Here is a 110737-nt window from a genome sequence, read left to right on the forward strand (position 1 = left end):
CGACCCGCACGTAGCGCGCCGGGCCGCCGGTGCGGTCGGGCAGCGGCGTGAGGGTGTAGCGGGTCTCCAGGCGCTGCCGGGCCACCGACAGGGGCAGGAACTGGTCGGTCCGGTCGGCCTCGATCTCGCCGAGCGGCATGACCTCGATCAGCGTCATGTCCATGCCGAGGCCGTGGGCCCAGGCGATCATGCCGGGGATCTCGTCGGCGTTGACGTCGCGCAGCGCCACCGCGTTGATCTTCACCTTCATCCCGGCGGCCCGCGCCGCCGCGATGCCGTCGAGCACCACCTTGAGGTCGCCGCGGCGGGTGAGCGCCCGGAACTTGTCCGGGTCGAGGGTGTCGAGGGAGACGTTGATCCGGCGCACGCCGAGGCTCGCCAGCTCGTCGGCGTAGCGCGTGAGCTGCGTGCCGTTGGTGGTGAGCGTCAGCTCCTCCAGCGCCCCCGAATCGAGGTGGCGCGAGAGCCGGCGGAACAGGTGCATGATGTCCCGGCGCACGAGCGGCTCGCCGCCCGTGATCCGGAGCTTGCGCACGCCGCGGGCGATGAACACGCCGCAGAGCCGGTCCAGCTCCTCCAGGGTCAGCAGGTCGCGCTTGGGCAGGAACTCCATGTGCTCGGACATGCAGTAGGCGCAGCGCAGGTCGCAGCGATCCGTCACCGAGATGCGCAGGTACGAGATCGCCCGCTGGAACGGGTCGATCAGCGGCGCCGGCCCGGCGGTCGCGCCGAGAGCGGACGTCTGCGGCGTCAGGGAGCTGTCATCGAGCATCGTCCGGCATATGATGCCACCGGCGGTCGCGGGCAAGCCGATCCCGCGCCGCAGCCCCAGATTGCGTGAGGAGTGTGACCCGTGACCGAGGATCTGTGGCCGACCGAGATCCGCCTGTCGGCCGACCGGCGGGTGCTCAGCGTCGCCTTCGAGGACGGTGCGCGCTACGCCCTGCCGGCCGAGTACCTGCGCGTGTCGAGCCCCTCGGCCGAGGTGCAGGGCCACTCGCCGCAGGAGCGGAAGGTGATCGGCGGCAAGCGCGCCGTGGCGATCCTGGCGGTGGAGCCGGTCGGCAACTACGCGGTGAAGCTCGGCTTCGACGACATGCACGACACCGGCATCTACGGCTGGGGCTACCTCCACACCCTGGGCCGCGAGTACGAGACGCGCTGGAACACCTATCTCGGCGAGCTCGCCGAGCGCGGCCTGGACCGCGAGACCGCGCGCACCGCCCCGGTGAAGCAGGGCGGGGGCTGCGGGTCGGGCTCGTGCGGCTGCCACTGAGGGCAGCTGCTCCCGCTTACCCCGGCCCCGAGCCTCGTCTTTGCGAGCGGAGCGAAGCAATCCAGAGTGGCGCCACGATTTTCGGCGTCGCGCACCCCTGGGTCGCTTCGCTGCGCTCGCGATGACGGCGTCGAGCCGCTGAGTGGGCCGGCGGCTTGCATCGCGCACCCGTCAGCCCACCACCTTCGGAGCCGCCATGGCCTTCGCCTGCACCATCCCCGCGACGCCCACGATCCAGCAGGACGACGCCGCCGTGCGCATCACCCGCTGGGACTTCCCGCCCGGCGGCGTGACCGGCTGGCACGAGCACGGCTGGCCCTACTTCGTGGTGATGCTGGTGGACGGGATCCTGCGCGTCCACGACGGCGCGGCGGTCAGCGAGACGGCCCTCGCGGCCGGGCAATCCTACATGCGCCCGGCGGGCATTCGGCACGACGTGATGAACGGGTCCGACCACCCGATCGCGTTCGTCGAGATCGAGGTGAAGCGTCCGGACGCGCTGGTGACCCTGCCCTGATCCGGTTTCCGTTTGAACGCTTCGGTTGATGTGCCTATCCCGTCATCACGAGCGAAGCGAAGTGACCCAGGGCAGCGCGACCTCTGCAGGCGTGGCGCCGCTGGATTGCTTCGCTCCGCTCGCAAAGACGGCCGCGCCGAAGCCATCAACCGGAAACCCTACGAAACGCGAACAGGGCCGACCTCGCGGCCGGCCCCCTCGTCGAAGCTCCGAAAAGGAATCAGCGCTGGACGATGACCTTCGTGCCGACCTTGGCGCGGGTGTAGAGGTCCGTCACGTCGTCGTTGGTCATGCGGATGCAGCCCGACGAGACGGCCGTGCCGATCGTCTCCGGCTCGTTGGAGCCGTGAATGCGGTAGATCGAGCCGCCGAGATACATGGCGCGGGCGCCGAGCGGGTTCTCGAGGCCGCCCTTCATGTAGCGCGGCAGGTCGGGCCGGCGCTTCAGCATGGTCGACGGCGGGCGCCAATCCGGCCACTCGCGCTTCATCGTGATGGTCTGCACACCGCCCCAGGTGAAGCCCGGCCGGCCGACGCCGACGCCGTAGCGCAGGGCCTGGCCGCCGCCGAGCACGTAGTAGAGCCGCCGCTCGGCGGTGGAGACGACGATCGTGCCGGCGCCGTAGGGGCCGTTATAGGCCACCGTCTCGCGCGGGATCGCCGACATCTGCGGGACCGCCGCGTCGGCGTTCAGCGGGTCGGCGGGGTTCAGGGAGGCGTTGGCCACCGGCACCGCGACGGTCTCGACGGCCTGCGGGCGGACGCGCACGGTGAGCGCGTCGTTCAGCGGCTGGCGGGTCAGCGGGTCGATCTCGTAGGCCAGTGCCGGCGCGGCGCAGGCGGCCGCGCCGAGAAGCCCGATCAGGGCGGGGAGAAAACGACGCATCAAAGCCTCTCGGGGCAGGCGCGGACTATGGCGGGAACGCGGCGAAGACCGCGGCACGATGCCGTGCCGATCCTCGCCAAGGGGTAAACGCTCGCGCCTCAAATCCAAGCCTGAAACCGCCCGGCCGGGGCGGTTCCGCCTGCCCGTGACTCGATGGCAACACTGTGGCAGCTTGGCCGTAAGAGCCAGGATGACGGGCGCGGATCCGCGCGTTCGCGCTCCCCGTCAGGCCTCGTCGGCGGCGAGCCAGATCGCCGGCTCGCGCGCGGCCGGGCGGAGGGGGGCCGGCGCGGCGGGCAGGCCGCGCAGCTGGGCGAGTTCGGCGAGCTCCGGCGCCTGCGCGGTGTCGTCGGCGTTCAGGAACAGGCCCCGCGCCCGGGCGGCGCGGCCGAGATCGGCCCGGCTGGTCCAGACGCTCTGGGCCGGGCTCGTGAGCAGCGCCAGGGCGATCGGCGCCAGCCAGAGGGCGAGCCACGGGTTCCCGACGAGGACCAGGGCGAGCACCATCAGCGCGCCGACCACCACGGCGTCGGCCTGGAGCCGGAACGCCTCCGCCCAGGAGACCTGCCGGTCGTCCCGGTCCTGCGTCTCCCAGCGGACCACCCGGCCGAAGAAGGTCGAGACCACGGCGCCGGCGGTGAACAGGGTCAGGACCGGCCACAGGATCACCCACACCGCCTGCTCCAGGGCGGCGCTCGCGAGCAGCGCCCGCGCGCCGCCGAAGGCCGCCCGGCGCTCCGCGGAGGCGAGGACGTGGCCGAGGCTCAGGAGCTTCGGCAGGGCCAGCACGGCGACGCTGAGGGCGGCGAGCGCGTGGGCGGCGGCGCCCTGCCCGGTCAGACCGTAGGCCAGGAGGCCGAGATCGCCGGTCCGGGCGGCCTGCCACGCGGCGAGGCCCAGGAAGGCGATCCAGAGCGGCAGCACCCCGTACGAGAGGATGCCGACGAGGAGGTGCCAGCGGCTCGCGCCGTGAAGGCCCGCCCAGGGCAGCACCCGCAGGTGCTGGAGGTTGCCCTGGCACCAGCGGCGCTCGCGGCCGAGCAGGTCGACGAGGTTGGTGGGCATCTCCTCCCAGGTGCCGCCCATCTCGGGCAGCAGCCGCACCTCCCAGCCGGCGCGCACCATCAGCGCGCCCTCGACGATGTCGTGGCACAGGATCTCGCCGCCGAGCGGCTCCCGGCCCGGGAGCTTCGGGAGCTGCGCGTTCTCCGCGAAGGCCTCGACCCGCAGGATCGCGTTGTGGCCCCAGTAGCTGCCCTCCGGGCCCTGCCAGGTCTCCAGGCAGCGCAGGGCCAGCGGCGCGTAGAGCCGGACGGCGAATTGCTGGATGCGCGCGAAGAGCGTGTCCCGGCCGGCCGCGTACGAGACGGTCTGGATCAGGCCGGTGCGCGGGCTCGCCTGCATCAGCCCGACGAGCCGGCCCATGGCCGCGCCGGTCATCAGGCTGTCGGCGTCCAGCACGATCATGAAGGCGTACTCGCCGCCGTAGGTGCGGCAGAACTCGCCGATATTGCCGGCCTTGCGGCCGACATTCTCCGTCCGGCGCCGGTAGCGGATCCGCGGCAGCGCCGGGTCGGAGGCCGCCCAGGCCTGGATGCGGGCGTACTCGTGCTCCTCCACGGCGGCGATCGCGCCGTCCCGTGTGTCGGAGAGGACGAAGATGTCGATGCCCCGCGCCTCGGCGCGGGCGAGCGACCGGGCCATCACCCGCAGGCGGGCGAAGACCGCGACCGCGTCCTCGGCGTGGATCGCCACCACGGCGGCGGTGCGTCCGGCCCCGGCCGGCACGGCGCCCGCCTGCTCGGAGCGGCGCTCCAGCGCGGACTTCGCCCGGTCGCCCAGGAGGGCCGCGACGAACCCGTAGACGTACTGGCAGGCGACGAAGGCCTGCCAGCCCATCACGAGGCCGAACAGCACCAGGACCGCCCAGGCCAGCGGGCTGACACCCGCCGGGTAGGCGAGCGCGGCGAGCCAGACGAGGCCGCCGGCGGTGGCGAGGCTCGGGACGGCCAGGGCGAGGCGGCGGGCGCGCAGGGCGCCGCGCGGCGCGTCGGTCCAGACCTCGCGGCAGGCTGCGTTCTCCGACGGATCGGGTATGGCGGGAGCCGCGTTCCGGTGCGACCGCTCGGCGGAGGAGGTGACGCGTGACGACATGGCGCGAGGAACTCGACCGTGGAAGGCTGCCGGCCGCCCGGCCGTGCGGGGCCGGGAACCGATGACCGTGGATACCGATGTGCGGGGTGAGGATACGGAGCCGACCCGGCAGCCCAGGCCGCCGGAAGCCGAACGGATCAATCCCCCCTCCCGGCGCCGCGTTCTTCGAACAGTCCTGGCCGCGGCTGCCGGCACGGTTCTACCTAGCGCGACGGATCTGAATGGGTCCAGAACGTGGGCCGGGCCGGCGCTTCCGCCGCAGGGCGACGCGATGACCTTCGAGACCCTCTCGGCCGAGGCGGCGCGGCGCGCCGCAGCGCCCTACGCCCCGCCGCCCGAGGACCTGCCGCCGGCGCTCGCCGCCCTCGACTACGACGGCTACCGGGCGATCACCTTCCGGCCGGACGCGGGCCTGCGGCTCGGCGCGCATTTCAGCGCCCAGCTGTTCCACCGCGGCTTCCTGCAGCGCCGGCGCGTGGCGCTGCACCTCCAGCCGCTCCGGGGGCCCGCGCGGCCGATCCCCTACGACACGGGGCTGTTCGACCTGGGCACGCGGCTCGCCGGCCAGGGCTTCCCGGCGGATCTCGGCTTCGCGGGCTTCCGCCTGCACTACGCCTTCCCGGACACGCCCGCCTGGCGGCCGAAGGGTTTCCAGGAGGAGTTCCTCGTCTTCCTGGGCGCCTCCTACTTCCGCCTGCGCGCGGCCAACCAGGAATACGGGCTCTCGGCCCGGGGCCTCGCCATCGGCACCGGCGCGCCGGAGGGTGAGGAATTTCCCGACTTCGTGGCCCACTGGATCTGCGAGCCGGAGCCGGAGGCGCGCACCCTCACGGTGCTCTCCCTCCTCGACAGCCCGAGCGTGGCCGGCGCCTACCGGTTCGAGATCGCGCCCGGCGACCCGGCCCGGATCGCCGTCACGGCAGCGCTCCACCCGCGCCGGGCGCTCCCGAAGCTCGGGCTGGCGCCGCTCACCAGCATGTTCCTGTACGGCCAGAATGGGCCCGGGGCCCGGGGCGCCAAGCCGTTCGACGATTTCCGGCCGCAGGTGCACGATTCCGACGGGCTCTGCGTCGCGGCCGGGGCCGACCCGGCGCGGATCGACCGGATCTGGCGCCCCCTGGTCAACGGGCGGGCGCAGCCGCAGATCTCCGCCTTCGCGGCCCGGCCGCTCGCCGGCTTCGGGCTGCTGCAGCGGGAGCGGAGCTTCGCGGCCTACCTCGACGTGGAGGCGCGCCACGAGGCGCGGCCGGGCCTGTGGGTGGCGCCGGATTCCGCCGGGGGCGCCTTCGCGGACGGCGCCGTGCAGCTCTTCGAGATCCCGTCGGGCGAGGAGTACATGGACAACATCGTGGCGGCCTTCGTGCCGGCGGCCCCGGCGCAGCCCGGCGCGCCGCTGCACGTCAGCTACGGGCTGACCACGGTGGGGGCCGAGCCCGTGCCGGCGATCCCGGAGACCGCCCTCGCCCGGGTGACGTCGACGCGGCTCGGCTCGGCGGAGCGCCTGCGCCCGTCGAACCCGCCCGACCCGCGGCGGCGGCTCTGCGTCATCGACTTCGAGGGTCCGGGCCTGCCGAAGGGTCCCGACGACGCGGTCGCCGCGGAGGTCTCGGCCAGCGCCGGCACGCTGCACGATCCGGTGGCCAACTTCGTGCCGCAGACCGGAGGCTGGCGGATCTACGTCGAGTGGCGCCCGCCGGAGCCGGTGCCGCCGGGCGACGTCGTGCTGCGCGCCCGGCTGGTCCGCGGAACCGTCCCCCTCAGCGAGACCTGGGACGCCGCCGTCTAGGCTCCGTCATCGCGTCGCCGCGCTCGCGAAGACGGCGTGTCTCAGGCGGTCCGGCGCTCCTGCTCCAGGCGCCGGGCCAGGCGGGTGGCGCCGTAGACCTCGCTCAGGCGGCGGCGGGCCGCGCTGACCGGCGGGGCCTGCCGCTCGTCGTGGGCGGCCGCGATGACGCGCAGGGCGGCGGCGACCGAACGCTCCAGGCGACGCTCGGCCTGGACGGCCGCGTCCCGATGATGGTCCAGCATGTGATGATCCCTCGTGCTGCGCCGTCTCCACCCTCTGGCGGGGCGGTCGCCGGCAGCGCCGACAGATTTCACATCCGGCTTGACGGTATCAAGGCAGCTTGGCCGTGGGCCGCCGAACGTCCTTACCGCAGCTCCTCGTGCCACGTCCGGCCGTCGCGCTCGATCAGCGCGATGGCGGCGGTCGGGCCCCAGCTCCCGGCCGGGTAGGGCCGCGGCGCCTCGGGCCGGTCGGCCCAGGCCTTGAGCACGCCGTCCGCCCAGGCCCAGGCCGCCTCGACCTCGTCGCGGCGCATGAACAGCGTCGCGTTGCCGCGGACCACGTCCATCAGCAGGCGCTCGTAGGCGTCGGGGTAGCGCTGCTTGAAGGTCTCCTCGAAGGAGATGTCGAGGTCGGTCGGGCGCAGCCGCAGGCCGCCGGGCCCCGGATCCTTGGTCATCACCTCGAGCTTCATGCCCTCCTGCGGCTGCAGGCGGATCACGAGGCGGTTGGGCTCGCGGCCGAAGGCCTCCTCGGGGAAGATCGAGAACGGCGAGGCGCGGAACTGCACCACGATCTCGGAGAGCTTCTGGGGCAGGCGCTTGCCGGTGCGCAGGTAGAACGGCACCCCGGCCCACCGCCCGGACTGGATCTCGACCTTCATGGCCACGAAGGTCTCGGTCCGGCTCTCGTGGCCGAGCTCGGCGAGGTAGCCCTCGACCGGTTTGCCGTCGACGGCGCCCGCCACGTACTGGCCGCGCACCGTCACCAGCGGGATGTCCTGGCTGGTGATCGGCTTCAGGGCGCGCAGCACCTTGAGCTTCTCGTCGCGGACGGAGTTCGCCTCGAGATTGAGCGGGCTCTCCATGGCGGTGAGGCAGAGGAGCTGCAGGATGTGGTTCTGCAGCATGTCGCGCATCGCGCCCGACGTGTCGTAGTAGCCGGCCCGGCCCTCGACCCCCACCGTCTCGGCGACCGTGATCTGGACGTGGTCGATCACGTCGGAGGTCCAGAGCCGCTCGAAGATCGTGTTGGCGAAGCGGAGCGAGAGCAGGTTCTGGACCGTCTCCTTGCCGAGATAGTGGTCGATCCGGAAGATCTGCGATTCGGGGAAGACCTCGCCGACCGCGTCGTTGATCGCCCGGGCCGATTTCAGGTCCTTGCCGATCGGCTTCTCCAGCACGACGCGGGACTTCTCGCCGACGAGCCCGTGGGCGGCGAGGTTGCGGCAGATCGAGCCGTAGAGGTCGGGCGAGGTGGCGAGGTAGTAGGGCCGGACCTGGTCGGGCCGCTCGTCGAGCTTGGCGACGAGGTCGGTCCAGCCGCTGTCGCCGGCCCCGTCCACCGCGACGTAGTCGACGTGGTCGAGGAAGCGGTGGAGCATGTCGTCGGACAGGTCGGCCGCCGGCACGAAGCGCTTGAGCGCGTCGCGGGCGTGCTCGCGGAAGGCGTCGAGGGACAGTTCCGAGCGCGAGGCGCCGATGATCCGGCTGGTCTCGGGGATCTGGCCGTCGCGGAATCGGTAGAACAGGGCCGGCAGGAGCTTGCGCGCGGTCAGATCGCCGGTAGCGCCGAACACGACGCAGTCGAAGGAAGCGACGGGGATGATCGTGGCCAAGTGCGGCTCCCGGGTGTCGTGCGCTGGTCTCGTGCGGCGGCTGCGTCGCACTGACCTAGCCCGTGTGCAAGGGCTTCGCCAGACGAGGGGCGCAGGCCAGCGCTGTCCGGTTCAGGGGGCGGCCGGGACAGATCCGGGCAAGTCCACGCTGCCACGCTCCGTCCTTGCGAGCGCAGCGAAGCAACCCAGGGCAGCGCGGCGGCGCCGAAGGACAGCACGATGCGCGAGCCGGCCGTCTACATTATGGCGAGCCGCCGCAACGGCACGCTCTACACCGGCGTGACCTCGGACCTCGCACGGCGGGTCCACGAGCACCGGGAGGGGCTGCTTCCCGGTTTCACGAGCCGCTACGCTTGCCAACGCCTCGTCTGGTACGAGCGCTATCCCACGATGAATGAGGCCATCACCCGCGAGAAGCAGATCAAGGCGGGCTCACGGAAGAAGAAGCTCGCCCTGATCGAGGCGATGAATCCGGACTGGAACGACCTGTATCCCGATCTCGCGTGAACGGGTCCGGCGTCGCGGATCCCTGGATTGCTTCGCTGCGCTCGCAAAGACGGCGTTGTCTGGCTCATCGCGGCCCCCCAGGCCGCCTTCACACACTCCGTCATCACGAGCGGAGCGAAGTGACCCAGGGCAGCGCGAGGCCGCGCGGGTCACCCCGCCATGTACCGCTTGAACGCCTCGGCGTAGTCCGGATGCCAGCGCGAGAGGGCGGGCCGGTTCTCGACGATGTCGCCGGACGCCCAGGCGATCCGCTTCGCGTCCTGGGCGCGGGTGGTCTCGTTGTCCGGGCAGAGGATGTAGAAATCGCCGGCGGCGAGCCGGTCCAGCAGGAAGGCCACGGTCTCGTCGGGCGTCCAGGCCCCGGCGGGCTTCTCCGCGACGCCGCGGGCCTTCGTGAGGCCCGTGTAGACGAAGCCCGGGATCAGCAGGTGGGCCGTGGTGTGGCAGCCCTCCCGGTTGCGCAGCTCGTGGGCGAGCGCCTCGGTGACCGCCTTCACGCCCGCCTTCGAGACGTTGTAGGGCGCGTTGCCCGGCGGGGTGGTGATGCCCTGCTTCGAACCCGTGACGATGATCGCCCCGGGCTTGCCGCCCTCGATCATGCCGGGCGCGAAGGCGTGGATGCCGTTGACCACGCCGCCGAGATTGGTGCCCAGGATCCGCGTCCAGGTGTCGGCGTCGGAGAACAGTTTTCCGCCGGCCTCGATCCCGGCATTCAGCATCACCAGGGCGGGCGGCCCGCCCTTGGAGACGGCGGTCGCCAGGGCCTCGACGGCGCCCCGGTCCGACACGTCGGTGGGCACGGCGCGCACCTCGACGGCGGCGAGTTCGGCGACGGCGGCCCGGGCCGCGTCCAGGGCCGGCCCCGGCAGGTCGGCGAGCCAGACGTTCATGCCGGCCCGGGCGAAGGCCTGCGCGGCGGCGAGCCCGATGCCGCTCGCAGCCCCGGTGACGACCGCGCTGCGACCGGGGCTGATCGCGGGGTGCTGGCTCATGACGGATCCTCGGCTGACGGGCGCCCATCAGATGGGGCGCCTCGGGCGGAAGGCGAGTTCGCGCCGCAGTCCCGCGCCGCCCCGGCAGAACCAGCGGATCGCCGCCGCGGCGGCTTCTGCTAGGGTGGCGGGCACGTCACGGAACGAAGCACCCGGATGCCCCCTCTCCCGCACCGCCGGTCGATCCTCGCCGGCGCGGCCGCCCTCGGCCTCGCCGGCGCGGCGCGCGCGGCCGGCCCGGCGGGGTTCGGTCCCCTCGGCCGGCCGTCCTGGTCGGCCGACAGCCTCCAGGCCGCCGCGGCCGCCAAGGGCCTGACATACGGCTGCGAGGTGCCGTTCCACCGCTTCGACGCGACGCCCGCCTACCGGCAGGCGGTGGCGCGGGAATGCGGCATCCTCGTCTGCGGCACCGAGATGAAGATGGAGGAGGTCCTGCCGGCGCCGGGCAAGACCGACTTCGCCCGCGGCGACGCCATCCTGCGCTTCGCGAGGGGAAACGGCCAGCGCATGCGCGGCCACACGCTCGTCTGGCACGCGGCGCTGCCGCCCTGGGTCGGACCGCTGCTCGGCCGGGCGAGCGCCGTCCAGGCCGAGGACTTCATGCGGCGCTGGATCGAGACGGTGGCGGGCCATTACCGCGGCCAGATCGTCGCCTGGGACGTGGTCAACGAGATCCTCGGCAACGAGTCCGACCCAGACCGCGGCGGCGGCCTGCGCGACTCGCCCTGGCTCGCCGCGATCGGGCCCGGCTACGTCGACCTCGCCTTCCGGATCCTGCACGAGACCGACCCCGCGGCGGCCGGCACGTGGAACGAGGACGCGGTGGAGCAGGGCGCGCCCTGGATGGAGGCCAAGCGCACCAAGGTCCTGCGCCGCCTGGAGGCGATGCGGTCCCGGGGCGTGCCGATCCGGCGCTTCGGGCTGCAATCGCACCTCACCAGCACGATCCCGATCGACCAGGGCCAGCTGCGGCGCTTCCTGCGGGAGATCGGCCAGATGGGCCTCGGCATCGAGATCACCGAGCTCGACATCGACGACCGCGCCTTCCCGTCCGACGTGGCGACCCGCGACCGGATGGTGGCCGATTACGCCCGCCGCTACCTCGACGTGGTGCTGGACGAGCCCGCCTGCCTCGACGTCCTGACCTGGGACATCTACGACCCGGACACGTGGCTGAACGACCACCCCTACCGCAAGCGGCCCGACGGCCTGCCGCAGCGGGCGCTGCCGCTCGACGCGCAGTTCCGGCGCAAGCCCCTGTGGCACGCGATGAAGGCGGCCTTCGAGGCCGCGCCCGATCACAGGGCCGCCCGCGAGAAGCTCAGGCGGGCGTGACGCCGGCCCGGCGGCCGTCCTCGGCCAGGCTCGGCTCCGGCGGCCGGTCCGCCAGGAGCCGGCGGCGGAGGCGCGCGCAGGGGCGCTCGACGAGGCCGTAAATCCCCCAGCACCACAGCAGGGTCACCGGGAAGGCCGCCAGCATCAGGCCGACGCCGTGCAGCCCGGGCCGCAGGTGCAGCACCAGGGCCACCACGGTCATGTGCGCGAGGTAGAAGCTGTAGGACCAGAGACCGAGCCGGCGCATCGGCCGGCTGGCCAGCAGCCGCACCAGAGGTCCCTCGCCGTGCAGCAGGTACGCGAAGGGCACGAACAGGGCGGCGCTCTGGAGCGTGTAGCGCAGACTCTCCCGGAAGGCGGGATCGCGGACCGCCAGGGTCCCGAGGATCACCGCGAGGCTCGCCGCGACGTGCCAGGGCGCGGGGCGCCACGCGCGGTCGGCCGGGATCACCGGGTTGTTCCACAGCCCGAGGCAGCACCCGAACAGGATCGCGTCGATCCGGGTGTGGGTCCAGCTGTAGTTCAGGCTGTAATCCGGCAGCCGCCAGACGTTGACACACCGGATCGCCAGCACGGCCGCGCAGAGCCCCAGGCAGGCCAGGGCCGCGCGGCGCGGCCGCAGGCGCCCGAGCCAGAGCAGGAAGACCAGCGGGAAGACGAGGTAGAAGTGCTCCTCGATGGCGAGGCTCCAGAGCGGCACCGGCAGCACCGCCTCGGTGCCGAACAGGCCGGGATAGTTCGTCAGGAAGGTCGCCTGCCCGAGGACCGCCGCCGGCGCGACCGGCATCCAGTCGAGCCACCCCGCCGCGTAGAGCGCGCCGGAGGCGAGCAGGGTCAGGTACATGGGCGGCAGGATGCGCAGGCTCCGCCGGAGGTAGAAGGCGGGAAGCGACACCGTCCCGGTCCGCGCCCGCTCGATCCGCAGGAGCGTGGTGATCAGGTAGCCGCTGAGGAAGAAGAAGACGGTCACGCCGAAGCCGCCCGGCACTACGTGGCCGTAGCCGCAATGGGCCGCGAACACGATCAGGATGGCGAGCGCCCGCACCCCGTCGAGCTGCGGCAGGTAGGGCATCGTCCTCGGGATCGGATCACCGGAATCCGGCATGCTGGGGACCGATCTCCTGTCCGGGCCTGGGCAGCCGTGGCGGCCCGGCCACGCGGTGTCCGACGGAACGCTTAAATGAAGGTGTCCTACTCCGTCATCGCGGGCGGAGCGAAGTGACCCGGGGCAGCGCGACGACGGGCGGCGTCGCGCCGTCTGGATCGCTTCGCTCCGCTCGCAAAGACGTGGGCGCCGGAGCCAGCAACGCATGAATGTATGAGCGCGACGTTCACGCCGACCGACATCCGCGCCGTCACACGCGGATGAATCAATGGCGGGATCGTGAATCCCGATCCTGCCCGCTCTCGGGGTCGGAGGAGATTGGTAACCACGCCGGCCCATCATCCGGCCCGGTCGCGCCGCCTGAGCGCGTCGGGAGTGTTGCGTATGGTCCCGGTCCAGCCCCGCCGTCACGCCCGCCCGCACGCCGCGCTGGGTGCGGGCCTGTCCCTGCTGGCCCTGCTCGGAGCGCCCGGCGTCGCCCTGGCGCAGGGGACCGGCGCGGCGCAGGGCGGCCCCGCGCCGGTGCCGCCGCTCGCCGCGCCGGTCGCGGTGCCGCCCGCCGCGGGCGAGACCGCGAAGAGCCAGGAGCCCCGCGCACCGGAGGCGAAGGGTGAGGCGAAGGGCGCGGCCGGCAAGCCGGCGGAGGCCAAGTGGGCCGACACCAGGCCGGCCGAGACCAGGCCGGCCGAGCCCCGGGCGACCGAGGCCGCGCCGGAGCCCGTCCCGGCGCAGGGCAAGGCGCAGGATGCCAGGGCACAGGACGCGAAGGCCCAGGACGGCAAGGCGTCGGAGAGCAAGGCGTCCGACGCCCGATCGGCCGAGACCAAGTCCCAGCCGGCCAAGCCTCAGGAAGCTGCGAAGAGGTCCCGCGAGCCGGCGCCGCTGGTCTACGCCAAGGTCTCCGCCGACCCGAACCCGACGCTGACGCCGCGGACGTTCCTCGACACGCTCCGGGCGGCCGAGCGCTACGCGGCCTTCGCGGAGGCCGGGGGCTGGGAGCGGCTGCCAGACGATCTCGCGCGCCTCAAGCCCGGCGAGCGCCACCCGGCGATCCCCGCCCTGCGCCACCACCTGACGCTGACCGGCGACCTGCCGGCGGATGCGCCCGCGAACGACCGCCTCGACCCGCCCCTGGTGGCGGCGATCGCCGCCTTCCAGGGCCGCCACGGCCTGCCCGACAGCGGTATCCTTGGCCGGCTCACGATCAACGCGCTCAACGTGCCGGCCGCGGTGCGCCAGCGCCAGCTCGCCGCCTCCGCGGCCCGGTTGATGGGCTCGAAATTCCCGTTCGGCGAGCGCTACGTGGTGGTCAACATCCCGTCCGCCGCCGTGGAGGCGGTGGAGAACGGCGCCGTGGCGCGCCGCTACGTCGCGGTGGTCGGCTCCCCCGACAAGGCGACGCCGTCCGTCGAGACGCGGATCACCGACATCAACTTCAACCCGACCTGGACCGTCCCCGCCTCGGTGGTGAAGAACGAGATCATCCCGGCGATGCGCAAGAACCCGGGCTACCTCGCCAAGAACCGCATCCGGATCCTGGGCCCGGCGGGCGAGGTCGACCCGACCCGGATCGACTGGGCGGGCCAGAAGGCCGTCAACTACACGCTGCGCCAGGATTCCGGCCTCGACAATTCGCTGGGCCAGGTGCGGATCGACATGCCGAACCGCTTTGCCGTCTACATGCACGATACGCCGGCGAAGTCGCTCTTCGCCGCGAGCGTGCGCTTCCACAGCCACGGCTGCGTCCGGGTCGGACAGGTGAAGGAGCTGGTCGGCTGGCTGCTGCAGGGCACGGACGGCCCCAACGGGCCCGGCACGAACTGGGGGCCGATCGAGATCGAGACCGGCATCGCCGACGGCGAGCGCCGCGACATCAAGCTCACCAAGCCGATCCCGGTCACCTTCGTGTACCTCACCGGCTTCGCCACGCCGGACGGGAAGGCGCATTTCCGCGACGACATCTACAACCTCGACACGCCGGCGCCCGAGCCCGCCGCCACCGGCGCGATCCCGCCCGCGGCGGGCGCGGACGCCGCGAAGCCGGCCCCCGCCCCCGCGCCGGTCCCGCCCCGGCCCGGTGCGGCCCACGACGCGAAGCCGGCTCCCGCGCGGGCTGCCGCGGCCAAGCCCGCGACGGTCGGGCCCGCGCCGGTCAGGCCCGCACCGGCGAAGCCGTCGCCGGAGCGGCCCGCCACCGAGCACCGCAGTTTGGAATCCGTCGAACCTATCCGCTAAAGCCAACCCAGCCATGCGATTCTCGGCACGCCGGAACATCCCGGCGGGCCGGCCATTGGCCTGCAGAAAGCGCGTCCGCCCCTCCGCGGAGTGACGGAGCGGCGCGCCGAGCCAGCGAATCGCATTGGAGACGACCATGGCCAAGGCCAAGCCGAGCAGCCGCATCGAGAGTGCGCGCCTCAACACCCCGACCGACCTCGATCCGAGCGACGTCCGGACGATCGCCGAGGGCCTGACCGTCCTGAGCTCGGACCTGTTCGCCCTCTACATCAAGACCAAGAACTTCCACTGGCACATGAGCGGGCCCCATTTCCGCGACTACCACCTGCTGCTGGACGAGCAGTCGGCCCAGATCTTCGAGATCATCGACGCGGTGAACGAGCGCGCCCGCAAGATCGGCGGCACGGTCCTGCGCTCGCTCGGCCAGGCCAAGAGCCTGACCCGCGTGGCCGACAACGATGCCGAGTACGTCTCGCCCCTCGACATGCTCAAGGAGCTGCGCGACGACAACAAGGCCCTCACCGCCAACATGCGGACGCTCCACGGGGTCACCGACGAGGCCGGCGACGTGGCGACCACCTCGCAGCTCGAGGAGTGGATCGACCAGTCCGAGGAGCGGACGTGGTTCCTCTACGAGACCACCCGCAACGCGACCGACAGCGGCCACTGAGCCGCGCGCCCCGGCACCGGCGCGGCCGGCGCCGGGTCGGGCCTCGCCGCGCCGCTAGCCGGTTGCGAGATCGAGGTGCACCTTCACGAGGCCCGGATCGTCCGGGTCGCGCCCCTGCGTGAACCCGAGGCGGCGGCACACCGCCAGCATCGGTCGGTTCTCGGCCAGCACCGTGCCCTCGACCCGGCCGATCCCCTCGGAGCGCGCCCAGTCGATCATCAGGCGCATCAGCGCGAAGGCGAGGCCCGTCCCGCGGGCGTCGCGGCCCACCGCGATCGCGTACTCGCCGCTCTCGTGGTTGGCGTCGGCGTGGAGCCGGACCGCACCGAGCATGCGCTCGCCGCCGCCCGGCCCGATCTCCGTGGCCACGAACGCGATGGCGCGGGCGTAGTCGAGCTGCGTCAGGCGGGCCAGGAAGGCGTGGCTGAACTCGCGCACCGGCCCGAAGAACCGCAGCCGCAGGTCCTCCGGATCAAGACCCTTGAAGAAGGCCAGGAAGAGGCCCTCGTCCTCCGGGCGCACGGGCCGCACCCGCACGGTCCGGTCCTTGAGGTTGAGCGTGCGGATCCACTCGGCCGGATAGGGCCGGATCGCGAAGCGCGGGTGGCCGCGGCCGTGGGCGCTGCCGTAGTCGCCACGCTCGGCGCGCCCGATCCGGACCCGGGCGTCGAGGGCCAGCACGCCGGTCTCGTCGGCCAGGAGCGGGTTGATGTCGAGCTCGCGCACCTGCGGCAGGTCGGCGGCGAGCTGGGACAGCTTCACCAGCGTCAGCGCGATCGCCCCGAGATCGGCCGCCGGCACGTCGCGGTAGGCCTCCAGGCGGCGCGCGACCCGGGTGCGGGCAATGAGATCGCGCGCCAGGGTCAGGTCGAGCGGCGGCAGGCCGAGGGCGCGGTCGTCGATCACCTCCACGGCGGTCCCGCCCCGGCCGAACACCACCACCGGGCCGAACACCGCGTCCTCCGCGAGCCCGGCGATCAGCTCCCGGCGCTGGCCGCGGCGGACCATCGGCTGCACGGCGAAGCCGGTGACCCGGGCGTCGGGCCGCTCCCGGCGCGCGCGGGCCAGGATGCTGCGGGCGGCCTCCGCGACGTCGGCCTCGCTGGTCAGGTCGAGGTGGACGCCGCCGATGTCGGATTTGTGCACGATGTCCGGCGAGACGACCTTCAGCGCCACCGTCCCGCCCGCCGCGATGATCGGCCACGCGGCCGCCGCGGCCGCGTCCGTGTCGGGGGCGAGCGTGATCGGGACGGTCGGGATCCCGTAGGCCTGCAGGAGGCCGTTCACCGCCACCGGGTCGAGCCACGCGGCGCCCTGGCGCAGGGCGCCGGCGACGATCGAGCGGGCCCGCGCCGTGTCGGGGGAGAAGTCCCGCGGCAGCGAGTCCGGCGTGCGCATCAGGTCGTCCTGGGCCTCGCGGTAGCGCACGAGGTGCAGGAAGCCCTCGATCGCCTCGGAATCGGTGGTGAAATGCGGGATCCCGGCCTGCGCGAAGGTCTCGCGCGCCGCCTCCGCGTCGCCCAGCGTGACCGCGAAGACCGGCTTCTTGCGGGTCTGGCCGGCGCGGGCGGCCTTGACCGTCGCGGCGACGGCCTCGGCCACCGCGCCGGCCTCCGAGCGGATCGTCGGCACGTGGATCGCCAGCACGGCGTCGCTCGTCCGATCCGTCAGCAGCGGCGTCAGCGCGGACGCGAAGGCCGGACCGGCGGCGTCGACGCCGAGGTCGAGGGGGTTTCCCGGCGCGCGGCCCTCCGCCTCGGCGGGCGCCGCCAGGGTCCCGGCCCGCTCGATCAGCCGGTCCGCCGCGAGGAGGCCGATGCCGCGGCCGTTGGACACGATCGCCAGCCGGTGACCGGGGAACGGCCGCTGCCGCCCCAGGGTCTCCACGGCGGAGAACATCGCGTCGAGGTCCGGCACGGCCAGCAGGCCGGCCCGCCGGAAGGCCGCGGCGTAGACCGCGTCCGGGCGGGCCAGGGCGCCGGTATGGGTGACGGCGGCGCGGGTGTCGGGCCGGTGCCGGCCGGCCCGCAGGACCACGACGGGCTTGGCCCGGGCCGCGGCGCGGGCGGCCGACATGAACCGGCGGGCATCCGCGACCCGGTCGAGGCAGAGCAGGATCGCGCGGGTGCGGAAATCGGCGGCGAAGTGGTCGAGGCAGTCGGCCACGCCGATGTCGAGGACGCTGCCGAGCGACAGCACCGCCGAGAAGCCCGTGCCGTGGCGGGCGCCCCAGGCGACGATGGCGGCCGCGACCGTGCCGGATTGCGAGACGAGGGCGAGGTCGCCGGCCTCGGGCGCTTGGGCGAACAGGCTGGCGTTGAGCCTGGCGCCCGGAACCGCCAAGCCGGCGCTGTCGGGCCCGAGCAGGCGCAGGCCGTGGGCGCGGGCGATCCCGTGGGCGACCGGACCGGGATCCTCCGGCCCGGATCCGAGCCGCGCCGTGAGGATCACGGCCGCCCCGGCGCCGATCGCGGCGGCCTGCGCGACGACCTCGGGCACGCTCGGCGGCGGCACCGCGATCAGGACGAGGTCGGGGGCGGCGGGCAGATCCGCGACCCGCGGCACGCAGGCCAGCCCCTCGACGGCGGCCTGATCGGGCTGGACCGGCATGATCGCGCCGGGAAAGCCCGCGGCGCGCAGGCTGTCGAGCACGCTGCGCCCCAGCGAGCCCTCGCGCCCCACCGCCCCGACCAGGGCGATCGAGCGGGGCGCCAGCAGTTTGTCGAACCGGTAGGTGCTCACGACCGGCGGCTCACGACATCGTCACGGGACGCGGTCCCGCAGGCCATTCCTGGCGGCACGCATCTGGCCTCTCGCTCACGTCCGAACGGACGAGGCGCCGGGGCGCCCGCCGCCCTCCCAGATGGCGCGATCCGGCGCGCCTGCAACGCCCGGTCGGCACGCGCCGGCCGGAAATCGCTTGGTCGACGCGAGCGCGGTCTCCAGATCTCCTTTTGTTCAATATCGGGCGCCATTTATCCACTCTAAGACGGCACTTGTGGGCATGTGTGGATTGGACTTGCTATTGAATTCACACCACCATAGTAACTGCCCATTAACTACCCTGTATCGGGTCGAGCAGAGACAGATCCCGGCCGGCGTCGGTGGCCGGCTGGGATCGATTGGAGGTTACGGGATGGACGCCACGGGTGAAGGGCAACCGGACTATCTCACGCTGTCCGTCGACATCGTGTCGGCCTTCGTGAGCAACAATCCGGTCCCCGCGCCGGAACTGCCGGGGCTGATCGCGGCCATCCACGCGACGCTGCACGGGCTCGGCGAGCCGTCCGCCCCGCCGGCGGAGCAGCTGCGGCCGGCCGTGCCGGTCCGGCGCTCGGTCCAGCCCGACTTCATCGTCTGCCTGGAGGACGGCAAGAAGTTCAAGTCGCTGAAGCGCCACCTGCGGACGCACTACAACCTGACGCCCGAGGAGTATCGGGGAAAGTGGGGCCTGCCGCCCGACTACCCGATGGTGGCGCCGAACTACGCCGCGGCGCGGTCCAGCCTCGCCAAGAGCATGGGCCTCGGCCACCAGCGCCGGAAGGGCTGACGGCGCGGCGCTCTCATCCGCGCCCGCGTCCACAGCTTTCGCAGGCGGGTTAGGCATCGGGCAAGCCGCGCTTGCGAGGGTCGGGGGCCCGTCAGCGCCCCCGAGACCCGATGCCCGGCAAGCCCAGCCTCGTCGCCCGCCTGTTCTGGACGGCCGTGATCGGCCTTCCCTTCGGGCTCTGGTACGGCCGGCCGGCGCTCGCCGCGACGGGACTCGCCCTCGCGCTCGTCCTGCTGCGGCATCTCGGGCGCCCGCGCCGGTTCCGGGCCCGGGTGCGCCGGATCGCCCGCGCCCATGCCGAGACGCTGGCGCTGCGGCGGCGGCAGGAGAGCTACACCGACCCCTACGGCAACCGGATCGAGGACGGCTGGCTGCGCGAGCGCGATTATTTCCTCGAGCGGACCGTCCTGCCGCAGCTCGGCCCGCGCTTCGCCGACCTCGCCGAGGCGGAGCACGCGCGGATGCTGGCGATCGTCGAGGCCGAGGCCGCCGCCGTCGCGCTCCCGGAGGAGGACGAGGCGCCCGGGGACGGGCTGGACTACGAGCGCTACTGCGCCGAGCGCCTGGTCCGGGCGGGCTGGCGGGCGCACCGGACGCCGGCGAGCGGCGACCAGGGCGCCGATATCGTGGCGGTGCGGGACGGGCTGCGCCTCGTCGTGCAGTGCAAGCGGCTGAGCAAGCCCGTGGGCAACGCCGCCGTGCAGGAAGCCGCCGCGGCCCTGCGCTACTGGGACGGGGACCGGGCCGCCGTGGTGTCGAACGCCGGCTTCACGCCGGCGGCGCGCCGGCTCGCCACGGCCACCGGCGTCCTCCTCCTGCACCACGACGCCCTCGAGGCGATCGAGGCGTTCGACCTCGCGGAGACGTGATGCCCGTCAGGCGAGCGGGCCGGGGATGGCGATCTCCGCCTCGCTGAGCAGGCGCGCTTCGTGGCGGCGCACGAACAGCCACAGGGCCAGGCCGCCGAACACCACCAGGGCGAGCAGGGTCAGGCCCACCGGGCCGACGATGTGCTCGATCTGGCGCCCGCAATAGTACGAGCCGATGCCCATGCTGCCAGCCCAGACGACGCCGCCGAGGGCGTTGAAGGCGAAGAAGCGGCGCGCGTCCAGGCGGTTGACCCCGGCGAGCAGGGCCGCGTAGGCACGCAGCATCGCGGTGAAGCGGCCGAAGAACACGATCTTCCCGCCGTGCTGGCGGAACAGGTACTGGCCGAGCTTGAGCCGCCCGTGGTCGAGGGCGATGAGATGGCCGTAGCGGAGCAGCAGCGGCATGCCCCAGCGCCGCCCCGCCCAGTAGCCGACATTGTCGCCCAGGATCGCGGCCGTCGCCGCCGCGGCGATGACCAGTCCGATGTTCAGGTTCCCGGTGCTGCCGGCGTAGACGGCGGCCGAGATCAGCACCGTCTCGCCGGGGCACGGCACGCCGGCGCTCTCGAGAGTGATGATCACGAAGATCGCGATGTATCCGTAATTCGCGATCAGGTCGGCGATGGGCAGGTCGTTCAGGAAGGCCATGCGGTCCTCGGGCCGGTCTCCGGGCAGAGCCCGGCGACACAAGCGGACGGAACGTGGCCTTAAGAGGGCCGATCTGCGGCCGGCGGCGTCCTCAGAGGACCTTCAGCAGTGCTTCGGCGCCGGACGCCTCGGCCTTCGAGGGCGTCTCCTCGACGTTGAGGATCCGGACGACGCCGTCCTCGACCAGCATCGAGTAGCGCTTCGAGCGCATCCCGAGGCCGAAGCCGGTGCCGTCCATCTCCAGGCCGAGGGCCTTGGCGAAATCGGCGTTGCCGTCGGCGAGGAATTCCAGCCCCTCGGCGCCGCTCGCCTTCGACCACGCGTCGAGCACGAACACGTCGTTGACGCTCGTCACCGCGATGGCGTCGATACCGCGCCCGAGGATCTCGTCCTTGTGGGTGACGAAGCCCGGCAGGTGGTTGCGGTGGCAGCTGGGGGTGAACGCGCCCGGCACGCCGATCAAGACCACGCGCCGGCCCTTGAACACGTCGTCGGTGGTGCGCGCGATCGGGCCCTCGGGGCCGATCACCCGGAAGGTGGCCTGGGGCAGGTGGTCGCCGACCTGGATCATCGCGGGTCCCTCGTTGTCGCGCGCTGGGATGGCGCGCGTGAGCAGCGCGCCTGACCTAGCGTGGCAGGGGGTGCCTGTCGAGGATGCGGCCAGCTCCGGCTTGCACCGCCCTCACGGGCCGATCAGCTTGATGAAGGCCGCCCCGGCCCCGAAGAAGGCCGCTCCCGCCGCCATGCCCGAGAGGGCCACCTGCCAGGGCGCCAGGGCCCGGTCACGGCCGAGCTTGGCCTGCTCGGCCAGCAGCTTCGCCTGCTCGGCGATCAGCTTGTGCTGCTCAGCAACGAACTTGCGGGTCTCCTCCTGGGACCGCTCGATCCGCGCCCGCTGCTCCTCGATGTCGAAGGTGGGAGCGGGTGCGACATCCGCCATGACCAGCGAGCCTCAACGGTGACCGCGACGGCCGCGACGCGGACCGACCCGGGTATTGTGGGACAGGGATTGAGACCCGCACAAGCTTGGGGGAGGCTTGCTGCGTCCCTTTTGCCCGCTGGACAACGGAGGGGCGCGGCGTAGCATGGACGCATGGCGCACCCTCCGCACCGCAGGCCCGATCCCATGTCGGCAGCGTCGTCCCAGGCCGGGAAGGCGGCGCCGCTCCGCACGGAGCTGGCGGGCCCGCACTTCCTCGACGGGCAGTTCCTCGTGGCCATGCCCGGCATGGCCGACGAGCGCTTCGCGCGCTCGGTGATCTACATCTGCGCCCATTCCGCCGACGGGGCCATGGGCATCATCGTCAACAAGGCGGCGACCGACATCAGCATGCCGGACCTGCTGGTCCAGCTCGACGTGGCGCCCGAGGCGGACGCGATCCGCCTGCGCGAGCGGGTCGGCCACATGCCGGTCCTGATGGGCGGCCCGGTGGAGGGACGGCGCGGCTTCGTGCTCCACAGCGACGATTTCCACATCCAGCAATCGACGCTGATCATCGACGACGGCATCTGCCTGACCGCGACCGTGGAGATCCTTCGCGCCATCGCCAGCGGCGAGGGGCCGGCTAGCGCCGTGCTGGCGCTCGGCTACGCCGGCTGGCAGGCCGGGCAGCTGGAGAGCGAGATCATGGCCAACGGCTGGCTCAACTGCCCGGCCGACCCGGCCCTGATCTTCAACGCCGACCTCGACGCCAAGTACGACCTCGCCCTGCGGGCGAACGGCATCGACCCGGCGATGCTGTCGATGACCGCCGGCCGGGCCTGAGCCGGGCGCGCTCGCCAGGGCGGCACGGCGTCTTCGCGAGCGCAGCGAAGCAGTCCAGGGCAGCGCGATGCTGGCCGGCGTAGCGTTCCTGGATTGCTTCGCTCCGCTCGCAACGACGGTTGCGCCGGGCCGCTGGCCGTCACCGGGCGGCCTTACTCCGGAACGGCGTCGCCGCCGCCGACCGCGTCCGGGTTCATGCCCTCGACCGCGGGCTTGGGCCGCGGCCGGCGGGGCGCCACGGAGGCGGTAGGCGTCGCCGTGTTGGCGCCGAGCCGGGTGGCCAGGGCCAGGGCGCGGTTCTCCGTCACCCGCAGATGGCAGAACCCGTGCGTGCCCTCGCGCGCGTAGGTGCGGCAGAGCTGCTCCCGGTCCGACGAGAACGCCGCCTGTTCGCTGACGATCGGCCGGACATCCTCGCGCCGGGCCCGCTGGGTCATCAGCTTGTAATTGTCCCGGACGGCCTTGTCGGCCACGCCGCGGGCGGTGTCGAACTCGCCGGCCCGCGGGATCAGGGTGGCGGCGCCCGGCCCCCAGAGGCCGACCGGCGTGGTCGCGCAATCCGCCGCCGAGAAGGTGCAGACCGGGCCCGAACCCAGGCTCGAGACCAGGACGCCGCCGTCGGTCACGTCGAAGCGCAGCGGGCACTCGGCCCCGGCGGCCTCGAAGCGGGGCACGCCCTCGGGCTTGCCCTCGGCGGTGAGCGCCACCGGATTGCCGCCCGCGAGCGGCACCGTGCACGAATCCGCCGGCTGCGAGATCTTGGTCCCCGGCAGCTTGATCCGCGCCGTGACGGCGGTGCCGGAACGCTCCAGCTTCAGGGATCCGGAGAGGCCGTTGAGCTGCAGCTCCTGGCCGATCACGCCGTCCTCAGAGGGCGTCTTCAGCACGACCGGGCGGGCCGGGACTGGGGCAGGCCGGGGCGCCTCGGGAGCCGCCGCGGGCGGGCCCGGCTCGCCCGGGGCCCCCGGGACGGGCGCCGGCTCCGGCAGGCCGCGCGGCGGCACCGGCGGCCGTTCCGGCTTGATGCCGAACAGGCGCTCGAAGAAGTTCTGGGCCCGCGCGGGGGGCGCGGCGAGCATCCCGGGCGCCGCGACGGCGACCGCCAGGATCGGGAGCAGGAGGCTGCGGGTCGGGCGCATCGGACTCTACGACGGGGACACGAAGTGGCGGGGCCACGCGCAACCCCTTGTCGAAACGTTAACACGCCGTCGATGGCGCCGACGTGGCAGCGGAGCAACAAAATGCAGCCACGCCACCGGGCCGGCGCCGGCGGTGCGGCGAGATCCTGCCGGAATGCCAAGGGGATGGCGCGGATCCGCGGGGCCGATCCCGCCGCGCAGGCTTCGCCTTGCGGGCCCGGAACGGGCTTCTTATATCGCCCTCGACGCGGGATTGCGCGCTGGGTTTCAGCCGTTCACGGCCCTTGATCCGGCCCGGGTCCCATACTCACATCACCCCCGACACCGCCATGGGCCGAGCTGCTTCGGGGCTCGGCGGTCTGCTTGAACGCGACACAAAGAGGGATCCCACCATGGGTAAAGTTATCGGCATCGACCTCGGCACCACCAATTCCTGCGTGGCCGTGATGGAAGGCACGCAGCCCAAGGTCATCGAGAATTCGGAAGGCGCGCGCACCACGCCGTCCATCGTCGCCTTCACGGACGACGGCGAGCGGCTCGTCGGCCAGCCGGCCAAGCGCCAGGCGGTCACGAACCCCGAGCGCACGTTCTTCGCCATCAAGCGGCTCATCGGCCGGACCTACGACGACCCGATGACCCAGAAGGACAAGGGCCTCGTGCCCTACAAGATCGCCCGCGGCGACAACGGCGACGCCTGGGTCGAGGCGGACGGCAAGAAGTACTCGCCCTCGCAGATCTCCGCCTTCACCCTGCAGAAGATGAAGGAGACTGCCGAGTCGCATCTCGGCCAGCCGGTCACGCAAGCGGTCATCACGGTCCCGGCCTACTTCAACGACGCCCAGCGTCAGGCCACCAAGGACGCCGGCAAGATCGCGGGCCTCGAGGTGTTGCGCATCATCAACGAGCCGACCGCGGCGGCGCTCGCCTACGGCCTCGACAAGAAGAAGTCCGGCACGATCGCGGTCTACGACCTCGGCGGCGGCACCTTCGACGTCTCCATCCTGGAGATCGGCGACGGCGTCTTCGAGGTGAAGTCGACGAACGGCGACACCTTCCTGGGCGGCGAAGACTTCGACAACCGGATCGTCGAGTACCTGACGGCCGAGTTCAAGAAGGAACAGGGCATCGACCTGACCAAGGACAAGCTCGCCCTCCAGCGCCTCAAGGAGGCCGCCGAGAAGGCGAAGATCGAGCTGTCCTCGGCCACCCAGACCGAGATCAACCTGCCCTACATCACCGCCGACAACACCGGCCCGAAGCACCTCGCGCTGAAGCTCAGCCGCGCGAAGTTCGAGTCGCTCGTCGACGATCTGGTGCAGCGCACGATCGAGCCCTGCCGCAAGGCGCTCAAGGATGCCGGCGTGTCGGCCTCCGAGATCGACGAGGTGGTGCTGGTCGGCGGCATGATCCGCATGCCGAAGATCCAGGAGGTGGTGAAGTCCTTCTTCGGCAAGGAGCCCCACAAGGGCGTGAACCCCGACGAGGTCGTGGCCATCGGCGCCGCCGTGCAGGCCGGCGTGCTCCAGGGCGACGTCAAGGACGTGCTGCTGCTGGACGTGACCCCGCTGTCGCTGGGCATCGAGACGCTGGGCGGCGTGTTCACCCGGCTCATCGACCGCAACACCACGATCCCGACCAAGAAGTCCCAAACCTTCTCGACGGCGGAAGACAACCAGAACGCGGTCACGATCCGGGTCTTCCAGGGCGAGCGCGAGATGGCGGCCGACAACAAGCTGCTCGGCCAGTTCGACCTCGTCGGCATCCCGCCGGCGCCCCGCGGCATGCCGCAGATCGAGGTGACCTTCGACATCGACGCCAACGGCATCGTTAACGTGACGGCCAAGGACAAGGCGACCAACAAGGAGCACCAGATCCGCATCCAGGCCTCGGGTGGCCTGTCGGACGCCGACATCGACCGGATGGTGAAGGACGCCGAGGCGAACGCCGAGGCCGACAAGAAGCGGCGCGAGCTCGTCGAGGTGAAGAACCAGGGCGAGAGCCTGATCCACGCCACCGAGAAGTCGGTGACCGAGTACGGCGACAAGGTCCCGGCCGCCGACAAGGGCGCGATCGAGACCGCGATGACCGCGCTCAAGACCGCGCTGGAGGGCGACGACGTCGAGACCATCAAGGCCCGGACCACGGAACTGATGCAGGCCTCGATGAAGCTCGGCGAGGCCATGTACGCCGCCAACCAGGCGGCCGGCCCGGATGCGGGTGCCGAGGCGGCGGCCTCCGAGAAGAAGGACGACGTCATCGACGCCGACTTCCAGGAGGTCGACGAGAAGGACCAGAAGAAGCGCGCCTGAGGCGCGGATCTGATACGACCGCGCGGGGCCGGAGCGATCCGGCCCCGCCTTTGCGTGAGAAGCGTATTCAGAAGCTCCGTCATGCCGGGCCTGCGGGGCCCGGAACCGGGAGCCGCCGGCCGATCGCGGATCCGCGTCGTCGGCGCCTCCGGTTTCCGGGCTCGTCGCGGCCTCCCGGAACGGCGGCGCGGTGGTAGAGAAGCGTCGCGGCCCGGGGTACGGGACGGGACGGGAAGGCACCTGAGGGCGGGATGTCGAAGCGGGACTACTACGAGATCCTGGGGGTCACCAAGACCGCCACGGAAGGCGAGATGAAGGTCGCCTTCCGCAAGCTCGCGATGACCTATCATCCCGACCGGAATCCCGGCGACAAGGACGCCGAGATCAAGTTCAAGGAAATCAACGAGGCCTATCAGTGCCTCTCCGACGGCCAGAAGCGCGCCGCCTACGACCGGTTCGGCCACGCGGCCTTCAGCCAGGGCGGGGCCGGCGGTCCCGGATTCGGCAACGAGTTCGGCGACTTCATGTCGGACATCTTCGACAATTTCTTCGGCGACGGCCGCGGGGCCGCCGGCGGTGGCCGCGGACGCGGCGGCACGCCGGGCCGCGAGCGCGGGGCCGACCTGCGCTACAACCTCGAGATCACTCTGGAGGAGGCCTTCACCGGCAAGGCCGAGACCATCAAGATCCCGACCTCGATCACCTGCGAGGTCTGCGACGGGTCCGGCGCGAAGCCCGGCTCGAAGCCGCGGACTTGCCCGACCTGCGCGGGCTACGGACGGGTCCGGGCGGCGCAGGGCTTCTTCGCCATCGAGCGGACCTGCCCCAACTGCCACGGCCGCGGCGAGATCGTCGACGACCCCTGCACCGCCTGCCAGGGCGCCGGGCGCGTCAACCGCGAGCGCACCCTCTCGATCAACGTGCCGGCGGGCGTCGATGACGGGCTTCGGATCCGGCTCGCCGGCGAGGGCGAGAGCGGGCTGCGCGGCGGGCCGGCGGGCGACCTCTACGTCTTCCTGTCGATCAAGCAGCACGAGTTCTTCCAGCGCGACGGCGCTGACCTGTTCTGCCGGGTGCCGATCTCGATGGTCACGGCCGCGCTCTCGGGCGAGATCACCGTGCCGGTGATCGACGGCTCGCAGACGCAGGTGCGCATCCCGGCGGGGACGCAGACCGCCAAGCAGTTCCGCATCAAGGGCAAGGGCATGCCGGTGCTGCGCTCGCGGGAGGTCGGCGACCTCTACATCCAGGTCTTCGTCGAGACCCCGCAGAACCTGACCAAGCGCCAGCGCGAGCTGCTCCAGGAGTTCGACCAGTCGGCCTCCCCGGAGAACCATCCGGAGTCCGCGGGCTTCTTCTCGAAGGTGCGGGACTTCTTCGGGGGCGCGGTCCGGCCGTGAGGCCGGATCCGAATCCCGGGAAGACCCGTTATGCAAGCGGCCGGCGTGGCTTGCATCCCCTAGGCGCGGCGCCGGCTTGACTGTAAGACAGCGCCGTCCCTAGCCATTCATTCTCATCCGGCATCAAGGAATCCAGGACTTGCCGCCGCTCCGCCGTCCCAACGCGAAGGCTCCTGCGGGCAGGAGCGCGATTTTCGGGCCGCGGCGCGACCCCCTCGAGGACGAGGCCCGATTCCTGCGGTCCTGGCTTGAGCGCCCCCTGGTCACGGGGGCCGTGACGCCCTCGGGCAAGATGCTCGCCCGGACCATGGCGGCCTACGTCGACCCGCGCCTCGAAGGGCCCGTGGTCGAGCTGGGCCCCGGCACCGGTCCTGTGACCGAGGCGCTGATCCGGCGCGGCGTCGCGCCGGAGCGGCTGATCCTCGTGGAGTTCAACCCCGATTTCTGCCGCCTCCTGACCCATCGCTTCCCGGGCGTGCGGGTCATCCAGGGCGACGCCTACAACATGCGCGCGAGCCTCCAGGACGTGCTGACGGAGCCCGCCGCCGCGACGATCTCGAGCCTGCCGCTGTTCACCAAGCCGCTGGAGCAGCGGCTCGACCTGCTCAACACCGCCCACGACCTGATGCGGCCGGGCGCGCCCTTCGTGCAGTTCACCTACGCGGTCGTTCCGCCGATCCCGGCCCGCTGCGAGGCCGGCAGCTACACCGCCGACCGCTCCAACCGGGTCTGGCTGAACCTGCCGCCGGCGCGGGTCTGGGTCTACCGCCGACCCTGACCTGAACACCGCCTGAGCGAACAGGTCACGTTTGCGTCAACTGGAAAGGCGCACACCTGGGACACGGCCGGACGCCACAGGGCGACCGGCGTGGATCAGGAGAACGCCGATGTTCACCAAGACCGCACGGACCCGTTTGGCCGCCGCCCTGGCCTTCGGCGGACTCGCCTTCGCGGCGCCGGCCATGGCCGCGCCCCTCGGCCGCGATGCCGGCCTGCAGGCGGAAGCCGGCGACGTCCAGACCGTCCAGTACGGCTACGGCTACGGGCACCGCCACGGCGGCTGGGGTCACCGCGGCTACGGCCCGCGCCATCACCACCACGGCTGGGGCCGGGGCCACCATCACGGCTGGGGGCACCGCGGCTTCGGCCCGCGTCACCATCACCACGGCGGCTGGGGCCATCGCCACGGCTACGGCCGCTGGTAAGGGCTCCGAGCCCGCCGCGCCCGGCCACGGCTCCGTGATGGCCGGGCGCGCCCGCTAGCCGGCGCCCACCCGCTCGAGGACGGGCGGGCGCTCCGGCGGCGCGTTGCCCATTCGGTAGGCCGCCCGCAGCGCGGCCTCCGCCCGGTCCGCGGCGGCCTCGTCGGCCGCGTGGACGATCCCGAGCAGCCCGCCGGACGATCCGGGACCGGCGAGATCCGTGAAGCCGACCCGCGGGTCGACCGGATCCTCCGGCCGGGTGCGGCCGCCGCCGAGCCCGATCACCGCCAGGCCCAGCGCCCGCGTCGCGATCCCCGCGACGGTCCCGTCCTGACGGACCGCCCGGCGCACCGGCGCGGCGGGCAGATGCGCCTCCGGCCGCTCCAGGAGATCGCCCGGTCCGCCGAGCGCCGCGATCATGCGGCCGAAGCCCTCGGCCGCCCGGCCCGAGGCGAGGGCCTGCTCCAGCCGCTCCGCGGCGCTATCGCGGTCCGGCGCCAGGCCGCCGACGACCAGCATCTCGGCGCCCAGCGCCACCGTGACCGCGTGGAAGCGCGGCTCGCGGCGCGCGCCCGTCAGGTAGTCGAGCGCGTAGGCGACCTCGACGGCGTTGCCGGCCGCGCTGGCGAGCGGCGCGTCCATGTCGGTGATCAGCGCGGCGGTGTGCAGGCCGGCCCCCTCCGCAACCGTGACGATGCTCTGGGCCAGCGCCCGCGCCTCAGGCACGCCCGCCATGAAGGCGCCGGAGCCCTGCTTCACGTCCATCACGAGCCCGTCGAGCCCGGCGGCGAGCTTCTTCGACAGGATCGAGGCGGTGATCAGGTCGCGGGACTCGACCGTGCCGGTGACGTCGCGGATCGCGTAGAGGCGCCGGTCCGCGGGCGCGAGTTCGGCGGTCTGGCCGATGATGGCGCAGCCGACCTCCGCGACGACCCGGCGGAACGCGTCGAGCCCGGGCGTGGCGTCGTAGCCCGGGATGCTGCCGAGCTTGTCCAGCGTCCCGCCGGTATGGCCGAGGCCGCGCCCCGAGATCATCGGAACGTAGCCGCCGCAGGCCGCGACCATCGGGGCGAGCGGCAGGCTCACCGCGTCGCCGATGCCGCCGGTGGAGTGCTTGTCGAGGACGGGCCCGGGCAGGTCCCAGGCGAGGATCCGGCCCGATTCCGCCATTGCGCGGGTGAGCGCCACCCGCTCCGGCAGCGACAGGCCGCGGAAGAACACCGCCATGGCGAAGGCCGCCGCCTGCCCCTCCCCGACCGTGCCGTCGGTGAGGCCGCGGATGAAGGCCCCGATCTCGTCCGGATCGAGGGGCTGGCCGTCGCGCTTGGCCCGGATCGTCTCCTGAGGCAGCCGCACGCTCACAGCGTCCGCGCCCGCATCAGGGTCTCGAACAGGCTGCTCGCCCCGAGCCGGAAGGTTCTCGGGCTCACCCAGCCGGGACCCATCAGCCGGTCGGCGAGGTCGAGGTAGGTGGCGGCGTCGGCGACGCTGCGCAGGCCGCCGGAGACCTTCAGGCCCGCGGGGCGGCCGCCGGCGCGGATCTCGGCCAGCATCGCCTCGGCGGCTTCCGGGGTCGCCGAGACCGGGCTCTTGCCCGTGGAGGTCTTCAGGAAGTCGGCGCCCGCCTCCAGGGCGATCCGGCTGGCCTCCCGGATCCGCTCCGGCTCGGCGAGCGCACCCGTCTCCAGGATCACCTTCAGGGTCGCGGATCCGCAGGTGTCGCGCACGGCCTCGACCATGTCGCGGGCCACCGCCGCCTCGCCCCGCAGCAGCGCGCCGTAGGGCAGGACGAGGTCGATCTCGTCGGCGCCGTCGCGCAGCGCCTCGGCGGTGTCGTCGGTGGCGCGGGCGCAGTCCTCGCCGCCCGCGGGGAAGTTGATCACCGTGGCGATCCGGATCGCGGTGCCCGCGAGCGCCCGCGCGCCCTGCGCGACGAAGCGCGGCCAGACGCAGATCGCCGCGACGCCGCCGCGCTTCGCGTCCCGGCAGAGGACGTCGATCCGGGTCTCGGTGCAGGTCTCGCCGAGATCGGTGAGGTCGAGGAGCGGCAGGGCCCGGCGTGCGACCGCGCCGGCTTCGGGGTCAGTCATCGGCTGTCTCTCCGTCGGGCAGGCCGGCCACGAACGCCCGGACCAAGCGGCCGAGATCCTCCGCGGCCCGGGCCGCGACTTCCTTCGTCTCCGCGTGGTGCGGCGCGCCGCCGGCAATGCCGGCCGCGAGGTTCGTCACCACCGAGACCGCCGCCACCGGCAGGTCGAGGAACCGGGCGAGGATCACCTCCGGCACGGTGGACATGCCCACGAGGTCGGCGCCCAGGATGCCGGCCATCCGCACCTCCGCGGGCGTCTCGAAGCTCGGGCCCGAGAACCACGCGTAGACTCCCTCCCCCAGGGGCACGCCGCAGGCCCCGGCCGCCGCGCGGAGCCGCGCCCGCAGGTCCGGGTCGTAGGCCTCGGTCATCGGCACGAACCGGGCGTCGCTGGCCTCGCCGATCAGCGGGCTCAGGCCGGAGAGGTTGATGTGGTCGGCGAGCAGCACGAGGCAGCCGGGCCCGGTCGCGGGCCGCAGCGATCCGGAGGCGTTGGTGAGGAGCAGGCGGCGGGCGCCGAGGTGCCGGGCGCAAGCGAGCGGCACCCGCATCGCCGCCGGGTCACCGCGCTCGTAGGCGTGGGCCCGCCCCTCGAAGATCAGGACCGGCCGCCCGGCGAGGCGGCCGCGATGCAGCCGGCCACCGTGGCCGCTGACACCGGGCCCCGGAAATCCGGGGATCGCCGCGTAGTCGACGGCGCGCGCGTCCGTGAGGGCCGCCGCGATCCCGCCGAGGCCGGTGCCGGTCACCACCGCGCAGGCGTAGGGACCCGCGAAGCCGGCGGCGCGCAGGGCGTCGCGGGCGGCCGCCTCACTCACCGAGCGTCTCCGGGCCGAAGGATTCCGGCAGCAGCTCCGCCAGCGTGAAGGTGCGGGCGACCCCGCCCGGACCGGCGGCGTGGATCGGGGTGTCCGGCCGGGCGAACTCGCGGATGCGCTGGCGGCAGGCGCCGCAGGGCGTCACCAGGCCGTTGCCGTCGCCGCAGACCAGGATCGCCGCGATGCGCCGGCCGCCGGCCGCCACCATGGCGGCGATCGCCCCGGCCTCCGCGCAGGTCCCGACCGGGTATGCGGCGTTCTCGACGTTGCACCCGGCGTGGATCGCGCCGCGCTCGTCGCGCAGCGCGGCCCCGACGGGGAAGCGGGAATAGGGCGCGTGCGCGTGCGCGCGCACCGCGCGCGCCGCCTCGAACAGGGCTGCGAGCCCGTCATCGTCCCGTGCTGGGTCCCGTGCTGGATCCGCGGCCTGCATGGCCGATCTTTGGCACCCGCCGGGGCGCCCTGTCGAGGCCCCGGGCGGGAGTCCGGCGCGGCGCTCAGCGGGTCGCCGGACCGGCGCCGAGGAGGCTCGCCGCCTGACGCAGGTCCGCGTCGCTGCGCGGGCCGCTCAGGGCGTAGGCGGTGTCGCCCGCGTTCCACGAGACGACGTCGCCGTCGTCCGAGCCGGTGATGAGCGTCGTCGGTCCGCCGCGGATGCCGCGGGTGGCGAACAGCGACGCCTCGCCGAAGCGCTCGGTCTCCAAGGCGACCTCGATCCCGGTGCCGTGCCGGGCGGGGAAGACCTGGATGTCGCGCACCCGCCAGCCGTCCGGCAGGGCCGGCAGGTCGATGCCGGTCGCCGAGCGGAGCCGCGCCCGGTCGTAGACCGGATCGTCGGCCTGGCCACCGATGCTCTTGCGCAGCTGCGCCACGACCCGGGCCTGCCGCGCGTCGGCGATCAGGGCCGGATCCGGGGTCGCCGCCAGGGTGTCGGGAACGCCGAAGCGGCCGATCTCGTCGTGGGCCAGCCAGCCCGCGCCCACGAGCACCGCGATCGCGGCGGCCCGCTTCAGGCGCGAGGCGACGCGGCGCCAGCGCAGGTTCCGGTCGAAGCGGCGCGCCAGGACCATGTTCCGGTCCGGCCCGGGCCCCGGAACGCGCTCGAAGCAGGCCCTGAGGGCGTCGCGATCGTGCATCTCGGCCATCACCCGGGCCGCGGCCTCGGGATTGGCCGCGAGGTGCGCCTCGACGTCGAGACGGCGCATCGGGTCGATCTGGCCGTCGACGAAGGCGATGAGATCGTCGTCTGTGATCGGATCGATCATCGTGAAGTCCTCGAATCCAGCGTGCCCGGAGGCGATCCGCCGGTCGCAATCGTCAGTCGGCACCGGCGCCCGCGGGTGCCGGTCCTTCATCAGCTCCGCGCTCAGCTCTCTCCGACGGCGCGTCGCAGAGGCCAGGCGGACCTTTCCCGCGGCTCGTCGGACACGACGAGCCGGAGGGTGGAGGGCGGTCCGCGCCGCGTCTCGGGTGTCTTGGCGGGCTCCGCCTCGTCGGAGCTGCGGTCGGTCCGCGTCCCCTCCTCGAAGGCCCGCAGAGCCGCCCGGCCGCGGCCGAGACGGGACATCAGCGTGCCGATCGGGATGCCGAGGACGGCCGCCGCGTCGGCGTAGGCCATGCCTTCCAGGGTGACGAGGTGGAGCGCCGCGCGCTGCTCCTCCGGCAGCTTGAGGAAGGCCTGCCGGATCTGGGCGAGGCGCACCTGACCCTCCTGGGCCGGCGGCGCCATGTCCTCGGTCATCCGGACCAGTGTGTCGGCGTGCCGCGCCTCGACCTGCCGGCGGCGCTGCTCGTCGATGAAGGCGTTGTGCAGCACCGTCATCATCCAGGTGCGCAGATTGGTGTTCGGCCGCAGCGAGCCCTGCATCTCCAGGGCCCGCACCAGCGTGTCGTGCACGAGGTCGTCGGCCCGCAGCGTGTCGCGGGTGAGCGACCGCGCGTAGCGCCGCAGGGGCACCAGCAGGTCGAGGAGGTCCGCGCGCTTGTTCTTGTCCGATGCCATGATGTGTGAACGCGGGGGCCGCACGTTTAATCCCGCCTGCCGGCCCGGCGTCGCGGTCAGGCCTGGTCGAGGGTGGCGGCGATCCCCGAGATCACCCGCGGATCGGTCGGCTCGACCTGCGTGGCGAAGGCCGCCGCGAGGCTGCCGTCGCGGGCGATCAGGTACTTGTGGAAGTTCCAGCGCGGCGTCTCGGCGGGGCGCTCGGCCGCCGCCCAGCGGTAGAACGGGTGGGCGCCCGGCATCTTCACCCGGGTCTTGGCCGTGAGCGGGAAGGTGACGCCGTGATTCCTCCGCGCCGCCTCCGCGATGGCCTGGCCGTCCAGGGGTTCCTGGTTGCCGAAATCCGGCGACGGGACGCCCAGCACGATGAGCCCGCGATCGCCGAACCGCGTCCAGATCGTCTGCAGCCCGGTGAGCTGCCCGGCATAGCCGCAAGCTGTCGCGGTGTTGACCACGAGAATCGGCTTCCCCGCGTAGGCGGAGAGCGGCATCGGCGCGGCCTCCGGGGTCTCGAAGGCGAAATCCGTGGCCCGCGCGGTGCCGGCGGGCTGCTCCGCGGCGCGGGCGCCGCCGGCGAGACCGGCACCGATCAGGATCAGGGCCTCGCGGCGCAGCAGCGTCATGGCGGTGACCTCTTCGCGACCTCGTCGCGCCACTGAGCGCGCGATTTTCCGCGCGGCAACGCGCCCGACCCGCCACGGTTTCATGCGCCGCGACGGTCGTTTCGACGCAGGCTCGACCGCCGCGGATCGGAAGGCCGGCGGGCGGCCTCAACCGGTCCGGACCGTGTCGAGGAAGCGGCCCACTTCCACGTCGAGCTGTTGAGCCTGCCCCAGCAGCCCGGACGCCGCCTCGAGCACCTGTGCGGCGGCGCTCCCAGCCCCCTCCGCCGAGCGGGCCACGGCCGTGATGTTGTTGGTGACGGCTCCGGTCCCGAGTGCCGCCTGCCCGACGTTCCGGACGATCTCCTGGGTCGCCGAACCCTGCTCCTCGACCGCCGCGGCAATCCCGCTCGACACTGCACTGATCTCGTTGATGCGGCTGACGACCCGCGTGATCGCGTCGGAGGCGTCCCCGGTCCAGGACTGGATCTCGCCGACCTGTCGGGCGACCTCCTCGGTCGCCTTGGCGGTCTGCTCGGCCAGTTCCTTGACCTCGCTCGCGACCACCGCGAAGCCGCGACCCGCCGCGCCGGCGCGGGCCGCCTCGATCGTGGCGTTGAGGGCCAGCAGGTTGGTCTGGCCGGCGATGCCCGAGATGAGGCCGACCACGTCGCCGATCCGCGTCGCGCTCTCCCGCAGGCTGCGCATCAGGTCCGCGGATCGTCCGGCCTCCGCGACGGCCGTGTCGGCGAAGTCGGCCGCCGTCTGCACCTGACGGCCGATCTCGTGAATGGTCGTGCCGAGTTCCTCGGCGGCGGCAGCCACCGTGCTGACATTCGTGGCCGCCTGCTCGGCCGCCGCCGCGACCGTCGTCGACTGGTCGGCCGTCTCGGCCGCAGCGAAGCTCATGCGCGCGGCCGTGGATTCGAGTTCGCTCGCCGCCGACGAGACGGCCCGCACCACACCGCCGACCGCCGCCTGGAAGCCGTCGGCCATCTCGACCATCGCGGCCTTGCGTTGCGCATCGAGGGCGGCACGGGCCTGCGCAGCCTCGGCTTCGAGGGTCGCGGCTCGGACGAGGCCGTCGCGGAAGACTCGGACCGCATCGGCCATGGCGCCGATCTCGTCACCGCGGCCGACTCCGGGCACTTCGGTCCGGAGATCGTTCGCCGCCATCCGGGTCATCGCGGCCGTGATGGCGCGGACCGGCTTGGCGATGCCGATCTGCAGGAGCGCCAGACCGATCAGCCCGATGCCGGCCATCAGGCCGAGGCCGATCAGGCTCGCTGAACGCGTCGCCGCGATGGCCGTCGCCGCGGCCTGAGCCCGGCCGTTCATCAGCGCGCGCTCCGTGTCGGCGATCTCGGCCGTCTTGGCGCGGATCTCGTCCATGATCGCCTTGCCGACGCCCGAGATCATGATCCGGCGCGCCTCTTCCCGCGTCGCGGCATCGCGCATCAGGGCGATCTCGCGATCCGCGAACGCGCTGCCCCAGCGATCAGCCAGCGACTTCAGGTCCGTCAAGCGTGCCTGCTGCGCGGGGTTGTCCGCCACGAGCCGCCGCATCTCCGACCAGGCCGCCGCGAAGGCCTCACGTCCGGCCGTCTCGGGCTCGAGGAAGCGCGGCTCCGCGGCGATCAGGTAGCCGCGCAGGCCGGTCTCCCGATTCACCATCGCGAGGCTCATCCGCTCGACCTGTTCCAGCACCGCCTGCGTATGCTCGATCCGGTCCTGAGCTTCCCGGATGTCACCGATGTTCCGCAAGGTTATGCCGGCCACGACCAATGTAACGATGAGCATCGCGCCCATGACAAGAGCGATCTTGATGCTGATCCTGTAGTCAGACATACGAAATGACATGTCTCGGGCTCTCCCCGCGGTGAGTGAGTCGCCGCCTCATCAACCGCGCTCTGCCCGTAGACGCTTCATCGTCGCTTATGAAGAAAAATTTTTATTAACTCGAAGTCAGACCAAAATACATATACGCAAACTCCCTTCCTTCCACCGAACATCAGGCCGATAATCTGCCAGATCCGACAATCTTTGACAGATCTAGACAGAAAATTGTCTTGATATCAATTATTCGTACACGGCCCGAAGGGCCCATCACTGATACGTCTGCTGAAGGTCGACCGTGCAATCCCGGCCGATCCGCTCGTAGTTCTCGGCGAGCCAGGCCTGCGCGGCGGCGCGGCCCTTGTCGCGCAGGCGCTTGAACACGGTCCAGCGCGCGTCGAGCTTGGAGGCGGCGTTATAGTCTTCGAGGGCGTCGGTGCCGTCGATCCGGTGCACGAGGACCCGGCGGTACTGGCCCTGGCCGAGGGTGCCCTCCTCGATCAGCCCGTCCAGGAAGTCGATCGCCCGCAATTCGCGCATCAGATTCGCGTTGAACGTGATCTCGTTGAGCCGGTCGCGGATCTCGGCCTCCGTGCGCGGGGTCTCGCGCCGCTCCACGGGGTTGATCTGCACGAGCAGGATGTCGCGGGTCTGGGCGCCGCGGTGCAGGGGGTAGAGCGGCGGGTTGCCGAGGTAGCCGCCGTCCCAGTAGGGCACGCCGTCGATCTCCACCGCCTGGAAGACCGTGGGTAGGCAGGCCGAGGCCATCAGGTGGTCGACGGTCAGGCGCTCGCGCTCGAACACCGCGAGCTTGCCGGTCCAGACGTTGGTCGCCGAGACGAACAGGCCCGCCGTGTCGGCCTCGCGGAGGCGGTCGAAATCGACCTGCTCGGCGAGCGCCTTGCGCAGCGGATTGATGTTGAGCGGGTTCGACACGTAGGGGCTCGGCGCCAGCATCTTGGCCCAGAACTCGGCCACCGGGTTGCCTTTCCACAGGCTGAACAGGCCGCTCACGAGGTTGCGCTGGGCCGGCCCCAGGTCGCCGTCGAGGCTGACCTCGCGCCAGAACCGCTCCAGACCCTCGCGGGCCCCGTCCGGGCCGCCCTTCAGCCAGCCATCCACCAGAACGACGGCGTTCATCGCCCCGGCGCTCGCCCCCGTCACCGCCTCGAAGCCGAGGCGGCCGTCCTCGATGAGCGCGTCGAGCACGCCCCAGGTGAAGGCGCCGTGCGCGCCGCCGCCCTGGAGAGCGAGCGCCACCGGCTTCTCGAACTTGGGCCCGGCGAGCGCGGGGCCCGGCGCCTGCGCCGGCTGCGCCTCGATCGCGTCGGTGACGGGCGATTCGGGAACGGCGGTGGCGGGGTTGTGCGGCTCGGCGCCACCGAATTGCTCGCTCATGTCGGCCTCCTGATCCACCACACAGATGGGATGCTGCGATGCAGCATCAACCGTGCGGCGGGATCGCGGCGGGGTGCCCGCCCCGCGCCGGCACCTGTCCCGGCCTGAGCGAATCGGCAACAGAGTCCGACGAAAACCGGCCGGCGACGGCGGCGGGTGCCTCCGGGACGTGCAGGAAACTCGACATCCGCGCCCGGATACGACATGACAGCCGCGATGCTGTCCTGCGCGATGCTGCCCCGCGCGGCGCCGGGTTGACGCGGCGCCGGGTCGTCCGCAGCTAACCCGCGGCAGCCCCGAAGTTCCGGCGAGGCGTGTCCCCGGGACCGGCCCGGCAGCCGTCACGGCTCCGGCACCCGCGAGGCGCGCCCGCGAAAGTCCACGATGGAAGTCATGGAAGCCACCCGTTCCGAGAACCCCGCCGACAACCCGCTGGCCGGCGGCGGACCGGAGATCGCCGGCCCCGCCCCGCGCCACCGCACCGTCGGCGTCACGGTCGGTGAGGGCGAGGGCGCGGTCACCGTCGGCGGCGGCGCCCCGATCGTCGTCCAGTCGATGACCAACACCGACACGGCCGACATCGACGCCACCGTGGCGCAGGTCGCCCAGCTCGCCCGGGTCGGCTCGGAGCTCGTGCGCATCACGGTCGACCGCGACGAGGCGGCGGCCGCGGTGCCGAAGATCCGCGAGCGCCTCGACCGGATCGGCGTCCACGTGCCGCTGGTGGGCGACTTTCACTACATCGGCCACAAGCTGCTCGCCGACCATCCGGCCTGCGCGGAGGCGCTGGCCAAGTACCGGATCAACCCCGGCAACGTCGGCTTCAAGGACAAGAAGGACACGCAGTTCTCGGCGATCATCGAGCAGGCGATCAAGCACAACAAGACCGTGCGGATCGGCGCCAACTGGGGCTCGCTGGACGGCGAGCTGCTCACTCACCTGATGGACGAGAACGCCAAGGCGCCGCGGCCGATCGACGCCCGGGCGGTGATGCGCGAGGCGATGGTCCGCTCGGCGATCAGCTCGGCCGACCGCGCCGTGGAGCTCGGCCTGCCGCAGAACAAGATCATCCTCTCGGCCAAGGTCTCGGCGGTGCAGGACCTGATCGCCGTCTACCGCGAGGTGGCGCGCCGCTCGGACTACGCCATCCATCTCGGCCTCACCGAGGCCGGCATGGGCTCGAAGGGTCTCGTGGCCGCCTCGGCCGCCATCGGCGTGCTGCTCCAGGAGGGGATCGGCGACACGATCCGGTACTCGCTGACCCCCGAGCCCGGCGGCGACCGGACCGTCGAGGTCAAGGCCAGCCAGGAACTCCTGCAGACCATGGGGTTCCGCACCTTCGTGCCGATGGTGGCGGCCTGCCCGGGTTGCGGCCGCACGACCTCGACCACGTTCCAGGAACTCGCCCGCGACATCCAGAACTGGATCGTCACCTCCATGCCGGAGTGGAAGAAGACCTATCCGGGCGTCGAGGGGCTGAACGTGGCCGTGATGGGCTGCATCGTGAACGGCCCGGGCGAATCGAAGCACGCCGATATCGGCATCTCGCTGCCCGGCACCGGCGAGACCCCGACCGCGCCGGTCTTCATCGACGGCAAGAAGGCGATGACGCTCCGCGGCCCGACGCTGGCCAAGGACTTCGAGACGATCGTGATCGACTACATCGAGCGCCGATTCGGCCAGGGCGGGAACCGCACCGCCGCCGAGTGACGGGCGGGCCGACGCGCAGGTCCCGCGAGACGGAGACCGCGTCGCCTCCCGCCGTCGCTCCGGGGCGCCGCGTGTCCGGTTAACGTTGGCGGCGTGGCCCGCCGTGCCGAGACCCAGCTCCGCGTTCTTCGCGGGTGCACACGGTTTCCGGGCGCACGAGGGCATGATAGCAAGGCCGCACGATCCCGCGAGCGGTCGGCCCGGTGGCCGGCCCGCACGGTTCGGCGGAGTCTTCGCGTTTTCTGCCCGGCCCCGACTGGCCCCTGAGCCGAACCGCGAAGCGCCGGCCACGCCCGAGCTTCCGACATCCGCATGAGCCAAACCTTCGCACCCGGCGCAGCCCCCCAGCCCGCGCCCGCAGCCCCCGACGCCGCGCGCGCGGCCGCCCAGGCCGCCGACGAGACCGGCGCCCCGGCGCCGACGCACGGGCCGGCCACCGCCGGCAGCCTCGACGCCCCCGAGAAGGCCGAGACCCAGCACGGCCATGCCGGGTTCTGGACGCTGCTGGTCGGCTCCGTCGGCGTCGTCTACGGCGATATCGGCACCAGCCCGCTCTACGCGTTCCGCGAGGCCCTGGTCCCGGCCCGGACCGACGGCATCCTGCTGCCCGAGGAGGTGATCGGCACCGTGTCGCTGATCCTCTGGGCCCTCTTCATGATCGTGACGGTCAAGTACGTCGCGATCCTGCTGCGCATGGACAACAACGGCGAGGGCGGCATCCTCTCGCTGATGGCGCTGGCCCGGAAGGCGCTCGGCGGCTCGCGCATCGTGTTCATGCTGGGGCTCCTCGGCGCCTCGCTGTTCTACGGCGACGCGGTGATCACGCCGGCGATCTCGGTCCTCTCGGCGGTGGAGGGCCTGAAGCTCGTCACGCCCGCCCTCGACGAGTACGTCCTGCCGATCACCGTGGTGATCATCGTCGCGCTGTTCCTCGTGCAGAACCGCGGGACCGGGAAGGTGGCGGCCTTCTTCGGGCCGGTGACCGTCGTGTGGTTCCTCGCCATGGCGCTCGCGGCGCTGCCGCACATCACCCTGCACCCGGAGGTGTTCCGCGCTCTCAATCCCTGGCACGCCGTGCACTACCTGCTCGGCCACGGCAGCGGCGCGCTGATCGCCCTGGGGGCGGTGTTCCTGGCGGTGACCGGGGCCGAGGCCCTGTTCGCCGATCTCGGCCATTTCGGCCGCAAGCCGATCCAGGTGGCCTGGATCTGCCTCGTCTTCCCGGCGCTCGCCCTCAACTATCTCGGGCAGGCGGCCCTGGTGCTGGAGAAGCCAGACACGGCCGATCCGTTCTTCCAGCTCGTGCCCGCCTGGGGACTGCTGCCGATGGTGGTGCTCGCCACGATCGCCACCGTGGTGGCGAGCCAGGCGGTGATCACCGGCGCCTTCTCGCTGTCCCGGCAGGCGATCCAGCTCGGCCTGCTGCCGCGGCTGGAGATCCGCCACACCTCCGAGTCGCATGCCGGCCAGATCTACCTGCCGCAGATCAACGCCCTCCTGATGTTCGGCGTGGTGCTGCTCGCCGTGCTGTTCAAGACCTCGTCGTCGCTCGCCTCGGCCTACGGCATCGCGGTGACCGGCACGATGCTGCTCACCGCCTCGCTGACCTTCCTAGTGATGTGGCGCATGTGGAAGTGGTCGCCCGTGGCGGCTGCGGCCGTGATGCTGCCCTTCATCGTCCTCGAGTTCCTGTTCCTGCTCTCCAACCTGATCAAGGTCGTGGAGGGCGGCTACGTACCCCTGCTGCTCGCGGGCGGCCTCATCATCCTGATGTGGACCTGGGTGCGCGGGGTGACGATCCTGTTCAACAAGACCCGCAAGACCGACGTGCCGCTGGTCGAGCTGGTCGGCATGCTGGAGAAGAGCCCGCCCCACCACGTGCGCGGTACCGCGGTGTTCCTGACGAGCGATCCCGAGATCGCCCCGGCGGCGCTCCTGCACAACCTCAAGCACAACAAGGTGCTACACGAGAAGAACGTGATCCTCACCGTCGAGACGGTGGACACGCCGCGCTCGAACGAGGCCGACAAGGTGCGGATCGAGCCGGTGGGCCCGCATTTCTACAAGGTCGTGATGAAGTTCGGCTACATGGAGACGCCGAACATCCCGAAGACGCTGGTGCTGCTGCGCCGCCAGGGCTTCAAGTTCGACATCATGGCGACGTCGTTCTTCCTGTCGCGCCGCTCGATCCGGCCGGCGGCGCATTCGGGCATGCCGCTCTGGCAGGACCGGATCTTCATCACCCTCGCCAAGAACGCCAACGACGCGACGGACTTCTTCCAGATCCCGACCGGGCGCGTGGTGGAGGTCGGGACGCAGGTGACGGTCTGAGGGCCGCGCCGCCATGGTCATCGGCGCGCGCGTCCTGATGATCCGGGCTCCGGACGGCGATGTCCCTGTCCCGGTCCGGCTCCGCGCGCCGGAATACGCGGACGGGAACTGGATCTGTCGCTACACGATCGGTTGGCCCGAGCAGCCGCGAGACAAGTTTCGGAGCCGGCGCGGACGCGCTGCAGGCGCTCCATCTGGCGATGCAGAAGATCGGTCTCGATCTGTACGTCAGCGCGGCCAATAAGGCCGGCGTCCTGATATGGGAGAAGCCCGGTGACGGGTACGGCTTCCCTATCCCGAAGAACGGCCGCGATCTTCTGGTCGGCGCCGACACGACTTTCGAGGGCTGAGCTGCCGGCCCGACGGAGCTCGACAGCGGGCGCCTGTCATCGCGCGCAGCGAAGCGTCCCAACCCGAGGTGCAGCGCTGGGGCGCCAAGCGGAGCGATGTGCGTCGCTCCGCCCGCGGCCACGGCGCGCGGCGAACCGGACCGCCTGACCGAATCGACCCGCCCGCGTCCCCGTGTCGATGGTCACCCATGTGCGCCGCCGCACGCGGCATGCCTCGGGCGCAGAGGCTCGGGGATGACCGGCCGCGTCCCCGCGTTGCGCCCACCCCGCCGCGTGCCTTAGAATATTTATTATTCTGAGCTTGAGCGTTCGCCCCGCGGCCTGTCCGCACCGGGGAACGTGAGCCGGCTAAGCCGGCCGAGGCCCCCGGCCCGGCTCGGACCCGACTGATCGCCGCTCCGGCGCCGCCAGACAGGACGCAACGATGATCAAACTCACCGTGAACGGGGCTGCGCGCAGCTTCGACGGCGACCCCGACATGCCGCTGCTGTGGTACCTGCGGGACGAGCTCGGGCTCACCGGCACCAAGTTCGGCTGCGGCGTGTCGCTCTGCGGGGCCTGCACCATCCATCTCGGCGGCGCGGCGACCCGCGCCTGCATCACGCCGGTCTCGGCGGCCGCCGGCCAGGAGGTCGTGACCATCGAGGGTCTGTCGCCGGACGGCAACCATCCCGTGCAGGTGGCGTGGCGCGACCAGAACGTCGCCCAGTGCGGCTTCTGCCAGTGCGGCCAGATCATGCAGGCGGCCGCCCTCCTCAAGGACACGCCGAAGCCCACCGACGACGACATCGACACCACGATGAGCGGCAACATCTGCCGCTGCGGCACCTACCCGCGCATCCGCGCCGCGATCCATCAGGCCGCCGGCCAGACGGCGCCCGCCAGCAAGGGAGAGCGCCTGTGATCCACGACGCCAAGCTCACCGCTGAGCGCGCCGCCGGCACCACGCCGGCCCTCGACAACGTCAGCCGCCGCGGCATCCTCGGCGGCGCCGGCGCCCTGGTTCTGGCCCTCTCGCTGCGCCCGGCCCGGGCCGACGAGACCCAGACCAAGGAGCAGAAGGAGCAGAAGTTCGGCGCCGACGGCATGCCGCACGGCTGGCGCGACGACCCGAAGGTCTTCGTCGCCATCGCGCCGGACGGCACCGTCACGGTGACCAATCACCGCTCCGACATGGGCCAGGGCATCCGCACCTCTGTGGCCTTCACGGTCGCCGACGAGCTGGAGGCCGACTGGGCGAAGGTGAAGGTCGTCCAGGCCTGGGGCGACGAGACCCGCTTCGGCAACCAGGACACGGATGGTTCGCGCTCGACCCGCCACTTCTTCCAGCACTTCCGCCACGCCGGCGCCGCCGCGCGGCTGATGCTGATCCAGGCGGCGGCCAAGCAGTGGGGCGTGCCGGCCTCCGAGGTGACGGCCGTCAACCACACGCTGACCCACGCCAAGTCGGGCCGCACCCTCGGCTACGGCGCGGTCGCCAAGGCCGCCGCCGAGCTGCCGGTGCCCACCGACGTCAAGCTGAAGGATCCCAAGGACTTCCGCTACATCGGCACCGGCAAGATCGGTCTGATCGACAATTTCGACATCACCACCGGCAAGGCGGTCTACGGCCTCGACACCAAGCTCGACGGGATGCTGTACGCGGTCGTCGCTCGCCCGGCCGTCTACGGCGGCACGGTGAAGTCCTTCGACGACAGCGAGGCCAAGAAGGTCCCGGGCGTCGTGAAGATCTTCAAGATCGACGCCACCCCGATCCCCTCGGAGTTCATGCCGCTCGGCGGCGTCGCCGTGGTGGCCAAGAACACCTGGGCAGCCCTGAAGGCCCGGGACGCGCTCAAGATCACCTGGGACGACGGCCCGAACGCCGGCTACGATACCGACGCGTTCCGCAAGGAGCTGGAGGCCGCCGCGCGCAAGCCCGGCAAGGTCGTGCGCACGCAGGGCGACGTCGACGGCGCCATGGCCAAGGCCAAGACCAAGGTCCAGGCCGAGTACTTCGTGCCGCACCTCGCCCAGGCCCCCATGGAGCCCCCGGCGGCGGTAGCCCGGGTGAAGGATGGGTTCTGCGAGGCCTGGGCCTGCGTCCAGGGTCCGCAGGCCGCCAACGACCGCCTGATGAAGGCGCTCAAGCTGCCCGACGACAAGGTCAAGGTGAACGTCACGCTGCTCGGCGGCGGGTTCGGGCGCAAGTCGAAGCCCGATTACGTGGTCGAGGCGGCGCTCTGCTCGCAGGCCGTCGACGGCGCGCCGGTGAAGCTCGCCTGGACCCGTGAGGACGACCTCCACCACGGCTTCTACCACACGATCTCGGTGGAGCGGCTGGAGGCCGGCCTCGACGACAAGGGCATGCCGGTGGCGTGGCTGCACCGCTCGGTGGCGCCGACGATCGGCTCGATCTTCGCGCCCGACCCGAAGCACGAGCTGCCGTTCGAGCTCGGGATGGGGTTGGTCAACACGCCGCTCGACATCCCGAACATGCGGCTGGAGAACCCCGAGGCCGCCGCGCATGCCCGCATCGGCTGGTTCCGCTCGGTGTCGAACATCCCGCACGCCTTCGCGATCCAGTCCTTCGTGTCAGAGCTGGCGCACGCCGCCGGCCGCGAGCCGAAGGAGTACCTGCTCGCGCTCATCGGACCGGATCGCAAGATCAGCCCGACCGAGATCGGCGACGTCTGGAACTACGGCGAGGACCCGAAGCGCTACCCGATCGAGACCGGCCGCCTGCGCGGCGTGATCGAGGCGGCCGCCAAGGGCGCGGGCTGGGGTCGCCAGATGCCGAAGGGCACCGGCCTCGGCATCGCCGGCCACTACAGCTTCGTCACCTACACGGCGGTGGCGGCCGAGGTGGAGGTCGACGACAAGGGCCAGGTCCAGGTGAAGGCGATCGACATCGCGGTCGATTGCGGCCCGCAGGTGAACCCGGAGCGCATCCGCTCGCAGATGGAGGGCGCCGTGGTCATGGGGATGGGGCTCGCCCTCACCTCCGAGATCACCTTCAAGCAGGGCCGGGCGGTCCAGAACAACTTCGACGGCTACGAGGTCCTCCGGATCGACGCCGCCCCGAAGGCGGTCCGCGTGCACTTGGTGCCGACCGGCCGCTGGGACGGTCCGCTCGGCGGCGTCGGCGAGCCCGGCGTGCCGCCGGTGGCGCCGGCCATCGCCAACGCGATCTTCGCGGCCACCGGCCGGCGGGTCCGGCAATTGCCGATCCGCGATCAGCTGAGCGCCTGAACCGTCACCCGTCGCGAGGCGTTGGGGCCGTGGGGAAACCCGCGGCCCCATTCTCTTGGAAAGTACTCGACCCGATGATGCGTCCCGCCCTGACGGCCTGCCTGACCCTGATCCTGACGGCGGCCCCCGCCCTCGCCTCGCCCTGCGGCGACCGGATCGAGGGCGTCTCCAAGCGGGTCCAGTCCGAGCTGACCCAGTCGATCTCCGCCTCGACCAGCGGCCAGGGTAACGCCGCCAAGCGCGGCGGCGAGGGTGTCACCGGGACGGAGGGCCAGCGGGCAAACGAGTCGCCGCAGGCGCCGCCGGAGAAGTCGGCCCAGGCCGGCCAGGGCGCGGACGCCGCCCAGCAGGCGAAGGTCGCCCTGGAAGAGGCGCGCACGGCGGATCAGAAGGGCGACGCGCAGGCGTGCGAGGCGGCGCTCACCCGCGCTGAGCAGCAGCTGAAGAAGGCACCCTGAGGGGCTGAAACGCTTCCCGGTTATCCGTTTCTGCCCCACCGGCTTTGCGAGGGGAGCGAAGCAACCCAGGGTCACGCCAAGCCTTCCGAGGTCGCGCTGCCCTGCGTCGCTTCGCTCATGATGACGGAGCGCGTAATACCCCAGCCTCCGTCAGGTCCGAGCCGGCCCGTCACGGTTGGCTCAGGGCCGGCCGCGAGCGCAATTCGATCCGCGTGACGTACGTCCGGGGAGAGCCCCGTCACCGCCCCAGCGCGCTGATCTCGATCACGAATTTCCGCCGCAGCGCCCTGGAGAAATCGCTGTAGCCGGCAGCCGCCAGCAGGAAGGCGCCCGGGCCTCCGATGACGTGCGCGCGGTACCACTGCTCCAGGCCCGTGCGCTCCTGCGGCAGCGGCGTCGGGAGCAGGCCGTAGCCGGGCGCCCGGTAGGCCCCGGCCCCGACCACGTCGTTCTCGCCCGGCACCAGGATCGGCAGGCCGTTGATCGTCGCGCCGGTGTCGAGCAGTGACCGGTGCGCCTCCGCGAGACTGGCGGCGTCGGTGCAGTTGTCGATCCCGTCGCCGGAGACGTCGACCACCACGCGCTCGGCCGGGACCGGGAGCGCCGGGAACACGGCGGCGGTCACGGTGCGGAACATCTGGCCGAGGCAGGTGAACTCGCCCGCCTGGCGCGGCGTCGCCCGCACCAGGGCCGCGGCCGCCGCGGCGTCGGCCTGGCCGGCGATCCGCCGCCAGCCGACCGCGAGGGTCGCCCGGTCGGCCCAGGTCACCATCGCGAACAGGATCCCGCCCGGGTTGCCGGTGATCGCGCCGAGGACCGACGGGTCCTCCAGGGCCTCGGCGATGCCCTCCATCTGCAGCCGGAAGCGCGCCTCGTCGACGGATTGCGACACGTCCACGGAGACGACCAGCGCGGTGGCGACGCTCTCGGGCGCGGCCTGAACGGGCTCGGGTGTGGCGGGCGCGAGCCCGAGGAGCAGCAGGACGGCGCCCCGCAGGACGCCGCGGCGGATCCGTCGCGAACCCGTCCGCATCATCGACCTCGGCGCTACCGGAAGGCGCGGCCCTGCGGCCGTCGCGCATCCGTTAGGCCACGTTTCGGCGTCGCGCGAAACCGGCCTTTCGGGGGGCCCGCCGCGCGGACCCACCCGTCGGACCGACGCGCCGCGGGGCAGGCCCGGATGCGCGTCGGCAGGGTGTGGTTCGGGCGCGAAGCCCGGCCCCGGTGAGGAAGGTTCGCTCCGGCGGCGGTGGCCCGCTCATCTCGGAGGTTGCCCGTCCTCCGGCCCCGTCCCTGGGCCGGCCGCGGGGTCGTCGAGGGCGGCCTCGGCCGCCCCGGAAGCTGCCTCAGGCCGCCGCGGCGGCGAGGGCGTGCGGGTTGCCGTTCAGGCCGGCGCAGAGATCGTCGATCTCTGCGAGGTCCAACGCCTCGCCGGCCCGGCCGGCGATGGTGTCGATCAGGTGATCCTGACGGGGGTCGAACGGATGACCCTGCATCCGGTAGAACTGGTAATAGCGCAGTGCCGCCAGGACGGTGTCACGCTCGCGGTCGGTTACGGTGAAGTGCTGCATGGGTAGTTGCTTCCCCTTGTGGCTTCAACGAACGCTCGGGTAGGCCGCGACGCCGATCCCGAGCTTGACTGTTGTAACCCGTGGGCAACTGCCCGACCAGTTCTTGACAGCTCGCGCCGATGTGATTCGCGTCATTTAAGATTTTGATCCTGGCCCGGTCCGGCAGATCACGGGCCGAGAAACCCCGTTCGCACAACAGGTTGGCGAGCCCGACGGCGAACGCCGCGTGGTGGGCCCCGTCTGCGGCCGGTCCCGAATCCCCGCCGTCGGCCGGTCGCCCCGCTAGAGGCCGAGTTCGTCGAGGTAGCACGGCAGCGCGACGCTCGCCGGCCCGTAGCGGGTCGCGTCGAAGGCGTCGGCGTTGTCGGACGGCTCCAGGTTGACCTCGCAGGTCGGGATGCCGAGGGCCTGGGCCTGCCGCACGTAGCCGGCCGCCGGGTAGACGGCCCCCGACGTGCCCACGGCCACGAACAGGTCGGCCTCGGAGAGCGCCGCCTCGATCGCGTCGCGGTGCATCGGCATCTCGCCGAACCAGACCACGTCCGGCCGCATCCGGCCCGGAGTGCTGCAGGTGGGGCAGCTGTCCGCCCGGCTCAGATCGGCGCGCCACGGGGTGACCGCGCCGCAGGCGCAGCAGCGCGCCTTGAGCAGCTCGCCGTGCATGTGGGTGACCGCCCGCGAGCCGGCCCGCTCGTGCAGGTCGTCGACGTTCTGGGTGCACAGGAATAGCCGCCCGCCCCGGTCGGCGATCCGCGCCTCGGCCCGCGCCAGAGCGAAGTGCGCGGCGTTCGGCTCGGCCGCGACCACGCCGCGGCGGCGATGGTCGTAGAAGTCGAGCACCGTGTCGGGATCGGCCGCGTAGGCCTCCGGTGTGGCGAGCTCCATCGGGTCGAACCGCGCCCAGATCCCGCCGCGGTCGCGGAACGTGCCGAGCCCGCTCTCGGCCGAGACGCCGGCCCCGGTCAGCACGAAGATCGTCTTGGGATGGTCGCTCACGCGCGGCTCCTGTTCGCCTGAGAATGGCCGGATATGTCCGCTGGTTGGCGGTGCGGTTTCTTTCCCGCTGCGTCCCACCGGTGAATGCTGCGGCTCGCTTCACTGAGCGGGAGACACGAAATGTCCGATGTTGCGCTGCTGGTCATCGATGTCCAGGAATCCTTCCGGCACAGGCCCTTCTGGAACGACGCCGATGTCCCGCCCTTCACCGCGCGCCTGCAGGCGCTCATCGACGGCGCCGCCGCGCGGCGGATCCCGGTCCTGCAGGTGTTCCACGTGGCCGAGAGCGGCCCGTTCGCCATCGCCTCCGGCCACGTCCGTACCCTCGCGCCGGTCGTGATCGCGCCGACGGCCACCTTCCACAAGCGCCGGCACAGCGCCCTGGTCGATAGCGGCCTGTCGGGCTGGCTGACGCAGCACGGCATCCGCCGGCTGATCGTGTCGGGCATCCGGACCGAGCAGTGCTGCGAGACCACGGCCCGCCACGCCTCCGACAGCGGCTGGCAGGTCGACTACGTGACCGAGGCCACCCTGACCTTCGCCATGACCCACCCGGACGGCCGCCGCTTCGGCGCGGACGAGATCAAGGCCCGCACCGAGCTGGTGCTGACCGACCGGTTCGCCCGGATCGCCACCGTGGACCAGGCGCTGGCCGGCCCGGACCTGCCGGTCGCCGCGTGAGCGGGGCGGCGCGGCACATCCCGGTCCTCGTGGTCCTGCCGCCGCGCGCGCTGCTGCTCGACCTCGCCGGCCCGCTGGAGGTGCTGCGGATCGCCGGCACCGTCCAGGACCGGATCGGCTTCGCGGTGGCGTACGCGGCACCGCGGGCGCTCACCCGCTGCTCGATCGGGCTCGACCTGGGCGGTGCCGGACCGCTGCCGGAGACGGTGGCGGACGGGACGGTCGTGCTCCTGCCGGGCTCCGCGACGCAGGTGCTCGGCGACGCGCCGGACCCGGCGGCCGACGCCGACGCGGAGGCCGAGATCGTCGCGTGGCTGCGCGGCGTCATCCGGCCGGGCCACACCGTGGCGACCGTCTGCGAGGGCGCGCTGCTCGCGGCGCGGGCCGGGCTCCTCGACGGCTACGCCTGCACCACCCACCATGCCAGCTGCGACCGGCTGAGGGCGGCGGCCCCCGAGGCCCGAGTCGTGGACAACCGCCTGTTCGTGCAGGACCGCGACCGGTTCAGCAGCGCCGGCGTCACGGCCGGCATCGACCTGATGCTGCACCTCGTGGCGGAGTGGGCGGGCCCGGCGACGGCGGTCGCCGTCGCGCGGACGCTCGTCGTGTACATGCGGCGCGGGCCCGACGATCCCCAGCTCTCGCCCTGGCTCGAGGGGCGCAGCCATCTGCACCCGGCGGTCCACCGGGCCCAGGACGCGATCGCCGCCGACCCGGCCCGGGACTGGTCGCCGGCGCTGCTCGGCCAGGTCGCGGGCGCGAGCCCGCGCAACCTCGCGCGGCTGTTCCGGCTCCACGCCGGCATGACCGTGACGGACGCGGTCAACCGGTCCCGCGTCGCGCTAGCCCGGGAGCTGATCGCGCAGAGCGACCTCGGCCTGGAGCAGGTCGCCGAGCGCGCCGGCTTCGGCTCCGCCCGGCACATGCGCCGCGTCTGGCGGCAGTTCCACGCAGCGGCGCCATCGCGCCTGCGTGCCGGACCCGCGGACGGGGCGTCCGCGCCGGTCCGCCCGAGGCACCCCGCGAGACACCTGTCCTTGCGAGCGGAGCGAAGCAATCCAGGGTAGCGCTCCGCTTTCCGGCGTCGCGCGCCCCTGGGTCACGTCGCTGCGCTCGTGATGACGGGAGAGCGACGACGGCCGAAGATCTCGGCCGGAACGGTGGTTCCGCGTATGGCGCTGCCCGCTGGACCCGAACGGCCGCCTGTGACCTCCTGCGGTGCCGACCGCGTCCGCCCGAATCGGCGCGGACCGTGCATCGGCCCGGCGCGCCCGCTGGCGCGGAGGAGTGAGCGGCATGCCTGAATTCGACCTTGCCATCCGGGGCGGCACGGTGGTCACGGCGAGCGACACGGTCCGGGCCGATATCGGCGTGCGCGGCGGGCGGATCGTCGCGGTGGCCGAGGGTATCGCCGACGCCGCCCGGGTGATCGACGCCTCCGGCCTGCTGGTCCTGCCGGGCGGCATCGACAGCCACGTCCACATCGCCCAGGATTCTGGCCCCGGCATCGTCATGGCCGACGATTTCGCCAGCGCCACCCGGGCGGCGGCGGCCGGCGGCACCACCTGCGTGATGCCCTTCGCGCTCCAGCCCCGGGGTGCCTCGCTGCGCGGCGCCGTCGACGCCTACCGGGCCAGCGCCGAGGGCCAGTGCCACGTCGACGTGGCGATCCACATGATCATCTCGGACCCGACCGAGGCGGTGCTCGGCCAGGAGCTGCCGGCCCTGGTCGCCGACGGCTACACCTCGTTCAAGGTCTTCATGACCTACGACGACCTCGTGCTGAACGACCGCCAGCTCCTCGACGTGTTCCACGTCGCGCGGCGGCAGGGCGCCCGGGTCATGGTCCACGCCGAGGGCTACGACGCGATCCGCTACCTGAGCGAGCGGCTGGAGCGGGCGGGCGAGACCCGGCCCTACGGCCACGCCCTGTCGCGCCCGGAGATCGTCGAGCGGGAGGCGGCCCACCGGGCGATCAGCCACGCCGAGCTGATCGACCTGCCGATCGTCATCGTCCACGTCTCGGGCCGCGAGGCCACCGAGCAGATCGCCTGGGCGCAGGCGCGCGGCCTGAAGATCCGGGCCGAGACCTGCCCGCAATACCTCACCCTCACGGCCGAGGACATGAAGGGTCTCGGCCAGGAGGATCTCATGGCGGGGGCGAAGTACGTCTGCTCGCCGCCGACGCGGGACGTCGAGAGCCAGGAGGCGGTGTGGTCGGGGATCCGCCGCGGGATCTTCGACGTGGTCTCGTCCGACCATTGCCCGTTCCGCTACGACGACCCGCAGGGCAAGCTGAACCCGCGGGGGAAGACCTCCTTCCGCTGGATCCCGAACGGCATTCCCGGCATCGAGACGCGGCTGCCGGTGTTCTTCTCGGAGGGGGTCTCGAAGGGGCGGATCAGCCTCAACCAGTTCGTCGCGCTCACCGCCACGAACCACGCGAAGCTCTACGGGCTCTACCCGCGCAAAGGCTCGATCGCCCCGGGCTTCGACGCCGACCTGACCCTGTGGGACCCGAACCGGCGCGAGACCATCCGCCAAGCGAACCTGCACCACGGCTCCGACTACACGCCCTGGGAAGGCTTCGACGTCACCGGCTGGCCGGTCATGACCATCGCGGGCGGGCAGGTCATCGCCGAGGACGGCCGGGTCCTGTCCGAGCCGGGGCGCGGGCGGGTGCTCGACCGGGCCGTCGATCCGGCCGAGCGGCGGGACGCCTGACGGCCGCGCTGGCCCGCCGCTTGCCTGCAGCTCCCGGGGGAGAACCGCATGGACGTCGAGCTGATCGGCCTGACCAAGCGCTACGGCGCGGCCATTGCGGTCGACCGCATCGACCTGAAGGTGCCGTCCGGCGCCTATTGCTGCCTGCTCGGCCCCTCCGGCTGCGGCAAGACCACGACGCTCCGGATGATCGGCGGGCACGAGCGCGCCAGCGCGGGCGACGTGGTGATCGGCCCGAAGGCGGTGGGCGACGCCGCCCCGGCCGAGCGCGGCACCGCCATGATGTTCCAGAGCTACGCGCTGTTCCCGCATCTCGACGCGCGCGACAACGTCGCCTTCAGCCTCAAGATGCGCGGGATCGGCAAGGCGGAGCGCCGGACCAAGGCGATGGCCATGCTCGACCTCGTGCAGATGGGCCACCTCGCCGGGCGCCTGCCGGCCCAGCTCTCGGGCGGCCAGCAGCAGCGCGTGGCCCTCGCCCGCGCCCTCGTCACCGGCCCGAAGGTGCTGCTCCTCGACGAGCCGCTCTCCGCCCTCGACCCGTTCCTGCGGGTGCGGATGCGGGTCGAGCTGAAGCGGATCCAGACCGAGCTCGGGCTCACCTTCATCCACGTCACCCACAGCCAGGAGGAGGCGATGGCGCTCTCCGACCTCGTGGTGGTGATGAATGCCGGCCGGATCGAGCAGGCTGCCGACCCGCGCACCGTGTTCGAGCGCCCGGTCACCGCCTTTGTGGCCCGGTTCATCGGCGGCCACAACGTGATCCGGCTGCCGGAGGGGCTCGTCGCCGTTCGGGCGGACCGGATGCGGCTCGGCGCCGAGGCCGGCCCCGCCGCGCGGCCGGCCCGGGTGGTGGCCGTCGAGTACCAGGGCACCAGCGTCCATGTCGGCCTCGACGCCGAGGGGCTGGAGCGCGCGCCCGAGAGCCCCGCCGCCCTCACGACGATCCTCAGCGACGCGGAGTTCGCGGCCCGCCCGCTCCGCCCCGGCGACATGATCCCGGTCGGCTGGGACGCTTCAGCCGCCCACCGCCTCGACGCCTAACGGAGACCACCATGGACCTGCCCCAGAAGCCGAGCCGGCGCACGCTCCTGAAGGGGGCCGCCGCGCTCGCCGCGACGCCGGTGACCGGCTTCCCGGCGGTGCACGCCGCCGAGCCCGTGACCCTTCGCTATCTCGGCACCGCCGTGAACCAGTCCGCCGACATCGCCAAGAAGGTGAAGGAGGATCTGGGCATCACCCTCGAATACATTCCGGTGGTGACCGACGAGGTGACCAAGCGGGCGGTCACCCAGCCGAACTCCTTCGACCTGATCGACACCGAGTATTTCAGCCTCAAGAAGATCCTGCCCTCTGGCAACCTGCAGGGCATGGACGCCAAGCGGATCAAGCTCGCCGACAAGATCTCTTCGGTCTTCACCAAGGGCGAGGTCGCGGGCAAGAAGATCGGCGACCAGGGCACGGCGCCCAAGAAGGTCTTCTACCTGGAGGGCATCGACTCCAAAAAATTTGCCGGCGAACAGACTCAGTGGATCTCGCTGATCCCCACCGTCTACAACGCCGACACGCTGGGCATCCGGCCGGACCTGATCAAGATGCCCGTCACGAGCTGGAAGGAGCTCCTGAACCCGGCCTTCAAGGGCAAGGCCTCGATCCTCAACATCCCGTCGATCGGCATCATGGACGCCGCCATGGTGGTGGAGGCGACCGGCGACTACACCTACGGCGACAAGGGCAACATGACGAAGCCCGAGATCGACCGCACCATCAAGGTGCTGATCGAGGCCAAGCGCGCCGGCCAGTTCCGCGCCTTCTGGCAGGACTTCAACGAATCCGTGAACCTGATGGCCTCGGGCGAGACGGTGATCCAGTCGATGTGGTCGCCCGCCGTCACCAAGGTGCGGGCGCAGGGCGTGCCCTGCACCTACCAGCCGCTGAAGGAGGGCTACCGGGCCTGGGCCTCGGGCTTCGGCATCCCCAAGACGCTGAGCGGCCGGAAGCTCGACGCGGCCTACGACTTCATCAACTGGTTCCTGTCCGGCTGGGCCGGGGCGTACCTCAACCGGCAAGGCTACTACTCCGCCGTGCTGGAGACCGCCCAGGCGAACATGCAGCCCTACGAGTGGGCCTTCTGGATGGAGGGGAGGCCCGCCGAGAAGGACATCCTCGGCCCCGACGGCACCCTGATCGAGAAGGGCGGCGCCACCCGCGACGGCGGCTCCTTCGACGCGCGGATGGGCGCGGTCGCCTGCTGGAACGCCGTGATGGACGAGAACACCTACATGGTGCGCAAGTGGAACGAGTTCATCGCGGCGTGAGGGCGGTGGGCGCCCGCTGCAAGCGACCGAAGAGTCCCATCCTGCGCGGCCACGCGGCGGCTGGATGGAACGCGGGTCCCCTCTCCCGCACGGGAGAGGGGGCGCGTCGCGCCTTGCGGGAACCGATGCGTGCGCATCGCACCCCACTGAGGAGATGGGACGCATCAGCACGCGTGGGGCGAGCCCGATGAGCGATCTCGCCCTGCCCGCCGCGGCCGCTGCGAACACCGCAGCGCCCACCGTCGCGGCGCGCCCGCGCGGCCGCGCCCTCGCCTATCTCCAGGCCGCGCCACTGGCCCTCGTCTTCCTCGTCTTCCTGGTGGTGCCGCTGGTGCTCACCGGGATCGTCTCGCTCTGGGAGTACAACGAGTACGAGATCATCCCGGCGCTCACCCTGCAGAACTACGCCGACGTGTTCGACGGCTGCCTGTCGGCCGACCTCTGCACGACCGTGCGCACCTACCTGTCGACGGTGAAGTTCGTCGCGCTGACGCTGGCGATCACGCTGCCGCTGGGCTTCGCCATCGCGTACTTCCTGGCCTTCCACATCCGCTCCGGCACGGTGCGGATGGGCCTGTTCCTGCTCTGCACGATCCCGTTCTGGACCTCGAACGTGATCCGCATGATCTCGTGGATCCCGCTGCTCGGCCGCAACGGCCTCGTCAACGACACGCTGCGCACCCTCGGGCTGATCCGCGAGCCAATCGAGGGCCTGCTCTACTCCGACTTCGCGGTGGTCCTGGCCTTCGTGCACCTCGACACGGTGTTCATGATCGTGCCGATCTTCAACAGCCTCGCGCGCATCGACCGGCGGCTGATCGAGGCGGCGCGCGACGGCGGCGCGTCGGGCGCGCAGATCCTCTGGAACGTGATCCTGCCGCTCGCCAAGCCCGGCATCGCCATCGGGACGATCTTCGTGACGACCCTGGTGATGGGCGACTTCGTCACTGTGGGCGTGATGGGCGGCCAGCAGATCGCCAGCGTCGGCAAGGTGATCCAGGTGCAGATGTCCTACCTGCAGTTCCCGGCCGCCGCCGCCAACGCCGTGGTGCTGCTCGCCGCCGTGCTGCTGATGATCCTCGGGCTCACCCGGATGATCGACCTCCGGCGGGAATTGTAGCGATGGACCAGCCCCGCGGCCGCGCCTTCTACCTGCTGGCGGCGGTCTTCGCTCTCTACGTCCTGTTCCTCTACGGGCCGACGCTGACGATCCTGGCGCTGAGCTTCCAGGGCCCGTCCGGCGGCCTGACCTTCCCGATGAACGGCGTCTCGACCCACTGGTTCGCCAAGCTGTGGGAAGGCGTCGGCGTGATCGACATCTGGGCGGCGCTGCGGCGCTCGCTGGCCCTCGGTCTCGTGGTCATGGCGCTCACCGTGGGAATCGCATTCTACGCGGGCCTCGCCTTCCGGAAGGGGTTTCGCGGGGCCGGCCTCGTCTTCGCCCTGGCGGTCTCGAGCCTGATCGTGCCTTCGATCGTGGTCTCGCTGGGCATCGGCCTGGAATTCCGGCTCCTCGACGACGCCGTGAAGGCGTTCGCCGCCGCCACCGGCTGGGGTTTCCTGCAGGATCACGGCACGCTGATGGGCCTCTACAGCTCGGCGCTGGGCGCGCATCTCACCTGGACCCTGCCCTTCGGCCTGCTGATCATGTTCGCGGTGTTCAACCGGTTCGACCCGGCCTACGAGGAGGCCGCCCGCGACCTGGGCGCCAGCGGCCCGCAGACGCTCCGGCACGTGGTGGTGCCGATCCTCGCGCCCGCGCTCGTCGGCGTCGCGCTGTTCGGCTTCACCCTGTCGTTCGACGAGCTTGCCCGCACCAGCCAGGCGATCGGCGGCCGCAACACCCTGCCGCTGGAGCTGCAGGGCCTGACCACGACGGTGACGACGCCGGAGATCTACGCCCTCGGCACGGTCACCACGGCCGTCTCGGCGCTGGTGATCGGGACCGCGCTCGGCCTGACCCTGTGGCTGCAGAAGCGCCGGGCGCGGCGGGCGCTGGCGGGCCTGTGATCGATGCCGGACGGCCGGGCCGCCGCGGGTCGGCGGCGCCGCCGCATTGCCAATCCGCCCCCGCCCGTGTATGCGCACGGCGCGCCCCCGAGACACCCTTGGAGGCAGGGGCGCGCCGGGAAGGATGTGGCCGTCCGCCAGGGGCGGCCTTTTCGTTTTCCGGCTCCAGCAATCGTAAAGGATCACGCCATGAGCGCTGTGAAGACGCTTGAGGCCGTGGCACGCGACCGGGTCGGCAAGGGGGCCGCCCGGGCCGTTCGTCGCCAGGGCCAAGTTCCCGCCGTCATCTACGGGGGTGGCCAGCCGCCGCAATCCATCGCGGTCGACCTCATCCGCACCCGCACCCTGATCTACGCCGGCGGCTTCAAGACCACGCTGTTCGAGATCAACGCCGGCGGCAAGAAGGTCCGCGCGATCCCGCGCGACTTCCAGCTGGACCCGGTGACCGGCGTGCCGCTGCACGTCGACTTCCTGCGCGTCGTCTCGGGCCAGACCGTCACGGTCGAGGTGCCGGTGCACTTCGTCAACGAGGACGCGGCCCCCGGCATCAAGAAGCTCGGCGGCACCCTCAACATCGTGGCCCACACGCTGAGCCTCGACGTCGCCCCCGACCAGATCCCGGACGCGATCGAGGTCGACCTGACCGGCCGCGCGATCGGCGACGTCATCCACGTCTCCGACATCAAGATCCCGGCCGGCACCTACACCGGCGAGCAGACCGACCCGGTGGCCAACATCGTGCCGCCGACCGTGCTGGGTGCCGAGGTGGAGGCCGAGGAGGCCGCCATCGCCGAGGCGCAGTCGGCCGAGGCCGCCGAGGAGAAGGCCGAGGAGTCCGCCGAGGACGAGAAGAAGGACGGCGAGGAGGCCTGAGCCTCAGCGCCACCCGTCACGCGACGCGAGAGCCCCGGCCCTGCCGGGGCTCTCTGCGTTTCGGCTTGATGTCAGGGATAGAGCCGCGCCCGGCTCCAGCCCGCGCCCGTCCGGGTGAAGCGGACCCGGTCGTGCAGGCGGAAATCGCCGTTCTGCCAGAACTCGACGCTCACCGGCGCGATCCGGAATCCGGTCCAGTGCTCCGGCCGGGGGATCGGCCCGTCGCCGTACCGCTCGGACAGCTCCGCCACCGCGTTCATCAGCGTGGCGCGGTCGGCCAGCGGGCGGGATTGCTGGCTGGCGATCGCCCCGAGCCGGCTCTCGCGGCGGCGGCTCTGGAAATACGCGTCGGCCTCCGCGGCCGTGACCGGCGTGATCGGCCCGCGGGCCCGCACCTGCCGGCGCAGGCTCTTCCAGTGCAGCACCAGGGCCGCCTGGGGGTTCTGCGCCAGCTCCTCCCCCTTGGTGGACTGCGTGTTGGTGTAGAAGACGAAGCCTCGGGCGTCGAAGTCCTTCAGCAGGACCATTCGCACGTCCGGCAGCCCGTCCGATCCGGCGGTGGCGAGCGCCATCGCGTTCGCGTCCTCGGGCTCGGAGGCCTCGGCCTCCTTCATCCAGGCCGCGAACAGCCCGACGGGGTCCTCGCTCAGCGTGAAGTCCGCGCTCTTCGGGTCATCGGTCCTTAACTGATCCACGCCAAGACTCCTGCCAGCCGCGTCCAGGGCCTGAGGGGGGCACCGACATCGGCATGTTCGGTCGAGCGAATAGCCCGTCGTGAGTCAGGTGTAATGCGGGGATGCGCGTGTAAAGGGCCAAGCCGGCGGTCGCGCATCTGCGCGTCCGTGTCGGTGGTGTCGATGGCGATGGCGATGGCCCTGTGCGGCTGCAGCCAGCCCCTGCTGGTCTTCCGGGGCGATCCGCCGGCGGCGCCGCCGCGCGTCGTCGAGGAGCCGACCGTCACCGGCAGCATCGAGAAGCGGCCTGTGAGCTTCGGGGACGACCTCGCCGAGGAGGATTGGCGCCGGGCGCGGGCCGCCCTGAGCGTCGCCCTGGATCCGCAGGGCAACGGGCGGCCGGTCAAGTGGGACAACCCGGAGACCGGGCTCCACGGGTCGGTCAATCCGACCGGGCTCCCGTACGTCTCGGACGAGCTGATCTGCCGCAACTTCCTGGCATCGGTGATCGCGCCGACCCGCAGCCGCTTCGTCCGCGGCACCGGCTGCAAGCTCTCGGGCGGACCGTGGACGCTCAAGCGCGTCCGGGCCGCGAGCGGCCTCGGACGCTCCTGAACGACGAGGCCGTCGCGCGACGGCCTCCGCGGATCGCCTCAGTAAGGGTAGCCGTAGTACGGCCGCACGCGCAGGCGCGGCTGCGCGGCCGGCGGCGCCGCGTAGCGGGCCGCGGCCTCCGGATCGTAGGTCCGGATGTAGGGGTCGAGGGCCGGGTCGCGATAATTGCCGTTGTTGACCCCGGCCGAGCGGTCGTTGCCGCTCAGCGCCGCGTAGGGGGAGAGGCCGCTCCCGCTGTCGCCGCCGCCACCGCCGCCACCGCCCCAGGCGAAGGCCGTTCCCGGAATGGCGGCGAGGAGCATCGCCGCGAGGGGCATCGTCAGCGTCTTGCGCGTCATGTCCTGTCTCCGCACCACGTCCTTGACTGGCGAACGGTCCAGCTGGAGGTGGAGTTCCCCTCGGCGAACCGCCACCGCCTCGCGACATTGTATCACGACCCGCCAACACGCGTTTATTTGAAGGACGGCGTTTCGATTTTTCCGGTTCATCGTCCAGAAATCGTCCCGCACGTTAAGCTTGAACCTGTAGACAGCCACGCGGCCGTGCTTGATCGTGGCGCGGCGTAACAGCATTCGAGCCTGGCTCGACCGTATCGAGGGTCGAGGCCGGGCGCATCTTGGGTCTGGCCGCCGTGAGCGTCGATACGAAATCCGGCACGCGGGGCGCGGGGCCGACCGGCTGATGGAGCGGGTGATCGGAGGCACGGACCGGCCGTCGGCGACCGGTAGCCGGGCTCCCGCCCGGACGGAGCCGTCGCCCTCCGGGACGCGCGCCCGCACCCGGACCATCGTCGTGCGGCTCGACCGCCGGTCCCTGCGCGGCTGGCACATCCGGCTCCTCGACCAGCTCGGGCAGCGGCCCGACCATCGGATCCGCGTCGCCTGGGTCGAGCACGCGGAGGGCCTGCCGCCGAACGCGGAGCTCCTGTTCCGCCTGGAGGCCGCCATCCACGGCCTGCCGCGGCCGGGCCTGGCGACCGCGGCGGAGCCGGTGGCCCTCGCCCCCTACGAGGCGAGCCCCGACGGCGCGGAGCCCGGCGGGAGCGCCGCCGACCTCGTCCTCGACCTCTCGGACAGCCCCGCGGATCCGGGCCCGGCGCCGGCCTGGCGGCTCGATTACGACGGGATGCCGGGCGAGGCCGGCCTCCTCGCCGCCCTGTTCGCCCACGGGGCGCCGGTGGCGGCCCTGCGCGGTCCGGACGGTGCGCCGGTGGCGATCGGCCGCCTCGGCACGGAATCGCACACGGTGATGCTCACGGCCTTCGAGGGTTACCTCGCGCGGACCATCACGCTGATCCTCGCCGCCCTCGACGGCGCCGCCTCGACGGCGCTCCCCGACGGAGCCGGGGCGCCCCTCCAGCCCGCGACCGCCTACGACCTCGGCGGCCTGGGCGCCCGCCGCCGGGCCGCCGGGGGGCTCGCCCGGCAGATCGCCCGCCGGCTCTACGCCCTCTGCTTCCACGGCCCGCACTGGCGGGTGGGCTGGCGGCGGATCGTCGGCCCCGACCTGATCGACCTGCGCCGGCATCCCGAGGGTGGCTGGCAGGTCCTTCCCGACGACGGGCGCCGCTTCTACGCCGACCCCTTCGCGATCGCTCGGGACGGCGCCGTGACCCTGTTCGTGGAGGAGTTCGACTACCGCCGCGGCAAGGGCGTGATCGCCGCGGTGGATTTCGGGGCGAACGGCCCCCGCGGCCGCCCGGAGCCGGTGCTCGAGCTCGAGACCCACCTCTCCTATCCGTTCGTGTTCGAGGCGGACGGGCAGGTCTGGATGATCCCGGAATCCCACGCCTCCGGGACGATCGACCTCTACCGGGCCACCGACTTCCCGCGCGGTTGGGTCCACGAGGCGGTGCTCCTCGACGGGGTCGTGGCCGGGGACGCGACCCTGCTGCAGCACGGGGGCCACTGGTGGATGTTCGCCACGGTCCGGGCCGGCGGCGGCAGCTACTCCGACACGCTCCATCTCTGGCACGCGCCGCATTTCCGCGGGCCCTGGACGCCGCACCGGCACAACCCGGTGCTGATCGATATCGGCTCCGCCCGGGCCGCGGGCCCGATCGTGGCGCGCGACGGCGGCCTGATCCGGCCCGTCCAGGATTGCCGCCAGGGTTACGGCGCGGCGCTCGGCCTCGCCCGGATCCTCCGCCTCGACGAGGAGGCCTACGCGCAGCAGGTCGAGACGCGCCTGTGCCCGGGCGCGGCCTGGCCGGGTACGCGCCTGCACATGCTGAGCGCCGCCGGTGGCTTCGAGTTCATCGACGGATCGCACCGGGCGCGCCCCCGCCTCTTGGGCTGAGCGCGTCTCTGGGCTGAGCGCGTCTCTGGGCTGAGCGCGCCTCTCGGGCCGAGCCGGGGCCGAACCGCCCCGCGCGGGCCCGTCGGTGCCGAACGGCACCCGCTTACGGCTCGCATCCCGGCCCCGTGCGCGCTAAGCGGGGGCTCCACCTGCGCCGATCCAGCAGAACCGCCGGGACGATCACCATGGCGAGCCCCGTCGAACATGCGAGCTTCCTGCCGCCGGTCCTGACCTTCCTCACGGCGGCCGTGATCGGCGTGCCGATCTTCCGGCTGATCGGGCAGAGCGCCGTGCTCGGCTACCTCGTGGCCGGCGTGCTGATCGGGCCCTCCGGCCTGTCGCTGATCGCCGAGCCCGACACGGCCGCGAGCGTCGCCGAGATCGGCGTGGTGCTCCTGCTCTTCATCGTCGGGCTGGAGCTTCACCTGTCGCAGCTCGTCTCGATGCGCCGCGACATCTTCGGCCTCGGCGCCGCGCAACTCGTCGTCTGCGCGCTCGTGCTCGGCGGCGCCGGCCTCGTGGCGGGCCTCAGCTTCGGCGCCGCCGCGGTGATCGGCCTCGCGCTCGCCCTCTCGGCCACCGCGGTGGCCCTGCAGCTCCTGGAGGAGCGGGGCGATCTCGGCAGCGCCTACGGCGCGCGCGCCTTCGCGGTCCTGCTGTTCCAGGACCTGTCGGTGGTCGGCATCCTGGCGCTGATGCCGCTGCTGGCCTCGGCCGGCGAGGCGACCGACGTCTCCTGGCTCGGGGAGGCCGCGGTCTCCACCGGCAAGGCGCTCGCGGCGATCCTCGCGGTGGTGCTGGTCGGCCGCTACGGCCTGAACCCGTTCTTCCGGCTGCTCGCGGCGAGCGGCGCCCGGGAGGTGATGACCGCCGCGGCGCTCCTGGTGGTGCTCGGCACCGCGCTGCTCATGGAGCAGGTCGGCCTGTCGATGGCGATGGGCGCGTTCCTCGCCGGCATCCTGCTCGCCGAGTCGAACTTCCGCCACCAGCTGGAGGCCGACATCGAGCCGTTCCGCGGCATGCTGCTCGGCCTGTTCTTCATGAGCGTCGGCATGTCGATCGACGGTACCCTCGTGCGCGAGGTCTGGCCGGCCCTGTTCGGCGCGACCCTGGCGGCGATCCTGGTCAAGGTCGCCATCGTGGCCGGCCTGTTCCGGCTGTTCGGCTCGGATACCCTCGGGGCCCTGCGGGGGGCCGCGGTCCTGGCGCCCGCGGGCGAGTTCGCCTTCGTGCTGCTGCCGCAGGCCCAGGATCTCGGCCTCACCGGCGTCACGGCGACGCGCTTCGCGGTGGCGCTCGCCGCGCTGACCATGCTGATCGGCCCCATCGCCGCCAAGGGTCTCGACAAGCTGATCGAGCGGCGCAACGCGCGCAGCACCTTCGCGCTGGAGGAGCCCTCCACCGAGCTGTCCGAGAGCGGCGACGCGCGGGTGCTGGTGATCGGCTTCGGCCGGTTCGGGCAGGTGCTGACGCACGTGCTGATGGCCGAGGGCATCCCGGTCACGGTGATCGACAAGGACGTGGAGCAGTTGCGCGCGGCCTCGCGCTTCGGCTTCCGCATCTACTACGGCGACGGCACGCGCCTCGACGTGCTCCGCGCCGCCGGGATCGGCCGGGTCGAGCTGGTCTGCATCTGCGTCGACGACCGGGAGGGCGCCCTCAAGATCGTCGACATCGTCCACGAGGAATTCTCGAGCGTGCGGACCTTCGTGCGGGCCTACGACCGCCTGCACGCGGTGGAGCTGATGAACCGGGACGTCGACTACCAGATCCGCGAGACCGCCGAATCCGCCCTCGCCTTCGGGCGGGCGGCTCTGGAGGGGCTCGGCCTGTCGCCGGAGGCCGCCACGGCCCGGACCGACGACGTGCGCAAGCGGGACATCGCGCGGCTGGTCCTGCAGCAGGCGGGCGCCCTGCCGGACGGGTCCAGCTGGATGCGCGGCGCCGCGGCCGGGCTGAAGCCCGAGCCGCTGACCGCCCCGGTCCGGCCGGCTCGGGCGCTCAGCACCGAGACCCGCGACCTCGTGGGCAGCGACCGGCGCGAGGCCGCCGAGCGGCTCCTGGAGAAGCCCGCCCTGGCCCCGCAGGAGACGGAAGCCGCCGAGGATCCCGATCCGGAGGCCGAGCTCGAGGCGGAAGGCAGCGCCCGGGATGCGTGACGGGCGGGATGTCTGACATGTCCGACGGGCCGCCCCCGGCGGAGGCGGGCCGCTTCGTCACCGGCTCGATCCTCCGCCACGTCGTGGTGATGGCGGCCACCGGCTCGGTGGGCCTGATGGCGATCTTCGTCGTCGATCTCCTGTCGCTGCTCTACGTCTCGACGCTGGGCGACCCGAACCTCACGGCGGCGGTCGGCTTCGCCGGCATCGTCCAGTTCTTCGCCACGGCGGTGAATATCGGCCTGACGATCGCCGCCGGCGCCCTGGTCGGGAAGGCCGTCGGCGCGCGCGACCGCGCGGCGGCGCGGCGCCTCGCGACTTCGGCGCTGGTCCTCGGCAGCCTCGTGGCCGCCCTCATCGCGGGGCTGATCGCGCTGCTGGCCGGCCCGCTCCTGGCCCTGATCGGCGCGCAGGGCGAGGCGCTGCGGGTGGCCGTCCTGTTCCTCTACATCACCCTGCCGTCGAACCTTCTGCTCGCCGCCGGCATGCTGTTCACCGGGCTGCTGCGCGCGGTCGGCGAGGCGCGGCAGGCGATGTCGGTCACCCTGGCCGGCGCCGTGATCACCGCGCTCCTCGATCCGCTGCTGATCTTCGGGGCCGGCCTCGGCGTCACGGGCGCGGCGATCACGGTCTGCGCGGCGCGCGCGACCTTCGTGGCGGTGGGCGTCCGCGGCGTCGCCCGGCACGGCCTCCTGGGCCGGCCGCGCCTGTCCGATCTGCCGGCCGACGCGGCAGCCCTGGCAGGTGTCGCGGGCCCGGCCGTGCTGACGAACCTCGCCCCCTCGGTGGCGAGCGCCTTCCTGGCGCGTCTGTTCGCCGGCTACGGAGCGGACGCGGTCGCGGCCGCGTCGGTGATCGACCGGCTGACGCCGGTGGCCTTCGGCGGCCTGTTCGCGCTGTCGGGGGCGATCGGCCCGATCCTGGCGCAGAACTGGGGCGCGGGCCTGTTCGAACGGATGCGCGGCGTGCTCGGCGCGGCGATCCGGGTGACTCTGGCCTACTGCGCCGCGGTCTGGCTCCTCCTGGCGCTGGCTCGGGGATGGCTCGCCGGCCTGTTCGGCCTGCAGGGGGTCGCGGCCGAGCTGTTCGGCTTCTTCTGCCTCGTCGGCGGCGCGATCTGGTTCTTCAACGGGCTCCTGTTCCTCGGCAACGCCGCCTTCAACAATCTCGGCTTCCCGCTGCGCTCGACGCTGCTGAACTGGGGCCGGGCGACGCTCGGGACGATCCCGCCGGCCATGCTCGGGGCGTCGCTCTACGGCCCCCGCGGCGTGGTGGCCGGGATGGGGGTCGGCTCCCTGGTCTTCGGCGCGCTCGGCATCCTGCTCGCCCGCCGCACGGTCGACCGGCTGGAGGGGGTCGGCCCGCGCCGGCCGGAGCCGGACGTCGCCGCCGAGGCGCCCCACCGGGCGGCGCCGCTGCCGCCGGGGCACGCTCATCCCGAGCCGCTGAGCTGAGACGGCGGCGCGGAGGCACAAGTTCCGCGGGTGGGAACTGGTATTTCCCCGCGCAAAGGGTCACGATGCCCTGTCCCGGGCGGTCCCGGCCGGGACAGGATCGAGGCGTCATGTTCAACCCGCTCGAGATGTTCCAGGCCCAGGGCGAGGCCGGGCTTCAGGCCATGGGCCAGCCGTTCGGCCTGACGACCGAGCAGACGGCCCGCGCCTTCGAGGCGCTGATGCCGGCCCTGACGCTCGGCCTCCAGCGCAGCGTCGGCCTGGACCCGACCGGCTTCGCGCGGATGTTCGGTCTGGAGGCCGCCAAGCCGGCGCCGGCGCAGGGGTTCGAGGCCCTCGGCCAGATGTTCGGCTCGGCGCAGCTGATGCAGGCGGTGCTGCGGCAGGCCTCGGCGACGAGCGGCGTCGGCGCGCAGGTCCTGCGCCAGATGCTGCCGATGATGGCGGGCGCCGTGGTGGCGAGCATCGTCCACGTCATGCTGAACCAGCCGCAGGCCGAGCCGGCGCGACCGAGCGCGCCGCCGCCGCCCGTGCCGTTCCCGTTCGGCCCGGCCTGGGCCGAGATGGCCAGGGCGATGATGCCGGCGGTCGAGCCGCCGGCTCCGCCGCCGAAGCCTACCGCCAAGCCCACCGTCAGGCCCGCCGCCAATCCGCAGGCGAGCGCGGGCGAGGCCGGCTCCGACATGTTCCAGCAGATGCTGCGCACCGGGGCTGAGGTTCAGGGCAACAACATCCGGGCGATGCGGGAGCTGTTCGAGACCTTCTGGCCCACCTCCGGCACGCCGTCCGCGAGCGCCGTGCCTCCGGCGCCGTCGACCAACCCGGCCCGACCGGATCCGGCGCCGGCCGACCCCGCGGCCGGCAAGGGCCGGCGCGGCCGCCAGCCCGGCGGGACCGGTTGACGCGGGGGCGGGGTCCGGTCGAGCGTTGACCCGACCGATCGGAGCGCCACCCTGCCGGCGAGGAGACCCGTCGATGAGCGATTACCTGACCGCCTGGGACGACCACGCCGAGAGTCTCGGCGGGAACGGCGTCGCCAAGCGCACGATCCCGGGCTCGGGCGCCAGCCTCGTGCGCGTGGTCGTCCCGGCCGGCGTCTCGGCGCCGGCGCACAGCCACGATCACGAGCAGTTCGTTCAGGTGCTCTCGGGCTCGGGGATCCTGGAGACCGAGCGAGGCCGCGAGCCGTTCTCGGCCGGCAGCGTGTTCCACTTCCCGGCCGGTGCGTGGCACGCGGCCGCGTTCGAGGCCGAGACGGTCCTGATCGAGACGAACCTCGCCCCGCGGGCCTGACGGCGCGACACGCCGTCCGGCCTCAGCCGCCCGTCGAGGCGTCGAACTGCGCCTCCAGACTGACGATGCGCGCCACCGTGTCGCGCGCGTAGCGGATCGCGCCCTCGGCGGTGAGCAGCTGCCCCTCTTGCGGATCGAAGACGATACCGTCCGACTGGGCCGCGCAGGCCGCGACAGCCATCCACGCCCCGACGCAAGCCGGGAGCGTGGCGAAGTAGAAGGCATAGACGCACGTCCACGGCCCGCCGAAGTCGATGTCGGTATAGGTGTCCGTCAGATCCGACAGCGGAATGATCTGGCACTCGAAGCCGGCCTCGCGGCGCCGCCAGGTCGCGGGCAGATGCCCTTGCGTGGCCGGCGGTATGCGCGCGGCGTCGAGTTTCAGATCGAACCCGTTTTCGTGGATGGCCGCCTGCCATTCCGCCACACCAGGCATCGCGCCCGCGCAGAGCGCGTAGGCTTCCATGCTCATGGCAACCTCTCTCCGAGTAGGATCGCGGATATTGACAGTCCCTTGACCGAGTTTCCTCGTCTCAAGTGAACCTCTATGACGGGAAAACTGTCATCCACGCCGACATCTCTGCGCAGTTCGCGCGCGCGAGCCGGCGTCTACTGCGCATTGCCGGTCTTGATCTCCCAGATCGCTTGAACCGGGGCAGCGCTGGTCCTGCCGTCGCGCGATGAAGGCAGGCCGAGCCGAAGCTCAGTGATGGAATAATCTAGGGCATCCGGCAGATCACAGTACCGCATCGCGTCTCTGATCTTCGAAACGTTCATGATTTATTCCATGACTTTTTTCCTTTTATCGAGCCGCTAGTGGCAGAGAAGGAAAATATGCCGGCAGCACTCTAGGTCGCCGCGGCAGGCTGCGACAAATTATTCTTGGCGCGCGAGCAAAATGCCTGTGCTTGGCCTGAGCCCTCGGCGCGTGTAGGAATCCCACCTTCAACGCCCGCCCGTGCACGCCGACGAAAGGCCGGGCATCGCCCCTACCAGAACAGAGGCAGACCATGAGCGCCGGTACCGCCGCCGACAAGCACTTCTCCAACAGCTTCTTCGCCGCCCCGCTGACGGAAGCCGACCCCGAGATCGCCGAGGCGGTGGCCAAGGAGCTCGGCCGCCAGCAGCACGAGATCGAGCTGATCGCCTCGGAGAACATCGTCTCCCGCGCCGTGCTGGAGGCTCAGGGCTCGGTGCTCACCAACAAGTACGCCGAGGGCTATCCGGGCCGGCGCTACTACGGCGGCTGCCAGTTCGTGGACATCGCCGAGGATCTCGCCATCGAGCGCGCCAAGCGCCTGTTCGATTGCGGCTTCGCCAACGTGCAGCCGAATTCCGGCTCCCAGGCCAACCAGGGTGTGTTCCTGGCGCTCATGCAGCCCGGCGACACCTTCCTGGGCCTCGACCTCGCCGCCGGCGGCCACCTGACGCACGGCGCGCCGCCGAACGTCTCGGGCAAGTGGTTCAAGCCGGTCTCCTACACGGTGCGCCGCGAGGACCAGCGGATCGACATGGAGCAGGTCGCCCAGCTCGCCCAGGAGCACAAGCCGAAGGTGATCATCGCCGGCGGCTCGGGCTACCCGCGCCACTGGGACTTCGCCAAGTTCCGCGAGATCGCCGACTCGGTCGGCGCCTACTTCATGGTCGACATGGCCCACTTCGCGGGCCTCGTGGCGGCCGGCGTCCACCCGTCGCCGTTCCCGCACGCCCACGTCGCCACCACGACGACCCACAAGACCCTCCGCGGCCCGCGCGGCGGCATGATCCTGACGAACGACGAGGCGCTCGCCAAGAAGTTCAACTCGGCGATCTTCCCCGGCCTCCAGGGCGGCCCGCTCATGCACGTCATCGCCGGCAAGGCGGTGGCCTTCGGCGAGGCGCTGAAGCCCGAGTTCAAGATCTACGCCCGCCAGGTGGTGGAGAACGCCCGGGCGCTCGCCGACACGCTGATCTCGGGCGGCTACGACATCACCTCGGGCGGCACCGACAACCACCTGATGCTGGTCGACCTCCAGCGGAAGGGCCTCACCGGCAAGGCCGCCGAGGCGGCCCTGTCGCGGGCGCACATCACCTGCAACAAGAACGGCGTCCCCTTCGACACGCAGAAGCCGACCATCACCTCGGGCATCCGGCTCGGCACCCCGGCCGGCACCTCGCGCGGCTTCGGCGTCGCCGAGTTCAAGCAGATCGGCGGCTTCATCGTCGAGGTGCTGGACGGGCTCGCCGCCAAGGGTGAGGCCGGCGACAGCGCGGTCGAGGCCGACGTCAAGACCCGCGTCCACGCGCTGACGGACCGGTTCCCGATCTACGGCTGAGGCAAGAGGGCCGCTTGAGCCGGGGCCGGTCTTCCGGGCCGGCCCGCGGTGGATTAGGAAACGGCCGCGGATCCGACCGGTCCGCGGCCGTTTCCATGCCCGAGTAGCGAGATCCATGCGCTGTCCCTACTGCGGCGGCTCCGAGACCCAGGTGAAGGACTCGCGGCCCTCCGAGGACGGCGCCGCGATCCGGCGCCGCCGGGTCTGCCCGGACTGCGCCGGCCGCTTCACCACCTTCGAGCGCGTGCAGCTCCGCGAGGTCGTGGTGCTCAAGCGCTCGGGCAAGCGCGTGCCGTTCGACCGCGACAAGCTCCAGCGCTCCATCGACGTGGCGCTGCGCAAGCGCGCCGTCGATCCGGAGCGGATCGAGCGGCTGGTCAGCGGCATCACCCGGCAGCTCGAGAGCGCCGGCGAGCCCGAGGTGACCTCCGAGGCGATCGGCGAGTTGGTGATGGCGGGGCTGAAGGGCCTCGACGACGTCGCCTACGTGCGCTTCGCCTCCGTCTACAAGAACTTCCGCGAGGCCCGGGACTTCGAGGAGCTGCTCGGCACGCTGAGCGACGGCACGCCGGTACCGGCGGCCGCGCCGGGTCCGGAGGGCGACCCGGAGCCCGAGGCGTCGGGGCGGCGCCGCGCCGGGCGTCCATGAGCGGTGACCCGAACTTCATGCGCCTCGCCCTGGCGCTGGGCCGGCGCGGACTCGGCACCACCTGGCCGAACCCGTCGGTCGGCGCCGTCGTGGTCGAGCCCGAAACCGGCCGCATCCTCGGGACGGCGGCCACGGCGCCGGGCGGGCGCCCGCACGGGGAGCCCGTGGCGCTCGCCGCCGCCGGCGAGGCTGCCCGCGGCGCGACCCTCTACGTCACCCTGGAGCCCTGCTCCCATCACGGCCGCACGCCGCCCTGCACCGACGCCATCCTAGCCGCCGGGATCGCCCGGGTGGTCAGCGCCCTGGAGGATCCCGACCCGCGGGTGGCCGGGCGCGGCCACGACCTCCTGCGGCGGGGCGGCGTCGCGGTCGAGACCGGGCTGATGCGGGAGGAGGCGGCGCGCGACCATGTCGGCCACGTCACCCGGGTGACCCGCGGCCGCCCGGCCCTGCACCTCAAGCTCGCCCGCACCCGCGACGGCTTCTGCGCTTCCGCCGGACCGGAGCGCCTGCGGATCACCGGGCCGGTGGCGGACGGGGCGGTCCACCTGTGGCGGGCCCACGCCGACGCGATCCTGATCGGCATCGGCACCGCCCGGGCCGACGACCCGTCGCTGACCGTGCGGCTGCCGGGCCTCGGCACGCGCTCGCCCCTGCGGGTCGTGCTCGACACGCATCTGCGGCTCTCCCCGGCGAGCGTCCTCGCCCGCACCGCCCGCGACACACCGACTTTGGTGCTCACGACCCGCTCGGCCCCGGCCCACGCGCGGCGGGCCCTGGAGGCCCTCGGCGTCGAGGTCGCCACCGTAGCGGCGGACGCGGCCGGCGGGATCGACCTTCCGGCGGCCCTGGCGCGTCTCGGCGAGCGCGGCCTGACCCGCCTGTGCAGCGAGGGCGGCCCCCGCCTTGCGGAGGCGCTGGCCCGGGCCGATCTGGTCGATGCCTGCACGCTGGTCACCGGGCCGGCGGAGCTAGGTGCAGCGGGCGGCCTGCCGGCCCTGGGCCCGGCCCTGGCGGAAGCCCTAGCGGGCGAGCGGTTCCGGGAGGCCGAGCGGCTGCAGCTCGGGCCCGACGCGGCCGTGACCTACGAACGCAACAGGACGTAAGCGATGTTCACGGGCTTGGTCAGCGCCATCGGCACGGTCGTTTCGGTCTCGGGCGACGGTGACCTGCGCCGGATCGCGATCCGCGCCGCCTACGATCCGGCGACGATCGCGCTCGGCGCCTCGATCGCCTGCGCCGGACCGTGCCTCACCGCCGTGTCGGTGGAGCCCGCCGCGGGCGGCTGCGTCTTCGCGGTCGACGCCGCCGCCGAGACGCTGGCGCGCACCACCGTCGGCACCTGGGCGGCGGGCACGCGGATCAACCTCGAACGCTCCCTGAAGATCGGCGACGAGCTCGGCGGCCATCTCGTCACCGGCCACGTCGACGGCCTCGCCGAGATCGTGGAGCGCGTGAGCGTGACGGCCGATGCCTGGGGCGCCAGCGAGCGCTTCACCCTGCGGGCCCCGGCCGCCGTGAAGAAGTTCATCGCCGAGAAGGGCTCGGTCTGCCTCGACGGCACCTCGCTCACCGTGAATGCGGTCGCGGACGACCTGTTCTCGGTGCTGCTGATCCCGCACACGCTCCAGGTCACCACCTGGGGCGAGCGGCGGCAGGGGGATCGGCTCAACCTCGAGGTCGACCTGATCGCCCGCTACGCCGCCCGGCTCGCCGAGGCGCGTGTCGGCTGAGCCGGGCACCCTCGTCATGGCGAGCGGAGCGAAAACCCAGCAGCGCCACGCTCTCGAGTGTCGCGAAGCCCCGGCGCGCTTGGCTCCGCTCGCGATGACGGCCTGGCGCGTCAGCGCGGCGGGATCGAGTAGGTGCCGGTGGCGTGGCAGACGAGGTCCGGGCTGCCGACGGCGGTGATCGACACCTCGCCGACGGCGAGGCGCCGGCCGAGCTTGAGCAGCCGGCATTCGGCCACGAGATCCCCCGTGGCGGGCTTGCGCAGGAAGTTGAAGGTGAGGCTCGTCGTCACCGCGAGCGCCACGGGACCGATATTGGCCAGGATCGCCGCGTAGAGGGCGTAGTCGGCCAGCGCCATCATGGCCGGCCCCGACACGGTCGCGCCGGGACGCAGGAAGCGCTCGTGGGCTTCGAGCCGCATCCGCGCCGCGAGCGGTCCCACGGCCTCGAGGTGGTAGGCGCGCCCGCCCGCCTGCATCTGCGGGAATTCGCGGTCGAGGAAGTCGCCGGTCTCGGCGAGGGTGAGGATCGGGGCGGTCATTGCCCCATGCAGCACGGCGGTACCGCCGAGGCAATCACGAGGCCTTCGGAACTGCCGTCCTCATCGGAAGGTCCCAGTCGATCGGCCGGTGCCGTCTTGGCGAGCGGCGCGAAGCGATCCAGTCGGCGCTACATTCACCGATGTCGCGCGACCCTGGGTCACTTCGCCGCGCTCGTGATGACGGAGGGCTGCCGCCATCGAGGGTTTCGGCCGGACGCCACATCAGGACGGGGAATCGGGCGGGAGGCGCCCTCCCGCCGTCCCGCTCAGAAGAAGATCGGCCGCGCGCTGGCGGTGATCTCGCCGAGCACCGCGCCGGTGGCCGGCTCGACCTCCTTGAGCACCACGTCGTAGCCCCAGAGGTCGGCGAGGTGCTGCAGCACGCGCTTGGCGTCGTCCTTCTGCAGGGTGATCTTGTTGATCGCCTTGTGGTGCAGGATCAGGCGCCGGTCGCCCTCCAGATCCACGTCCACCACCTCGATGTCGGGGTCGAGCCACGCCACGTCGTACTGCCGCGCGAAGGAGCGGCGCAGCTTGCGGTAGCCGCGCTCGTCGTGGATCGCCTCCACCCGCAGCTCCGGCTCCTCCGGATCGTCGACCACGTGGAACAGGCGCAGATCGCGCATCAGCTTGGGCGACAGGAACTGCTGGATGAAGCTCTCGTCCCGGTAATTCTCCCAGCAATCGCGCAGGACCGCCATGGCGTCGCCGACCCCCGCGATGTCGGGGAACCACGCCCGGTCCTCCTCGGTCGGCTGCTCGGCGATGCGGGCGATGTCCTGCATCATCGCGAAACCGATCGCGTAGGGATTGTGGCCGCCGTAGGAGCGGTCGTCGTAGTTCGGCTGCCGGATGACGTTGGTGTGCGACTGCAGGAATTCGAGATAGGCCGCCTCGGTGATCTGCCCGGATTCCGACAGGGCGTTCATGATCCGGTAGTGGCAGTAGGTGGCGCAGCCCTCGTTCATCACCTTGGTCTGGCGCTGCGGATAGAAGTACTGGGCCACCAGGCGGACGATGCGCAGGATCTCGCGCTGCCAGGGGCGCAGGCGGGGCGCGGCCTTCTCCAGGAAATACAGGATGTTCTCCTGCGGCAGTTCGAGCAGCGCCTTGCGCCGCTCGGCGGCCGCGTCCGGACGCGCCGTGCCGATCTTCTGCGGCAGGGTGCGCCAGAGATCGTTGTAGATCTGCTCGCCGTGCTCGATCCGCTCGCGCTCGCGCCGCTGCTCGGAGGCGAGGTCCGGCCGCTTCTTGCGCGGGTAGCGGTGGACGCCCTGGCTCATCAGCGCGTGGGCGGCGTCGAGCACCTGCTCCACCGCCTGGTGGCCGTAGCGCTCCTCGCAGCGGGCGATGAAGCCCTTGGCGAAGTCGAGGTAGTCGAGGATGCCCTCGGCGTCGGTCCACTGCCGAAACAGGTAGTTGTTCTTGAAGAAGTGGTTGTGGCCGAAGGCGGCGTGCGCGATGACCAGCGTCTGCATCGTCGCCGTGTTCTCCTCCATGACGTAGGAGATGCACGGGTCCGAGTTGATGACGATCTCGTAGGCGAGCCCCATCAGGCCGCGGCGGTAGCCGGCCTCGTGCTGGGCGAAGTGCTTGCCGAACGACCAGTGCTTGTAGAACAGCGGCATGCCGATCGACGCGTAGGCGTCGAGCATCTGCTCGGCCGTGATGATCTCGATCTGGTTCGGGTACCACGACAGTCCGAGCTGCGGCCCGGCCACCGCCTCGCAGGCGTCGTGGATCCGCCGGATCGTGTCGAAATCCCAGTCGTTGCCGGTGAACAGCGGCTTCTGGTTGCCCGCGATGATCTGGGGCGTGCGTGCCTTGACGAGCGTCATGCGGCCTCCCGATCGGTTGATGCGCGCGCCGCCATCACGCCTCCGCCTCGGCGCGGCCTTCCTTGCGGCCGAACAGCTCGCGGAAGACCGGGTAGATCTCCCGGCGGTGGTTGACCTTGCGCATGGCGATCGGGCCGCCGGCCTTGGCGATGGCCTCGTAGGTCCGCCACAGGGTGGTGCGGTGCTCGACGAAGCCGGCTCGGGGACCGTTCTCGTCGCCCACCTCCAGATAGGCGAAGTGCTGGCAGGCGGGCAGGATGTGCGACCGCAGCAGCTCCGTGGAGGTCGGCCCGTCGGACGAGACGTTGTCGCCGTCCGAGGCCTGGGCCGCGTAGATGTTCCAGTCGTTCGGGTCGTAGCGCTCGGCGATGACGCGCTTCATCTCCACGAGCGCCGACGAGACCAGGGTGCCGCCGGTCTCGCGGGAGCCGAAGAAGGTCTCCTCGTCCACCTCGGTCGCCCGGTCGGTGTGGCGGATGAACACGATCTCGACGTGCCGGTAGCGGCGCGTCAGGAAGATGTGCAGCAGGATGTAGAATCGCTTGGCGAGGTCCTTCATGTGCTCGGTCATCGAGCCGGACACGTCCATCAGGCAGAACATCACCGCCTGCGCGATCGGCCGCGGATAGGGCTCGAACCGGCGGAAGCGCAGGTCGATCGGGTCGACGTAGGGGATGCGCTTCGCGCGCTCGCGCAGCCGGAACAGCGCCTGCTCCAAGTCCGGCCGCTCCGGGTGCCCCTCGGCGAGGGCGTCGAGCCGGGCCTCCAGAGCCGCGACCTCGTCGGGCTTCGGGCGCTTGAGGGCGATCCGCCGCGACATCGAGTTGCGCAGGGTTCGGGTGAGCGCGAGGTTCGCGGGCGAGCCGGTGACCGTGTAGCCCGCCCGGCGCAGTCCCTCGGTCTCGACGATGGCGAGGCGACGCTTGGCGAGGTCCGGCAGTTCCAGATCCTCGAGGAAGAGTTCCAGGAACTCCTCGCGGGTGAGCACGAAGCGGAACGCGTCCTCGCTGTTCTCGCCGCCCTCCCCGCCCTCGCCGGAGCCGCGACCGCCGCCGCTGCCCGGCGGGCGCTCGATCGTGTCGCCCTCCACGTAGGTCTTGTTGCCGGGCAGGATGTGATCCTGCAGGCCGGTGCCGGGCTGGCGCGAGAAGCGGGGCTCCCGGACGCCGTCCGCCGGCACGGTGACGCGGCCGTCCTTGCCGAGATCCTTGATGTCCTTCTCGCGGGCGGATTCCCGCACCGCGCGCTGGGCCACGTCCTTCACGCGCCGCAGGAAGCGCTGGCGGTTCGGGAGGCTCTTGCCGCCCGGGTTCAAACGTCGGTCGACGATGTGCATCCGCTGCGAAAACCCTCGTCCGCGTGCTCCGGCCGGGTCCGGACCCTTGTCGTACCATGCTGTCACCGGAGGGAAGGATCCCTCTTTGGCAGCAGGGCCGCGATCTTCGCCGGCCGGTCGTCCGAAACTGTGGCGGCGGAGGGTCGGTACGGGGCCCGGCCGATCCATCGGACGGGCCCGGGCCCCGTCGTCCCTCAGCCGGCCTGCTTCACCCGCATGTACCACTCCACCAGGCGGCGGACCTGCCGCTCGGTGTAGCCGCGCGCCACCATGCGCTCGACGAACTCGCCGTGCTTCTTCTCGGTCTCGCCGTCCTTCTTCGAGCCGAAGGAGATCACCGGCAGCAGCTCCTCCACCTGGGAGAACATCCGCCGCTCGATCACCTCGCGCAGCTTCTCGTAGCTGGTCCAGCTGGGATTCCGGCCACCGTGCTGCGCCCGGGAGCGCAGAGCGAACTTCACCACCTCGTTGCGGAAGTCCTTCGGGTTGGCGATCCCGGCGGGCTTCTCGATCTTGGTCAGCTCCTGGTTCAGGAGCTCCCGGTTCATGAGCTGGCCGGTCTCGGCGTCCTTGAAGTCCTGGTCCTCGATCCAGGCGTCGGCGTAGTCGATGTACCGGTCGAACAGGTTCTGCCCGTAATCGTGGTACGATTCGAGGTAGGCCTTCTGGATCTCGTGGCCGATGAACTCCGCGTAGCGCGGGGCCAGTTCGGTCTTGATGAATTCCAGGTACTTCTTCTCGGTCTCGGGCGGGAGCTGCTCGCGGCGCAGCGACTGCTCCAGCACGTACATCAGGTGCACCGGGTCGGCCGAGACCTCGGTGGTGTCGTGGTTGAAGGTCGCGGCCAGCACCTTGAAGGCGAAACGGGTCGAGATCCCGTCCATGCCCTCGTCGACGCCGGCCGTGTCCTTGTACTCCTGCATCGAGCGGGCGCGGGGATCGACCTCGCGCAGGGACTCGCCGTCGTAGACCCGCATCTTGGAGAAGACGTTGGAATTGGCGTGCTCGCGGAGCCGCGACAGCACCGAGAACCGCGCCAGCATCTCCAGCGTGCCGGGGGCGCAGGCCGCGTCCGACAGCTCCGAGCCGGAGATCAGCTTCTCGTAGATCCGCTGCTCCTCGGTGACGCGCAGGCAGTACGGGACCTTGATCACGTAGATCCGGTCGATGAAGGCCTCGTTGTTCTTGTTGGTCTTGAAGGTCTGCCACTCGGCCTCGTTCGAGTGCGCCAGGATCACGCCGGTGAACGGGATCGCGCCGATATTCTCGGTGCCGACGTAGTTACCCTCCTGCGTCGCGGTGAGCAGCGGGTGCAGCATCTTGATCGGCGCCTTGAACATCTCGACGAACTCGAGGATGCCCTGGTTCGCCCGGTTCAGGCCGCCCGAGTACGAGTAGGCGTCGGGATCGGCCTGCGACAGGGTCTCCAGGCGGCGGATGTCGACCTTGCCGACGAGCGAGGAGATGTCTTGGTTGTTCTCGTCACCCGGCTCGGTCTTGGCGATGGCGATCTGGCGCAGGCGCGACGGCCGGACCTTGATCACCTTGAAGCGCGAGATGTCGCCGTTGAACTCGTCGAGGCGCTTCAGCGCCCAGGGGCTCATCAGGCCGGTCAGCCGCCGGCGCGGGATGCCGTAGCGGCGCTGGATCTCCTCGCCCATGGTCTCGGGGTCGAACAGGCCCAGCGGGCTCTCGAAGACCGGCGACACTTCGTCCCCAGCCTTGAGTACGTAGACGGGGTGAACCTCCATCAGGAGCTTCAGCCGCTCGGCCAGCGACGACTTACCGCCGCCCACCGGCCCGAGCAGGTAGAGGATCTGCTTGCGCTCCTCCAGCCCCTGCGCGGCGTGGCGGAAGAACGAGACGATCCGCTCGATCGTCTCCTCCATGCCGTAGAATTCGCGGAAGGCCGGGTAGGTCCGGATCGTCCGGTTCATGAAGATCCGGCCGAGGCGCGAATCCCTGGCGGTGTCCACGAATTCCGGCTCGCCGATCGCCGCGAGGATGCGCTCGGCGGCCGAGGCGTACATCAGGGGCTCGTCGCGACAGGCCTCCAGGTACTCGGAGAGCGTCATCTCCGTGTCGCGGCGGGCCTCGTACCCTCGGGCGAAGCTCTGGAAAAGGTCGTTCGTCGCATGCATCGGCATTCGATAACCCTCTCAGACCGTGACAGCTTCATCCTGTCTCGGCTCGGATGCAACCGACAGGCCCGCTTTTGTCGCAGTGCGGCGAGCATGGCGCCCGGCATGTCGATTGCATGCAACACTCCGGAGCGCTGAAGGCGTCACGGACGAGACTCCGTGACGCCCCCGGACGGCTGACCGAGCGGCAGGACTAGCCAGATACCGTTTCGGCCGGAGCCTGCTCACAAATCCGTGCCCTCTTTCTTGCCGTCGTCTCCTGATTTGGTCCCCGCCCCCCCGACAGTGATCTTGACGGTCTGCGTCTGGACTTGGCCGTCGGAGCTCTTGACCTCGAACGTCACTTCGTCGGTACCGGTGAATCCGTTGTTGGGCTGATAGAACAGCGCCTGGACGGCCGCTTCCTTGTTGGGGCAGCGGTAGCTCGCCGGCGTCTTCAGCTTGCCGACCTTGGTGATCACCGACCCGTTCTTCGGCGGGCCCGAGACCTTGAACTCGGGCATCGGCCCAGGAGAACAGTCCTTCTTGAGGTTCGGCGCGATCTCGATGCGGACCGTCTTGCCGGGCGCCACCGTCTTGGTTCGGCTGGACGGCGTCTGGGCCAGGGCGGGCCCGGCCAGTGCCATGCTCCCTGCGAGCAGCGCGGCGAGCGGACGTAGGGCAATCATGGCAGCGTCTCTCCAGTGCCGACCCGGGACCTCTCCCCGGACACGCGTCCGGATGTCCCGTTCATCGGTGGAGACCATGTGGGGACGCCGCGCACGGGCGTCGAGGGCTCGGGCGGCGGGTTAATTCTGGAGGGCCGCCGCGACGATCCCGGTGATGCGGGCGATCTGCGCCGCGTCGAACTCGCCGGCCAGGGCGGCGGCGAGCCGCCCCTCGACCCGCGCCCGCTCCCCGGCATCGGCCACCGGCACGGGGGGAATCTCGTCCTCGGCCAGCCGGCAGACCCGGCGAATCGTCTCAGCGGCCGCCAGGAGTTTCTCCCGGTCGGTGGGACCCATCTCCCAGAGCGGGTTGCGCAGGCGGCTGATCACCCGCTTGGCGTCGCGATAGTCCCGGTCGACCCCGGTGGCCGCCTCGATCTGGCTGACGAGGAACATCAGCTCCAGGACTTCGGACGCCGCCTCCGGGCAGGAGCGGACGATCCGCATGATGCGGGCCATCAGTTCCTGGCTGGGCGTCAACTTGGGTTTGGGCGCGGCCATGCGGGCGACAACGCGACGTGTTGCCGGAAAGTTCGCCCGCCGCGCGCGGTGCCGGGGTCGTCGAGCCCGGCAGGCCCGCTCAGGCCTCCATGTCGGGCAGGTCGCGCAGCCCGTCGAGCAGGGCGCGGCAGGCGCGCAGCTCGTCCAGGGCCCCGGCCAGGGCCGCCCGGTCCGACGCGCCGAATGTCGCGCCCCCGGTCCCGCTCCGGGCTCCCGCCTCGGTCTCGACCTCCTGAAGCAGCGGCTCGGCCGCCACGGCCTCGCCGCGGCCGACGGCCTGCACGAAGCGGACGCCGTTCTCCTTGAGGACCCGCTGCGCCCCCGCGATGGTGTAGCGCTGCACGTGCAGGAGGTGGCGGATGCCGGCGACGAGCTCGACGTCCTGGGGCCGGTAGTAGCGGCGCCCCCCCGCCCGCTTCACGGGGCGGATCTGGCCGAAGCGGGTTTCCCAGAATCGCAGGACGTGCTGGGGCACGTCGAGTTCCTCGGCCACCTCGCTGATCGTCCGGAAAGCGTGGGCGCTCTTCTCGCCGATCCCGGTCGGCGGTTCGTCGGTCGAGGCGGCGAGGGCTGGCGGCATGGGCGTCTTACGGAGTGGGCGAAGCGGCCCGATCTTGCCGGCTCGCGGGGCCGCACTCAAGCCTGAAGACCCTGCCCGAAGCGCTCGCCGACGCGGCCGCATTCGCGGCGCGCTCACTCGTCGTCGTGGTCGCCCGCGCCGTTCAGGCCGTTGATCTTGGCCTTGAGCACGTTGGAGGGCTTGAACACCATCACCTGCCGCGGCTCGATCGCGACCTCGACCCCGGTCTTGGGATTGCGGCCGACGCGCTTGCCCTTGCTGCGGACCACGAAGGAGCCGAACGAGGACAGCTTCACCGTCTCGCCGCTCGCGAGGCAGCTGCAGATCTCGGACAGCACGGTCTCGACGAGGGCGGCCGACTCGGTCCGCGACAGGCCCACCTGGTGGTAGACGGCCTCGCTCAAGTCGGCGCGCGTCACCGTCTTGCCTGCCATGCCGTGTCCCCTCGCCCGCGTCGCTCGCCCCATGACGCACGGCGCGGCACCCTTGGCCGCGCCGAACGCTGAAGGCGTATCCCTATGATCCGGCACGCTAATCGGCGCTCCGCCCCCGGTCAACCGCGCCGGGACAGCGAATCGTTTCGGGCGCGCCGCCCGAAACGCTACCAGCGGATCAGCGCGGCGCCCCAGCTGAACCCGCCGCCGATCGCCTCGATCATCACGAGGTCGCCCGCCCGGATGCGGCCGTCCCGCCGCGCCACGTCGAGGGCCAGGGGTATCGAGGCCGCCGAGGTGTTGCCGTGGCGGTCCACCGTCAGGACGATCTTGTCCCGAGCGACACCGAGCTTGTCGGCCGAGGCCTCGATGATCCGGCGGTTGGCCTGATGCGGCACGAACCAATCGAGTTCCTCCGCGGTGATGCCCGCCTGCGCGAAGGCTTCCACGATCACGTCGGTGACCTGCCCGACGGCGAATCGGAACACGTCGCGGCCCTCCATGCGCAGGTGGCCGGTTGTGCCGGTGGAGCCGGGGCCGCCGTCGACGTAGAGCTTCTCCCGGTGGCGTCCGTCCGACCGCAGGCTCGCGCTGAGGACGCCGCGGTCCCCGGCCCCCTCCTGCGCCTCCAGCACGACGGCGCCGGCCCCGTCGCCGAACAGCACGCAGGTGGTGCGGTCCTCCCAGTCGACGATCCGCGAGAAGGTCTCGGCGCCGATCACGAGGGCCCGGCGGGCGGCCCCCGTGGTCAGGAACTTGTCGGCGGTCGAGACCGCGAAGACGAAGCCGGCGCACACCGCCTGCAGGTCGAAGGCCGCGCCCTGATGGATGCCCAGTGCCGCCTGGATCTGGGTCGCGGTCGCCGGGAAGGTGTGATCCGGCGTCGAGGTGGCGCAGATGACGAGGTCGATGTCGTCCGCGCTCAGCCCGGCATCGTCGAGGGCCGCCCTGGCGGCGCGCGTACCGAGGACCGAGGTGGTCTCGTCGGGTCCCGCGAGGTGGCGCTGGCGGATCCCGGTCCGCTGGACGATCCACTCGTCGGACGTGTCCACCCGCTCGGCGAGGTCGGCGTTCGTCACCACCCGCGCGGGCAGGCTCGAGCCGGTCCCGACCACCACCGAGCGCAGAGGGGGGACGCGCCGGTGCTGCTCGGGGTCAGTGCGGAGGGTTGCCATCATTGTCCTTCCCGGACGATCCAGCTTCACAATCGCCGGTTGTGAAGCCGCGGGCGTCCGATTTCCATCCCGTCCGTCGACGGAGGCCCGGTGCCGGCGTCAGGCCGGCGCCAGCGCCGCCGTCTGGTCGAGCATCTCGCGGATCGTGCGGATCATGTCGTGGCGCGCCATGTCGTGCGCCAGATCGATCGCCGCGGCGAAGCCCTGCGCGTTCTCCGAGCCGTGGCTCTTGATGACGATGCCCTCGAGGCCGAGGAACACCCCGCCGTTGGCCCGGCTCGGGTTCATCTTGTCCTTGAGGGCCTTGAAGGCCTGCCGCGCGAACAGGGCGCCGATCTTGGCGGCCAGCGTCCGGGTCATGGCGGAGCGGAGATAGGTGCCGATCTGCTTGGCGGTGCCCTCGGCGGTCTTGAGGGCGATGTTGCCGGTGAACCCCTCGGTCACCACCACGTCGACCGTGCCGCGCCCGAGATCCGTGCCCTCGACGAAGCCGTGATAGGTCAGGCCGGGGCTCTCCATCTCGCGCAGGATCCGGGCAGCCTCCTTGACCGCCTCGTTGCCCTTCATCTCCTCGGTGCCGACGTTGAGCAGGCCGACGGTGGGGCGCTCGAGGTCGAACACGATGCGCGCCATGGCCGAGCCCATCACGGCCATCTCGACGAGGTGCTCGGCATCCGTGCCGATCGTGGCGCCGACGTCGAGCACGACGCTCTCGCCGCGCACGGTCGGCCACAGGCAGGCGATGGCCGGGCGCTCGATGCCCGACATGGTCTTCAGGCAGATCTTCGACATCGCCATCAGCGCGCCGGTGTTGCCGGCCGACACGCAGGCATCGGCCTGCCCGTCGCGGACCGCCTGGATCGCCTGCCACATGGACGACTTGCCCCGGCCCTGGCGCACCGCCTGGCTCGGCTTGTCGTCCATGGCCACGGCCACGCTGGTGTGGCGGATCTCCACGCAGTCCTTGAGCCGGGGCTCCTTGGCGACCAGCGGCGCGATCACCGCCTCGTCGCCGAACATCAGGAAGGTGGTGCCGGGATGGCGCTCCCGGGCCAGCGCCGCGCCGGGCACGACCGTGGTGGGCCCGTGGTCGCCACCCATGGCGTCGAGCGAGATGCACACGCGTTGGGACATGTCGGTAGCGGGTCGCGGGTCTCGGCGGGAAAGGGGTCGGACGGCGGCGGGACGGGGCCCGCCGGGCGCGGCGGACCATAGCGATACCGGCCCGGCGGGCAAATGAAATCGGGCGGCCGGCGGTTCCGGCCGGACGCGGCGGCCTCAGCCGTCGCGGTCGCGGAGCTTGCGCAGACCGTCGAGGGGTCCGGCCTCGTCGCCCGCCACGACCGGCTCGAAGGCGATGCCGGGCTTGCGCGGGTACGGGTCGAGGCCCAGCGCCAGGAACTCGGCGGTGAGCGCGCCGAAATCGATGCGGCCGCCGACCAGGGGGTCGGGGATGTCGGCGTCCTCGGCATCGGTGCCGGCGAGCCGGTCGGTGTCGGTGAACACCACCTCGACCGGCTCCCGGACCGGCGCCTCGAAGGGTTCGAGGCTGACGGTGCAGACCTGGGTCACCAGGGCCTCCACGGTGCCGGTCACGGTGAGGCGGCTGGTCGCCCCCTCGATGGCGAAGCGCCCGACGAGGTCGCGGATCCCCGGGATGCCGAAATCGGCGGCCAGCGCCGCGCACTCGGCCGGGCTCGCCTCCACGGTGACGGCGCCGCGCCCCTGGGGCAGGCGTTCGACATTGACCCAGCGCGCGAGCGGGAAAGCGTCCTGGCCGGCATCGCGGCTGCTGGCATCGCGGCTCATGCGCGTCCTCCGTGGTCAGGGCCGGCCGGTACCGGCGCGAAGCCGTCGGGCTCCGGGAAGGGCGGCCCGGCCGCGAGCAGCCCGTCGAGATCGGCCCCGGCGAGGGCGGCGTCGGCCGCCCGCACGTAGGCGGCGAGACCGCGCCCGTCCCCCTCGCCGCCAAGCACGTTGCGGACGAGGGCGGCCGCCAGGGCCGCGGCGTCGCCGGCCTCCAGGGCCGCGTCGTAGCCCTCGGCCCGGCCGTAGAAGGCGGCGCCGAGCTTCTTCATCCGCTTGGACACGCCCATGTCGCCGACGCCGAGTTCGCGCAGGGAGGCGTCGAGCTGGGTGAAGACGGAATTCACCAGATCCTGCGCCACCTCGGCGGCCGGCGGCGGCAGCCGGTTCAGCCGGCGCAGGACCAGGATCGCGTGCAGGCACAGGGATTCGAACCGGCCCTCCACGGTGTCGGGCACGCCGAGATCCGTGTAGAGGCCTGGCCGGCGCGCGGCCTCGCTCAGGGCGACGTGCAGCCCCTCGACGGCGCGGCGGCGCGCGCCCGCGCGGCGGAACAGCCCGGCGATCATCGGTGTCGAACCCCGGCCCTCTGTGGCCAAGCTTGCCTTGTCAAAGCCATAACCCCGCGGTACGGCAACCCACGCCCAGGGCGCAAGCGCCGTCGGAGCCCCGTGCCGGCGGCGACGGTCGCGCCCCGTCCGTCAACACGCTCTCTGGGGGCCCGATGCGGCGCCGTTTCGTCCAGTCCTTCGCGCGCCTCGCCCTGCTCGGCCTCGCGGCAACCGGTCTGTCGGGCTGCATCGGCGAGGAGCTGCGCCACGGCTACCAGGTCGATCAGGCGGCGCTCGCCACGATCAAGCCCGGCATGGGCCCCGAGCAGGTGCTGCAGATCCTGGGCACGCCCTCGACCGTGTCCACGGTCGGCAACAAGTCCTGGTACTACATCTCGCAGAACACCCGCCGGACAATCATGTTCCTGGGCGAGCAGGTCGAGGACCAGAAGGTCACGGCCGTGTACTTCACCCCCGCCTTCAAGGTCGAGCGCGTGGCGCTCTACGGCCTGCAGGACGGCCGGATCTTCGACTTCATCGAGCGCACCACGCCGACGAGCGGCGCCGACCGCGCCTTCCTCAGCCAGCTGTTCCGCGGCCTGACCCGCTACGAGCCGTTCGGCAGCGGCAGCGGCACCAGCGTCGTGCCGGGCGCGAATCGCGGCATGTGACCGGCCTCGCCCGCCACGAGGCGGGCGATCGCCCCGGGCTCCGGGAAGAGGTGCTCGGGGCCATGGGACGCGAGGGCCCGCGGGTCGGTGTAGCCCCAGGCCACGGCGCCGAACGGGCAGCCCAGCGCCCGCGCCGCCTCGAGGTCCCGGATCTCGTCGCCGACACAGAGGGCCCGGTGCGGCGGCACCCCGGTCCGCGCGAGCAACGCCCGCAGCCGGCGCGCCTTCCCGAAGATCGACGCCCCGCAGGCGTATCTGCCGATGCGGGCGGCATTGTCCGGTCCGAGCACCCGCCGCACCGTGTCGGCGCGATTCGACGACAGGATCGCCAGCGGCACGCCCGCCGCCGCAATCGCGGCCAGCATCGCCGGGACGCCGGGAAACAGGGCAATCTGCGCGGCGTCGCGGGCGGCCAGCGCGTGCATGTGGCGGGCGATGAGCGGCAGCTTCCAGCGCGGGATGCCGAGATGGGCGACGATCGCCCGGGCGCCCTGGAGCCGGAGCTCCTCCACCTCGTGGGCCTCGACCCGGCGGAAGCGGTAGCGGTCGGCGACGCCGTTCAGCACCGAGCAGAACCACCCGAAACTGTCGGCCAGCGTGCCGTCGAAGTCGAGGACGACGAGACCCGGCCCGGGCGCGGCCGGCATCCGGGCCGGCATCCGAGCCACGTCAGGTCCGCAGGTTCTCGAGCGGGACGCTGAGCCGCATCAGGAGACCGCCCGGCGCCCAGTCGTGCTCCAGCGCGCCGTCGAGCTGGCCGGCGACGCTGCGCTCGGCCAGCACCGTGCCGAATCCCTTCCGGGACGGCGCGCCGGCGATCTGCGGGCCGCCCTCCTCGCGCCAGGTCAGGGTGTAGCGGCCCGCCTCGCGGGTCCCGCTCAGCGAGACGCCGCCCTCCCGCGTCGACAGGCCGCCGTACTTGACCGCGTTCGTCGCCTGCTCGTGCATGATCAGCGCGAGGGCCGTGGCGGTGCGCTCGCCGATCTCGGCATCGTCCCCCGAGATCACCACGCGGGCGCGTCCGTTCTCCTCGTAGGCGGCCATGATCAGGCGCATCAGCCCGAGCACCGTCTGGCCAGCGACCGGCGGGGCGCTGTCGGGGGAGTGCGGGCGGACGTATTCATGGGCCCGGGCCAGGGCGCCGAGCCGCTCGCGGAACGCGGCCACGAAGGGCTTGGCCGCGGGGTCGGTCCGCGCGGTCAGGGCGGCGAGGCCGCCCACCACCGCGAAGATGTTCTTGATCCGGTGCGACAGCTCGCGGATCAGCAGATCGCGGGCCTCCTCGGCGCGCTTCGCCTCGCGCAGGTCGCGGGTGACCGTGGCGTAGCCGATCTCGGCCCCGGTCGGGTCGCGCACGGGGAAGATGTTGTAGAGCACCGCCAGGGGCTCGCCGGTGACGAAGTGCCGGAAGGCGAGTTCACCCTCCCAGAACCCGTCGCGGCGCACCGCCGGCATCACCGTCTGGGCCAGGATCCGGCGACTCTCGTCGGTGAAGAAATCGGGCACTTTCTTGGCGCGGGCGGCCGCGAGGTCGGGCAGGCCGACCAGGGCCAGCGCCGCCTCGTTGAGATGGGTGATCGCGCCCTCAAGGGTGCTGAGTCCGATGAAGTCCTTGGACGTCTCGACAATCGCCGCGAGCTTGCGGGCCTCGGCCTCGGCGCGCTTCAGGTCGTCGATGTCGGTGCAGGTCCCGAACCACCGCTCGATCCGCCCCTCGGCGTCCCGGATCGGCATGGCCCGCCCCAGGGTCCAGCGGTAGTCGCCGCTGTGGTGGCGCAGGCGATACTCGATCTCGTAGGGCTCGCCGGTCGCGAGGCAGTGGCGCCACCGCGCCCAGGCCCTGTCCTGGTCCTCGGCATGGAACACACCGTTCCAGCCCTCGCCGTCGGTGGAGCCGTAGGGGACGCCGGTGAACTCGTACCAGCGGTCGTTGTAGTAGTCGTGGAACCCGTCCGGCCGCGTGGTCCAGACCATCTGGGGCATCGCCGAGGTCATCACGCGGAAGCGGCGCTCGCTCGCGGCGATCTCCGCCTCGCGGGCGGCGACCTGCGCCAGCGTCCTGCGGTGCTCCAGCAGGCTGGAGATCTGGCGCGCCAGCGCCAGCAGGGTCGCGGTCTGCTCCGAATCGAGCCCCTCCGGCCGCGGGACGCGGTCCAGCACGCACAGCGCGCCGAGCGGGATGCCATGGCTGCCGCGGATCACCGCACCCGCGTAGAACCGGAAGGCCGGTGCGCCGGTCACGAGGGGATTCTCGGTGGTCCGGGGGTCCGTGGTCAGGTCCGGGATGACGAGAAGGTCGCCGGCCTCAATCGTGTGGGCACAGACCGAGCAATTGATCGGCAGCTCGCGCTTGCCGAGGCCCACCTCCGACTTGAACCACTGCCGCTCGGCATCGACGAGGCTGACGAGCGCGACCGGCGCCCGGCAGACGTAAGCGGCGACCCGCACGAGGTCGTCGTAGAGCGGCTCGGGCTCGGAATCGAGGATCGCGAGGTCGCGCAGTTCGGCGATCCGGTCGGCGGCGCGCCAGCGCCCGTCGGTCGGTCCGGCTTCCGCGAGCGCGTGAGGTGCAGGCACATCCATGGTCCTGCCCTCACATAGGCGCGCGACGGCCCGCTGCCAAGGAATTGCCGCGGTTTCCTGCCGCAGCCCTCCGGGTCGCGGCAGGGCGCGCGACGGCGGCGCGTCAGGCGGCGCGGGACTCGGTCAGGGTCGGGTAGTCGACGTAGCCCTCGGGGCCCTGGCTGTACCACGTCGCGGCGTCGTCCTTGGCGAGCGGCGCCTTCCTGGCGATCCGCTCGGCGAGGTCCGGGTTGGCGATGAAGGTCCGGCCGAACGCGATGGCGTCGGCCTCGCCGGCATCCAGCGCCTTCTGGCCGCTGACCCCGTCGTAGTCGGCGTTCAGGATCATCGGGTTGCGGAACACGCGCCGCATCGCCGGGGCGATCGGCGGGTGGTCGGCTTTGCCGAAGGTGCCGTTCGGCCCCGGCTCGCGCATCTCCAGGAAGGCGATCCCGGCATCGGCGAGCGCCTGGGCGGCGGCGACGAACAGCGGCTCCGGGTTCGAGTCGTTGCAGCCCTGGATCGCGCCGTTCGGCGAGAGGCGCACGCCGGTGCGCTCCGGCCCGGCGACCTTCGCCACCGCCTCGGTCACCTCGCGCAGGAGCCGCACGCGGTTCTCGACGGACCCGCCGTACTGGTCGGTGCGGTGGTTGGTGCCGTCGCGGAGGAACTCGTCGATCAGGTAGCCGTTCGCGGCGTGGATCTGCACCCCGTCGAACCCGGCAGCCAGGGCGTTGGCGGTGGCCCGCTCGTAATCGCCGAGCAGGCGCGGGATCTCGGACACCTCCAGGGCGCGGGCCTCGCTGTAGGGCTTCTTGCCGGAATAGGTGTGGGCCTGGTCGGGCGCCGTCGTGGCCGAGGACGAGACCGGCTTGGCGCCGCCGAGGAAGTCCGAATGGACCATCCGGCCCATGTGCCAGATCTGACAGACGATCTTGCCGCCCTTGTCGTGCACGGCCTTCACGATCGGCCGCCACGCGTCGACCTGGGCGTCGGACCAGATGCCGGGCGCGTAGGGCCAGCCGAGCCCCTCCTGGCTGATACCGGTGGCTTCGGTGAGGATCAGGCCGGCGCCGGCGCGCTGGGCGTAGTACTCGGCCATGATCGGGGTCGGAACGTGCTCGCGGGTGCCGCGGCCGCGGGTCAGCGGCGCCATGAAGATCCGGTTCTTCGCCTCGATGGCGCCGATGCGGATCGGGTCGAGCAGGGACGGCATGGGTTACCTCGTGCTGGTGCGGCGGGGGCCGCGTCCGGGTTTTAATCCGGCGCCGAGGTGGCGCTGCGGCGCCGCGATGCCAAGGTGCTGCGCCGCGGGACTGGCCGTCGCGTGCGGGGGCGCACACGGCGAAACGGGAAGGGCCGGGCTCGCGGAGAGCCCGGCCCCGTCGGCCGATCCGGTCTTCGCGGAACTCAGCTGTGCGCCAGCACGGCGAGCAGCAGCAGGGCGATGATGTTGGTGATCTTGATCGCCGGGTTCACCGCCGGACCGGCGGTGTCCTTGTAGGGGTCGCCGACCGTGTCACCGGTCACCGCCGCCTTGTGGGCGTCGGAGCCCTTGCCGCCGTGGTGGCCGTCCTCGATGTACTTCTTGGCGTTGTCCCAGGCACCGCCGCCCGAGGTCATCGAGATCGCCACGTAGAGGCCGGTGAGGATCACGCCGAGCAGGCTCGCGCCCACGGTGGCGAAGGCCTGGCTCTTCCCGGCGATGAACTGGATCACGAAGAACAGCACTATCGGCGACAGGACCGGCAGCAGCGACGGGATGATCATCTCCTTGATCGCCGCGCGGGTGAGCATGTCCACCGCCCGCCCGTAATCCGGCCGGTCCGTGCCCTGCATGATGCCGGGCTTGGCCCGGAACTGGCGCCGGACCTCCTCGACCACCGCGCCCGCCGCGCGCCCGACCGCCGTCATGGCGATGCCGGCGAACAGGAACGGGATCAGGCCGCCGAGCAGCAGCCCGACCACGACGTAGGGGTTGGAGAGCGAGAAATCGACGCTGACGCCCTGGAAGAAGCGGTACTGCGTCGGGCTCGCATGGGCGATGAAGTAGTTCAGGTCCGACGTGTAGGCGGCAAACAGCACCAGCGCGCCGAGACCCGCCGAGCCGATCGCGTAGCCCTTCGTCACCGCCTTGGTGGTGTTGCCGACCGCGTCGAGGGCGTCGGTCGACTTGCGCACCTCCGAGGGCAGGCCCGCCATCTCGGCGATGCCGCCGGCATTGTCGGTGACCGGCCCGAAGGCGTCCAGCGCCACGATGAAGCCCGCGAGCGCCAGCATGGCGGTGACCGCGATGGCGATGCCGAACAGGCCGGCGAGCGCGTAGGTGCTGATGATGCCTGCCACGATCACGATGGCCGGCAGCGCGGTCGATTCGAGCGAGATCGCCAGCCCCTGGATCACGTTGGTGCCGTGGCCGGTCACCGACGCGTCGGCGATCGACTTCACCGGGCGGAAGTTGGTGCCCGTGTAGTACTCGGTGATCACGACGATCAGCGCCGTGATGGCGAGCCCGATCACCGCGCAGCCGAACAGCGCGGCCGACGTGAAGGTCAGGCCGGTCGAGGTGGTGAAGCTCGTCGAGAAGCCGCCTAGCAGGGTCATGTTGACCGCCGCGATCGCCGCGATGGAGAGCACGCCGGCGGCGATCAGCCCCTTGTAGAGCGCCCCCATGATCGACTGGTTCGCGCCGAGCCGCACCGCGTAGGTGCCGGCGATGGAGGTGAGGATGCAGGCCGACCCGATGGCGAGCGGGTACAGCATCATCGGCTCGAGGACGTCGCGGTTGCTCCCGCCCGCGCCGGAGAAGAAGATCGCGGCCAGCACCATCGTGGCGACGACCGTGACCGCGTAGGTCTCGAACAGGTCGGCCGCCATGCCGGCGCAGTCGCCGACATTGTCGCCGACATTGTCGGCGATGGTGGCGGGGTTGCGCGGATCGTCCTCCGGGATGCCGGCCTCGACCTTGCCGACGAGGTCGCCGCCGACATCGGCGCCCTTGGTGAAGATGCCGCCGCCGAGGCGGGCGAAGATCGAGATCAGCGAGGCGCCGAAGCCGAGCGCCACGAGGGCGTCGATCACCTCGCGGCTCGACGGCTCGAGATGGGCGGCGCGGGTGAGGAACAGGTAGTAGAGGGCCACGCCCAGCAGCGCGAGGCCCGCCACCAGCATGCCGGTCACCGCCCCCGACTTGAAGGCGACGTCGAGGCCGCCGCCCAGCGAGGTCGAGGCGGCCTGGGCCGTGCGGACGTTGGCCCGGACCGAGACGTTCATGCCGATGAAGCCGGCCGCGCCCGACAGAACGGCGCCGATCAGGAAGCCGACCGCGACCTTGATCCCGAGGAAGACGGCGAGAAGGACGAACAGGACGACGCCGACGAGGCCGATCGTCGTGTATTGCCGCCGGAGATAGGCCTGCGCGCCCTCGGCGATGGCGGCGGCGATCTCCTGCATGCGCTGCGTGCCGGCGTCGCGCCGCATCACGTCGAGGATCGTGACGATGCCGTAGGCGACGGCGCAGAGCCCGCCCGCGATGATCAGGATCAAGGGAATCATTCGACCGTCCTTGTTATTATCGTGCCTGGCGTTGGCTTGTGATTGTCGAGCTTGGCCGCCGGACGACGGCCATGGGACGCGGCGCTCGGATTCGGGGCTTTCCTTCCCAGAACAATGCCTTGATTGCCAAACTTCGCCGGGGAGCGCAAACGCCGCGTCGGCGGGCGACGCCGGTAATCGGGCCTCACGACCCGGGGGCTAAAAAGCCCTCGAATCCGCAATGCTGCATTATGTTGCAGATCTGGTTTCCCGCCGGCCGCTGCACACGGTTCCATGGGCGCGAGCCCCCTCTTCCGTGCGGGATAGGGGGCCGAGCGCGGCTCCCGCGAGCGGAGACGCCCGTCCCCCGAACCGGAACATCACGAACGCGAGCGGCTCGAGCGGCCGTTAACGTCGCCTTAACCAACCGATATTCTATTTTTGGTTGTATTCGGACGAGGGACTCGCCATGAGCAGCGACCAGGCCGCCAGGTTGGCGGCGACCATCGAGGTGTTGAGCGGCGCGGTCGGCTTCCTGATCGCAGAGCGGGTCGCGGCGCAGCCGGTCACGATCCAGGACGACCTGCTCTGCGTGCTGCAGCGCGCCCTGTCCCGGGCGCCGGGCGCGGGCGGGGACCCGGCCGGCCGCTGGATCCCGGTGGTCGCCGCCGCGATGATCGGCGAGGTCCGGCGCCAGATCGGCCACCCGGCCGGGGATTCCGCCGGCCCGATGATCTCGGGACCGGACGCGATCTGGGCGTCAGAAGTGGCTGAAGGCTCCGGCCGCGAACACGCGCTCGGCGCCATCGCGCATTTCGAAGCGCGGCGGGCCGTCGCCTGAGGTGACGGTGCCGATGGCGGCGACGGCGATCCCGGCCGCCGCGGCCTCAGCCCGGAAATCCGCCAGGCGCTCCGGCGCGACGGTGCAGAGGATCTCGTAATCGTCGCCGCCGGTCAGGACCGCCTCGATCAGGGCGGGGTCCGCCGCGCAGGCGCACCGGGCCGCCTCCGAGAGCGGCACGTCCGCCGTCGCCACCCGGGCGGTGCGGCCCGCGCCCAGCATCTTGGCGAGATCGCCCGCGAGGCCGTCGGACACGTCCATGGCCGCCGAGGCGTGGCGGCGGATGGCCGGCGCGGCGGCGAGCCGCGGGCGCGGGTGCAGGTAGCGGTCGGCGAGTTCGGCCCGCAGCGCCGGATCGAGGCCGGCCGCCCAGGGGGCGTCGCCCTCCAGGCGCATCCGCAGGCCGAGGGCGGCGTCGCCGATCGTGCCGGTGACGCAGATCCGGTCGCCGACCCGCGCGGTGGCGCGCCGCACGATGGCGCCGGTCGGCAGCTCGCCGAACACGCTCACCGAGATCAGCGCGGGGCCGCCGGAGCGCACCGTGTCGCCGCCCAGCAGCGGGCAGCCGGCCGCCTCGGCCGCCGCGCCGAGCCCCTGCGCGAATCCGGCGAGCCAGGTCTCCGTCCAATCGTCGGGCAGCGCCAGGGTCAGCAGGAAGCCGCGCGGGACCGCGCCCTTGGCGGCGATGTCGGAGAGGTTCACGCCGAGCGCCTTGCGGGCGATCGAGGCCGGCGGATCCTCCGCGAAGTAGTGGACGCCCGCCACCACGGCGTCGGCGGTGAGGACGAGGTCGTGGCCCGGCGCCGGTGTCAGCGCGGCGGCGTCGTCCCGGAGCCCGTCGGCGCCCGGCCCCGCGAGCGGGGCGAAGTAGCGGGCGATCAGCCCCTCCTCGGAGGCGCGGGCCGGCCCGACCAAGACTCAGGCCTTCCCGGCCGACGGTTTCCCAGCCGCAGCTTTGCCGGGGAGCGGCTTGGACGAGCCCGGCTTGCCGGAGGCCTTCGGGGCCCCGACCTCGCCCGGCCGGACCTCCCGGGCGACCCGGTCGAGGACGGCGTTGACGAGGCCCGGCTCGTCGGCCGTGTAGAAGCTGTGGGCGACGTCGACGTATTCCGAGATCGCCGCGGCCGCCGGCACGTCGCGGCGGAACATCAGCTCGTAGGCGCCCGCCCGCAGGATCGCCCGGAGCACGATCTCGATGCGCCGCAGCGGCCAGCCCTGCGCGAGGGCCTGGTCGAGCTTGGGGTCGATGGCGCGCTGCTCCTCGACCGTGCCGCGCAGCAGGTCGCGGAAGAACGCGGTCTCGGCCGGGGGATGGGCGATCCCGTCGACCTCCTGGCCGATCCAGAAGGCCTCGAACTCGGCGAGGGCGTCGAGCACGCCCTTGCCGGAGACGTCCATCTCGTAGAGCGCCTGCACCACCGCGAGGCGGGCGCCGCTGCGCAGGCTGATCTTGGCGGGGGCGCCGGCGGTGCCGGTGCCATTCTCCGCGCCGGTCTCCGGCTGGGTCTCGGGGGTCCCGGTCATGGGTGTATCCGTCATCGCGGGCGCGCGCCTTCGGCCGCACGCTTCAGGGCGAGCACGCCGAGCGCCGCCTCGGCGGCGCCGCCGCCCTTGTTCATCTCGGCGACCCGGGCGCGGGCGAGCGCCTGCGCCTCGGTCTCGACCGTGAGGATGCCGTTGCCCAGCGGCACGCGGCGCTGCACCGACAGGTCCATGAGCGCCCGGGCGCTCTCGCCGGCGACGATGTCGTAGTGGCCGGTCTCGCCGCGGATCACGCAGCCGAGCGCCACCACGGCGTCGTAGGCGCCCGTGTCGAGCAGGATCGCCACGGCGGCGGGGATCTCCAGGGCCCCCGGCACGGTGACCACGGTGGCCTGCGCGTCGGCGGCCGCGATCGCCGCCAGGGCGCCGGCCAGGAGTTCGTCGGCGATCGCGTCGTAGTAGCGCGCCTCGACCACGAGGATCCGGGCGCCGGCGAGCGCCGGGTCGGTGGGCTTGGGCGCCGAATCGGCGCGGGTATGGGCGACCATGGCTCTCGTCCGGCCGGGTTTTCGGGAACGGGCGGGCGGCACGTCGGGCACCCGCACGGGGGAGGACGGTTAGACCGAAGCGGCCGGCGCCACAAGCCGCGCGGGATCGACCCCGGCCCGCGCCGCGGCCGCGGCGGCGCGCCCTACCCGACCAGCGGCGGCAGCGGCGGGGCCGCGGGGCCGCCCTCCGGCAGGGCCGTGCGGGCGACGTTCATCGTCATGGCGAGCAGCGCGTAGTAGCCGTTGATGCCGGTCAGATCGATCGCCCCCTGCTCGCCGAAGCGCGCGACCAGGGCCGCGTAGGTCGCGTCGCTCACCGCGCGGTTGCGCATCAGCTCGGTCGAGAACGCGTAGGCGAGGGCCTCGTCGGCGCTCATCGTGTCGGGGCGGCGCCCCGCGGCCAGCGCCCGCGCGGTCTCGGGGGCGACCCCGGCCTCGAGGGCGATCGGGTGGTGGATCGCCCACTCGACCGGCTGGCTCCATTCCCGCGCGACCACCAGGATCGCGAACTCGCTGATCCGCAGCGGCAGGACGCTGCCGTAGCGCAGGTACTGGCCCATCCGGCTCGCGCACAGCATCAGCTCGGGGCTGCGCAGGAGCGGCACGAACGGCCCGAAGACCGGGACGCCGCGCTCGGCCCGGAACGCGGCCGCCGCCTCTTCCTGCGCCGGGGACAGGCCGCCGGCCGGGATCTCCGGCATGCGCTCCGCGCTGGTCTGCCCGCTGGCCATGCGTTTCCCCTCCGTGCTCCGGCGCCGACGCGCGGCCCGCTCTGGATTTCCGGTGCCCGTGCGCCTAGACCATTGGGGCTCACCGGCACGCACCGCGCCCGACCGGGCGGCGATCCCTGAACGCCAGCGAGGCTTACGGCTTTGGCCCTCCCCGTCAACGAACGCCGGCGCATCATGCTGCTCACGGGCGCGAGCCGGGGCATCGGCCACGCCACCGTCAAGCGCTTCTCGGCCGCGGGCTGGCGCGTGATCACCTGCTCGCGCCACGCCTTCCCGGAGAACTGCCCCTGGGAGATGGGCCCCGAGGACCACCTGCAGGTCGACCTCGCCGACGCGCAGGACACGGTCCGCGCCGTCGAGGAGGTGCGGGGCCGGCTCGCCGCAGAGGGCGGGGTGCTGCACGCGCTGGTCAACAATGCCGGGATCTCGCCGAAGGGGCCGGAGGGCGAGCGCCTCGGCGCGCTGGCCACCGAGTTCGACACGTGGCAGCGGGTCTTCCAGGTCAACCTCTTCGCCACGATCCTGCTGGCCCGGGGCCTGCGCGAGGAACTGGCCCGGGCCAAGGGCTCGGTCGTCAACGTGACGTCGATCGCCGGCTCGCGCGTCCACCCCTTCGCGGGGGCGGCGTACGGCACCTCCAAGGCGGCGCTGGCGGGCCTGACCCGCGAGATGGCCGCCGATTTCGGGCCGCTCGGCGTGCGGGTGAACGCGATCTCGCCGGGCGAGATCGACACGTCGATCCTGTCGCCCGGCACCGAGAAGCTCGTCGAGCAGATCCCGCAGCGCCGGCTCGGCACGCCGGACGAGGTCGCCAAGGCGATCTACTTCCTGTGCACCGAGGCCTCCTCCTACGTGAACGGCGCCGAGCTCCACATCAACGGCGGCCAGCACGTTTGACCAGATCGGTCGCTTCCTGGGGCGCTTCCGCGCGCGCGGCGTTACCGCGCCGGCACCCGGCGGCGCGCCGCGGGCGGGTCTCGCTCGTCCTGGGCCTCCTCGCGTGCTTCGCGCCCGTCGCGGGGGCGCGGGCCGAGCCCGGAATCCGGATCCTCGACCTGCCCTTCAAGGTGCGGGCGCTGCGCGGCTCGCGCAGCGAGGCCGCGGTCTCGGTGGCGACCTCCGGGCTCCTGCCGATCACCGGCGGCATGGCAGGGGCAAAAGCCGGCGCGCAGGGCGGTGGCCAGCAGACCGGCGACGAGGAGAGCGCGCCGATCGCCGTGGTCTGGGGCGACGACGGCGGCGCCGTGCTCGCCCTCGCGGAGGGCGGCGTCACCGTGCGGCCGATCGGTCGGGACGCGGTCGAGGGGCTGACCGCCGCCGAGACGCCGCGCGGGGCTCTGCCGGGCTCGCGCCGGGCCCTCTCGGGCCCCCTGAGCGCCTATCTCACCGGGCGCACCCGCGCCCCCGACGGCGGCGCGGCCGCCGCGGTGCTGACGATCCGCGAGCGCCAGCCGATGGCGGTGAGCACCGATCCGAAGCCCGTCCCCGTGGCCACCGTGACAGTGCCGGCGGGGGGCGAGGCCGTGTTCGCGCCGCTGCGGCCGCGCCTGCTGCGCCTCGGGGACCGCCCGGCGCTGCTGGCGGCGACGCTGTCCGGCGCGGATGCCGGTGGCCTCGTGCTGATCGACCGGCCCGCCGGCGATCCGGGCGCGGCCTGGGCCGTCGCCGCCCGCACGCCCGCCCAGCCGGGCCCACCCCTCAAGATCGCCGGCATCGCGGATTTCTCCGGATCGGGCGCCACCCAGGCCGCGACGGTCAGCGCCAAGGGCCGGCTCCAGCTCTGGACGCTGCGTCCCGACGCGATCGAGCCCGCCGGCGAGGCCGCGGGCTACGCGGCCGGCGACGGCGATTCGGATCTCGCCGTGACCGTTCCGGCCGGCGGCAGCCCCGAGCTCGTCCTGCCGGTGGCGGGCCGGCCGGAGATCGCCTTCGTGGCGGCCAAGGGCGGCCTGCGCGAGCGGGCGCGCATGCCGCTGCCGGCCCCCGCGGAGACCGGCATCGTCGTCCTCGGCGAGGGCGCGGCGGCGCGGCTGCTCGTCGGCCTCGCCGACGGCCGGGTGGCCGTCGTGGCACCGGACGAGGGCAAGCCGTGACCGCGGGCGCACCGGATTCCGACAGCCGACTGTTCCCGGCCCGGCCCTTCGTGGGCGCGTCGATCGCGGTGATCCGCGGCGAGCGGGTCCTGCTGGCGGCGCGGGCCAACGAGCCGATGCGCGGCGTCTGGACCCTGCCGGGCGGCCTCGTGGAGGCGGGCGAGTCCCTGGCCGAGGCGGCCCTGCGCGAACTGTCCGAGGAGGTCGGCCTGCCCGCCGAGGTGGTCGGCGTGCTCTCGCCCACGGAGATCATCGTCCGGGACGAGGCCGGCCGGGCCCGCCACCACTACGTCGTCCACCCGCACGCCGCCCTGTGGTGCGGCGGCGAGCCCGTGGCCGGGCCCGAAGCCCTGGGCACCCGCTGGGCGACGCTCGCGGAGGTCGCGACCCTTCCGACCACCCCCGGCCTGGTCGACACCCTGCGCGAGGCCTTCGCGCGGGTGGCGGCCCAGGGCATGGATGGAACCACGGACGGGAGCGCGGATCGGCACGCGAACCGCGCGGGAATGCCGGGCGGGGAGCCGACGGCGTGAGGCGCCCCGCGACCCTCCTGTGCCTGCTAGCGCTCCTGGCAGGCCCGGTCTCCGCGCCGGCGCTGGCGCAGCAGCGCTCCGGCCGGAGCGGCGCGCCCGCCAAGGAAGCCGCGAAGGAGCCGTCCAAGGAGGCGCCCGCCCCCGCGGACGTGCCCGCGCCCTACGACCGCGACCTGCTGCGCATGTCCGAGATCATCGGGGCCCTGGCGTTCCTGCGGAACCTCTGCGCGGCCCCGGACGCGGCCGACTGGCCGGCCCGCATGAAGGCGCTGATCGACTCCGAGGGCGTGACCCCGGCCCGCCGCGACCGGCTGGCCGGCGCCTACAACCGCGGCTATCGCGGCTACGCGCTGACCTACCGGGTCTGCACGCCCGCGGCCCACGAGGCGGCCGCCCGGTACGTCGCGGAGGGCGACCGGCTGTCGCACGCACTGGCCGGGCGTTTCGGGGGGTGATGCAGGTACAGCACACATACCGGCGATGCCGGCGAAACATCGGATTTGAGCGCTCGCGTTAACCGATCCGAAATTCTCGGCTGGCCGAGCCGCCGGGACCTGCTTATCATCCATTGCGTCCGCCGGGCCCCGTGTCCGGCGCAATGGAAGTATCCGGCCATGCAGCACAGCTCTCACACCGCCCCCATCGAGGTCGATGTCGAGGAGAAACGCGTCGCGCTGAGTTACGTCTCGGAAGCGTTCGCGGAAGGCTGCCTCGATGGTCTCGACGGTGACTGCATGGCCCAGGCCGCCCTGTTCGCGGCTTTTCAGGAACTCGTGACGACGTACGGCGAAGAAGCCACGGCCCGTTACGCGGAGGGATTCCCGGAGCGCATCCGCGGGGGCGCGTTCACCACGACGCTCCAGCATTGAGCAGGTGAGCGCGGACGGTTGAGGCGCGGGCGGTCAGCGACTACGTCCCGGGTCCGCGGTCCGGCCAGCCGGACCGTTCGCGCCCCGAGGAATCGCCGCCCATGCCCGTCGCCCTGCTGCCGGACCGCGCCCTGGTCACCGTCACCGGACCGGACGCCACGACGCTGCTCCAGGGCGTCCTGACCTGCAACGTCGAGACGCTCCAGCCCGGCGAGGCGCGCCTCGGCGCCCTGCTCACGCCGCAGGGCAAGATCCTCTTCGATTTCCTGGTCTCGCGGATCCCCGACGGCTTCCGGTTCGACGTGCTGGTCGAAAGGGCCGCGGACCTCGCCAAGCGCCTGACGCTCTATCGCCTGCGCGCGCAGGCGACCATCGCGGCCGACCCGACCGTCGCGGTCGCGGCGGCCTGGGCCGGCGCGGCCCCGCCCGCCGCGGAGGCGCTGGCCGATTCCCGCGCGGCCGATCTCGGCGCCCGTCTCTACGCCGAAGCGGGCGCCTTCTCGGCGGACGCCGCCGAGGCCGAGTACCACGCGCACCGGATCGCCCTCGGCGTGCCCGAGGGCGGACGCGACTTCGCCTTCGGCGACGCATTCCCGCACGAGGCGCTGATGGATCAGCTCGGCGGCGTCGACTTCCGCAAGGGCTGCTACGTCGGCCAGGAGGTGGTCTCGCGGATGCAGCACCGCGGCACGGCCCGGACCCGCATCCTGGCGGCCGCCTACGCGGACGCCGCGCCCCCGCCCGGCACCGAGATCACCGCGGGCGGCAAGGTGCTCGGCACCACGGGCAGCGCCGCGGGGAATCGCGGCCTCGCCACGGTCCGCCTCGACCGACTGGGCGACGCGCTCGCCTCCGGCGAGACCCCGCGCGCGGGCGACCAGCCCGTGACGCTGGCGCGCCCCGCCTGCGCGACCTTCGCCATGCCGGACGCGGCGGCGAGCGCGGCCGGGTAGGATCGCGACGCGCGGGATCGGGCCGCGTGACCGCGGCTCGTCTTGCACCGGCGGAAGGGACCGTCGGGGCGGCCGTCGAGGTGGCCGTGCGGTCCCCGCCGCGGCGGTGGCGTTCCGCTCCTGTTCTCGTTACCATCGCCGTATGTCCGAGACCGGCCTCATCGACCATCCCGACGGCTGCCCACGCTGCTGGTGGGCTGGGCTCGACCCGCTCTACGTCGCCTATCACGACACCGAGTGGGGCGTGCCCGAGCATGACGGCCGCGCTCTCTACGAGAAGCTGATCCTCGACGGCTTCCAGGCCGGGCTGTCGTGGATCACCATCCTGCGCCGCCGGGACGGGTTCCGCGACGCCTTCGCGGATTTCGATCCCGAGCGGATCGCCCGCTTCACCGAGGCGGACGTCGCGCGGCTGATGGCCGACACCCGCATCATCCGCAACCGCGCCAAGATCCAGGGCACCGTCGCGGGCGCCCGGGCGTGGCTGCGGATCGAGGAGCGCGGCCCCGGCTTCGCGCACTTCCTGTGGGACTTCGTCGACGGCCGGCCGGTCCAGGGCACGGCGCGGACCCGCGCGGAGATCGCCACCGAGACGCCGGTCTCCCGGGCGATCGGGAAGGCCCTGAAGGCCGAGGGCTTCTCCTTCTGCGGGCCGACCATCGTGCACGCGTTCATGCAGGCGGTGGGCATGGTCAACGATCACCTCGTCGGCTGCCACCGGCACGGGCCCTGCGCTGCGCTCGGCGGGTCCCGGTGAGCACGCCGCCGCGCGCGTGGCAGCGCATGCTCTCTGGCCGCCGCCTCGACCTCCTCGACCCGGCGCCCGGGGACATCGAGATCGCCGACATCGCCCACGGCCTCGCCCGGGTCGCGCGCTGGAACGGCCAGACCCGCGGGCCGCACGTCTTCTCGGTGGCCCAGCACAGCCTGCTGGTCGAGGCGGTGGGCCGCCACCTCGCCCCCGGCTGCACTGACCGGGACGGGCTCGAGCTGCTCCTGCACGACGCGCCGGAATACGTGGTCGGGGACATCATCTCGCCGCTCAAGGCCGCCATCGGCGACGCCTATCGCGGCGTCGAGCTGCGCCTGCTCGCGGCGGTGCGCCGCCGCTTCGAGCTGGCCGCCCCCTCGCCCGCCCTCGCCCAGCTCGTGAAGCGGGCCGACCGGATCGCCGCCCACGCCGAGGCGGTGCGCCTGGCCGGCTTCGCGCCGGAGGAGGCCGAGCGCTATTTCGGCCCCTCGGTCGACCTGCCCGAGTCGGTGTCGGCCCTGGCCGGGCCGTGGCCGACCGCCGAGGCCGAGGCGCGATTCCTCGCGCGCTTCACCGCCCTGTCCCGGCCCTGACGGATCTTCGCCCTCGATCCGTCACGATCGCAGGTCACTGGCGCCCCACCATGCCGACCCTCCACGTCTGTCCGCTCTCACGCCTGCCCGAGACCGTCGCCGCCACGGGCGCGAGCCACGTGCTCACGCTGATCAATGTCGGCACGCCGCTGGAGCGGCCGGCCGTGATCGACGCCGCGAACCACGCCATCATCTGGGTCAGCGACATCGCGGCGGCCCGGGACGGGCACGTTTTGCCGGCTGAAGAACACGTGGCCCGGCTTCTCGACTTCGTCCGGACCTGGCCGCGGGAGAAGCCGCTGGTGATCCACTGCTACGCCGGGATCAGCCGCTCGACGGCCGCCGCCTACATCGCGGCCTGCGCGCTGGCGCCCGAGCGCGACGAGGCGGCGATCGCCGACGCCCTGCGGTCCGCCTCGCCCTCGGCGACGCCCAACGCCCTGTTCGTGGCGATCGCCGACCGGATGCTCGACCGCGACGGCCGCATGGTCGCGGCGATCGCCCGCATCGGGCGCGGCGCCGACGCCTTCGAGGGCACGCCGTTCACCCTCGCGCTGGCGTGAACCGAACGCCGGTGCGAAGTGTGGCGCAAACGCCGCCGCGGCCGTCCAAAACGGTGCGGACCCGGCCGGCGGACTGGCCCCCAGGGTTGTGGCGACCGGGGATCGCGCCGTACAAACACCCCCAAAGGAAGTATCTGGGATGAGTGCGAGCAGACCCGAGGTGGCCCCCGCCGCCGGCGACCTGCCCTTCGAGAAGGCGCTGGAACAGCTCGAGGAAATCGTCCGCCGGCTCGAGCGCGGCGACGTGCCGCTCGACGAGTCGGTGGCGATCTACGAGCGCGGCGAGGTGCTGAAGAAGCATTGCGAGGCGCTGCTGAAGCGGGCCGAGGCGCGGATCCAGCGGATCACGCTGGGCTCCGACGGGCGGCCCGAGGGCGTCGCCCCGCTCGACATGTCCTGAGGCTCGGCGGTCGAACCGATCCCATCCGTTAGAGGTTGATGCCGTGGCGATTACCCCCGAGCAGAGTGCACTTCTCGACCGCGTTCCGTCTCCTTCGGCGCTGCGGCGTCTTCCGGAGTCGGAGCTGCAGGCGGTGGCCGACGCGGTGCGCGCCGAGATGATCGACGCGGTCTCGATCACCGGCGGCCATCTTGGCTCGGGGCTCGGCGTGGTCGAGCTGACCGTGGCGCTGCACCACGTGTTCGACACCCCCGACGACCGCATCGTCTGGGACGTCGGACACCAGTGCTACCCCCACAAGATCCTCACCGAGCGCCGCGACCGCATCCGGACGCTCCGCCAGGGCGGCGGCCTGTCCGGCTTCACCAAGCGGAGCGAGAGCGTCTACGACCCCTTCGGCGCCGCCCACTCCTCGACCTCGATCTCGGCCGCGCTGGGCATGGCGGTCGCCCGCGACCTCGACAACGCCGCCGCCAAGTCGAAGAACCGCCCGCCCAAGCGCCGCAACGCCATCGCGGTCATCGGCGACGGCTCGATGTCGGCCGGCATGGCCTACGAGGCCCTCAACAACGCCGGCGCCCTGCACTCGCGCCTGATCGTCATCCTCAACGACAACGACATGTCGATCGCGCCCCCCGTCGGCGCCATGTCGGCCTACCTCGCCCGCCTCGCCTCGGGCGGCGCCTACCAGTCCCTGCGCGAGACCGCCAAGCAGCTCGGCAAGCTCCTGCCCAAGGCGCTCTACCAGCGCGCCGCCGCGGCCGAGGAATACGCCCGCTCGCTCGTGGTCGGCGGCGGCACCATGTTCGAGGAGATGGGCTTCCACTACGTCGGCCCGGTCGACGGGCACAACCTCGACCACCTGCTGCCGGTCCTGAAGAACGTCCGCGACGCCGAGCACGGCCCGATCCTGCTCCACGTCGTCACCCAGAAGGGCAAGGGCTACGCCCCGGCCGAGGCCTCGGCCGACCGCTACCACGGCGTGGTCAAGTTCGACGTGGTCTCAGGCGTGCAGGCCAAGGCCAAGCCGAACGCGCCGGCCTACACGCGGGTGTTCGGCGAGAGCCTGATCAAGGCGGCCGACGCCGACGACAAGGTCGTGGCGATCACCGCCGCGATGCCGGGGGGCACCGGCATCGACCTGTTCGGCAAGGCGCACCCGGACAAGACCTTCGACGTCGGCATCGCCGAGCAGCACGCGGTGACGTTCGCGGGCGGTCTGGCCACCGAGGGCTACCGGCCGTTCGTGGCGATCTACTCGACGTTCCTGCAGCGGGCCTACGACCAGGTGGTGCACGACGTGGCGCTGCAGAACCTGCCCGTGCGGTTCTGCCTGGACCGGGCGGGGCTGGTCGGCGCCGACGGGGCGACGCACGCGGGCGCGTTCGACCTGGCCTACCTGTGCTGCCTGCCGAACATGACCGTGATGGCGGCCTCCGACGAGGCCGAGCTGGTGCACATGGTGGCGACCGCCCACGCGCACGACACGGGCCCGATCGCGCTGCGCTACCCGCGCGGCGAGGGTGTGGGCGTCGAGCTTCCGGAGCGGGGCGAGGCGCTGGCGATCGGCAAGGGCCGGGTGGTGCGGCGCGACGCGGAGGCGCGGGTGGCGCTGCTGTCGCTCGGCACGCGCCTGTCGGAGGCCTTGAAGGCGGCCGACACGCTGGCCGAGCAGGGCGTGGCGGTGACGGTGGCGGACGCGCGGTTCGCCAAGCCGCTGGACGAGGCGCTGATCCTGGATTTGGCGCGCGACCACGAGGTTCTGATCACGATCGAGGAGGGCTCGCGGGGCGGGTTCGGCGCGATGGTGCTGCACCTGCTGGCGGAGCGGGGCGCTCTGGACGCGGGCGGGGTGCGGGTGCGGACGATGACGCTGCCGGACGCCTACCAGGACCACGACAGCCCGGAGAAGATGTACGCCGAGGCGGGCCTCGACGCCACGACCATCGTCAGGACCGCCCTCGACACCCTGCCGGCGGAGACCGGCAAGGCCGAGCCGGCGAGCAACGTGGTGAGCGTGCGCCGCCGCCCCCGCTGACGCCACGGAGAGCGCGGTCTCCCGCGCTCATTCCGTTCGCTGTCGATGTGTTCGGACCTCCGCCCGTGATGACGGCGAGGGCATCTCAACCACAGCCTTGAGACGGAAACGGAATCCCACCTCATCCTGATGGGCGGAGCGCAGCGTAGCCCTCGAAGGAGCCCTCCAGCGGTCTCACGATCCCTGGAGGGCTCCTTCGAGGCCCGCTGACGCGGGCACCCCTCAGGATGAGGGCGTGGAAGGGAGGCTCGGGGTGATTGCCCTACCCCAGCGCCTGCTCCACCGCCTTGCCGCAGGTCTGCGTGTCGGCATTCCCGCCGAGGTCGCGGGTGCGCAGCGTCCGCTCGGACAGCACCCGCTCGATCCCGCCGACGATCTCGGCCGCCGCCGCGTGCTCGCCGAGATGCTCCAGCATCATCGCCCCCGACCAGATCTGGCCGATCGGGTTGGCGATCCCCTGGCCGGCGATGTCCGGCGCCGAGCCGTGGACCGGCTCGAACACCGACGGGTGCACCCGTTCCGGGTTGATGTTGCCGGACGGCGCGATGCCGATCGTGCCCGTGCAGGCGGGCCCGAGATCCGACAGGATGTCGCCGAACAGGTTGGAGGCCACCACCACGTCGAACCGATCCGGGTTCAGGACGAAATGCGCGGTCAGGATGTCGATGTGGTACTGGTCCCACCGGACGTCCGGGTAGGCCTCGGCCACCGCCTTCACCCGCTCGTCCCAGTACGGCATGGTGATCGAGATGCCGTTCGACTTCGTGGCCGAGGTCAGGTGCTTCTTCGGGCGCTTCTGAGCCAGTTCGAACGCGAACCTGAGGATCCGGTCCGTCCCGTGCCGGGTCATGATCGTCTCCTGCAGGGCGAACTCCCGGTCGGTGCCGGCGAACATGCGGCCGCCCGCGTTCGAGTACTCGCCCTCGGTGTTCTCCCGGACCACCCAGAAGTCGATGTCGCCGGGCTTGCGGTCGGCGAGCGGGCACTTCACCCCCGGCATCAGCCGCACCGGGCGCAGGTTCGCGTACTGGTCGAATTCCCGCCGGAACAGGATCAACGAGCCCCAGAGCGAGATGTGGTCGGGCACGCGCTCGGGCATGCCGACGGCACCGAAATAGATCGCGTCGTGGGTCTCGATCCGCGCCTTCCAGTCCTCCGGCATCATCCGGCCGTGCTGCTCGTAATAGTCGCAGCTGGCGAAATCGAACCAGTCGAGCTGGAGGCCGAAGCCGTGCCGCTTGGCCGCCTGCTCCAGCACGCGCACGCCCTCGGGCACGACCTCCTTGCCGATGCCGTCGCCGGGGATCACCGCGATGCGGTAGCGACGCTGCTGGCTGTTTTCTGGGGCGGCCATGAATCCTCCACGCGTTCCGAAGTGCGGGCCTCCGCGGGGCCCGGGTCGTTGGCGTCAGGTGATTGGTCCGCGCCGGTGTCGGGTCAACACCCCGGCCTGACAATCAGTCGGTTTCGCCCGCCATCGCCCGGCGCTGGCGGTCGAGCTCCTCGCTGTAGCGCTTGAGGGTGTGGCTCTCGGTGAGCAGGCCCAGCACCTTCCGGCTCTCGGCGCTCTCGACGACCGCGAGCGCCTCGCTCTCGGTCCGGTCGAAGGCGGCCGCGGCGTCCTTGGCGTTCATGCCCGGCGTCAGGAAATCGTCCGCGTGCAGGAGCAGGTCGGCGAGGACCGGCTGCGCGTCGGCGCCGGAATCCCGGGCGGCCGCGTGCGTCTCGGGCACGTTCAGGATGCCGGCGTAGCGCCCCGCCCCGTCCACGGCGATCACCCGGGAGGGCGAGCCGAGGGGATGGGCGCGCAGGAAGGTGGGCAGCGGCGTGTCCAGGGCCACGGTGCCGGGATTGCGGCGCATCAGCCGGCCGACGGTGAGCGAGCGGATCCAGCCGACGTCGTGGGGGCTGCGGATGCTCTCGCCGCGCAGGTGGAAGCGCCACGTGGCGAAGGAGTAGCCGAAGGTCTTGCGCACGGTGAGGGAGGACGCAATCACCGCCGCCAGCACGACGCCGGTGATCGGCAGGCTGCCGGTGACCTCCAGGGCCAGGAACGTCATGGTGAGCGGGCCGCCGATGACCGCCACCGCCAGCGCGCTCATGCCGATCACCGCGTAGGCGAGCGGCGTCAGGCCGAAATCCGCCAGCGGCGGCACCAGCACGGGGGCGAGGGCGGCGAACAGCTTGCCGGCGATGGCCCCGAGGAACAGCGACGCGAAGAACAGGCCGCCGCGGAAGCCCGAGCCGATCGAGATCGCCGAGGCCGTGGCCTTAGCGGCGAACAGCCAGGCCAGGACCGCGATCCCGTGCCCCTGCCCCTCGGCGGCAAAGTGCATGTGCAGGGCGCCGTGGCCGCCCGAGAGCACCTGCGGCGTCGCGAGCAGCGCCAGCGCGCCGACGCACAGCCCCCCGAAGGCGGGCGCCGCCACCCGCGGCACGCCGGAGGCCTGGACGAGGCGCTCGACCAGCGTGACCCCGCGCATGATCAGGATCCCGAGGCCCGCGCAGAACAGCCCGAGGGCGAGGCTCGGCAGGATCTCGAGGCTGGTGACGTGCGAGGTCGTGACCGCCTGCATGTCGCCGAGATCGACGAGCGGCTGCGCCTCGATCAGGGCGCGCGAGATCAGGTTGCCGCACAGCGCCGCGACGACCACGGGCGTCAGCGTGGCGATCGAGTAGGTGCCGATGATCAACTCGAAGGCGTAGAACGCGCCGGCGAGCGGCGCCCCGAAGCCGGCCGCGATCGCCCCGGCCGCGCCGCAGCCGACCAGGGTGCGCAGGTCGCTGCGCCGCACTTCGAAGGCGATGCCCAGGCGCGAGGCGAGGCCTGAGGCGATCTGTGTGTAGCCGGCTTCCAGACCCACCGAGGCGCCGGACCCGTTCGAGATGACGTTCTGGAGCGCGAGGTAGAGGCTGTCGCGCAGGGACATGCGGCCGCCGTGCAGGGCGTTGGCCTCAATCGGGTCGATGGCCGGGCGCTTGCGCGGGCCGCGGACGTAGTTGGCGGCGACGATCAGCAGGCCGAGGACGGCGCCCCCGAGGCACGGGCCCACGAGCAGGAGCGCCGGCGGCACGGCGTCGACGGCGCTGAGGCGCGCGCCCGCGGGCAGCTGGTAGAGATGCTCGCGCAGGGTCTGGGTGATCCAGGTCATGGCGGACACCGCCACGCCGGCGACGCAGCCCACCAGGGTCGCGAGGGCGACGAGGCCGCCCTCGCTCCGTCGGACGAGGCTGCGGAGCCGCCCGGGGGCCTGGACGAGCCCGATCCCGGTCCAGCGCCGACGGGGCCTCCGCGCCGGCCTGACGGGCCGCCGGGCCGGGACGTCGGCCGATCCGTCGCCGGGCGCCCTGCCCCCGCCGGCGGCGCCCGATGGCTGTCGCGCGCTCACGGTCCGCCCCCTCGCCTCCGGTCCGCCCGATCGGCGGGGCCGACGCGTCGGCCCCGCCGCCGCAGTTACAGCCGGGGCCGAGCCCGTTGCAAACGGGCGGTGCTGCGGGAGCGCGGCCGGCCCCGGCGCGGGGGGCTCGGACGGCGCTGTCCACGAAGTCCAAATCCCGTGCACGCATCGCCTTGAAAACTGCCGCGGCCCACGATACACCCCGCGCCAGTGCCGCCGTAGCTCAGTTGGTTAGAGCACCAGATTGTGGATCTGGGGGTCCCCCGTTCGAGCCGGGGCGGTGGTACCATCCATTCAGCTCGACAGCGCGAGGGGTTGGCGGATCGCCAGCCCCTTTTGCTTGTGCGCGGATGGCGCCGCGCCGGATCAGGGCCGCCCCGAACCCCCACCCGATCGGAGTCGACGGGACCGGTCCTCGCGCCGGAGCCGGCCTCTACACAGGCGGCAGCTCCAATGCTCACGCACGTTATAGAATCGCCAAATTTGGTCGCATAGCGTCCCGGCTGGGAGAAGACTATCTTCGTTAGCGTGAAGACTGCCATGAAGAGCACGACACAGCAGGATCAGCTCGAGATCGTGAGCGACCTCGCGGCCTCGCTCGCCGACCGGATGCTGATGGAGCGCCTGACACAAGGGAAGCTGCCCCTCGCGAACGCGAGTCGCCTCTGGACAGCCTCGCTGCTCCTGGAAGAGCACGCGCGGCCCATCCCGCGCATCGTGACGGACGTCCTCGAGCAGGTCCGGCACGTGGAGCCGGACGACGAGGATGCGGTCGACGGGGACGACGCCGACGGGATCGGTGCGGGGCCGGAACCGGACTTGGCCGCGGCGCGGCGTGCGGCCCGGCCGGCGCGCCGGCGCGGGCTCACCCGCTTGCTCCGACCGTTCCGGCAGGCGGCCGAAGGCTGACCCGCGTCGACGGCGCCGGACCATCTGGCGGATCCGGAGTTCCCCGCGCGCGCCCGGGACGCTAAGACCGTTCCCGAGCGTGGCGGCGGGCGCCGCCGCGCCAACGGGCTTCGGGACACGAGAGATGAGCATCCCTGAACGGCGCGTCCGCACCCTGTTCGACGAGGCGGCCATCGCCAAGCGCAACGACGAGCTCGCCCGCGAGATCCTCGCCGCGCGGCCCGAGAACCTCCTCGTCGTGGCGGTGCTCAAGGGCAGCTTCATGTTCGCGGCCGACCTGCTCCGGTCGCTGCACCGGGTGGGTCTCGCCCCGCAGGTCGAGTTCGTGCACCTGTCGAGCTACCGCACCGGGACGGTCTCCAGCGGACAGGTCGAGATCCTGCGCGACGTACAGAGCGAGGTGCGCGGGCGGGACGTGCTGCTCGTGGACGACATCCTGGAATCCGGCCGGACCGTCGTCTTCGCCAAGGACCTGCTGATGGCCCGCGGCGCCCGGCGCGTCCTCACCGCGGTGCTGCTGGAGAAGCCCGGCAAGCGCGCCGTGACGATCGACGCGGATTTCGTCGGCTTCACCTGCCCCGACGTGTTCGTCGTCGGCTACGGGATGGACGCCGCCCACGCCTTCCGCCAGTTGCCCTTCGTGGGCGTGGTCGATTACGGGGACGGCGCCCCGGATCTGTTCGACGCCTGACCGTGCCCGCGGCGCGGCATTTTCGCCGCGCGCCGCGACCCGCGGGACAATTCAGCCTGCGACGACTTGACAGACGGAGAATTCGTCTGCGTCTGTCGACATTTGAGCGTGCGCGGCGTCGCGACGCGGCGCGTGCGGATTTCGGGGACGGTTACGGGACCACATGGCGCGCATCCTCCTGGTGGATGACGAAGAGACCGTCCGGGGCTTCCTGAAGCGGGGGCTCGAGATCGACGGGCACGCGGTCGTCACGGCCAACGACGGCAGCGACGGGCTGGACCGCCTCAACGAGGCCGATGGCGGCTTCGATCTGATGCTCACCGACATCCGCATGCCGCTCATGGACGGCATCGCGCTGGCCCTCGCCGCCAAGCGCGACTTCCCCGACCTGACCATCCTGCTGATGACCGGCTTCGCCGATCAGCGCGAGCGCGCGCGCGGGCTCGACGCCATCGTCACCGACGTGCTGACCAAGCCCTTCTCCCTGGCAGATCTGCGCGCCACGGTGAGGCGGGCGCTCGCCGCCTGAGCCGGGCGAGACCGGTTCAGAAGAACTTAAACATTGCTCTTAGGTTGAGCTTCACGAAAGCGTGGCATCTTCGGTCCGACTGATCAGACCGAGCACGGAACGCCATGTATCGCCGGGACCGGGACATCGACGCGGCGGCGTACCAGGCGGACCGCTACGGCTGGGAGCCGGACGACAGGGACTGGGACGACGACCGCGACGCGCGGCGGCCGCGCAGAGGCGTCGTCGGCCGGCTTTTCTCGCCGACGAAGCTCGCCCTCCTCGCGGTGCCGGCCGGGCTGTTCCTGTACGGCAGCTTCGCGGATTGCAGCGCCCGCCCGGCGGCGGGCTGGCTCGGTCTTGTCGGGGCCGGGGCCTGCGCCCGTACCGAGATGCTCGGCAACGTCCTGTCGATCCAGGACAACCTCGCGCTCCTGAAGCGGCTCATCGACTGAGCGCCCGCTCAAGGCCCTTCCGCGCTCCGCCGATCCGCTCCGAACCGACCTCCGCGAGGCCGCCATGTCCACCCGCCCGCTCCTCCCGGCCTCGTCCGGCCGCGCCTCCGACGCCCTCGAGGAGGCCCAGTTCCGCGCTCGCATGGCGCGGGTCGGCCCGGACGGCGCGCACCGCACCCCGCGCCGGAACCGGGCGCCCGAGCGGCGGCGCGGCTTCCGGCTCGGCTGGAAGGGCTGGCTCGTCGTCGACTGCCTGGTCGTGCTGCTGGTCGTGGCAGGGGTGGTGGCGTGGCCGCCGGTCCAGTCCTGCCGCAACCAGGACCAGACGGTCGGGTTCTACGCCGGCGATTCCGTCGGCAAATGCATCCGGCGCGGCATCGCTGACCGCCTCGACACCGCCGACCAGCGCCTCAAGAGCCTGATCCGCCGCTCGGGCCATTGAGGGCCGGCCGCGCAGATCCTGGCGCGGCTCGGATTGAGCGGCGCTTGTACGCCGTTTCTGCGAACCGAGTATCTGTCTCGCGCGCCCCGCCACCTTCCGTTCTCAACGCCCCCCACGCGGTGGCGGCGGGTCTGAACCGGTACGCCTGTGCCGACCAACGAAACTATTGATAATATTTCACATCCAACGCTCGAAATGTTCCAGGGCGCCCATACATTGGTGCCGTATTACACCAATGGACGAGTGCTCATGCCCGGATATCGAAATCCGGGCCTAGCTTCCCTCTCGACGGCGACTACGTTGTCAAAACTGAGTTGAATCGAACGCCATATTCCTGGCTGCGCGAACGCATGGAGCGCAAGAGCCGGCACTTCAGAACGTTCGCCGACGACATGAAGCAATTCGCCGATTTCTCGGACGTCGCTGACCGCGACCTCGACGGCCGGACACCGCTCCTGCCGAACGGCTACTTCAGCTACGGCGACGCATTGGCCCTGACGACTGTCCTCGCCACACGCAGGCCAGCCCAGTATGTCGAGGTCGGAAGCGGCAACAGTACGAAATTCGCTCGCCGCGCAATCGGCAAGTACAAGCTCGACACCAAGATCGAGTGCATCAACCCAATCCGCGCTCAAGCGTCCGCGACATTGCGGATAAGTGGATTTCTAACGGCCTCCTCGATGTTGACCCGTCCTACTTTCAATCGCTGAAGGGTGGCGATGTGCTGATGCTGGATGGCAGCCATCTCCTGTTCCATGGCAGCGACACGACGCATTTCTTCCTGCGAATCTACCCGCTTCTCCGACCGAGCGTGATCGTGCATGTGCACGACATCCATCTGCCATATGAGTATCCTGAGATTGCGACAGGCTTTTTTTGGAACGAGCAATACATTCTCGCCATGATGTTTTACTATAAGCCTGCGTCCGACATTATCGCTCCGATCAAGTACAGGCATCGTGAGGGCATGTGCGACGAGGGTGCCGGCTTCTGGTTCGAGGTCTAGCGGGATCCGCACCGGAAATCGCCATCGCTTCTGACACATTGGCAACCGCTCGGCATACGCATGGCGGTGAACGGAATGACGGGCAGGGAATATGTGAGCGATACGGCATTTCGCGCGCATCCAACGGCGAACGGGCTTCGCGTTGATGCGATCATCGGAGGCCTTCTACGCTTCTATACGAACGAGCGGAGTACCGGACGATGCCTGGGCTGACCTAGCGGCCTGCCGGTCCGGGCGAGCCCTCCCTCGGAGGCCAGGCCACCCCGACCGGATCGGCGGCGGCCGCGCCGTGGCGCTGATCCACGGCAACAGCCCCTGTTGCTCGCGCGAGCGGCGCCCTCGACGAACTTCACCCTCGACAGGGATACGTTGGGTCGGACCAACCCTGCCCGCGCAGATAGGGATCGACCCGGTCGACGAGAGCTTCCCGACCTGTCGGACGCGGCACCGGGCTCAAGGGTCGAACTCGCGCGGGACCTGCGCGCCACGGTGCGGGCCTGGACAGAGGTCCCGACCTCCATCGGTCTCGGCCCGACCAAGCCCTGCTTAAGGGGTGCCGGTGCGCGGGGCGGGTCAGTCGGCACGACTGGAACACCAAGTTGTCGATTCGTACGCAGCGGGACACGACGCAGGTGAGCAATCTGCCGGTGACTGACGCGTGAGCGGTCGTATCACCGACCACGTGCCGCCGACTCCAGCTCAGGCGCGCATTGCCGATTGTTAGCCATAGGCCTCCGACCGAGCCAGCGCGTGCAGCGAGCGAGGCGCGCGCACGGCAGTGGATCCCGGCACGCTCTGCAATATCGAAGGCCGTCGACGAATCTGGGCATCAAGCCTTCTCGAAGCCCACACATGTTAGCCATTCGGATATGGTGATACGTTCAATAGCGTAATCTTCTTTATAATTTCAAAATTTCCCATTCAGAGGTACGATCCGGATTAAGATATTAATCCCGGCTTCCGGGAGGGACGGAAACGATGACTCTGAGTGAACGCCTCTTTCTGACGAAAGGGCGGCCATCCGGCTTCGATTATATGCGAATTGGTCTCGCCGCAATGATAATTTTGTGGCACACTGTGATAGTTTCTTATGGCATAGAAGCTCAAAGATGGCTCATTTTGGGACCGTCGCGGCCAATATGGGCCATGATACTTCCCATGTTTTTCGCACTGAGCGGATTCCTCGTTTCCGGAAGTCTAGAACGCTCTCGAACGATCGTCGGGTTCTTGGGACTTCGACTAATTCGCATCTTCCCTGCGCTGGCAGTGGAATCGACAATAGCAATGATGATCATTGGAGCGCTGTTCACGTATTACCCGCTCCCAAAGTATTTTACGGATCCGGGCTTTTGGTCCTATACTTTGAACATGATAGGCGTCGTTCGGTATTATCTCCCCGGCGTCTTTACTGATAATCCAACTACGCAGGTGAACGCGCAATTATGGACACTTCCTTACGAATTGTATTGCTACATATTGATATCTGTATTTTATATAATCGGTTTCTACAGATCGGAAAAACTGATTTTGTTCGGCTGCCTGGTGATGCAAGTCTTAGTCATGATCGCCATTTATACGCGAACGCAGGTTGACGAAGGGACTGTTCGCGGCCCTGTGCTTGTCTTATCCTTTCTGTACGGCGCGTACCTCTATCGGGTCAGAGATCGAGTTCCATATAGCGCCCCGATTTTCTTCGCATGCGCCATTGCCATGGTTGGGTTTCTTTATCTTCCAATCTTCAATGCCCTCTCCGCACTTCCTGCCGCCTACGTGACTATCTATTTGGGGATGCGGAATCCGACACGGTCCGCAATTGTGTCAAGCGGAGATTATTCATATGGCATTTTCTTGTATGGATTTCCGATACAACAGGCAGTGTCTGCAGTTTTTCCGGATCTTCGGCAGTGGTGGATTAATTTTCTAATTTCGACCCCGATAATAATTTCGGTTGCCTATTTTTCATGGCATTGCATTGAGAAAAGAGCACTCTCCCTTCGGGGTCCGTTGATGAAATTCGAAAGCTGGTGCATGTCTTATTGCGGAAAACTATTTCATACATGTAAAAACAGTATCGCATACGACCTGAAGAGCAGATAGGTATCTCGTCAATTTAGATGTATGCTGCACACGGGAAGCAACAGGAATATCAAAAACTGAATTCAGTATCGACCGCACATTCTAGATATCTGGATCCTGTCCTCTCAGGACGATCCCTCCCAGCGAAGCCGCTACAAGTCGCGAGCGGTTTCGTCGTCGACCCCGCTACCCGGGTGCGATCAGGATGCACGTGCACGCCTTGCCAACAGGTCTCCGCCTGCGGCGATCGGTTGGGGAGGCGATCACCCATTCGATGATCTGGCAGGCGACCCTACCACTGACGCCGCTTCCCTGCGCGAAGCCGCTCAACCGCTCCATTACGCGTTCGGCAGTCGCCGCTCGGGCGGCACCGGGATCTATCACGCTCACCCCTATATCGAGTGCCCCAGCAGGATCGCGGTCCGAACCATGTTGCGCTTTCGAGCCGGCTTGTGGGCGGCGCGCAACAGCCGCGCGAGTGTTCTGTCGAATGGTCGCGGTGATGTCACGGCGCCGACCCTTCGGAAGCGGGTAGGTCCTGCCGGCGCGGTCGGCCAGCACCGCGACGACCACGGCGCGGATCGCCCGATCGGTAACCCGGTGGTCTCGCGCAGCTCGGCGAGTCGAGGGTTCCTTGGCCATTCACTCCCAAACCGTGGACTTTGCCATGAACTGTGCCGCCTCCCGCATCGCTCGGGCGCCGGCCTTCTTCGGCCCACTCCAAAGGGTCGCGCGCACGCACGATGAACGGAACGTGCCGAGATGTGTGCCTTGACGAAGCGCCCCCAAACGTAGTCAAAAGGCGCCTCTGACGCACCGAAACCGCCAATTTTCTCAATGGTTTCAGAGCGCCTGCCGGTGTAGCACAGCGGTAGTGCAGCGGTTTTGTAAACCGAAGGTCGGGGGTTCGATCCCCTCCGCCGGCACCATCATGCGTCTATGAGAATCAATGGGTTAGGCAGACGATAAGGGCGAGGCAACCGCTACTCTCACACAGCGGTGTTACACATTGCCCGTCCGAATCGCCCGACCGTGGAAAGACCCAAAGTCAGGGGTCTATCATCTCCGTCAGCGGACACCCTCCGATCTGATCCAACGTTTGAAGGGACAGT

At 71.6% G+C, this 110737-nt stretch carries 110 protein-coding genes, 2 tRNA genes and 1 pseudogene (2 of these 113 running past the window's edge); 63 read left to right on the forward strand and 50 right to left on the reverse strand.

Going from position 1 to position 110737, the window contains the following annotated elements; genetic code table 11:
• Positions 1 to 772: the 5' portion of a GTP 3',8-cyclase MoaA gene (gene moaA / locus LXM90_RS27570; protein WP_234081326.1), read on the reverse strand. The gene continues 281 nt to the left of window position 1, outside the view; only the first 772 of its 1053 coding nucleotides appear in the window; it begins with the start codon at positions 770 to 772; its stop codon lies off the left edge, out of view.
• A gap of 81 nt (positions 773 to 853) precedes the next feature.
• Here moaA and LXM90_RS27575 point away from each other — a divergent pair, with 81 nt between their 5' ends.
• Both LXM90_RS27575 and LXM90_RS27580 read left to right on the forward strand, forming a co-directional pair.
• Positions 854 to 1276 carry a gamma-butyrobetaine hydroxylase-like domain-containing protein gene (locus LXM90_RS27575; protein WP_020093807.1) on the forward strand — a complete coding sequence of 141 codons (423 nt, stop codon included), beginning with the start codon at positions 854 to 856 and terminating at the stop codon, positions 1274 to 1276.
• Between the two features lie 196 nt (positions 1277 to 1472).
• Positions 1473 to 1793 carry a cupin domain-containing protein gene (locus tag LXM90_RS27580; protein WP_020093808.1) on the forward strand — a complete coding sequence of 107 codons (321 nt, stop codon included), beginning with the start codon at positions 1473 to 1475 and terminating at the stop codon, positions 1791 to 1793.
• 220 nt (positions 1794 to 2013) lie between these two features.
• Here the strand turns inward: LXM90_RS27580 and LXM90_RS27585 are convergent, their stop codons facing one another.
• Together LXM90_RS27585 and mdoH are read right to left on the reverse strand one after the other, a co-directional pair.
• Complete coding sequence (locus tag LXM90_RS27585) at positions 2014 to 2679, reverse strand: L,D-transpeptidase (RefSeq protein WP_020093809.1); 666 nt, start codon at positions 2677 to 2679, stop codon at positions 2014 to 2016.
• 225 nt (positions 2680 to 2904) lie between these two features.
• A complete protein-coding gene (mdoH, locus tag LXM90_RS27590; RefSeq protein ID WP_020093810.1) occupies positions 2905 to 4833 on the reverse strand; it encodes a glucans biosynthesis glucosyltransferase MdoH in 1929 nt (642 codons plus the stop codon).
• Between the two features lie 271 nt (positions 4834 to 5104).
• Between mdoH and LXM90_RS27595 the strand changes: the two genes are divergently transcribed.
• Positions 5105 to 6619 (forward strand): glucan biosynthesis protein, encoded by a 1515-nt coding sequence (locus LXM90_RS27595; protein WP_020093811.1) that lies wholly within the window; start codon positions 5105 to 5107, stop codon positions 6617 to 6619.
• 41 nt (positions 6620 to 6660) lie between these two features.
• Here LXM90_RS27595 and LXM90_RS27600 read toward each other — a convergent pair whose 3' ends face one another.
• Positions 6661 to 6861, reverse strand: a complete 201-nt coding sequence (locus LXM90_RS27600) for a hypothetical protein (protein WP_020093812.1) — start codon at positions 6859 to 6861, stop codon at positions 6661 to 6663.
• Positions 6862 to 6983: 122 nt separating this feature from the next.
• Positions 6984 to 8456: a glucose-6-phosphate dehydrogenase gene (gene zwf / locus LXM90_RS27605; RefSeq protein WP_020093813.1), complete on the reverse strand. Its 1473-nt coding sequence runs from the start codon at positions 8454 to 8456 to the stop codon at positions 6984 to 6986.
• 219 nt (positions 8457 to 8675) lie between these two features.
• Between zwf and LXM90_RS27610 the strand changes: the two genes are divergently transcribed.
• Positions 8676 to 8963 (forward strand): GIY-YIG nuclease family protein, encoded by a 288-nt coding sequence (locus tag LXM90_RS27610; RefSeq protein ID WP_020093814.1) that lies wholly within the window; start codon positions 8676 to 8678, stop codon positions 8961 to 8963.
• A gap of 149 nt (positions 8964 to 9112) precedes the next feature.
• Here LXM90_RS27610 and LXM90_RS27615 read toward each other — a convergent pair whose 3' ends face one another.
• Entirely contained in the window at positions 9113 to 9955 is an 843-nt protein-coding gene (locus LXM90_RS27615) for an SDR family NAD(P)-dependent oxidoreductase (RefSeq protein WP_020093815.1), read from the reverse strand.
• Between the two features lie 156 nt (positions 9956 to 10111).
• On the opposite strand from LXM90_RS27615, the gene LXM90_RS27620 reads away from it, so the two are divergent.
• The gene (locus tag LXM90_RS27620; protein WP_103985850.1) at positions 10112 to 11290 is read left to right on the forward strand and encodes an endo-1,4-beta-xylanase; all 1179 of its coding nucleotides are present in this window, start codon (positions 10112 to 10114) and stop codon (positions 11288 to 11290) included.
• On the opposite strand, the gene LXM90_RS27625 is transcribed toward LXM90_RS27620, so the two are convergent.
• A complete protein-coding gene (locus tag LXM90_RS27625) occupies positions 11277 to 12395 on the reverse strand; it encodes an acyltransferase family protein (RefSeq protein ID WP_020093817.1) in 1119 nt (372 codons plus the stop codon). The genes LXM90_RS27620 and LXM90_RS27625 overlap by 14 nt on opposite strands.
• A 384-nt stretch (positions 12396 to 12779) precedes the next feature.
• Here LXM90_RS27625 and LXM90_RS27630 point away from each other — a divergent pair, with 384 nt between their 5' ends.
• Positions 12780 to 14630, forward strand: coding sequence for a L,D-transpeptidase family protein (locus LXM90_RS27630; RefSeq protein ID WP_234081328.1), 1851 nt, complete (start codon positions 12780 to 12782; stop codon positions 14628 to 14630).
• A 136-nt stretch (positions 14631 to 14766) separates the two neighbouring features.
• Complete coding sequence (locus LXM90_RS27635; protein ID WP_020093819.1) at positions 14767 to 15300, forward strand: Dps family protein; 534 nt, start codon at positions 14767 to 14769, stop codon at positions 15298 to 15300.
• Positions 15301 to 15354: 54 nt separating this feature from the next.
• Here LXM90_RS27635 and LXM90_RS27640 read toward each other — a convergent pair whose 3' ends face one another.
• Entirely contained in the window at positions 15355 to 18042 is a 2688-nt protein-coding gene (locus LXM90_RS27640) for a bifunctional acetate--CoA ligase family protein/GNAT family N-acetyltransferase (RefSeq protein ID WP_020093820.1), read from the reverse strand.
• 394 nt (positions 18043 to 18436) lie between these two features.
• Between LXM90_RS27640 and LXM90_RS27645 the strand changes: the two genes are divergently transcribed.
• Together LXM90_RS27645 and LXM90_RS27650 are read left to right on the forward strand one after the other, a co-directional pair.
• On the forward strand, positions 18437 to 18850 hold the full coding sequence (locus LXM90_RS27645; RefSeq protein WP_020093821.1) for a MucR family transcriptional regulator: 414 nt from the start codon (positions 18437 to 18439) through the stop codon (positions 18848 to 18850).
• 110 nt (positions 18851 to 18960) lie between these two features.
• Positions 18961 to 19719, forward strand: coding sequence for a restriction endonuclease (locus LXM90_RS27650; RefSeq protein WP_020093822.1), 759 nt, complete (start codon positions 18961 to 18963; stop codon positions 19717 to 19719).
• A gap of 6 nt (positions 19720 to 19725) precedes the next feature.
• Here the strand turns inward: LXM90_RS27650 and LXM90_RS27655 are convergent, their stop codons facing one another.
• The 3 genes from LXM90_RS27655 to LXM90_RS27665 all read right to left on the reverse strand — a co-directional run bounded on the left by LXM90_RS27655 (position 19726) and on the right by LXM90_RS27665 (position 21307).
• Complete coding sequence (locus LXM90_RS27655) at positions 19726 to 20367, reverse strand: DedA family protein (RefSeq protein WP_091681812.1); 642 nt, start codon at positions 20365 to 20367, stop codon at positions 19726 to 19728.
• A 91-nt stretch (positions 20368 to 20458) separates the two neighbouring features.
• Positions 20459 to 20938, reverse strand: coding sequence for a peroxiredoxin (locus LXM90_RS27660; protein ID WP_091979978.1), 480 nt, complete (start codon positions 20936 to 20938; stop codon positions 20459 to 20461).
• A gap of 111 nt (positions 20939 to 21049) precedes the next feature.
• Positions 21050 to 21307, reverse strand: a complete 258-nt coding sequence (locus LXM90_RS27665; protein WP_020093825.1) for a hypothetical protein — start codon at positions 21305 to 21307, stop codon at positions 21050 to 21052.
• Between the two features lie 186 nt (positions 21308 to 21493).
• On the opposite strand from LXM90_RS27665, the gene LXM90_RS27670 reads away from it, so the two are divergent.
• Entirely contained in the window at positions 21494 to 22132 is a 639-nt protein-coding gene (locus tag LXM90_RS27670; RefSeq protein WP_091979976.1) for a YqgE/AlgH family protein, read from the forward strand.
• Between the two features lie 152 nt (positions 22133 to 22284).
• On the opposite strand, the gene LXM90_RS27675 is transcribed toward LXM90_RS27670, so the two are convergent.
• Positions 22285 to 23271 (reverse strand): hypothetical protein, encoded by a 987-nt coding sequence (locus tag LXM90_RS27675; protein WP_020093827.1) that lies wholly within the window; start codon positions 23269 to 23271, stop codon positions 22285 to 22287.
• Positions 23272 to 23663: 392 nt separating this feature from the next.
• Here LXM90_RS27675 and dnaK point away from each other — a divergent pair, with 392 nt between their 5' ends.
• From dnaK to LXM90_RS27695, 4 genes are all read left to right on the forward strand, one after another.
• Entirely contained in the window at positions 23664 to 25580 is a 1917-nt protein-coding gene (dnaK, locus tag LXM90_RS27680) for a molecular chaperone DnaK (protein WP_020093828.1), read from the forward strand.
• A gap of 251 nt (positions 25581 to 25831) precedes the next feature.
• A complete protein-coding gene (dnaJ, locus tag LXM90_RS27685; protein WP_020093829.1) occupies positions 25832 to 26980 on the forward strand; it encodes a molecular chaperone DnaJ in 1149 nt (382 codons plus the stop codon).
• Between the two features lie 139 nt (positions 26981 to 27119).
• Positions 27120 to 27758, forward strand: coding sequence for a class I SAM-dependent methyltransferase (locus LXM90_RS27690; protein WP_020093830.1), 639 nt, complete (start codon positions 27120 to 27122; stop codon positions 27756 to 27758).
• A gap of 109 nt (positions 27759 to 27867) precedes the next feature.
• A complete protein-coding gene (locus LXM90_RS27695; RefSeq protein WP_020093831.1) occupies positions 27868 to 28185 on the forward strand; it encodes a hypothetical protein in 318 nt (105 codons plus the stop codon).
• Between the two features lie 54 nt (positions 28186 to 28239).
• Here the strand turns inward: LXM90_RS27695 and deoA are convergent, their stop codons facing one another.
• From deoA to LXM90_RS27740, 9 genes are all read right to left on the reverse strand, one after another.
• Positions 28240 to 29538 carry a thymidine phosphorylase gene (gene deoA / locus LXM90_RS27700; protein WP_026605027.1) on the reverse strand — a complete coding sequence of 433 codons (1299 nt, stop codon included), beginning with the start codon at positions 29536 to 29538 and terminating at the stop codon, positions 28240 to 28242.
• A 2-nt stretch (positions 29539 to 29540) separates the two neighbouring features.
• Positions 29541 to 30272, reverse strand: coding sequence for a deoxyribose-phosphate aldolase (gene deoC, locus LXM90_RS27705; protein ID WP_020093833.1), 732 nt, complete (start codon positions 30270 to 30272; stop codon positions 29541 to 29543).
• A complete protein-coding gene (locus LXM90_RS27710) occupies positions 30265 to 31089 on the reverse strand; it encodes a purine-nucleoside phosphorylase (protein WP_020093834.1) in 825 nt (274 codons plus the stop codon). Before LXM90_RS27710 ends, deoC begins: the two co-directional genes overlap by 8 nt.
• A complete protein-coding gene (locus tag LXM90_RS27715) occupies positions 31082 to 31522 on the reverse strand; it encodes a cytidine deaminase (RefSeq protein ID WP_020093835.1) in 441 nt (146 codons plus the stop codon). The genes LXM90_RS27710 and LXM90_RS27715 overlap by 8 nt, the downstream gene beginning before the upstream one ends.
• 64 nt (positions 31523 to 31586) lie before the next feature.
• Positions 31587 to 32354, reverse strand: a complete 768-nt coding sequence (locus LXM90_RS27720) for an anti-sigma factor (RefSeq protein ID WP_026605029.1) — start codon at positions 32352 to 32354, stop codon at positions 31587 to 31589.
• Between the two features lie 101 nt (positions 32355 to 32455).
• Positions 32456 to 33091, reverse strand: coding sequence for a sigma-70 family RNA polymerase sigma factor (locus tag LXM90_RS27725; protein ID WP_020093837.1), 636 nt, complete (start codon positions 33089 to 33091; stop codon positions 32456 to 32458).
• A 56-nt stretch (positions 33092 to 33147) separates the two neighbouring features.
• The gene (locus LXM90_RS27730) at positions 33148 to 33714 is read right to left on the reverse strand and encodes a glutathione peroxidase (RefSeq protein WP_020093838.1); all 567 of its coding nucleotides are present in this window, start codon (positions 33712 to 33714) and stop codon (positions 33148 to 33150) included.
• A gap of 147 nt (positions 33715 to 33861) precedes the next feature.
• Positions 33862 to 35541 (reverse strand): methyl-accepting chemotaxis protein, encoded by a 1680-nt coding sequence (locus LXM90_RS27735; protein ID WP_234081330.1) that lies wholly within the window; start codon positions 35539 to 35541, stop codon positions 33862 to 33864.
• 258 nt (positions 35542 to 35799) lie between these two features.
• Positions 35800 to 36927: a patatin-like phospholipase family protein gene (locus LXM90_RS27740; protein WP_026605031.1), complete on the reverse strand. Its 1128-nt coding sequence runs from the start codon at positions 36925 to 36927 to the stop codon at positions 35800 to 35802.
• Positions 36928 to 37311: 384 nt separating this feature from the next.
• Here LXM90_RS27740 and ispG point away from each other — a divergent pair, with 384 nt between their 5' ends.
• From ispG to LXM90_RS27770, 7 genes and pseudogenes are all read left to right on the forward strand, one after another.
• Positions 37312 to 38637: a flavodoxin-dependent (E)-4-hydroxy-3-methylbut-2-enyl-diphosphate synthase gene (gene ispG, locus LXM90_RS27745; protein WP_026605032.1), complete on the forward strand. Its 1326-nt coding sequence runs from the start codon at positions 37312 to 37314 to the stop codon at positions 38635 to 38637.
• Positions 38638 to 38949: 312 nt separating this feature from the next.
• Positions 38950 to 40968 carry a potassium transporter Kup gene (locus LXM90_RS27750; protein ID WP_205833338.1) on the forward strand — a complete coding sequence of 673 codons (2019 nt, stop codon included), beginning with the start codon at positions 38950 to 38952 and terminating at the stop codon, positions 40966 to 40968.
• A gap of 37 nt (positions 40969 to 41005) precedes the next feature.
• On the forward strand, positions 41006 to 41212 hold the full coding sequence (locus LXM90_RS32110; protein WP_419149872.1) for a DUF6968 family protein: 207 nt from the start codon (positions 41006 to 41008) through the stop codon (positions 41210 to 41212).
• Positions 41115 to 41318: pseudogene (locus LXM90_RS27755) on the forward strand (DUF6968 family protein); the annotation flags it as partial. The gene LXM90_RS32110 and the pseudogene LXM90_RS27755, both read left to right, overlap by 98 nt.
• Positions 41319 to 41742: 424 nt before the next feature.
• Positions 41743 to 42222 (forward strand): (2Fe-2S)-binding protein, encoded by a 480-nt coding sequence (locus LXM90_RS27760; RefSeq protein WP_020093844.1) that lies wholly within the window; start codon positions 41743 to 41745, stop codon positions 42220 to 42222.
• Positions 42219 to 44549, forward strand: coding sequence for a xanthine dehydrogenase family protein molybdopterin-binding subunit (locus LXM90_RS27765; protein WP_020093845.1), 2331 nt, complete (start codon positions 42219 to 42221; stop codon positions 44547 to 44549). The genes LXM90_RS27760 and LXM90_RS27765 overlap by 4 nt, the downstream gene beginning before the upstream one ends.
• Positions 44550 to 44623: 74 nt before the next feature.
• Positions 44624 to 45007 carry a hypothetical protein gene (locus tag LXM90_RS27770; RefSeq protein WP_020093846.1) on the forward strand — a complete coding sequence of 128 codons (384 nt, stop codon included), beginning with the start codon at positions 44624 to 44626 and terminating at the stop codon, positions 45005 to 45007.
• Between the two features lie 238 nt (positions 45008 to 45245).
• On the opposite strand, the gene LXM90_RS27775 is transcribed toward LXM90_RS27770, so the two are convergent.
• From LXM90_RS27775 to LXM90_RS27785, 3 genes are all read right to left on the reverse strand, one after another.
• Complete coding sequence (locus LXM90_RS27775; RefSeq protein WP_234083070.1) at positions 45246 to 46040, reverse strand: DUF1194 domain-containing protein; 795 nt, start codon at positions 46038 to 46040, stop codon at positions 45246 to 45248.
• A gap of 313 nt (positions 46041 to 46353) precedes the next feature.
• Positions 46354 to 46578: a hypothetical protein gene (locus LXM90_RS27780; RefSeq protein WP_012320868.1), complete on the reverse strand. Its 225-nt coding sequence runs from the start codon at positions 46576 to 46578 to the stop codon at positions 46354 to 46356.
• A gap of 282 nt (positions 46579 to 46860) precedes the next feature.
• Complete coding sequence (locus LXM90_RS27785) at positions 46861 to 47574, reverse strand: SIR2 family NAD-dependent protein deacylase (protein ID WP_234081332.1); 714 nt, start codon at positions 47572 to 47574, stop codon at positions 46861 to 46863.
• A 120-nt stretch (positions 47575 to 47694) separates the two neighbouring features.
• On the opposite strand from LXM90_RS27785, the gene LXM90_RS27790 reads away from it, so the two are divergent.
• From LXM90_RS27790 to LXM90_RS27825, 8 genes are all read left to right on the forward strand, one after another.
• A complete protein-coding gene (locus LXM90_RS27790; protein WP_020093849.1) occupies positions 47695 to 48255 on the forward strand; it encodes an isochorismatase family protein in 561 nt (186 codons plus the stop codon).
• Positions 48252 to 49322: a GlxA family transcriptional regulator gene (locus LXM90_RS27795; protein WP_020093850.1), complete on the forward strand. Its 1071-nt coding sequence runs from the start codon at positions 48252 to 48254 to the stop codon at positions 49320 to 49322. The genes LXM90_RS27790 and LXM90_RS27795 overlap by 4 nt, the downstream gene beginning before the upstream one ends.
• Positions 49323 to 49551: 229 nt before the next feature.
• A complete protein-coding gene (gene hydA / locus LXM90_RS27800; RefSeq protein WP_020093851.1) occupies positions 49552 to 50979 on the forward strand; it encodes a dihydropyrimidinase in 1428 nt (475 codons plus the stop codon).
• 48 nt (positions 50980 to 51027) lie between these two features.
• Positions 51028 to 52023 (forward strand): ABC transporter ATP-binding protein, encoded by a 996-nt coding sequence (locus LXM90_RS27805; protein WP_234081334.1) that lies wholly within the window; start codon positions 51028 to 51030, stop codon positions 52021 to 52023.
• Positions 52024 to 52034: 11 nt separating this feature from the next.
• A complete protein-coding gene (locus LXM90_RS27810) occupies positions 52035 to 53297 on the forward strand; it encodes an ABC transporter substrate-binding protein (RefSeq protein ID WP_020093853.1) in 1263 nt (420 codons plus the stop codon).
• A gap of 187 nt (positions 53298 to 53484) precedes the next feature.
• Positions 53485 to 54417, forward strand: a complete 933-nt coding sequence (locus tag LXM90_RS27815; protein WP_020093854.1) for an ABC transporter permease — start codon at positions 53485 to 53487, stop codon at positions 54415 to 54417.
• A gap of 2 nt (positions 54418 to 54419) precedes the next feature.
• On the forward strand, positions 54420 to 55307 hold the full coding sequence (locus LXM90_RS27820) for an ABC transporter permease (protein ID WP_020093855.1): 888 nt from the start codon (positions 54420 to 54422) through the stop codon (positions 55305 to 55307).
• A 189-nt stretch (positions 55308 to 55496) separates the two neighbouring features.
• The gene (locus LXM90_RS27825) at positions 55497 to 56180 is read left to right on the forward strand and encodes a 50S ribosomal protein L25/general stress protein Ctc (RefSeq protein ID WP_020093856.1); all 684 of its coding nucleotides are present in this window, start codon (positions 55497 to 55499) and stop codon (positions 56178 to 56180) included.
• 71 nt (positions 56181 to 56251) lie between these two features.
• On the opposite strand, the gene pdxH is transcribed toward LXM90_RS27825, so the two are convergent.
• Positions 56252 to 56875: a pyridoxamine 5'-phosphate oxidase gene (pdxH, locus tag LXM90_RS27830; RefSeq protein WP_020093857.1), complete on the reverse strand. Its 624-nt coding sequence runs from the start codon at positions 56873 to 56875 to the stop codon at positions 56252 to 56254.
• A 93-nt stretch (positions 56876 to 56968) separates the two neighbouring features.
• Between pdxH and LXM90_RS27835 the strand changes: the two genes are divergently transcribed.
• Entirely contained in the window at positions 56969 to 57469 is a 501-nt protein-coding gene (locus LXM90_RS27835) for an RT0821/Lpp0805 family surface protein (protein WP_026605034.1), read from the forward strand.
• Between the two features lie 38 nt (positions 57470 to 57507).
• Here LXM90_RS27835 and LXM90_RS27840 read toward each other — a convergent pair whose 3' ends face one another.
• Positions 57508 to 57807, reverse strand: a complete 300-nt coding sequence (locus LXM90_RS27840; protein WP_020093859.1) for a hypothetical protein — start codon at positions 57805 to 57807, stop codon at positions 57508 to 57510.
• Between the two features lie 343 nt (positions 57808 to 58150).
• On the opposite strand from LXM90_RS27840, the gene LXM90_RS27845 reads away from it, so the two are divergent.
• From LXM90_RS27845 to LXM90_RS27865, 5 genes are all read left to right on the forward strand, one after another.
• A complete protein-coding gene (locus LXM90_RS27845; RefSeq protein WP_020093860.1) occupies positions 58151 to 59767 on the forward strand; it encodes a hypothetical protein in 1617 nt (538 codons plus the stop codon).
• A gap of 185 nt (positions 59768 to 59952) precedes the next feature.
• Positions 59953 to 61926 carry a monovalent cation:proton antiporter-2 (CPA2) family protein gene (locus LXM90_RS27850; protein ID WP_020093861.1) on the forward strand — a complete coding sequence of 658 codons (1974 nt, stop codon included), beginning with the start codon at positions 59953 to 59955 and terminating at the stop codon, positions 61924 to 61926.
• Positions 61927 to 61943: 17 nt separating this feature from the next.
• A complete protein-coding gene (locus LXM90_RS27855) occupies positions 61944 to 63380 on the forward strand; it encodes an MATE family efflux transporter (protein WP_234081335.1) in 1437 nt (478 codons plus the stop codon).
• Between the two features lie 110 nt (positions 63381 to 63490).
• Complete coding sequence (locus LXM90_RS27860) at positions 63491 to 64282, forward strand: DUF937 domain-containing protein (RefSeq protein ID WP_020093863.1); 792 nt, start codon at positions 63491 to 63493, stop codon at positions 64280 to 64282.
• A 73-nt stretch (positions 64283 to 64355) separates the two neighbouring features.
• Positions 64356 to 64673: a cupin domain-containing protein gene (locus LXM90_RS27865; protein ID WP_234081337.1), complete on the forward strand. Its 318-nt coding sequence runs from the start codon at positions 64356 to 64358 to the stop codon at positions 64671 to 64673.
• A 22-nt stretch (positions 64674 to 64695) separates the two neighbouring features.
• On the opposite strand, the gene LXM90_RS27870 is transcribed toward LXM90_RS27865, so the two are convergent.
• On the reverse strand, positions 64696 to 65145 hold the full coding sequence (locus LXM90_RS27870; protein ID WP_020093865.1) for a hypothetical protein: 450 nt from the start codon (positions 65143 to 65145) through the stop codon (positions 64696 to 64698).
• 137 nt (positions 65146 to 65282) lie between these two features.
• Positions 65283 to 65450: a hypothetical protein gene (locus tag LXM90_RS27875; protein ID WP_234081339.1), complete on the reverse strand. Its 168-nt coding sequence runs from the start codon at positions 65448 to 65450 to the stop codon at positions 65283 to 65285.
• A 233-nt stretch (positions 65451 to 65683) separates the two neighbouring features.
• Between LXM90_RS27875 and glyA the strand changes: the two genes are divergently transcribed.
• The 4 genes from glyA (at position 65684) to LXM90_RS27895 (ending at position 69370) form a co-directional block, all read left to right on the forward strand.
• Positions 65684 to 66988, forward strand: coding sequence for a serine hydroxymethyltransferase (gene glyA / locus LXM90_RS27880; RefSeq protein WP_012320887.1), 1305 nt, complete (start codon positions 65684 to 65686; stop codon positions 66986 to 66988).
• A 115-nt stretch (positions 66989 to 67103) separates the two neighbouring features.
• The gene (gene nrdR, locus LXM90_RS27885) at positions 67104 to 67637 is read left to right on the forward strand and encodes a transcriptional regulator NrdR (RefSeq protein ID WP_056523583.1); all 534 of its coding nucleotides are present in this window, start codon (positions 67104 to 67106) and stop codon (positions 67635 to 67637) included.
• Positions 67634 to 68743, forward strand: coding sequence for a bifunctional diaminohydroxyphosphoribosylaminopyrimidine deaminase/5-amino-6-(5-phosphoribosylamino)uracil reductase RibD (ribD, locus tag LXM90_RS27890; protein ID WP_234081341.1), 1110 nt, complete (start codon positions 67634 to 67636; stop codon positions 68741 to 68743). The genes nrdR and ribD overlap by 4 nt, the downstream gene beginning before the upstream one ends.
• 3 nt (positions 68744 to 68746) lie before the next feature.
• Entirely contained in the window at positions 68747 to 69370 is a 624-nt protein-coding gene (locus tag LXM90_RS27895; RefSeq protein WP_020093868.1) for a riboflavin synthase, read from the forward strand.
• Positions 69371 to 69480: 110 nt separating this feature from the next.
• On the opposite strand, the gene LXM90_RS27900 is transcribed toward LXM90_RS27895, so the two are convergent.
• From LXM90_RS27900 to LXM90_RS27955, 12 genes are all read right to left on the reverse strand, one after another.
• Positions 69481 to 69909: a PaaI family thioesterase gene (locus tag LXM90_RS27900; protein ID WP_234081343.1), complete on the reverse strand. Its 429-nt coding sequence runs from the start codon at positions 69907 to 69909 to the stop codon at positions 69481 to 69483.
• A gap of 266 nt (positions 69910 to 70175) precedes the next feature.
• A complete protein-coding gene (locus LXM90_RS27905; RefSeq protein ID WP_100252796.1) occupies positions 70176 to 71747 on the reverse strand; it encodes a SpoVR family protein in 1572 nt (523 codons plus the stop codon).
• A gap of 34 nt (positions 71748 to 71781) precedes the next feature.
• On the reverse strand, positions 71782 to 73083 hold the full coding sequence (locus LXM90_RS27910) for a YeaH/YhbH family protein (protein ID WP_020093871.1): 1302 nt from the start codon (positions 73081 to 73083) through the stop codon (positions 71782 to 71784).
• 194 nt (positions 73084 to 73277) lie between these two features.
• Positions 73278 to 75230 (reverse strand): PrkA family serine protein kinase, encoded by a 1953-nt coding sequence (locus LXM90_RS27915; RefSeq protein ID WP_020093872.1) that lies wholly within the window; start codon positions 75228 to 75230, stop codon positions 73278 to 73280.
• Positions 75231 to 75448: 218 nt separating this feature from the next.
• A complete protein-coding gene (locus LXM90_RS27920) occupies positions 75449 to 75892 on the reverse strand; it encodes an Ig-like domain-containing protein (protein WP_026605036.1) in 444 nt (147 codons plus the stop codon).
• A gap of 120 nt (positions 75893 to 76012) precedes the next feature.
• Positions 76013 to 76432 carry a hypothetical protein gene (locus tag LXM90_RS27925; protein WP_026605037.1) on the reverse strand — a complete coding sequence of 140 codons (420 nt, stop codon included), beginning with the start codon at positions 76430 to 76432 and terminating at the stop codon, positions 76013 to 76015.
• A 79-nt stretch (positions 76433 to 76511) separates the two neighbouring features.
• Positions 76512 to 77012 carry a MerR family transcriptional regulator gene (locus tag LXM90_RS27930; protein ID WP_020093875.1) on the reverse strand — a complete coding sequence of 167 codons (501 nt, stop codon included), beginning with the start codon at positions 77010 to 77012 and terminating at the stop codon, positions 76512 to 76514.
• Positions 77013 to 77125: 113 nt separating this feature from the next.
• Positions 77126 to 77446: an integration host factor subunit alpha gene (locus LXM90_RS27935; protein ID WP_020093876.1), complete on the reverse strand. Its 321-nt coding sequence runs from the start codon at positions 77444 to 77446 to the stop codon at positions 77126 to 77128.
• Positions 77447 to 77613: 167 nt separating this feature from the next.
• Positions 77614 to 78621, reverse strand: a complete 1008-nt coding sequence (locus LXM90_RS27940) for a beta-ketoacyl-ACP synthase III (RefSeq protein WP_051123757.1) — start codon at positions 78619 to 78621, stop codon at positions 77614 to 77616.
• Between the two features lie 99 nt (positions 78622 to 78720).
• Positions 78721 to 79755 carry a phosphate acyltransferase PlsX gene (gene plsX / locus LXM90_RS27945; RefSeq protein ID WP_026605038.1) on the reverse strand — a complete coding sequence of 345 codons (1035 nt, stop codon included), beginning with the start codon at positions 79753 to 79755 and terminating at the stop codon, positions 78721 to 78723.
• 144 nt (positions 79756 to 79899) lie between these two features.
• On the reverse strand, positions 79900 to 80430 hold the full coding sequence (locus LXM90_RS27950) for a YceD family protein (RefSeq protein WP_020093879.1): 531 nt from the start codon (positions 80428 to 80430) through the stop codon (positions 79900 to 79902).
• Positions 80427 to 80996, reverse strand: a complete 570-nt coding sequence (locus LXM90_RS27955; RefSeq protein ID WP_020093880.1) for a ubiquinol-cytochrome C chaperone family protein — start codon at positions 80994 to 80996, stop codon at positions 80427 to 80429. Before LXM90_RS27955 ends, LXM90_RS27950 begins: the two co-directional genes overlap by 4 nt.
• Before the next feature lie 155 nt (positions 80997 to 81151).
• Between LXM90_RS27955 and LXM90_RS27960 the strand changes: the two genes are divergently transcribed.
• The gene (locus tag LXM90_RS27960; protein ID WP_020093881.1) at positions 81152 to 81649 is read left to right on the forward strand and encodes an outer membrane protein assembly factor BamE; all 498 of its coding nucleotides are present in this window, start codon (positions 81152 to 81154) and stop codon (positions 81647 to 81649) included.
• Here the strand turns inward: LXM90_RS27960 and LXM90_RS27965 are convergent.
• The 4 genes from LXM90_RS27965 to LXM90_RS27980 form a co-directional block, all read right to left on the reverse strand.
• Positions 81586 to 82296, reverse strand: a complete 711-nt coding sequence (locus LXM90_RS27965; RefSeq protein WP_181049199.1) for an HAD hydrolase-like protein — start codon at positions 82294 to 82296, stop codon at positions 81586 to 81588. The two genes, LXM90_RS27960 and LXM90_RS27965, sit on opposite strands and share 64 nt — an antisense overlap.
• 22 nt (positions 82297 to 82318) lie before the next feature.
• Positions 82319 to 84232 carry a PAS domain S-box protein gene (locus LXM90_RS27970; RefSeq protein WP_020093883.1) on the reverse strand — a complete coding sequence of 638 codons (1914 nt, stop codon included), beginning with the start codon at positions 84230 to 84232 and terminating at the stop codon, positions 82319 to 82321.
• Positions 84233 to 84335: 103 nt separating this feature from the next.
• A complete protein-coding gene (locus tag LXM90_RS27975) occupies positions 84336 to 85427 on the reverse strand; it encodes an alkene reductase (protein WP_020093884.1) in 1092 nt (363 codons plus the stop codon).
• Positions 85428 to 85621: 194 nt separating this feature from the next.
• Positions 85622 to 87766 carry a sodium-translocating pyrophosphatase gene (locus LXM90_RS27980; RefSeq protein WP_020093925.1) on the reverse strand — a complete coding sequence of 715 codons (2145 nt, stop codon included), beginning with the start codon at positions 87764 to 87766 and terminating at the stop codon, positions 85622 to 85624.
• Positions 87767 to 88214: 448 nt separating this feature from the next.
• Between LXM90_RS27980 and LXM90_RS27985 the strand changes: the two genes are divergently transcribed.
• Positions 88215 to 88586 carry a hypothetical protein gene (locus LXM90_RS27985; protein ID WP_026605043.1) on the forward strand — a complete coding sequence of 124 codons (372 nt, stop codon included), beginning with the start codon at positions 88215 to 88217 and terminating at the stop codon, positions 88584 to 88586.
• On the opposite strand, the gene thiL is transcribed toward LXM90_RS27985, so the two are convergent.
• From thiL to LXM90_RS28005, 4 genes are all read right to left on the reverse strand, one after another.
• Positions 88506 to 89501 carry a thiamine-phosphate kinase gene (thiL, locus tag LXM90_RS27990; RefSeq protein WP_020093927.1) on the reverse strand — a complete coding sequence of 332 codons (996 nt, stop codon included), beginning with the start codon at positions 89499 to 89501 and terminating at the stop codon, positions 88506 to 88508. The two genes, LXM90_RS27985 and thiL, sit on opposite strands and share 81 nt — an antisense overlap.
• A gap of 3 nt (positions 89502 to 89504) precedes the next feature.
• Complete coding sequence (gene nusB / locus LXM90_RS27995; protein ID WP_170863012.1) at positions 89505 to 90110, reverse strand: transcription antitermination factor NusB; 606 nt, start codon at positions 90108 to 90110, stop codon at positions 89505 to 89507.
• Positions 90111 to 90121: 11 nt separating this feature from the next.
• On the reverse strand, positions 90122 to 90616 hold the full coding sequence (gene ribH / locus LXM90_RS28000) for a 6,7-dimethyl-8-ribityllumazine synthase (protein WP_020093929.1): 495 nt from the start codon (positions 90614 to 90616) through the stop codon (positions 90122 to 90124).
• A 143-nt stretch (positions 90617 to 90759) separates the two neighbouring features.
• Positions 90760 to 91347, reverse strand: coding sequence for a carboxymuconolactone decarboxylase family protein (locus tag LXM90_RS28005; protein WP_020093930.1), 588 nt, complete (start codon positions 91345 to 91347; stop codon positions 90760 to 90762).
• 174 nt (positions 91348 to 91521) lie between these two features.
• Between LXM90_RS28005 and LXM90_RS28010 the strand changes: the two genes are divergently transcribed.
• The 11 genes from LXM90_RS28010 to dxs all read left to right on the forward strand — a co-directional run bounded on the left by LXM90_RS28010 (position 91522) and on the right by dxs (position 100140).
• Positions 91522 to 92244, forward strand: coding sequence for an SDR family NAD(P)-dependent oxidoreductase (locus LXM90_RS28010; protein ID WP_041372745.1), 723 nt, complete (start codon positions 91522 to 91524; stop codon positions 92242 to 92244).
• On the forward strand, positions 92241 to 93440 hold the full coding sequence (locus LXM90_RS28015) for a hypothetical protein (RefSeq protein ID WP_020093931.1): 1200 nt from the start codon (positions 92241 to 92243) through the stop codon (positions 93438 to 93440). Before LXM90_RS28010 ends, LXM90_RS28015 begins: the two co-directional genes overlap by 4 nt.
• Entirely contained in the window at positions 93437 to 93973 is a 537-nt protein-coding gene (locus LXM90_RS28020) for an NUDIX hydrolase (RefSeq protein ID WP_020093932.1), read from the forward strand. The genes LXM90_RS28015 and LXM90_RS28020 overlap by 4 nt, the downstream gene beginning before the upstream one ends.
• Positions 93970 to 94428 (forward strand): TIGR02301 family protein, encoded by a 459-nt coding sequence (locus LXM90_RS28025; RefSeq protein ID WP_020093933.1) that lies wholly within the window; start codon positions 93970 to 93972, stop codon positions 94426 to 94428. The genes LXM90_RS28020 and LXM90_RS28025 overlap by 4 nt, the downstream gene beginning before the upstream one ends.
• 159 nt (positions 94429 to 94587) lie before the next feature.
• Positions 94588 to 94842, forward strand: a complete 255-nt coding sequence (locus tag LXM90_RS28030; protein WP_012320917.1) for a hypothetical protein — start codon at positions 94588 to 94590, stop codon at positions 94840 to 94842.
• Positions 94843 to 94943: 101 nt separating this feature from the next.
• Positions 94944 to 95795: a YgfZ/GcvT domain-containing protein gene (locus LXM90_RS28035; RefSeq protein WP_020093934.1), complete on the forward strand. Its 852-nt coding sequence runs from the start codon at positions 94944 to 94946 to the stop codon at positions 95793 to 95795.
• A gap of 142 nt (positions 95796 to 95937) precedes the next feature.
• Positions 95938 to 96552: a DNA-3-methyladenine glycosylase I gene (locus LXM90_RS28040; RefSeq protein ID WP_020093935.1), complete on the forward strand. Its 615-nt coding sequence runs from the start codon at positions 95938 to 95940 to the stop codon at positions 96550 to 96552.
• Positions 96553 to 96578: 26 nt separating this feature from the next.
• Positions 96579 to 97139, forward strand: a complete 561-nt coding sequence (locus tag LXM90_RS28045) for a hydrolase (RefSeq protein WP_020093936.1) — start codon at positions 96579 to 96581, stop codon at positions 97137 to 97139.
• 50 nt (positions 97140 to 97189) lie between these two features.
• A complete protein-coding gene (locus LXM90_RS28050; protein ID WP_020093937.1) occupies positions 97190 to 97702 on the forward strand; it encodes a tyrosine phosphatase family protein in 513 nt (170 codons plus the stop codon).
• A gap of 139 nt (positions 97703 to 97841) precedes the next feature.
• Positions 97842 to 98102: an exodeoxyribonuclease VII small subunit gene (locus LXM90_RS28055; RefSeq protein WP_012320922.1), complete on the forward strand. Its 261-nt coding sequence runs from the start codon at positions 97842 to 97844 to the stop codon at positions 98100 to 98102.
• Between the two features lie 43 nt (positions 98103 to 98145).
• A complete protein-coding gene (gene dxs, locus LXM90_RS28060; protein WP_234081345.1) occupies positions 98146 to 100140 on the forward strand; it encodes a 1-deoxy-D-xylulose-5-phosphate synthase in 1995 nt (664 codons plus the stop codon).
• A 262-nt stretch (positions 100141 to 100402) separates the two neighbouring features.
• On the opposite strand, the gene LXM90_RS28065 is transcribed toward dxs, so the two are convergent.
• Together LXM90_RS28065 and LXM90_RS28070 are read right to left on the reverse strand one after the other, a co-directional pair.
• Positions 100403 to 101494, reverse strand: a complete 1092-nt coding sequence (locus LXM90_RS28065) for a tartrate dehydrogenase (protein ID WP_020094395.1) — start codon at positions 101492 to 101494, stop codon at positions 100403 to 100405.
• Between the two features lie 103 nt (positions 101495 to 101597).
• On the reverse strand, positions 101598 to 103529 hold the full coding sequence (locus tag LXM90_RS28070) for a chloride channel protein (protein WP_376738888.1): 1932 nt from the start codon (positions 103527 to 103529) through the stop codon (positions 101598 to 101600).
• 221 nt (positions 103530 to 103750) lie between these two features.
• On the opposite strand from LXM90_RS28070, the gene LXM90_RS28075 reads away from it, so the two are divergent.
• The 11 genes from LXM90_RS28075 to LXM90_RS32120 form a co-directional block, all read left to right on the forward strand.
• A tRNA-His gene (locus LXM90_RS28075) sits at positions 103751 to 103827 on the forward strand.
• Positions 103828 to 104078: 251 nt separating this feature from the next.
• Positions 104079 to 104447 (forward strand): hypothetical protein, encoded by a 369-nt coding sequence (locus tag LXM90_RS28080; RefSeq protein WP_020094393.1) that lies wholly within the window; start codon positions 104079 to 104081, stop codon positions 104445 to 104447.
• Positions 104448 to 104571: 124 nt separating this feature from the next.
• Positions 104572 to 105138: a hypoxanthine phosphoribosyltransferase gene (gene hpt / locus LXM90_RS28085; protein WP_020094392.1), complete on the forward strand. Its 567-nt coding sequence runs from the start codon at positions 104572 to 104574 to the stop codon at positions 105136 to 105138.
• 163 nt (positions 105139 to 105301) lie between these two features.
• Positions 105302 to 105667 (forward strand): response regulator, encoded by a 366-nt coding sequence (locus LXM90_RS28090; protein WP_007567202.1) that lies wholly within the window; start codon positions 105302 to 105304, stop codon positions 105665 to 105667.
• Positions 105668 to 105771: 104 nt separating this feature from the next.
• Positions 105772 to 106101: a hypothetical protein gene (locus tag LXM90_RS28095; RefSeq protein ID WP_020094391.1), complete on the forward strand. Its 330-nt coding sequence runs from the start codon at positions 105772 to 105774 to the stop codon at positions 106099 to 106101.
• A 64-nt stretch (positions 106102 to 106165) separates the two neighbouring features.
• Positions 106166 to 106543 (forward strand): hypothetical protein, encoded by a 378-nt coding sequence (locus LXM90_RS28100; protein ID WP_020094390.1) that lies wholly within the window; start codon positions 106166 to 106168, stop codon positions 106541 to 106543.
• A 350-nt stretch (positions 106544 to 106893) separates the two neighbouring features.
• A complete protein-coding gene (locus LXM90_RS28105; protein WP_234081347.1) occupies positions 106894 to 107253 on the forward strand; it encodes a hypothetical protein in 360 nt (119 codons plus the stop codon).
• Between the two features lie 17 nt (positions 107254 to 107270).
• Positions 107271 to 107549 (forward strand): hypothetical protein, encoded by a 279-nt coding sequence (locus tag LXM90_RS28110; protein ID WP_234081349.1) that lies wholly within the window; start codon positions 107271 to 107273, stop codon positions 107547 to 107549.
• A 1035-nt stretch (positions 107550 to 108584) separates the two neighbouring features.
• Positions 108585 to 109646, forward strand: a complete 1062-nt coding sequence (locus LXM90_RS32115) for an acyltransferase family protein (protein WP_419149873.1) — start codon at positions 108585 to 108587, stop codon at positions 109644 to 109646.
• Between the two features lie 833 nt (positions 109647 to 110479).
• Positions 110480 to 110554 (forward strand) — tRNA-Thr (locus LXM90_RS28115).
• Positions 110555 to 110634: 80 nt separating this feature from the next.
• Positions 110635 to 110737, forward strand: partial view of a DUF6538 domain-containing protein gene (locus LXM90_RS32120; protein ID WP_419149840.1) — the 5' portion only. The gene runs 1280 nt beyond the window's last position; the window shows 103 of its 1383 coding nt (coding positions 1–103); its start codon is at positions 110635 to 110637; the stop codon falls past the right edge of the window.

The sequence above is a fragment of the Methylobacterium oryzae genome (assembly GCF_021398735.1).
Lineage (GTDB): Bacteria > Pseudomonadota > Alphaproteobacteria > Rhizobiales > Beijerinckiaceae > Methylobacterium.

Coding starts and splice junctions, on each gene's coding strand:
- ispG (WP_026605032.1), top strand. CDS start 37,312: ATGGAAGTCATGGAAGCCACCCGTTCCGAGAACCCCGCCGACAACCCG.
- LXM90_RS28095 (WP_020094391.1), top strand. CDS start 105,772: ATGTATCGCCGGGACCGGGACATCGACGCGGCGGCGTACCAGGCGGAC.
- LXM90_RS27735 (WP_234081330.1), bottom strand. CDS start 35,541: ATGTCTGACTACAGGATCAGCATCAAGATCGCTCTTGTCATGGGCGCG.
- glyA (WP_012320887.1), top strand. CDS start 65,684: ATGAGCGCCGGTACCGCCGCCGACAAGCACTTCTCCAACAGCTTCTTC.
- LXM90_RS27780 (WP_012320868.1), bottom strand. CDS start 46,578: ATGCAGCACTTCACCGTAACCGACCGCGAGCGTGACACCGTCCTGGCG.
- hydA (WP_020093851.1), top strand. CDS start 49,552: ATGCCTGAATTCGACCTTGCCATCCGGGGCGGCACGGTGGTCACGGCG.
- plsX (WP_026605038.1), bottom strand. CDS start 79,755: ATGTCCCAACGCGTGTGCATCTCGCTCGACGCCATGGGTGGCGACCAC.
- LXM90_RS27655 (WP_091681812.1), bottom strand. CDS start 20,367: ATGGCCTTCCTGAACGACCTGCCCATCGCCGACCTGATCGCGAATTAC.
- LXM90_RS27845 (WP_020093860.1), top strand. CDS start 58,151: ATGGAGCGGGTGATCGGAGGCACGGACCGGCCGTCGGCGACCGGTAGC.
- LXM90_RS27790 (WP_020093849.1), top strand. CDS start 47,695: ATGTCCGATGTTGCGCTGCTGGTCATCGATGTCCAGGAATCCTTCCGG.
- LXM90_RS27630 (WP_234081328.1), top strand. CDS start 12,780: ATGGTCCCGGTCCAGCCCCGCCGTCACGCCCGCCCGCACGCCGCGCTG.
- LXM90_RS27985 (WP_026605043.1), top strand. CDS start 88,215: ATGAGCAGCGACCAGGCCGCCAGGTTGGCGGCGACCATCGAGGTGTTG.
- LXM90_RS27900 (WP_234081343.1), bottom strand. CDS start 69,909: ATGACCGCCCCGATCCTCACCCTCGCCGAGACCGGCGACTTCCTCGAC.
- ribD (WP_234081341.1), top strand. CDS start 67,634: ATGAGCGGTGACCCGAACTTCATGCGCCTCGCCCTGGCGCTGGGCCGG.
- LXM90_RS27750 (WP_205833338.1), top strand. CDS start 38,950: ATGAGCCAAACCTTCGCACCCGGCGCAGCCCCCCAGCCCGCGCCCGCA.
- LXM90_RS27905 (WP_100252796.1), bottom strand. CDS start 71,747: ATGACGCTCGTCAAGGCACGCACGCCCCAGATCATCGCGGGCAACCAG.
- LXM90_RS27825 (WP_020093856.1), top strand. CDS start 55,497: ATGAGCGCTGTGAAGACGCTTGAGGCCGTGGCACGCGACCGGGTCGGC.
- LXM90_RS27895 (WP_020093868.1), top strand. CDS start 68,747: ATGTTCACGGGCTTGGTCAGCGCCATCGGCACGGTCGTTTCGGTCTCG.
- LXM90_RS27660 (WP_091979978.1), bottom strand. CDS start 20,938: ATGATCCAGGTCGGCGACCACCTGCCCCAGGCCACCTTCCGGGTGATC.
- LXM90_RS27715 (WP_020093835.1), bottom strand. CDS start 31,522: ATGCAGGCCGCGGATCCAGCACGGGACCCAGCACGGGACGATGACGGG.
- LXM90_RS27925 (WP_026605037.1), bottom strand. CDS start 76,432: ATGGCCGCGCCCAAACCCAAGTTGACGCCCAGCCAGGAACTGATGGCC.
- mdoH (WP_020093810.1), bottom strand. CDS start 4,833: ATGTCGTCACGCGTCACCTCCTCCGCCGAGCGGTCGCACCGGAACGCG.
- nrdR (WP_056523583.1), top strand. CDS start 67,104: ATGCGCTGTCCCTACTGCGGCGGCTCCGAGACCCAGGTGAAGGACTCG.
- ribH (WP_020093929.1), bottom strand. CDS start 90,616: ATGGTCGCCCATACCCGCGCCGATTCGGCGCCCAAGCCCACCGACCCG.
- LXM90_RS27650 (WP_020093822.1), top strand. CDS start 18,961: ATGCCCGGCAAGCCCAGCCTCGTCGCCCGCCTGTTCTGGACGGCCGTG.
- LXM90_RS27930 (WP_020093875.1), bottom strand. CDS start 77,012: ATGCCGCCAGCCCTCGCCGCCTCGACCGACGAACCGCCGACCGGGATC.
- LXM90_RS27815 (WP_020093854.1), top strand. CDS start 53,485: ATGAGCGATCTCGCCCTGCCCGCCGCGGCCGCTGCGAACACCGCAGCG.
- LXM90_RS27965 (WP_181049199.1), bottom strand. CDS start 82,296: ATGCCGGCCGCGCCCGGGCCGGGTCTCGTCGTCCTCGACTTCGACGGC.
- LXM90_RS27725 (WP_020093837.1), bottom strand. CDS start 33,091: ATGGCATCGGACAAGAACAAGCGCGCGGACCTCCTCGACCTGCTGGTG.
- LXM90_RS27915 (WP_020093872.1), bottom strand. CDS start 75,230: ATGCCGATGCATGCGACGAACGACCTTTTCCAGAGCTTCGCCCGAGGG.
- LXM90_RS27670 (WP_091979976.1), top strand. CDS start 21,494: ATGTCGGCAGCGTCGTCCCAGGCCGGGAAGGCGGCGCCGCTCCGCACG.
- LXM90_RS27625 (WP_020093817.1), bottom strand. CDS start 12,395: ATGCCGGATTCCGGTGATCCGATCCCGAGGACGATGCCCTACCTGCCG.
- LXM90_RS27805 (WP_234081334.1), top strand. CDS start 51,028: ATGGACGTCGAGCTGATCGGCCTGACCAAGCGCTACGGCGCGGCCATT.
- LXM90_RS27960 (WP_020093881.1), top strand. CDS start 81,152: ATGCGGCGCCGTTTCGTCCAGTCCTTCGCGCGCCTCGCCCTGCTCGGC.
- LXM90_RS28030 (WP_012320917.1), top strand. CDS start 94,588: ATGCAGCACAGCTCTCACACCGCCCCCATCGAGGTCGATGTCGAGGAG.
- LXM90_RS27940 (WP_051123757.1), bottom strand. CDS start 78,621: ATGGCAACCCTCCGCACTGACCCCGAGCAGCACCGGCGCGTCCCCCCT.
- LXM90_RS27850 (WP_020093861.1), top strand. CDS start 59,953: ATGGCGAGCCCCGTCGAACATGCGAGCTTCCTGCCGCCGGTCCTGACC.
- LXM90_RS27645 (WP_020093821.1), top strand. CDS start 18,437: ATGGACGCCACGGGTGAAGGGCAACCGGACTATCTCACGCTGTCCGTC.
- LXM90_RS27775 (WP_234083070.1), bottom strand. CDS start 46,040: ATGCGGACGGGTTCGCGACGGATCCGCCGCGGCGTCCTGCGGGGCGCC.
- LXM90_RS28100 (WP_020094390.1), top strand. CDS start 106,166: ATGTCCACCCGCCCGCTCCTCCCGGCCTCGTCCGGCCGCGCCTCCGAC.
- LXM90_RS32115 (WP_419149873.1), top strand. CDS start 108,585: ATGCGAATTGGTCTCGCCGCAATGATAATTTTGTGGCACACTGTGATA.
- LXM90_RS27910 (WP_020093871.1), bottom strand. CDS start 73,083: ATGCACATCGTCGACCGACGTTTGAACCCGGGCGGCAAGAGCCTCCCG.
- LXM90_RS27810 (WP_020093853.1), top strand. CDS start 52,035: ATGGACCTGCCCCAGAAGCCGAGCCGGCGCACGCTCCTGAAGGGGGCC.
- LXM90_RS27875 (WP_234081339.1), bottom strand. CDS start 65,450: ATGAACGTTTCGAAGATCAGAGACGCGATGCGGTACTGTGATCTGCCG.
- LXM90_RS27770 (WP_020093846.1), top strand. CDS start 44,624: ATGATGCGTCCCGCCCTGACGGCCTGCCTGACCCTGATCCTGACGGCG.
- LXM90_RS28045 (WP_020093936.1), top strand. CDS start 96,579: ATGCTCTCTGGCCGCCGCCTCGACCTCCTCGACCCGGCGCCCGGGGAC.
- LXM90_RS27835 (WP_026605034.1), top strand. CDS start 56,969: ATGCGGGGATGCGCGTGTAAAGGGCCAAGCCGGCGGTCGCGCATCTGC.
- LXM90_RS28050 (WP_020093937.1), top strand. CDS start 97,190: ATGCCGACCCTCCACGTCTGTCCGCTCTCACGCCTGCCCGAGACCGTC.
- LXM90_RS27635 (WP_020093819.1), top strand. CDS start 14,767: ATGGCCAAGGCCAAGCCGAGCAGCCGCATCGAGAGTGCGCGCCTCAAC.
- LXM90_RS27955 (WP_020093880.1), bottom strand. CDS start 80,996: ATGATCGCCGGGCTGTTCCGCCGCGCGGGCGCGCGCCGCCGCGCCGTC.
- LXM90_RS27855 (WP_234081335.1), top strand. CDS start 61,944: ATGTCCGACGGGCCGCCCCCGGCGGAGGCGGGCCGCTTCGTCACCGGC.
- LXM90_RS27860 (WP_020093863.1), top strand. CDS start 63,491: ATGTTCAACCCGCTCGAGATGTTCCAGGCCCAGGGCGAGGCCGGGCTT.
- LXM90_RS27820 (WP_020093855.1), top strand. CDS start 54,420: ATGGACCAGCCCCGCGGCCGCGCCTTCTACCTGCTGGCGGCGGTCTTC.
- LXM90_RS27935 (WP_020093876.1), bottom strand. CDS start 77,446: ATGGCAGGCAAGACGGTGACGCGCGCCGACTTGAGCGAGGCCGTCTAC.
- LXM90_RS27595 (WP_020093811.1), top strand. CDS start 5,105: ATGACCTTCGAGACCCTCTCGGCCGAGGCGGCGCGGCGCGCCGCAGCG.
- nusB (WP_170863012.1), bottom strand. CDS start 90,110: ATGACCGGGACCCCCGAGACCCAGCCGGAGACCGGCGCGGAGAATGGC.
- LXM90_RS28105 (WP_234081347.1), top strand. CDS start 106,894: ATGGAGCGCAAGAGCCGGCACTTCAGAACGTTCGCCGACGACATGAAG.
- LXM90_RS28090 (WP_007567202.1), top strand. CDS start 105,302: ATGGCGCGCATCCTCCTGGTGGATGACGAAGAGACCGTCCGGGGCTTC.
- LXM90_RS27620 (WP_103985850.1), top strand. CDS start 10,112: ATGCCCCCTCTCCCGCACCGCCGGTCGATCCTCGCCGGCGCGGCCGCC.
- LXM90_RS27695 (WP_020093831.1), top strand. CDS start 27,868: ATGTTCACCAAGACCGCACGGACCCGTTTGGCCGCCGCCCTGGCCTTC.
- LXM90_RS27665 (WP_020093825.1), bottom strand. CDS start 21,307: ATGGCGGATGTCGCACCCGCTCCCACCTTCGACATCGAGGAGCAGCGG.
- LXM90_RS28005 (WP_020093930.1), bottom strand. CDS start 91,347: ATGGCCAGCGGGCAGACCAGCGCGGAGCGCATGCCGGAGATCCCGGCC.
- LXM90_RS28065 (WP_020094395.1), bottom strand. CDS start 101,494: ATGGCCGCCCCAGAAAACAGCCAGCAGCGTCGCTACCGCATCGCGGTG.
- dnaK (WP_020093828.1), top strand. CDS start 23,664: ATGGGTAAAGTTATCGGCATCGACCTCGGCACCACCAATTCCTGCGTG.
- LXM90_RS28080 (WP_020094393.1), top strand. CDS start 104,079: ATGAAGAGCACGACACAGCAGGATCAGCTCGAGATCGTGAGCGACCTC.
- LXM90_RS28055 (WP_012320922.1), top strand. CDS start 97,842: ATGAGTGCGAGCAGACCCGAGGTGGCCCCCGCCGCCGGCGACCTGCCC.
- hpt (WP_020094392.1), top strand. CDS start 104,572: ATGAGCATCCCTGAACGGCGCGTCCGCACCCTGTTCGACGAGGCGGCC.
- LXM90_RS27920 (WP_026605036.1), bottom strand. CDS start 75,892: ATGATTGCCCTACGTCCGCTCGCCGCGCTGCTCGCAGGGAGCATGGCA.
- LXM90_RS28010 (WP_041372745.1), top strand. CDS start 91,522: ATGCTGCTCACGGGCGCGAGCCGGGGCATCGGCCACGCCACCGTCAAG.
- LXM90_RS27720 (WP_026605029.1), bottom strand. CDS start 32,354: ATGATCGATCCGATCACAGACGACGATCTCATCGCCTTCGTCGACGGC.
- LXM90_RS27615 (WP_020093815.1), bottom strand. CDS start 9,955: ATGAGCCAGCACCCCGCGATCAGCCCCGGTCGCAGCGCGGTCGTCACC.
- LXM90_RS27870 (WP_020093865.1), bottom strand. CDS start 65,145: ATGAGCATGGAAGCCTACGCGCTCTGCGCGGGCGCGATGCCTGGTGTG.
- LXM90_RS28035 (WP_020093934.1), top strand. CDS start 94,944: ATGCCCGTCGCCCTGCTGCCGGACCGCGCCCTGGTCACCGTCACCGGA.
- LXM90_RS28110 (WP_234081349.1), top strand. CDS start 107,271: ATGCTGGATGGCAGCCATCTCCTGTTCCATGGCAGCGACACGACGCAT.
- LXM90_RS27950 (WP_020093879.1), bottom strand. CDS start 80,430: ATGAGCCGCGATGCCAGCAGCCGCGATGCCGGCCAGGACGCTTTCCCG.
- deoC (WP_020093833.1), bottom strand. CDS start 30,272: ATGACTGACCCCGAAGCCGGCGCGGTCGCACGCCGGGCCCTGCCGCTC.
- LXM90_RS27865 (WP_234081337.1), top strand. CDS start 64,356: ATGAGCGATTACCTGACCGCCTGGGACGACCACGCCGAGAGTCTCGGC.
- LXM90_RS27600 (WP_020093812.1), bottom strand. CDS start 6,861: ATGCTGGACCATCATCGGGACGCGGCCGTCCAGGCCGAGCGTCGCCTG.
- LXM90_RS27580 (WP_020093808.1), top strand. CDS start 1,473: ATGGCCTTCGCCTGCACCATCCCCGCGACGCCCACGATCCAGCAGGAC.
- LXM90_RS27730 (WP_020093838.1), bottom strand. CDS start 33,714: ATGACGCTGCTGCGCCGCGAGGCCCTGATCCTGATCGGTGCCGGTCTC.
- dnaJ (WP_020093829.1), top strand. CDS start 25,832: ATGTCGAAGCGGGACTACTACGAGATCCTGGGGGTCACCAAGACCGCC.
- LXM90_RS27610 (WP_020093814.1), top strand. CDS start 8,676: ATGCGCGAGCCGGCCGTCTACATTATGGCGAGCCGCCGCAACGGCACG.
- LXM90_RS27975 (WP_020093884.1), bottom strand. CDS start 85,427: ATGCCGTCCCTGCTCGACCCGATCCGCATCGGCGCCATCGAGGCGAAG.
- LXM90_RS27760 (WP_020093844.1), top strand. CDS start 41,743: ATGATCAAACTCACCGTGAACGGGGCTGCGCGCAGCTTCGACGGCGAC.
- LXM90_RS27585 (WP_020093809.1), bottom strand. CDS start 2,679: ATGCGTCGTTTTCTCCCCGCCCTGATCGGGCTTCTCGGCGCGGCCGCC.
- LXM90_RS27840 (WP_020093859.1), bottom strand. CDS start 57,807: ATGACGCGCAAGACGCTGACGATGCCCCTCGCGGCGATGCTCCTCGCC.
- LXM90_RS32110 (WP_419149872.1), top strand. CDS start 41,006: ATGATCCGGGCTCCGGACGGCGATGTCCCTGTCCCGGTCCGGCTCCGC.
- LXM90_RS27740 (WP_026605031.1), bottom strand. CDS start 36,927: ATGAGCGAGCAATTCGGTGGCGCCGAGCCGCACAACCCCGCCACCGCC.
- LXM90_RS27970 (WP_020093883.1), bottom strand. CDS start 84,232: ATGGATGTGCCTGCACCTCACGCGCTCGCGGAAGCCGGACCGACCGAC.
- LXM90_RS27980 (WP_020093925.1), bottom strand. CDS start 87,766: ATGATTCCCTTGATCCTGATCATCGCGGGCGGGCTCTGCGCCGTCGCC.
- LXM90_RS27675 (WP_020093827.1), bottom strand. CDS start 23,271: ATGCGCCCGACCCGCAGCCTCCTGCTCCCGATCCTGGCGGTCGCCGTC.
- LXM90_RS28040 (WP_020093935.1), top strand. CDS start 95,938: ATGTCCGAGACCGGCCTCATCGACCATCCCGACGGCTGCCCACGCTGC.